The organism is Corynebacterium sp. SCR221107, assembly GCF_027886475.1.
Taxonomy (GTDB): domain Bacteria; phylum Actinomycetota; class Actinomycetes; order Mycobacteriales; family Mycobacteriaceae; genus Corynebacterium.
Map to the genome: position 1 here is coordinate 173,015 of NZ_CP115670.1, position 114,144 is coordinate 287,158.

Here is a 114,144-nt window from a genome sequence, read left to right on the forward strand (position 1 = left end):
CGGGTAGATATCTTCCGCCAGGTCATAGACCCAGCCGGAGCCAAAGTCCTGCCCGCTGCTTTCCGACGTCTCCTGCGGCGCATCGCCCTCGGCCGCCTGCCCGCGGAAGATGAACACCTGCGGCGGGGCCCACGAGGCGGAGTCAAGGGCGGCGGCGAAGGCCGCCGGATCGGCGAGATCGCTCCAGCTGCGGTTGGCGATGTCTTCGATGTAGGCGTTACGCTCATCGAACTCGCCCAGCGGGTTGGCGTAGTGGCTGGTAAAGGCCTGGAATCCGCGGTAAGGGTAGTAGGACATAAAGTCCTTCTCGCTGGTGAGCACCACGGTGTCATTGGGGACGAAGCCCTGGGCGAGCAGCTCCTCGTTGATTCGTGGATAGTACTGGGAGGCATCGGCCGGGAAGCGGTCCGCACGCTCGCCGTAGCCATCAGTCTCGGTGTAGGCCAGGTCGATGAGTTCGGCATTGCGGGTAGGGATCGACTGCGCGTAGCTGATTCCGGCCACCGATAGCACGGCCACCAGGCAGATTGTCACAAGCTTAGAGGTACGTTCGCTAAACTGCGCCGGGTAGAAGCGGTGAATGCCCGCAAGCCGGAGATCGGCCAGGCCGAGCACGCCCGCGGTGGCCAGCAGCAAGGTGACCACCACTTCGAGGCGGAAGCCCAGCAAGGTAGTACCGGCGAGAGTCATGGCCATCGAGGCGATGATCCAGCAGTAGATGGCGATGAGGCACACGGCGAGTGCGCGCACATCCGGATCAAGAAAGCGCACGATGAGGTAGATGAGGCCGATAAAGCACAAGATGCCCACGATGCTGGTGGCCAGCATGGGGAAGGGCAGTTGCGCGCCGGCGGCGGGCAGGTAGTGGTTGGCGGTGGCGCCGGAACGGTGTTCGCCGGAAAGCACCGCCAGGATGTACGGTGCCCACACGATCGCGGCGATGGCCATGGAGCCGACCCCAGCGACGATAACGCGCAGGATAGGCCACCAGGATTTCTCGAAGATGAGCGAAAGCAGCCCGGCAAGCACGAGCATGCTCAGCGCGATGACGGCGGTAAAAAGCGTGTACATGGAGGCCGAGAGGCCGAGGAAGACGGTGATCCCGGCCAGCGCGAAGCGATCCCCACTGAGGCCGCGCCGCCCGATGACGGCGGCGGCAGCCGCACCCAGGGCGATGATGGCCGCATAGGGTTCCTCCGAGCTGGTGACCAGCATGATGCAGGTAGAGACCAAGGCGATAGCCGTTGCCACCGGAAGGGATCCGGTAATGCGCTGCCACACGGGCACGAGCAGGCAGGCGGCCATGGACAGGCTCACCAGCGACCACGGTTGGAAGGCCTCCCATCCGGGCAGGCCCAGGAGGTTGGCAAAGCGCCCGCCAGTCCAGAACCAGCCTGCGGGGTAGAAGGCGGGCAGGTCGGCGTAGTTCATGTCCGACAGGTGCCAGGAGTCCGTCAAACGGGTGAGGTATTGGGTGCGGAATCCCTGGTCAATTGCGATACCGTCGAGGTACATGCGGGTGGCCGACAGCGGGATGGTGAGGCTGGCGGTGATCACACCCGCCGGGGCGAGATAGGCCACCGCGTAGCTTAGCCACGTCCGCCAGCGCGGCCGGGTGCGTCCCGTGCGCTGGTCTAGCATCCAATAGACCATGAGCACCGCGGTAACAATCACGATGACCACGGTGGCAACCGTGGCCAGCGCGCGCGTGACGAGCGAGCCGCTAAACGCCGGAAGGGAGGTCTGCTTGAAGGCATACCATGCGACAAGCGTTGCGAGCCCGCCCGCGATGATCGCGATCGTCATCGCCACAAGCGTTGCTTTTTTGCTCAGCGCATCCGGGGCGTAGCTTTCTTCGGTTGTGCTGGCATCGTCGCGGAAGCTAGGTGGCGTCTCGGTCGTGGCAGTCATTCTTATATCTTGTCACACCCGTCGCAGCAGTTCGCTTCTAGTTCTTGCTTTCCGACGGCTAAGGTGTGCGCGCGCCACCTGGTGGCCGAGGCGCAAACACAAATCTCCCCACCATGGCGGCGGGGAGACTGCAGACCGGGAGCCGAACGGCTGCCTAGAACGGCAGCTTGCGGAAGATCGGCTGCGGGATGAACTTAAACGCCAGGGAGACGTATTCGAACAGCGGGTGGACGTACAGGGAGTGCTTGCGGTTGAGCACGGCCTCGACGGTGGCCTTGGCCACGTCTTCCTTGTCCACGGTCAGCGGGGCTTCGCCCGCGGCTGCGGACATCTTCGTGCGGACCTGGCCCGGGCGCACCACGAGCACGTTGACGCCATAGTCGCGCAGGGCCTCGCCGAGGTTGACGTAGAAGCCGTCCATGCCGGCCTTGGATGCACCGTAGACGAAGTTGGAGCGGCGCACGCGCTGGCCTGCGACAGACGACAGGGCGACGATGGTGCCGTGTCCCTGCTCCTTGAACTTCTCGGCCAGCAGCACGCCCACGGACACCGGCGCGGTGTAGTTGGTCTCAGCGGAGGCGACGGCCTTTTCCTGATCCTGCCACAGCTCCTCCTGGTCGCCCAGGGTGCCGAAGGCAACGATGGCCACGTCGACGTCGCCTGCGGCAAACGCCAGGTCGATGACCTCCTTGTGGGTGTCGAAGGCGGTGGCGTCGAAGTCGACAACCTCGACGGCGCTGGCGCCAGCGGCCTCAACTGCGGCCTTGGCGGCGTCGATACGCGGGGAATCCTTGCGGGCTGCAAGGGTGACGTGCGCGGGGCCGCGCTTGAGGAACTCCTCGACGATGGCCAGGCCGATCTCGGAGGTGCCACCGAGCAGGAGGATGTTTTGCAGCTGTCCAACAGCATTGAGCATGGTGGTTAAAGCCTTTCTATTAGTGCAGCTCGAGGCGGCGGGACATGTCGGAGGCGAAGACGCCGGTCGGGTCGATGGCATTGCGGGTCTTGAGCCAACCCTCCATGCCTGGGTACATCTTGTGGAAGTTCTCGGCGGAGGTGCGCGACTCCTTGGCCAGGTACAGGCGGCCGCCGAACTCCATGACGCGGCGATCGAGATCGTCGAGGAAAGCGCCGAGACCCGGCTTGATCGGGAAGTCCACACACACGTTCCAGCCCGGCATCGGGTAGGACAGCGGGGCCTTGTTGCCCGGGCCGAACAGCTTGAACACATTCAGCGCCGAGTAGTGGCCGGACTTTTGCATGTCGCGGATGATCTCCTTGAACGGCTCCACGGCATCCATCGGAACCACGAACTGGTATTGCAGGAAGCCCTTGGAACCGTAACCGCGGTTCCACTCGCCGATGAGATCCAGCGGCTGGTAGAACTGCGTGAGGTTCTTGATCTTGTTCCGCGCCGGGGCGCCCATCATGTAGTAGGCCTCGCCGATGGCCATGAGCGTGAGCTTGTTCATGGTAAAGGACGGGAAGATGTCCGGCACGGTCATCAGCTGCGGGGCGTTGAACTTCAGCGGATCCTTGGCCAGCTTCGGGGCCAGCTCCTCAAGTTGTGCCAGGGTTGCCAGCGAACCGCGGGAGATGGTGGAGCGGCCGAGCTTGGGTTCGGGGGAGATGACGTCGAACCATGCAGAAGAATAGGTGTAGTTCTTCTCCGAACCGTCGGAGTGGAAGGCCACCGTCTCGTCTAAGTTGTTGGTGCGGTCGGTGTCTGAGACGAAGTAGGCGGTTTCCGTCTTGGTCATCTTGATGGTGGCGCGCACGATGATGCCGGTCAGCCCCATGCCGCCGACGGTGGCCCAGAACAGCTCGCCGCTGGGGTCATCCGGGGTGCCTTCCGGCTCTAGGTGCAGGATGCGGCCGTCGGCTACCAGCAGCTCCATGGAGGTGACGTGGTTGCCGAAGGAGCCTGCGGAGTGGTGGTTCTTGCCGTGGATGTCCGGGCCGATGGCGCCACCGATGGTGACCTGGCGCGTACCGGGAAGGACTGGAACCCACAGGCCATACGGCAGGGCTGCCTTCATGAGCTGATCCAGGGTGACGCCGCCGTCGACGTCGACGAGGGCGGTCTCCGGGTCGATGGAGTGAATCTTGTTCAGAGCCTGCATGTCCACCACGAGGCCGCCGGCGTTTTGGGCCGGGTCGCCGTAGGAGCGTCCCATGCCGCGGGCGATGACGCCGCGCTTGAGGTAGTCCGGCTTGTCGGCGTTGTCCTCGGCGACAAGCTTGACGGCCTTGACGATTTCGTCGAGGTCCGGAGTGCTGAGAACCTGTGCGGTGGTGGGCGCCGTGCGTCCCCAACCGTTGAGTTTCTTGGCGGTTGTGTTCAGTTCCATGTGGTCGGTGTCCTACATCCTTGGTTTTCTGCCTTTCTGCCCAGCACCGCTAACGGGGCGGTTTCCGTGGACACAAGGCATTCAGCTTTTCGCTGAAGGCGCAGGCGGCCAAGGCAGTGAAGGCAGGAAAGCTCGACTCGATTTGTTCTTAAACAACAAGAGTACTCACATTGCACGCAAAAAACGCGCTGGAAGAATGTGAGATATGTTTTGTTTCGCTTTTGTTTGTGTGGGGAACTAGTCGCCTTAGAGGTCCATGAGGTCGCGAATCTCCTGCGGGAGCTCCTCCTGGCTGGTGATTTGCGGGCCTTCGTAGTTGTTGAGGATCTCGTACACGCGAACCCGGGATGCGGAATCGAGCAGCGGGAGCTCTTCGGCGATGAGCCTGGTCATGAACTGGTTCATCGGGGTATTTGTCAGCTCCGCGGCGATGTGCCCGGGCTCCGGCTTCTCTTTCTTAAAAAGACCAAACATGGCCTCCATGCTAGCGCCGTGCGGCGGTAGGGTAGGGGATATGACCGCTCAAGCCAATAACGATTCGCACGTCGGCGCGCCTGGGGATGCCGGCGCGGACCTGCCCACCACCGAATACAACACCCTCAATGACTCGCTCGCTGGCCGCCTAGCCCAGGCGGGCGTGGGTGCTGCGATCACGGCCCTGCCGGACTATGTTTCCTCCCGCACGTTGCGTGCGCTTATCGACGTGATCCTGGGCAGCTCCCTGGGCGCGGCCCTGATCTATTCGAACGCCCAAGACGATGATCCGAACAATGACCCGGCGGCGGTCTTTGAGGATATTTCCGCCATCGATCTCGGCGGCCCGGTCAAGACGTGGGCCGCCGTCATCGCGGGGCTTGGTGCCGTGGTGGCTTCCTGTTACTGGTCGTCGAAGAGCCAAGAAAAGATGGCCGCGTGGATGTATAAGCGCGGCGTGAAAAAGCCCAACACCATCCTCGGTGTGCTCGCGGGCATGCTCATCTTTTTCGGCTCTCAGCAGCAATAACGCCCACGGCGCCCGCCGCCATTTCGGCGGGTGGGACTACGCTGGGACTCATGAACTCCTCCTCCCGCCTTGCCCCGGTGATCCCTTTGCCGGTGCGCCGAGCCACCGCGCCGCAGGCGGGCGTGCGTCGGAAACCGCGGACGCTTATCCTGAGCGCCACGCTGCTGGCCGGGACGGGGGAGATCCATCGCCACATTGGCATCGATGATTCCATGAGTCTGGATGAGCTGCACAAGGTCATCGATATCTGCTTCGGCCTTGCCGGGGAAAACCCGCCGTGGGTGATGTATGCCGGCGGGCGCAAGCTGGAGGCTGGCGAGTGCGTGCACCGGGTGCTCGGCATCCGTGGCGGGGGAGCAGACCTGCCAGACCCCGCATCCGCTGGCGAGTCACAAAGCGTCGAAGCGGTGGCCACCGCAGGGGGAGGTGCCACCGGAGACGTGTCGGATGTGGCCTTTATCCATGACGGCTTCGGCGAGGACGGCTTCAGCGGCGAGGAACGTGACGCCTTTGCCATCGTGGGCGGGCCGAGCCTCGACTATGAGTGGGGCCTGTGGCACATCGACGTTGAGGTGGTCGATGAGATCGTGCGTGATGCGGGCACGCCGCGCGCGCTGTGCGTGGGGGGCACCGGCGCGCTGCGCGATGAGGAATTTGATCCTTCGATCATCAACGCCACGCTGACGGGTGACGAGGTCATCGAGCAGACCCTGAGCTTGGTCGATGAGCATGTCGCCAATGTCATCCGCCGAAGCGGTATGTATGACTTCATCGCGTTGTTGCAGGCGCTGGACATTTCCAGGCACAGCACGGGCGTGACTGCAATCCGCCTGCCGGTGGAGCGTGACCTCAAAAGCAAGGACGCCTTCGTGGCGATGCTGCTGAGCTTGGCCTGCATGAGCGATGACTTCCTGACCGATACGGTGGCGATTACCGTCATGGATGCACTGGGCTGGGGCGAGCTTTCCCCCGAGGCGATCCGCTCGCTGTGCGCGCAGTCCTTGGCGGAGCTTGAGAGCCTTGGCGCCTATGGTGCTAGCCGAAAGTCCGCCGTCGACCGGATCGATATCTATCGGGAGCTTCTGCGTCGGCACGGCTAGCCAGAAGGTGGCACGGTAGGCTTATTCGCTGTGTCTGATAATCAACCTTCCGCCAACAATTCCCTCAAGACCCAATTGAGCCGCTTTGTCGCGGTAGGCGTGCTGTCGGCAATTGTGGACTTCGGGCTCACGCTCATCTTGACCGCGCTTGGGCTGCAGCGTTCGGCGTCGAAGGCCGTGGGCTGGTGCGCGGGCACGCTCACCGCCTACATCCTCAACTCCAAGTGGACCTTTAACTCAAAGACCTCGGCGAAGTCGACGGTGGCCGTGACGGCGCTGTACCTGTCCACCTTCGCGGTGCAAAACTTCCTCTACTGGGTGCTCGAATCCCCGCTGCAGTCGCTGGGACTATCTGACCTAGGGGTGGACACCGCTGCCTTCGTCATCGCCCAAGGCGTTGCCACTGTCACCAATTTCGTGGTCCAGCGGATGTTCATCTTCAACGACAAGCCTAAGGTGGTGGCCAGCGAAGATCCCCGCTAGTACCTAGGGGCGTTCGAAGCGTTCCTTGCGTCCCAAGTTGTGCAGCTTGAGCCACTGGCGGAAGCCCTTCGGGTCCTTGCGTTGGATGAGGAAGAACCACGCGAAACGGGCGTATTCCTGCGGGAGGAGTTTGCGCATGCCGGGCTGGTTCATGAGGTAGCCGCGGTTGCGGTAGGTAAAAAACCGCTTGCCCTCGTTATCGGGGTACTGGGTGTGCATGCGCCCGCCGAGGATCGGCTTGAACTCGCCGGAGCCATTCGGATGCAGGTAGAAGGTTGTGAGGCAGGTGCCAAACTTGAGCCCGGAGCGGACGAGACGGCGGTGGTATTCCACCTCATCGCCGCGGATGAAGAGGCGATAATCCGGCACGCCGATGATCTCCATCGCGGAGGCGGAGATCAGCGCACCATTAAAGAGGGAGGCATACTGGGGGAGGAAATCGCCGGTGAGCTCCTCGGTGCGGCGATGCCAGGTGGTGCCTTGGCGCAGCGGGAAGGCGAGCAGGGTGGGGTCGTTGATATCGCACACCAGCGGCGAGATTTCGTCGAGGCCTTCGCGCTCGGCCATGTCGTAGAGGGTCTTGAGGACCTCCCGGTCGGCTGGGCGCCCGTCATCGTCGGCGCACCAGATAGCCTGCGCGCCCTTGGCGAGTGCGGTGAGGAAGCCTAGGGCAAAGCCGCCGGCGCCGCCGAGATTCGTCTTGGAGGGAACGTACACGCCGCGGTCGCCTGCGGTTTCGCGCAGCAGCTTTTCGACGGCCTCGTCGCAGCCATTATCCACCACGATGATCCACTCGACCGGGTGGGACTGCTCGGCGACCACCTTCAGGGAGCCTGCTAGTTCTTCGACCCTGTTGTGTGTCACAATGACGGCAGCGGTGGAAAAACTGTGATGCAGGTGCTTCGTGCTCATGGTGCAAATTGTCTCACACGTGCGGGGAGCGTGGGTGTTGGGCTTGTGTCTTTTCTTTAAGGCGCACGAACTGAAAAACAATTTGACTAACATCATATTATGAAACTATGGAAATGAATTTTCAACAAGGACGCTTATCGCTAAAGGTCGCACTGGCCACAGGAGCCGCAGCGGCACTCGTTGCACTCAGTGCCTGCTCCGTCGAGGTTGACGGCAAAAGCGCCGATAGCTCAGGCGCGTCGGGTAAGGATCTGACCGTGTTCGCTACCACCGGCTACATCGGTGACGCGGTCCAGAATATTGCCCCTGACGCCAAGCTCACCACCATGATCGGCCCGGGTGGGGATCCGCACACCTATCAGGCCACCACCAAGGACATCGCCGCCATGCAGGACGCCGATGTGGTGTTGTGGTCCGGGCTTGGTCTCGAGGCCAGCATGCAAGACCAGCTCGAAGGACTCGGCGACAAGCAGCTAGCCGTAGCCGAGACCATCCCGGACGACAAGCTCTTGCCGTGGACCGAATCCGAGGAGGAGCACGACCACGAAGCGGAAGAAGAACACGCGGATCACGATCACGCAACCGAGGCCGAAGAGGCAGCCGGCTCGGCCACGAACGCGCATGCGGGCCATGACCACGGCGACCTAGAGTTCGACCCCCACGTGTGGAACTCGACCGACAACTGGAAGCTCGTGATTGATGCGATCGTCGAAAAGCTCTCCGAGGCCGACACGGCCGGGGCTGCAACCTATAAGGAAAACGGCGAGAAGTACAAGGCCGAGATCGATGAGACGGCCGAGTATGTCCAGCAGCAGATCGATTCGATCCCGGAAGATCAGCGCACGCTGATCTCCGGCCACGATGCCTTCGCCTACTTCGGCAACCAGTTCGGCCTGGAAATCAAGGCCACCGACTTCGTCTCCTCCGATGCGCAGCTTTCGGCCAGCGAGCTCGTGGAACTTGCGCAGTTTATCGCCGACCACAAGGTGCGCACCGTCTTCCAGGATAACGTCTCCAACCCGCAGGCCATCCAGTCGCTGACAGAGCAGGCCAAAGCCGACGGGTGGGAGGTGACCGTATCCGATCAGACGCTGTACGCCGGCTCGCTGGGAGCTTCGGCCCCGCAGGACACCTACCTCGGCGTCATGCGCTATAACGCGGAGACGATCGCGAAGGCACTGTCCTAGCATTGGCTTGCGGCCTCTGAAGAATGGAGATTCACCCCACCTGCATGAAAGGCGCCCGCGCGGCCAGTGTGACACTGTATTGATAGTTCATGCTGGAGGCGGGGGCCTTCGGTTGCAAGCGATAAGATTGGGTGCGCTACCACGTGCACCACGGATAACCCCGACGTCCCAGGAAAGCCCACACCCTGGCACCTTGGCGTCGAAAAGCGAAAGAAGGCTCGATGAACGCATGCGTTGTCACTGACCTGGGCGTGAACTACCAAGCAACGACCGCACTGGAAAAGGTCAGCTTCAGCGTGCGAACCGGCACCATCATGGGACTCATCGGCCCCAACGGCGCGGGCAAATCCACCGCGCTCAAGGCGATGGTTGGCCTCGTGCCGCACACCGGCACCGTACGGCTTGCCGACGGCATCAGCCTGGGCTACATGCCCCAGGCCGCCGACGTGGACTGGGATTTCCCGATCACCGTCGAAAAGGTGGTGGAGATGGGGCGCTACCCGAAGCTTGGCTGGTTCAAGCGCCTGCGCCCGGCCGACCACGAAGCGGTAGAGGCGGCACTCGAGCGCGTCGGCATCGCCAATCTGCACAAGCGCCAGATTGGGCAGCTTTCCGGCGGCCAGCGCAAGCGTGTCTTCCTCGCGCGCATCCTCGCCCAAGATCCGGGCCTGTACCTGCTCGACGAGCCCTTCGCGGGCGTGGATGTGGCCAGCGAATCCGTGATTCACCGGGTGCTGCATGAGCTGCGCGATGCAGGCAAGACCATCGTGATCGTCCATCACGATTTGGCCACCGTCCGGCACCTTTCCGACGACGTCACCATCATCAACCGCAGCGTTGTCGCCAGTGGCCCGGCCAAGGCGACTCTGAGCCCCGACAACCTGGAGCGGGCCTTCGGACTGGGGATTGCATGATCACCCTCACCGAATTCTTCAGCCAATACTCCTACCTGCGCACCTTGGTCGGCACCATGGCCATCGGCGCCACCAGCGCGGCGATGGGAACGTTTCTGTATCTGCGCCGGCAAGCACTCATGTCCGATGTCATCGGCCACGCGGCCACGCCCGGCGTCATGCTGGTATTCCTGCTGGTGTCCACGCTGCTTCCCGACGCCGACCCGCGCTCGCTACCGGTACTGGTCATCGGCGCGCTGGTGTCTGCACTGTCCTCCGTCGCGCTATCCCAGCGCATCGCCGCCAAGACCCGAATCGGCATCGACGCCACCATGGCGGTAGTGCTCTCGCTGTACCTGGGCGGAGGCCTAGTTCTGCTGCAGATCATCCAAAAATCAACCCTGCCGAACAAGGGGGGTATCGAAGACCTCATGTTCGGCAACGCGGCCACGATGACCAACCTCGACGTGATCACGATTCTTATCAGCAGCGCCGTGGTGTTGCTCATCACCCTGTCGTGCTGGCGGCCGCTGACCTTGGTCGCCTTCGACCCCATCGAGGCCACGATCCAAAAGCTGCCGGGGTGGCTATCCACCGTGATGTTTGGGCTCATCGTGGTGGCGATCGTCATGGGGATCAAGGCCGTGGGGCTTATCCTCATGATCGCCTTCGCCGTGTTCCCACCCGCGGTGGCGAGGCAATTTTCCCGCAGCGTGGCGTCGATGTTCCTCAGCTCCGCCGTGGTCGGCGCGGTCGCGGCCGCGATCGGCACCTACCTGTCGGTGGGGCTCGGCCAAAAGGTGCCCACCGGACCCATGATCGTGGTCATCCTCGGCGCCTTCGTCCTTCTTGCGCTGCTGGTGGCGCCGCTGTATGAGCGCATCACCGGCGCGCGCCAGGCCTGCGAGGAAAAGGCGGCCCAGGAGGGCGCGGCCAGAGGTGTGTGCCCGCGCCTTGCCACGCGGCGGGCCGGGGCGGCCGAGGGGGAAGAGAAAGGGGAGAGCCTGTGAGCTTCGTTATCTCAGTGGCCCTGTTGGCTGCGGTGTGCTCTCTCGCGCTGGCGGTTCCGGGCATGGTGCTGGGGTTGCGTCGGCAGGCAATGCTTTCCGACGCCCTGTCGCACGCCGTGGTTCCCGGCATCGCCATCGGAGTGATGCTGACGGGAACGACCACCTCGCCGTGGCTGATGATCGGCGCCACCATCTGCGGCGTGGCCGTCTTCGCGCTGACCGAATGGCTGGTCCAACGCGGGCGCTTTACCAAAGACGCCGCGACCGGGCTGGTCTTCCCCGTCTTCTTCGCCATCGGCGTCATCATCATTTCCACCGCACTCAAGGGCGCGGCGATCAGCGAATCCACCGTCCTCGTGGGCGATCTCAACTTCGCCGCCCTCGACCACATCATCGTCGGGGGATACGACATCGGCCCGCGCCAGGCCTGGATCATCGGGGTCGTGGGGATCGCCTGCGCGAGCGTGCTGGGGCTGGTCTATCGCCCGCTGGTGGTGCATACCTTTGACCCGGTTTTTGCCGCCTCCATCGGCTGGCGGGCGCGGTTGGTCAACTACGTGGTCATGGTGGTCAGCTCGCTGACCGTGGTGGCCAGCTTCGACGCCACCGGCGCGGTGCTGGTGGTAGCGCTCATGATGGTTCCCCCGGCAACCGCCATGTTAGTTGCCACCACCATGCGCTCCTTTATCCTGCTCACCCTCGCTATCGCGCTGATAAGCTCTCAGGTGGGTTTCTTCGCCGCCTATCACCTCGACGCCGCCACCTCCCCCATGATGGCGCTTATCGACGGCGTCATCTTCCTCGCCGTCTACGCCTGCTCCGTATTCTCTTCCTCCAAGCGGGCCATGAGCCGGCGCACGTGATCGGCCGCGCCCTTGCCCTCGTAGGCCTCGACGATGGTATCCACGGCGCCTGCCTGACGGATGGTGCCGTGATCGACCCACAGCGCCGAATCGCATAGCTGTGCGAGGAAGTCATTGGAGTGGGAGGCAAACACGAGGATGCCCGAGCGCTGCACCAGCTCCTGGAGCCTGTTGCGGGCCTTGGCCATAAACGCCGCGTCAACCGCACCGATGCCTTCGTCGAGAAGCAAGATCTCGGGCTCGATGGAGGTGACCACGCCGAGCGCAAGGCGAATGCGCATGCCGGTGGAATAGGTGCGCAGCGGCATGGACAGGTACTCGCCGAGCTCGGTAAACTCCGCGATCTCATCCATCTTCTGCTTCATCTGCTTGCGGGTCTGCCCCAAAAACAGGCCACGGATGATGATGTTCTCATACCCGGAGATCTCCGGATCCATGCCCACACCCAGGTCGAACACGGGCGCCACGCGCCCGCGCACATGCGCCGAGCCGCGGGTGGGTTCGTAGATGCCCGACAGCAGCCGCAGCAGGGTGGACTTGCCCGCGCCGTTGTGGCCGACCAGTCCCACGCGATCGCCTTCCCGCAGGTGCAGGTTGATGTCGCGCAGGGCCTCGACCACCACGGTGTTGTCCTTGTTGCGCCCGATCGCGCCGCCGGCCGCACCGAGGAAGGCCTTCTTCATGGAACGGGACTTGGCATCGAAGATGGGGAAGTCCACGCAGGCGTTGTAAGTATCGATAGAAACCATGCTTGCCTCCTAAACCCAGTAGCTGACGCGGAAGCGCCACTGCTTCATAGCGCCCAGCGCCAATAAGACTCCGGCGATCGTGCAGCCGATGACCACCCACCAGTGATAGGTAGGAAGATCCACGCCGATCAAAGGTGCGCGGACGACCTCCATGTAATGGTAGAGCGGATTAAGCTGCGCGAGCTTCGCGCGCTCGGAGACCGCGCCACCTTGCTCGTAGAGGGTCTGGGTGGTCCACACGATCGGGGTGACGTAGAACAGGAGCTGCGTGCCCGCCTCCAGCAGGGGAGAGACGTCGCGATAGCGGGTGGCGATGATGCCGAAGAACATGCTCACCCACACGCCGTTGACGATGAGCAGGGCCAGCGCGGGGATCGCGAGCAGGATGTCCCAGCCCAAAGGCCTGGGGAAGATCAGCATGAGGATCACCCAGATCACCATGTTGTGGGCCAGGAAGAGGGTCTGCTTCCACACGAGGCGGTAGACATGCACCGACAGCGCCGAGGGAAGCTGCTTGATGAGGCCCTCGTTGTCGATGAAGACGTCCGAGCCCTCCTTGATGCAGCCCGAGATGAAGTTCCACATGATCAGACCCACCGTCACGTGGGGCAGGAACTGTGCCACCGGGATCTTAAACAGCACCGAGTACAACAGGCCAAGGGCTGCCGCCATCACGCCGGTAGCAATGGTGATCCACAGCGGGCCGAGGACCGAGCGGCGATAGCGCTGCTTGATGTCTTGCCAGCCTAGTTGCAGCCACAGCTCGTGCTGGTTGAAACCACGCACGAGGTCGCTCCAGGCGGCCTTGAGCGTCTTGGATTGCGAGGGCTCCGGATCGTGGTCAGCGACCGCCGTGATGCGGCCGACCATCTCCTCGAGTGTCTCCTCGCGGTTGTTGTTCGGGACTTGTTCGTGCACAAATAGTTAGCCTAGCTGGCTGAGTGCAAACATTGAATCTGACAGGCATACTATTAGGGGTCTGTTGCGTGTGCGAGGAGTAGTCATGGTCTTTGATGTAGCCAGCGTTCGAGGGTTATATACCTCGTTGAGTGACGGCTGGACCTACCTCAATTCCGATCAGCGCCCACAGATCGCGGAGTCCGTTTCGGCCGCGGTTTCCCGCAGTTTCCGCAGCGCCCCAGTGCTCGAACCGGTCGGTGAGGTGCTCAACGTCACCGGTACGCATTCGCTGTCGCCGCGCGCCGGGCGTCCGGTTGGCGAAAGCTACATGGAATCCGCTCGCCGCGCGATTGCCGATCTCACCGGCGCCCCTACCCAGGCCGTCATCCTTGGGCCGAGCCTCGAGGTGCTTTATTCGCGCCTGTCGCGGGCGTTGCGTCCGCTCATGCGCCGCGGCGCCGGCATCGTTCACTCCCGCGCGGATGTCTTGCGTATCGACGCCGCCCAGGCCGGCGCGTCCGAGGAATCCTTTGCCGAGCCCGACCTTGGCACGGGGCTCGTGCCCGCGTTCCAATACCGCCAGCTGGTGTCGGGTTCGACCCGCTTGGTTGCGCTGTCCGGCGCGCACCGTCTCGTCGGCACCGTCAATCCGGTTGCTGAGATCGCAGACATCGTGCACTCTTCCTCGCGCGCGTGGGTGCTTGTCGACGTCACCAGCATGGCCGCCGCACGCCCCATCAACATCGATGAACTCGGGGCGGACATTCTGGGCCTCGACTGCGCGGGCCTTGGCGGCCCGGACGTGGCGGCCCTGGTGTTTAGGGACGTCACCATGTTCCCACGCATCGACATTCGCCCCCTGGATCTGCACGTGGCCCCGGGGCTTGCCGGAGGGGTTGCGGCCTTGGTCGACCATCTCGCCGATCTTGTTTCCTCGCGCCGCGGTACCCGCCGCACCCGGCTGGCCACGTCCCTTGCGGAAACGGAGAAGTACCTTGACCAGCTGGATACCTACCTCGTGGACTCGCTGAGCTCGTTGCCTACCGTGCACCTGTTCGGGGTCACTGGCGAGGCCGCCGCGGGCGCGGAGGTGCCCCGCATCCCGCGCGCGAGCCTATGCATCGACTCCGTGCCCGCCACGACTATCTATCAGCGCCTGCTATCCCACCGCGTGGTGACCACCATCGCCGGCGAGGATCCGCTGCTTGAGGCCATGGGTGCCGGTGACACCGAGGGTGTGGTCACCGTGGGGCTGTCCGCCTACAACACCACCAGCGACATCGACCAGCTGGTGCGCGCGGTGGCTTCCTTGGCCTAACGCACGGCGGACGCACCCACGAAGGCACCCGGCCTAGTCGACAGTCAAAACAACCTTGCCGGTGACCTCGCCGGAAGCCAGCATCGCATGGGCGCGGGCTGCGTCGGCAAGCGGCAGCGTGGAGTGCAGCTGGTGACGGATCGCACCGGATTCCAACAACGGCCACACATTCTCGACGGTGGAGGCGACAATGCGCGCCTTGTCGGCCTCGTCGCGGCTGCGCAGCGCGGTCGCGGAGATGGTGGCGCGCTTGGCCAGCAGCAACCCGATATTGAGCTCGCCTTTGACCCCGCCCTGTAGGCCGATGGTGACCTGGTGGCCACCCGTGGCAAGCGCCTTGACGTTGCCCGGCAGGTATTTTGCCCCCATGATGTCGAGGATGCGGTCGCACTTGTTCTTCATGACCTCCGCGAAGTCCTCCTCGCGGTAGTTGATGAGGATATCCGCCCCCAGCTGGCGGCACGCCTCAAGCTTCTCCGGGGAACCGGCCGTCACCGCCACCGTGGCGCCGATGTGCTTGGCCAACTGGATGGCGAAGGTGCCAATGCCACCCGCACCGCCGTGGATGAGGATGGTCTGACCCGCCTCTAATCCGGTGAGCATGCCGATATTCGACCACACGGTGGTAGCCACCTCCACCACGGATGCCGCCTCCGCAAAGGAGTAACCGGCCGGGATGGGCATGAGCTGGCCTGCGGGCACAGCCACGTACTCGGCGTAGCCGCCACCGGCCAGCAGGCAGGCGACCTGCTCGCCGACTTGACGGTCGGTGGTACCTGCATCGGCGATGAGGCCCGCGCACTCGAGGCCGAGGATCTCGGATGCGCCGGGTGGCGGCGGATAATGGCCGGCGGTTTGCAGGAGGTCGGCGCGGTTGACACCCGCGGCGTGGACGCGCACCAGCACCTCGCCGTCCTTTAAGGTGGGCTTTTCGGTGTCAATGAGCTCGAGCGTGTGCTCGTCAGTGATATGTATGGCCTTCATGACACCCCACGTTAGAGGATTTTGGGACTCGTCGGGTACAATTCAAAAACGCTGGAGGTATGACAGAGCGGCCGAATGTACTGGTCTTGAAAACCAGCGTTGGGAAACCAACCCAGGGTTCAAATCCCTGTGCCTCCGCCACAAGATTAAAACCCCAGCTTATAAGCTGGGGTTTTAATCGTATCCCCGAGCCCTCGGCGGTGAGTGGGCTCCTCGCTTCGCGGAGGTCAGCGACCGTAGGCGTCGGAAAGCACGCAAATAAGCGGGGCACACGCCCGCCGCCTGCGGGAAAGCTATGCGGCGAGCGTGCGGTGGACTAGGCGAAAGCGCGATCCCACGCGGCGATCAAAACGTCCATCTCTGCGGCATTCGTGATGGTAATGCGCACGCCCTCCGGGAAGGAGCGGACGATAACGCCCTCGGCGGCCAGGGTGGAAGCAATCTCTGCAGAGCGCTCCGGGGTCGTAGGTAGCCAGATGAAGTTCGCCTGGGAGTGTGCGGCGCCGATGTGGTCGGCAACGCGGTCGCGGATTGCCACCGTCTCCTTGATGCGCGCGAGCAGCTCGTCGCGGGCGTGAAGGGAAGCAATCGCACCGGCCTGGGCGGCGACATTGACGCCGAAAGGTAGCGCCACCTTGTTCAATGCGTCGATGATCTCGGCCGCGCCGAAGGCATACCCCACGCGCACACCAGCCAGACCATAGGCCTTGGAGAAAGTGCGCAAGCCCACCACATTCGCGTGCTTGCGCACATAATCGGTGGCCACCGGCGAGTTGTCGTCGCGGTTGAACTCGAAATAGGCCTCGTCGAGGGCGACGATGATGTGCTTCGGGACGGACGCAAGGAAGGCGTCGAAATCGGCACGGGTAATCGTCGTGCCCGAAGGATTATTCGGATTGCACACGAAGATCAACTTCGTATTCTCATTCACCGCCGCGGCCATGGCCTCCAAGTCGTTGAAACCCTTGGCATCCAGCGGCACCGCAACCGGGGTGGCTCCGGTGACCTGGGTGAAGATCGGATAAGCCTCGAAGCTGCGCCACGGAAACACCACCTCATCGCCGGGGCCTGCGGTGATCTGCACCAACTGCTGACACAGTGCCGAAGAACCAACGCCGACGGCAACCTGCTCCAAGGTCAAGCCCAGGTGCTCGGCAAGTGCGGAACGAAGCTCCACCGCGGCCAGATCCGGGTAGCGATTGGCGCCGGCGGTCGCTGCGGCCATTGCCTCCTTTGCTGCATCGAGCGGCTCAAAAGCAACCTCATTGGAGGAAAGCTTGAGGCTGTGATCGTCTCGCTTGCCGGGGACGTAGGACGGGAGGGTTTCCAAATCGGGACGGATGTAAGCAGTCGAGGTCATTGCACCAGTCTAACCCCCGGCCTTAATGGGCAAAACTGTGCCCCAACGTGTTGGTTTGTGATGTGTCCGAACAGGGCTGTAATATGGTGCGAGATTCTTTTTAGAAAGAATTGCTGGAGACGTGCCAGAGCGGCCGAATGGGGCTCCCTGCTAAGGAGTTGACTTGTTTACGCAGGTCCGGAGGTTCAAATCCTCTCGTCTCCGCTCACTCCCACCGCGGTGGGAGCGTTTCACCGGGCCTGGTGGAACTTTGCGCCCGTAGCTCAACGGATAGAGCATCTGACTACGGATCAGAAGGTTGGGGGTTCGAATCCCTCCGGGCGCACCAGCAAAGACCCAGGTAAACACCATGTTTGCCTGGGTCTTTTTCGCGTTTTGGGGTCTTATTGTAGTAGCTACTTTTGCTTTCCGACGCCCCACGCAGCCTTTCCCTTCACCGCCCAGCTATCGTCGCGCCCTTGCTTTCCGACGTTCACAAAACCACCATCAGCCCCGAGCCCTTGTGCAGCCTGTCCGGCTGGCAATGGTGGGGAGCCTGGGTATGGGTATCGAAGGAAAAGCTATGTGACCTGCTAATTTGCCATGGTCGTTCAACTGGGTGTAACTTTATATCTCGTTGCAAGGCGAGAGCCGAACAACAAACAACAAAATGCGCCCGTAGCTCAACGGATAGAGCATCTGACTACGGATCAGAAGGTTGGGGGTTCGAATCCCTCCGGGCGCACAATACAAACCCCAGGTTAAATGACAAAAAGCCATTTGGCCTGGGGTTGTTTCGTGTTTGCGGGGCTTTCCACGGGTAGGCCCCCGATCGCCGTGCGAACGGATCTCATGCCTGTAACCGCGGTGCTCACATACGAAGGGATCCCACCGAGTTCCTTGCCCTCGGTGGGATCCCTTTGCTGGATTATTTGTGATCCTTGGCTGGGGAGTCTGGCCTGGACGTCTGCCGGGACTTGACCTCCACGGCGTCCCAGAACGGGGTGCGTCTTTGTGCTGAATAAGTTGTCCAGGTCGAGGATTCAACCCCGCCGTGCTCCGCGCACTCCTTGACTTGCCAAAGCTCGCGCCCCGTTTCCTTATCAGTGACGATTGGGGTCATGCGCGCTCCTCGGAATAGATGTGGCGTGCGACGACAAACAGTAAAAGGAAGCCGCCCAGTGTGAGAAGCAACCCAAAGCCGGTAGGTGCGTAGAGCCCGATGGCGCCGAGTACAGAGACGGCGGCGGATTCAATGGGGCTCATTGCCCCTCTCGTTGCTGTGCAGAATGTTGGGGGTAAGCACCGGGTTCGGAATGATATGAGCATTTCGAACCCGGGGCTTACGTCTTGTGTTTCTTGGAGTCCTAGTAGGAGGCGTAGCACTTCCACGGCATATGGATAAGTGGCTTCCTACTAGCCTGGGTAATCTTCGCAGGCTACCTTGTCATTATCTCTGTCCAAACCGGGGCGATATTCTGGGTCTCCCTCGTAAACCTTGTGCCCGATGGACGCGCATCCGCCTCCGCCGCTGGCCGGTGCGGGCGTTTCAACGGGGGCCGGAACCTGCACGAAGTTCTGCATCGCTGGTGCGGGTGCGTCGGGAACCACGGTGTTTTCTTCCACCGCCGGCGCAGGAGCCTCGGGAATTACGGCATTTTCCTCCACTGCTGGCGGGGTTTCAGGCTGCAACGACTGCTCGGGCAGAGCGGGGTCTGTGCTTTGCTCCAAACCAGGCTCAGTGGTTGGCTGCGTTGTTTCCGCAGTACTTGTTGCTGCAACGCTGCTGGTGCTCGTACTGGTGGAGGTTACAACTGAGGACGAAGGCGTAGGTTCTTCGTTCGCAGTGGGGTTAGTCGAATCCTTTGGCGCCAGTATGGAGCCGATGAAGAACATCACGATCGAAGCTCCCCAAACCCACCGCCACTGGCGTGGAAGCGGGGCGGCACCCTTCTTTTCCCTCCTTTGGTGGAGCAGCCACCATGTTCCTGGAAGACCGAAAGCTAGGCCGAAGAAAAGCCCTGAAGCAGCAGATGCTATTGAGGTGCTGAGGGCGAAGAGCGCTGCCAAGATAGTCAAGAGCCCTATGCCTGCGGATGTCCAAGCCAGTATCTTTTTGAGCTGTTGCATGAGGAGATCCTTTCGTAAAATTCGTGGCCATACTTCGGTGAGAGCTGACAGTAGCGCCGAGTTCGAGGTGCTTTCTAGGTGTGAGTGGTTGTGGCGCCGCCGGCCGTGTGGGCGGCTGTGCCGGGGCGCGGATAGTGGGGATGGCCACGACTGCAGCAGTGGGTGCCAGTGGGTGACAGTCGGCGTCGGTGGGCGACTGTGCGCAGCGAATCGTGCTGCCAGCTAGCGAATCGGTGTATGTACGGTCACCAGCTTGGTACCGTCGGGAAAGGTGGCTTCGACCTGAACCTGGGTGAGCAGCTCAGGGACTCCCTCGAGCACGTCTTCGCGGCTGAGGATGGTGGTCCCAAACTCCATGAGCTCGGGCACGGTGCGCCCGTCGCGCGCGCCTTCGAGCAGCTCGTAGGAGATGATCGCCACCGCCTCGGGGTAGTTGAGCTTGAGACCGCGGGCCTGTCGTCTCCTGGCGAGGTCATTGGCAACGACGATCATGAGCTTTTCTTGTTCGCGGGGGAGTAAATGCATCCCGAGGTCCTCGACTTCCAAAGCGAAAAAACTATTGATTAACCGATATTCTAGGGGAAGTGCATGGGGGGATAAAAAGCAACATCGGAGTGAGTTAGCTCATTGATGGGCCCAGTTTCGGTGGCATCGCTTTGCCGAGTAGATTAGTAGTTGGCTATATTTACGTTCGTCAATACAAGGCCTGGTTAAATTTATGGCCCTCTTAGTAATGTCTTTGCGTAAATTAAGCTATAAATTAGCTGGAAGTTAAGTTGTGGGGCGTAGTTGGACGATTGGCTTCGTGAATAAAAAGGAGTAAGGATGCCCAAACGGGAACGGCGGGTGCAAATTGCCCGCGCTGCGTTGGAGCTTTTTGATGAACGTGGCTATAACGCGACCGGCATGAACGATGTTGCCAAGGTGATCGGCATCAGTGCTTCTTCCATCTATAACCATTACTCCTCCAAGCAGGAGATTCTTGCTGATATCTCCATCGGCGTGCACGAAGACCTCCTGCGTTTTAACGCCGAAGAGCTTGCCTCGAAACACGGGGTGATGGACAGGATGCGTACCGCCATGCGCGCCCATGTCATCTTCCATACGCGCCACGCCCAGGAGGTGCGTGTTGCCAACAAGGAGCTCGACAGCCTCGAAGAGCCGACCCGCGGGGTGGTGACCCAGCTGCGCCGCGACTATGTTGCCCGGTGGGAGGAGATCGTCGCCCGGGGTGTGGAGGAAGGGTTATTTCACGTTCGTGACCTGCGCATCGCCTGCTGGTCGCTGATCGATATGGGGCTAGGGGTCAGCTTCTGGTTTAGCGAGGAGGGCAAATATAGCTCCGAAGAACTCGCCGACATGTATGCCGACATGGCGTTGCGGCAGCTGGGAGTTGAGACTGTATAGGGTGCCGGGGAAGTGTAAAGACGGGATCGTAACGACGGATTGTAAAGGCTGATTCTTTGGGCTTTGGCGCAGGCTTTGGTGCGTTCACTGCGCATCAGGCTGTGTGCTAGGCGCTTTTTCGACGGCCCCCGCAACTGGCATGAACTACTCGCTGTGGCCTGGATGTATCTCCTTGGGCTTAAGCGAGATGCCGGTGTGGGGGTCTTCTTGTGTCTGGGGGCCTTCTTGCGTCTTCAGTGTGGAATGAAAATTCGCATGAGTGTGCTTGAAGGGTGGGTGATATATGCGGTTTTCATGGTGAAATGGGGAATTTTCCCGTGATTGTGCCCAAATCCTTGCGCCAGAACGTGACCTAGGCTACATTTTCACATACGAACCGTAATTCGTATGCGGCCGCGCTTTAAGTGCGGCAGGCGGCGTCGTGAAGCAAAACCCACAAACCACAAGCCGCCGACAGCTACTCGATAAAGGCAAAAGGAGCCCCCATGACCGACATCTTCATCGCATCCGCCGCGCGCCTGCCGATCGGGCGCTTCGGAGGAAGCCTCGCCAAGTTGCCCCCGCGCAAGCTGGGCACCCTCGCAGCCACCGAGGCCATCGCCCGCGCTGGTGTTGAGGCCGAGTCCATCGGCACCGCCGTCACCGGCAGCGTCGTCTCCACCGTGCCGGAGGACAAGTACATCGCGCGCACCATCGCCCTGGACTCCGGGCTGCCGTTTTCTTCCACCGCGCTGACCGTCAACCGCCTGTGCGGCTCCGGTCTGCAGGCGCTGGTGTCTGCAGCACAGGTGCTGCGCGACGGGGACTCCGACCTCGCACTGGTAAGCGGCGTGGAAAACATGTCCCAGGCGCCGTATTCCGTACAAAACGCCCGCTTCGGCCAGCGCATGGGCGACGGCGTCATGTATGACTGGCTCACCGGGGCGCTGACCTGCCCCATGCACAAGGTGCACATGGGTGTGACCGCCGAAACCGTCGCGCAGCGCTACGGCATCAGCCGCGAGCGCCAGGACGAGTTCTCCGCGCTGAGCCAGGCGCGCGCCATCGAGGCCATCGAGCAGGGCCGTTTCGACGAGCAGATTGTGCCGGTGACCCTCAGCTCCCGCGGCAAGGAGATCATCTTCGACCGCGATGAGCATCCGCGCGCCACCAGCGCCCAGGAGCTGGCAGGCCTGCGCCCGGTGTTTTCCAAGGACGGCACCGTCACCGCCGGCAATTCCTCCGGTCTCAACGACTCCGCGGGGGCCATCGTTTTGGCCACCGAGGCCACCGTCAATGCCCGCGACCTCAAGCCGCTGGCGCGCGTGGTCAGCTGGGGCATCGCCGGTGTGGACCCGGCAGTCATGGGCCTAGGCCCCATCGAGGCGGTCCCGCTTGCGCTGAAGAAGGCCGGTCTGAAGCTCGAGGACATCGACCTCATCGAGTCCAACGAGGCATTCGCCGCCCAGGCTTTGGCCGTGCAAGACGTCCTCGGTTTCGACCCGGATAAGACCAACGTTGACGGCGGAGCCATCGCGCTCGGCCACCCCATCGGCGCCACCGGCGTCATCATCGCCACCAAGCTCGTGCACCGCCTGCGCGCAAACGGCGGCCGCTACGGCCTGGCCACCATGTGCATCGGAGGCGGACAGGGCATCGCAGTAATCGTGGAGGCTTGCTAACAATGACGAACCAGACCATTAACCCCATCCAGCGCGCCGCCGTTATCGGCGCAGGCTCCATGGGCGCTGGCATCGCCGCGCACATGGCCAACGCGGGCATTGACGTGCTGCTATTGGACATGCCAGCCGAAGGTGCCACCCACGCTGAGCGCAGCGCCCGGGCCCAGGCGGGCATCGACACCCAGCTCAAGCGCCGCGGATTCATGCGCCCGGAGTTTGCCTCCCGCGTGAGCGCCGGCAACACCGAGGATGACCTCGACAAGCTCGCCGAGGTGGACTGGGTGGTCGAGGCCATCTTCGAAAACCTCGACGCCAAGCGCGACCTGTATGCCCGCATCGAGCCGCACCTGAAGCCCGAGGCCTTGGTGACCTCCAATACCTCCACCATCCCGCTCGAACAGCTCGTCGGTGGCATGCCCGCCTCGCGCCGCGAGCGTTTCGCCATCGTGCACTTCTTCAACCCGCCGCGCGTCATGCGCCTGGTGGAGCTGGTGCGCGGCCCGGAGACCAGCGAGGATGCGGTGGCAACGCTGCGGCGTGCCATCGAGCGGCAGCTGGGCAAGGTCGCACTCGATTGCCGTGATACCCCAGGCTTTATCGCCAACCGCATCGGTAACCTCTGGATGGCCGCAGGAGCGCGCATTGCCATCGATAGCGGCCTGGCACCGGAAGTCGCCGACGCCTGCTTCGGCCGACAGTTCGGCATCCCGCGCACCGGCATCTTCGGCCTCTTTGACTACGTGGGTCTGCAGCTGGTCCCGCCGATCTGGGGCAGCCTGACCACCGCCTTGCCCGAGACGGACGCTTACCACCGTTATCCGATCCTCGACGATCCGATGTTTGCCGGCCTACTCGAGCGCGGCCTGACCGGACGCACCGGCCCCTCCGGTATCTACCGCGGGCGCGACGAGGTCATCGCCTCGACCACCGGCGAAAGCTTCGAGTATCGCCCGCGCGTGGCTATCACCGACCCCGCCGCGGGCGCAAAGACCGCGCTGCAGGTCATGGAGACCGACAGCGACGGTGGCCGTTTCGCCAAGGCAACCTTGCTTGCCACCCTGCGTTACTGCCTGGATACCGCCCCGGAGATCTGCGAGACCGTGGATGCCATCGACGCCGCCATGGAACTCGGCTATGCCTGGAAGCGTGGCCCGTTTAAGCTTGCCGACGCCATCGGCCTGCCGTGGTTGCGCGAGCAGTTCGCCGCCGACGAGCAGGGCGTCCCGCCGCTTCTCGACGCCGCCATCGCCGCAGGCGGGTTCTACCCCGCGCCCGGAAAGGTCCTGCGCTCCGACGGCACCGTGGGCAACGTGCCCGAGCGGGAGGGCGTGGTCACCGTCGCCGAGATTGTCGCCTCCCCGGGGGCGCGCGTGGTCGCCGAAAACGAGGCTGCCCGCGTGCACCTTCTCGATAACGGCGTGGGCATCTTCGAGCTGATCACCACCCTAAACTGCCTGAGCGTCTCGGCGCTGGAGATGCTCGACCGCGTGGCACAAGAGGGCGCGGACTGGGGCGTGCGCGCCCTCGTGGTAGCCAATGACGAGGGGCGTGCGTTTAGCGCCGGTGCGGATCTCAACCGTCTGGCCGCCACCGCCGAGGCCAACGATCCGGTCGAAGTAGAGAAGTTCATCCGTGCCGGTTCCGAGCGCCTGCGCGCGCTGCGCAAGGCCCCATTCCCGGTGGTTGGCGCCGTCCGCGGCGTGGCCCTCGGCGGAGGCGCGGAGCTGCTCATGGCCTGCGACCGCACCGTCATCCACGCTGAGACCCGCATCGGCTTCCCGGAGCGCAACGTGGGCCTGTACCCGACCTGGTGCGGCATGGTGCGCACGCTCGAGCGCCTGGTTGCCCACGGCGTGGACAACCCTGTGGCCACCGCCTTCGGGCTGATCGCGGGCGCCGGTCAGCACTTGCCCTTCGACCTCGAAGCCCTGGGCGTGCTCGGTGAGCAAGACAGCATCGTCCAAAGCTTCGATCACGTTGTAGGCGATGCGGTGGCGCTGGCTGCCACGCTCATCGACGGCTACGTCGCCCCGGCCGATGTCACCCTGCCCACCTGGACCAGTGACACCCCGCTGATAGAGACGATCGACTCCACGGATTTGACCGACAACGACATGGTCATCGTCAACGCCATCGCCAAGGTCTACACCGTCCCCGGGCAGGCGACCGTGGACTCCGAGACCCTTGCCGATCGCGAGATCGAGTTCTGCGTGCCGCTGCTATCGCTGCCCGCCAACCAGGCGCGCGCCCGCAGCATGGCTGATACCCGCAAGCCATTGCGCAACTAGGGCTTGAGCTGGGTTCTACCCGGCAGAGGAAAAGGACCGGCACCTCCGTGCCGGTCCTTTTCGTCTGTCCTTCGTCTTCGGTGCCTTCGATGGCCCCGCAGGCACCCGCCTTTGCGTAGCCGCCGGGAAACGCTCAGGGATTAGTTCTGCTGGCTGGCCCACTCAATAAGCTCGCTGATCTCCTGCTTGGCCAGCGGTGTCAGCGCCTTATTGTCGCGCAGCATCTCCTCGCCGCGCAGTTGGATGAACTGGAGATAGTCCTTGTTGCGTTCCTTCTTAAACATCTGCTTGGAGGCACGCATCTGGCTGAGATCGGTGGTGACCTGGCGCAGGATGACCCACCTGCCCCACATGAGGATGATGGCGCAGGAAAGGACAACGATAGATGCCACGGGAGTCCAGTAGTAAAAGGCCCCAGCGAGCACCATGAGCGCGGTGACCGGGATGCCAACTGAATAGACGTAGTCCTGGCGTTGCTTGTTCTCCGGGGCGAGGCTGCGTCGGCCGACCTCGATGAAGGTTTCTTTAAAGGTGGTCATGATTGTAGGGCCTTCCTGATGAATTCGGCGGCGGTAGGGGTGACCTGCTCGGTCGCAGCTTTGACCTCGGCAGGAGAGTAAGGGAAACAGATGGCGTGATCCGCCCAGTGGTGCATGTCCAAGTCGTTCCACGAATCACCGAGGGAGTAGGTCTCGAAGGTGGTTGCGTTGTCACCGCCAAGGTGGGGCAGCAGCCATTCCAGGCCGGTTGCCTTCGTGCAGTTGGGTGGAACGATGTCGAGGAAGTTCTGATTGCGGTGGCAATCGAGAACCTCTGGATAGGAGCCGAGGATCTGCTCGCGCAGGGCGTCGATCTTAGCGTCGGTCTCATCCAGCCAGAGCGGGATTCCGACGAAGGAGTGCTTCGGGATCTCTGAGAACTCGAGGGGCTCGAAGGTTTGGAGGATGCTCGTGCTCTTGCTCGGGTCGATGGTGCTCGAAAGCCGCAGGTCCGGGGTGTCTAAGGTGGTGGCAAAGACCGCGAGATTGTCGGTGTCGCGCAGCTGGTAGGCGATCTCGGATACCACCTCGTTGGGAAGGGTGTTGCTCATCATGACCTCGTAGTTGCTATCGGTGACTACGGCGCCCGTGTAGAGGACGTAGTAGTCGAACTCGAGGCCGGACTCCGCCAGCGCGTGCTTCGTGGCGGCGATCGACTTGCCGGTATTGCACACCGCGAGGTGGCCGGCTGCCTGCCATTCGCGGATGGCAGCAACCGCATCGGGATCAACCTTTCGCTCGAAAACAATGGTTCCGTCGAGGTCGATGCTGATGAGCTTGCGAGGCATGTGCTTTCATCCTTCTGGCTGAGTGGGGTGCGAGGCTGTGACAGTACGGGCGCGCGCACAACCGGAGGGACGAGAGGTCGCGGCGCGCGCCCAGCGCGGGCCCCTCGCAGACAGATCCCTATGGTGCCAAGATACCTGCCCAGTAGCCCAGGATGCCGATGGCGAACATGCCGAAGATGATCCAGATGGCGTTGACCTTCTTACGAAGCAGCCACATGCAGAGGAAGGTCAGCAGCAAGGCGGCCAGGCCAGGCAAAAGCGAATCGAGGATGTCCTGGAGCGTGGTGACTACCTCTTGGCCTTCCTGGTCGGTGTAGGAGGAAATGACGGCCGGGAAGTTGATCGAGGTCCACTTCGATACCAGGGAACCCATGACGAACAAGCCCATGATGGAGGCGATCTGGGTCAGGCGCTGCAGGGTGTTGCCGCCTGCCTCGGAGACGATCTCGGTGCCCTTTTCGTAGCCGAACTTGAAGCCGTACCAGCGGGTCGCCATGCGGATGATCATCAGTCCGAAGAAGAAGATGAGCGGGCCGAGGATGTTGCCCTTGAGCGCAAGGGAGGCGCCGAGTGCCGCGAGGACGGGTCGGGCAGTTCCCCAGAAGAGTGGGTCGCCCACGCCGGCAAGCGGACCCATGAGGCCGACCTTGACGTTGGTGATATCGGCCTCGCTGATGTCTTCGCCGGAGGCCTTGTTGCGCTCCATGGCGGCGGTGACTCCGAAGATGGAAGAGGAGATCCAGGGGTGGGTGTTGTAGAACTCCAGGTGGCGCGCGAGTGCGGCGGCCTGGTCTTCCTTCTTGGTATAGAAGCGCTTGATGGCGGGCATCATGGTCACGCACACGCCGATCGCCTGCATGCGCTCGAAGTTGAACGAGCCGAGCATGAAGGTGGAACGCAGGTAGGTGGAGACCATGTCGCGCTTGGTCAGTCCGGGCACCTTGTCAACTGGTGCGGGAGCGGTGTTGTGAGTGGTCATTGCATTGCCTTCTTTCACTCAAGTTCGTTGTCGTAGTTCGGGCCGACCTTGGCGAGGCGGGCGCCTGCCGGAGCTTGAATGCTGTCGTGGAACCGGGGGTTGAGCTGGACGTAGATGATGGCGAGGCAGGCACCGAGGATGCCCAAGCCAACGAGGTTGAAGTCAGGGACGAAGGTAGCCAGGACGAAGCCGAGGAAGAAGAATGGCATCAGGGCGCGGGCCTTCATCATGTTGATAACCATGGCGTAACCGACGACGACGATGAATCCGCCGGCGACCTGCAGGCCCGAGGAGATGACATCGGGGATGCTGTTGAGCCAGTTTTCAACGAGGTCGGTTCCCGCCGCCGCGGCCACGACCGCGGTGGGGATGGCTACGCGCAAGCCTTGGAGCAACAGCGCACTAAAGTGCATGAACTCGATGCCCCGGAAGTTGGCGTCCTTGGCGAACTTATCTGCTTGGTGTTGGAAGAAGACGGCGATCGTGCGCACGAAGATGGTGAGCACCTGCCCGGCGGCGGCCAGCGGAATGGCGATTGCGGTACCAGTGTTGATGGGCTGATCGCCGACGATGACGACGACCGCGGCGACGGTGGAGGCCAGCGCCGCGTCTGGCGCCATGGCGGCGCCGACGTTCATCCATCCGAGCGCGATAAGCTCGAGGGTTCCGCCCAGGATGACGCCGGTCTTCCAATCTCCCAAAGCGATGCCCATGAGGGTACAGGCCACCAGGGGGCGGTGGAATTGGCGTTCATCGAGCACTGAGGCCATGCCGGCTACGAGTGCGATGAGGATGACGAGAATGAGTTGGATGGCGCTCATTTCACGAGTCCCTTCTCCTTGAGCTTGCTCATCATGTCTGTCCGGGAGCTGTTCGGGACCTGTTGCAAGGTCATCTTCACGCCCAGATCATTAATTGCTTTGTAGGCAGCGACGTGCTCGTCGTTGACGGAAACCGCCTCCGTGATCAGCGTCATGCCGGTTTTATAGGTGACTCCGCCGACGTTGACCTCGTCGACCTTGATGCCTGCCTGCAGCAGCTTTAAGGCATCCATGGGGCTTTCCACCACAATCATGGTGCGCATTCCCTGGTAGTCGGGGTTGAAGTACACGCGGATTGTCTTGTCCACGGTGAGGACGTTGGTCCGTGCGGACGCGGGGCCGACCTGAAGCAGGAGCGTCTTGCGAAGGTGGTCGTGGGCCGCGTCGTCGCAGGCCGCGATGAGAGTGTCAGGTGCGACATTGTTGACCCACGATCCTGCGACCTGGCCGTGAATGAGGCGGGAATCGATGCGCAGGAAAGCCACGTTCATGTGGACGTTCGGATCGCGCGGGAAATTCGGATCAATCTCAGCGCTTGCCGTACCTGCAGCGCTGGCAGTGCCGTCGGCGTCATTCGTTGCGGAGGGCTGCTCCGCCTTCGGCTTGCTTGCCGACGCCTTCGGTGCCTGACCTTGCTTGAAGGAGCGAACGCTTGCGCTGCCCGCCTTGAGCGCGCGCTTGACGATTTTCTCGACCGTCGCGTTGGGGCGCTTCGAAGCTTCGAAGACATCCATGAGCATAGGGATGTTAACGCCGGAAATGACGTCGGCATTGTCGCGTTCTGCAACAAAGCGGGCACCAGCGTTATAAGGGCTTCCACCAAAAAGATCCACGAGGATGAGAACTTCCTCCGCTTGGCCTGCAGCCTTTTCATAGGCTTCTAGCAGGTCGTCGGGACCCTGACCTGGGAGAAAGGTCACGGTATGAACGTTTTCGACCTCGCCGTGGATCATGATGGCAGAATCCAGCAGCGCCGGGGCAGATTCCCCATGTGCCGCGATAATTATTGAGACCATCTGTTTCTCCGTACTAGCGGTGAACTAACTTTCTGAAGATCAGCCCAAGGCCCTCAATAGTGTTGTGCAAACGTTTGAATGCCCTGCGCGTGAGGCTCATGCTATGCCCGTTTTGTGGGGTTGCGCAATCGGCTGTGACCTAGGAAATACACAAGATTGCTTGAATAAGGTACGGCTGGGAAGATGTCGATAATGGGCGATTTACAGCTGATACATGTTCGTATTCGTTTCTAAAAGACAAAAAGAATGACCCCTAATGAGGGTATTTTAGACTGTCTCAAAAACCACAAATGTGGATGTGGAAACACTTACCAGTCCCATGAAAGGGGGTGTTAAATTTCCGAACGGAAGTGGGAATGTGGCAAAAGTATGAAAAATGGCACACCGCTGAGGGGCGAAAAAGGGCGCGCCCGAGGCTGGTGGGGGCCGGGATTTCTGCGCTTGTGGGTGCCTCGTCGATTGGGTAAGAGGGCTCAGAATGAGGCCTTTGTGGTGTCGCCAACGTCGCTTGCCGTCTTCGTTGTGTCAAGGCTGGTGGGCCTGGCGCAAGCTTGAGTCACCATTGAGTCGGCGACGGGTTCTGGCGCCGTCGGCCGTTGACGTTTCGGATGAGAGAATACGGCTGAAATCGACGAATCGACCTCAGGCGAGGGGGAGATAACGGCCGACAGTGCAGGCAAGGTGATGGTGGGGCAAGTGGTCGGTGCGCTGGGAAAGGTGGCGGTCGGCGGCAGCCAAGGCTGTAGATAGGGCAAGGCGTGGTGCCTGCCCGAAGGTAGGTGGCGGCTTGGGCGCAGACGCGCTCATGACGGTGATTGTTCGTGCTACTGAAGCTTCGTCTTGAAATGCTGCAGCGATTCCACCTGCACTCCTTCGCGGAAATTGGCCGGATCAAGCCACGCCTCGAATGCGCGTTTGTGTGCGGGCCATTCGCTATCGAGGAGGGAGAACCAGGCGGTATCACGATTGCGCCCTTTGTACACGGTGGCCTGACGGAAGGTTCCCTCGTGGCTGAAGCCAAGGCGTTCGGCCGCGCGGCAGGAGGCGGCGTTGAGGCTATCGCACTTCCACTCATAACGCCTATAGCCCAAGGTGTCGAAGACGTAGGCCATCGCAAGGTACTGCGCCTCGGTGGCGGCGATGGTGCGCTTGAGCAAGGGCGAATACATCACCCATCCCATCTCAATCACGCCGTGGCGTGGGTCATGACGCATGAGCGCGAAAGTTCCCCTTGCCTTGCCGGTTTGCTTATCGACGATGGCCATATGCAACGGATCCTTCGACTGGGCGTGGGCGTGGAGAAGCTCGCGGAACTGGGTGGTTGATTCGAAGGGGCCTACGGGCAGGTACGTCCAGAGATCGCCGTGCAAAGCGGCGCTGAAGGCGTCGGCAAGCTGGTCGAAGTGAGCGTGACCCAGCGGTTCAATGCGGCAGTAGCGGCCCTCGAGCGTAACCGGCTGCGGCGGGCGTGCGGGAAGAAAATCCGGCAATGCCTGGCCAATGGGTTGCCCATATTCATTGAACTGGGAAGACATGGACCCCACGGTAGCACGCGGGCGAAAGCGGGCTTCGGGGCATAAAGAAATCCCCAGGCGTGATACGCCCGGGGTTGTTGCGTGGGATCGTGCTTAGCGGTAGGCGGACATGCCGGTGATCTTCTTACCGATGATCAGCGACTGCATCGTGTCGGTGCCCTCATAGGTGTGGATGGCCTCCACGTCGGCCATGTGGCGCACCACGTGGTTTTCTAGCAGGATGCCCGAACCGCCCAGCATGTCGCGGGCGTCGGCGGCCACGCGGCGAGCCATGCGGGTGGCGCGCACCTTTGCCATCGACGCCTGCTCCGGGCGCATTTCGCCGCGAATGTCGCGCTCGGTGAGATGCCGGATGAGCACCGCGATCTCCGTGATATCGCCGAGCATGTCGGCCAGGCGCTGCTGGATGATCTGGTTAGCGGCCAGCGGGCGGCCGAACTGCACGCGGGTCAAGGCGTGCTCGCGGGCGGCCTCATAGCAAGCGATGGCATGGCCAAGCGCCATCCACGCCACCGAGGTACGCGTAGCTGTGAGCACGCGGGCGGTATCGCGGAAGCTCCTCGCCCCGGGCAGCTGGGCATCCAGCGGGACGCGGACATCCTCGAGCTTGATCAGTGCCTGATGAATGGAACGCAGTGCCACCTTGCCGGTGATCGTCTCGGCATTGTAGCCGGGAGTGTCCTGCGGGACGATAAAGCCGGAGACCTCGCCGTCTTCCGTGCGCGCCCACACGATCGAGATGTCGCCGCAGGAGCCGTTGCCGATCCAGCGCTTGGCGCCGTTGATGACCCACTCGTCACCCTCGCGGCGAGCGGAGGTCTCCAGCGCGATGGAGTCGGAGCCGTGATCGGGCTCAGTCAAGGCGAATGCGCCCAGAATTTCGCCACGCGCCATGGGCTCAAGGTACTTCGCCTTTTGCTCCTCGGAGCCGCAGTAGGCGATGGAGCGCATGGCCAGACCCGCCTGCACGGCGATGACGGTGGCCATCGAGCCGTCGATGCGGGCCATCTCCATGGTGACCAAGCCTGCGGCCAGGGTGCTGAGCTTTTGGTGTCCTTCGACCTCCAGGCCGTCGGTCATGAGATCGAGCTCGCCGAGGCGCTTGACCAGGTCCATGGGGTACTCGCCCTTCTCCCAGGCCTCGTTGATCACCGGCAGGCAGTCCTCGGCGAAGGAGGCTGCGCGCTGCCACGCCTCAAGGTCGGGGCCGGTGACATCATCGAAGACGTTGTAGAAGTCCGTGGTGGGTGCCAGCAGTGCGGCGGTGTTCTCGGCTGCAGACATGATCGAGCGCCTTTCGTGGGATTGGTTCGGTAGCGGTGACCCGCGCCCTCATAGGGTGCGAATCGTGATTCGTATGCAATAGTGTGTCCGATATCTCACCAATCGTCAAGGTGTGGGGGCGATTACGAGGTCGCGACTTTTGCGGAATCAACAAAGGGATGGTTATTCTCGCAGGTAGTTAAGTGTCAGCCCCTGGCAACCGGCCACCTCAAAGTGGGTGGAGGGCAAGGGGTAATTCTTTTGAGACGGATGGGGAGCGTTCATGGCTAAATCTTCGCGCCGGGTGCAGATCGCGGCGGCTGCCCTCGAGCTTTTCGACGAGCGCGGCTACTACGGTGCGGGCATGGGGGACGTGGCCAAGGCTGTTGGAATGGGGACATCTTCCCTGTATAACCACTATTCCTCGAAGCAGGAGATCCTCGCCGAGATCGCGGTTGGGGTGATGGAAGACCTTCTGCGAATCAATGCCACCCGCCTGGCAGGGGTGGAAGGTCCCACGGCGCGGCTGCGCGAATCGATGTGCGCTCATGTGGAGTTTCATGCCAATCAGCGCCAGGCGGTTCGGGTGGTGAACAAGGAGATCGACAGCCTTGAGGAGCCCTCGCGCAGCGTGGTTACCCAGCTGCGCCGCGACTATGTCGCCCGCTGGGAAACCATCCTGAAAGAGGGGGTTGAGCAGGGGGTTTTTCAGGTGGAGAACCTGCGGATCGCCTGCTGGTCGATCATCGACATGGGTATTGGAGTCAGCGCGTGGTTTAGTCCCGAAGGACCGCTGAGTGCCGAGGATTTGGGAGGGATGTATGCCCGGCTGGCACTACGCCAGTTGGGGGTGGAGGGTTAACCCTGCCCAGTAGCTGTAGTCGCAGGTCAATGCCTTTTAAGGGGCCCCACGGGGCCCCCTTTTGTCATGTTTTTGTGGCTGTGGGCCTTGACGTGGCAACGAATTGGGGTAGTCTGTGACCCAACCCACACGAACCACGGTTCGTATCGCGTATCACTATATTCCCCACAATCTTCACGGAGGCTTTCCGATGGTTAACAAAATTGTCACCACCGAGCAGGAGGCGCTCGAGGGCCTGGAGTCCGGCATGAGCCTGGCTGTTGGCGGCTTTGGTATCTGCGGCAATCCGGTCGTTCTCATCGACGCCATCGTCGAGAAGGGTACCGACGAGCTCGAGATCTACTCCAACAACCCGGGCACCCAGATCGGTGACGATCACATGGGCTTGGCAAAGCTCTTTATCAACCAGCGTGCCCGCAAGTTCGGCGGCTCCTACATCGGCTTAAACAAGGAGTTTGAGCGGCAGTTCCTCGCCGGCGAGCTGGAGGTGGAGCTTATCCCGCAGGGCACCCTGGCGGAGAAGATGCGCGCCGGTGGGGCGGGCATCCCGGCGTTTTTCACCGCTACCGGTGCCGGCACGATGGTGGCCGACGGCGGCCTGCCCGTGCGCTATGACGGCAACGGCACCGCCGTGGTGGTGTCCGCGCCGAAGGAGACTCGCGTGATGAGCCATCGTGGTAAGGAGCAGACCTACGTGCTCGAGGAGTCGATCACCACCGACTTTGCCCTGGTGCGCGCCGCCAAGGCTGACCGCGAGGGTAACCTGGTCTTTAATCTCACCGCGGCCAACTTCAATGCGAACGTGGCCATGTGTGGCGGTATTACCGTGGTGGAGGCCGAGGAGATCGTGGAGGTGGGCGAGCTTAGCCCCGACGAGATTCACCTGCCGGGTATCTTCGTCGACCGGGTCCTGCCGCTGACCCGTGAACAGGCGGAGAACAAGCGCATCGAGCGCATTATCATTCGCGATGACGCCGAAGAGATGCCCGAGGCGCCGCGCCCCGAGGGACGCCTCGGCTGGACCCGTGAGCAGATGGCCGCCCGCGCCGCCCGTGAGCTGCACGATGGCGAGTATGTCAACCTTGGCATCGGGATGCCCACCATGGTTCCGGACTACCTGCCCAAGGGGGTCAACGTGATCCTCCAATCCGAAAATGGCCTGCTCAAGACCGGCCCGAGCCCACGCGCTCACGAGGTGCACCCGGACGTGATCAATGCCGGCAAGGCCACCGTGACCATCCTGCCGGGCGGCTCCACCTTTGACTCTGCCACCAGCTTCGCCATGATCCGCGGCGGCTATGTGGACACGGCCATCCTGGGTGCGCTGCAGGTTTCGGCCACGGGGGATATTGCCAACTGGGGTATTCCGGGCAAGAAGTTCACCGGCATGGGCGGGGCCATGGACCTGGTCAAGGGAGCCAACCGCGTGGTGGTCATGCTGGACCACACCAGCGTCGATGGCGACTCCAAGGTGCTCAACTCCTGCACCTATCCGCTGACGGCGGAGGCAGCGGTGGACCTCATCATTACCAACCTCGCGGTCTTCGAGGTCACCCCTTCCGGCCTCGTGCTGTGCGAGTTGGCTCCGGGGGTTACCCTGGCCGAGGTCGAGGCGGCCACCGAAGCCGATTTCATTGTGCGCGATGATCTCACGGAGCAGGAATTGGTTTACGCATAGCATCGAGCCGGGCGCGCCAATACTGAAGGCGCGCCTGGTCGAAGGGCGGCCGTGGCTGGCCGCCCACTTGCGTGACCGGGGTGATGCCGTGCAGCGCGTTAAGCGTCCATAGCTCGCATTCGGCAAGATCCGACAGGAGTAGCTTTTGCTTGCCGACGTCCACCCCGTCCGCGCGGGCCGCTGTTACCAGCGCCGTCTCGGTCACCGAGGCAAGCCGCGGCGCGTTCATCGTGATCAGGCGTTCGCCATCCCAGGCGACGAGCGCCGCGGTGGCTGTTTCGCATACGAAGCCATCGCCGTCCAGCAGCACGACGTCGTCGACGTCGCCTTGCCGAAGCGATCCCAACCGCGCCAGATCTGGCCCCTTGATAGTGGGGTAGGCCAGGCTGGCGTGGGTAACGCCGAGGGTGGTGGTGGTTCTGCGGGGTGGCGCTGGGCGCAGCCGGAGGGCAAAGCCATGCTCGCTTGCTTCCAAGCGCGGGAACCACCAGCCCGAGGTGGGCAGGCGTGCAAGCATGGCCGCTACGAACGCGTCTGGGTTATCTAAGCCCATCGCGGCGCACCCGGCCCGGAAGCGTGCGAGGTGGTCGTGGAGATTGCGCACGTGGCCGTCGGCAAGCAAGAAGCTATCGATGACCAGCGGCTGTGGCCAGGAGGAGCACGCGCGCAGGGCATTGTTCGAGAAACTAAAGACCTGCTCGCCGGGAAACTCCTGGCCGCACAGACGCAGCAATGGCGCCGACTTGGTGATGATCTCCTGCCATTCGGCGTCCGGATCCGATAGCGCAACGATGGCCCCGCCGATGCCATAACTGAGCGTGTCGTCGCGCACAACCACGGTGCGGATGCTCATCGCCAAGTCCAGGCTGTCGCGGCCCACGAAGCCGATCGCGCCCGAATACACCCCGCGGGGCGCGCGCTCGAGCTCGTCGATGATCCGCATGGTGCGCACCTTCGGCGCCCCCGTCATGGAACCGCCGGGAAAACTTGCGCGCAATAGTGTTGAAAATGTGGTGTCCGGGGCCAGCCGGGCGCGCACCGTGCTGACCAACTGGTGGACGGTGGGAAAGCTGCGCACCTCAAAGGCCGGATCAACCCGCACAGTGCCGGGAATGGCGACCCGGGCGAAGTCGTTGCGGACCAAGTCCACGATCATGAGGTTTTCGGCGCGGTCCTTGGGGTTGGTGGCCAAGTCCGCGGCAAGGCAGGCATCGGCTGCCGGGGTGGCTCCGCGTGCGCGAGTGCCCTTGATCGGCTCCGAGGTTGCCTCGCCGGCCTCGACCTTGAGGAAGCGTTCCGGGGAGGCGCTGATGACCGACACGTCCTCATAGACCACCAGCGAGCGCATGGGCGCCGGAAGCTCCTCGCGTAGCAGGCGGTAGGCGTCAAGCGGGCTAAAATCGGGAGTCACCGGCGCGCTGAGCTGGGTGGTCAGGCACACCTCATAGGTCTCGCCCGCAGTGATCAGCGCCTTGGCGCGGGCGATCGCGTCCCGGTAAGACGTGGCATTATCGCGACTAGAAAGCGTGCCGACGCTGCCCGGATCGAAGGTGGTTTCGCTGGCGCCGCCCGCTACGGCCAACGCCTGCCAGGTGCGGGCGCACCACTTCGCATCGGCGCCGATCACTTGCACCTCGGTGCCGCGGATGGCCACGACCCGGTCGGTGTGGAACATACCCAGCCGCTCGTGCGCGGGAAGGTCGTCTTCCAGCGCTTCGTAGGTGAGAAAGCCATACCAACCCGGCGTGGCCCAGGCATCTTGTGGTGCGCGCGTGTCAACTGAGAGGAGATCCTCCACGGCCGCGGCCCACCGCGGGGAGGCCGGAAGGGGTGCGATCACCGCGGTGCCCTCGAATTCGAGGAGTACCCCGCGCCCGCCCAGCGCGGAAAAAGCCGTCAGCGGGTCGATAGCGAGGCTGCGCTGCTGGACGGAAACGGCGCTGGAGGCGTCGGCAAGCGAGGAAGCGATCTGGAGGAAGTTATCCAGCACCGTGAGGCCGTGCTCGCTGCTGAAGGACTCCGGGTGATACTGCACTCCCCACCACGGCCGGTCGGTGCAGCGGGCGGCCATGATGAGGCCGTCGTCGGTGGTGGCCAGAAGCCTCATCTGTGGCGGTAGTTCCTTGACTATGAGCGAGTGATAGCGCACCACCTGGTGACGGGCGGGAATACCCGCAAACAGCGGATCGGGCGCGCAGGTGATCTCATCAACAAGTCCGTGGACTGGCTGCGGCGCGGGCACGACCTCGGCGCCCAAGTGATGCGCCATGGCCTGGAAACCCAGGCATACCCCGAGCACCGGGACCTGCGCACTGCGTAAAACCTCCGCGCAAAAGCCGAGGTCGGCGGGGTTGTCCGGGGATCCCGGGCCGGGGGATAGGACGATGGCATCGAAATTATTGTGCGCAATCGTCATGGTGTTGGTGATGACCGTAACCTCTGCCCCTAAGCGCGAGAGGTAATCCACGAGGTTGTAGGTGAAGGAATCGAAATTATCCACCACCAACACCCGTACACGTCGGGCTAGGCCCACTAGAACACCTCGATGCGCGCGCCGAGATTCTCCGCCTGGATCAGCTGCCCGGTCCAATTCGGCGCACCGGGATGCACGCGGAAGACGGGGCGGTTGGACAGCTTGGTGGGGCTGACGGAATCGGTATCGCGGAATCCGGCCCGGGCCTCGTAGCGGATACGCGAGCGGTAGCCGGAGTCGGCGAGCTCTTGCAGGTTGGGGTGCTTCTCGTCGAGATGGGCGCGGGCATCGTTGAGGATCACCAGCGCCTCGTCGAGGGCGTTGAGCAGCGCCGCGGAGTTGGTCTCACACATAGCTCGCACCAGTGACGGCGCGGTGCCGGCCACGCGGGTGCCGTCGCGGAAGCTGCCTGCGGCCAGCGAAAGCGACAAGGCGCCACCGTTATCGCCGACGATGGCCAGGGCCTCGGCCAGGATGTGCGGCAGGTGGGACACGCGCGCCACGGCGGCATCATGCTGCGCCACGCGCGAGGGGATGACCTCCGCGCCCACGCTGAGCGCCATGGCGACCACGTCGAGCCACAGGTCGATCCAGTCCTGACTCGGCTCGGCGTCGATGGCGTGATCGAAAGTGATCACCCAGGCGGCGCCGTGGAACAGGTCGACGTGGGAGGCACCCCAGCCGGAGTCGGCGGTGCCGGCCATCGGGTGCCCGCCGACGTACTTGTCCTCCAGCCCCCGCTCGCGCACAAGGGCATAGACCTCGCTCTTTACACTGACGACATCGGTAAAGCCGCAGCTGGGGGCGTGCTCGGTGATGGAATCAAGCAGGCTGGCGATGGCTGGCATCGGGGTGGCGAGGACGATGAGCGCGCCTTCTTTCTCGGCGCGCTGCAACGTGGCGACGAGGTCGAAGCTGGCGTCGAAGCCCTCCTTCATGGCATTCTTCGCCCCGGAGGGGGAGCGGTTAAAGCCGAAGGCCGAAACACCCTGTTCGCGCAGGGCGCGTAGCAGAGAGCCTCCGATGAGGCCGAGACCAAGGATGCATACTGGGCGGGAAACTTGAACATTGCTCACCTGACAAGTTTGTCATACGCACACTACTGTTAGCAGTATGAAGCACGATTTTGCAGTGACCGTCGCCCGAGTGGGCGCCTCGTGGGAGGTCCGCACGTTCCAGGATGACTACTCTTCTACTTCCACCGCGGTTGCCGCTGTCCGTAATCTCCGCGCCGAGGAGGCCGCATTTGCGCTGCTGAGCGTGGAAGATGATTATTTCGTCATTGTCCGTCCGACGCCGCAAGGTGTGCGGTATGTGCTTTCCGACGCCACCGCTGCGGTCGAGGATGATTTTGCCGCCGACATCCTGGATGAAATGGACGTGGAGATCCCCGATATCGACCCCGAGGAGCTCGATGGGATCGAGCCGTGGGCGGAAGGTGACTTCGATATCCTCGCCGATCTGGGCTTGAGCGAGGAAGTGTTGGCCGTCATCTGTGGGGAGACCGACTGGTGGGCCAGCGAGCAGTTGCAGCGCATCGCCGAGGAGCTCGGTTTCGAAGAGGAGCTGGCCCGGGCGGTGGGGCTGGATTAGTGGCACCAGTTTTGCCGCAACCCGACTATGAGGCGGTGGCCGAAGCCCGCATGCGGGCGGCCATCGCCTTGGCGCGTAGCACCCCGGAAGGCGATGTGCCGGTGGGTGCGATTATCTATGGCCCGGACGGGGAGGTGCTCGGCCGGGGCGTGAATCGTCGTGAAGCTGACGGCGATCCGTTGGCCCACGCTGAGATTCTGGCCATTCGCCAAGCACTGACCCACCGCGTGGATGGGTGGCGCTTGACCGACTGCACGCTTGTCGTCACCTTAGAGCCCTGCACCATGTGCGCGGGTGCCTTGGTGGGCGCGCGCATCGGAAAGATCATCTTTGGCGCCTATGAGCCGAAGACCGGTGCGGTGGGGTCCGTCTTCGACGTGGTTCGCGATCCGCAGGTGCTTCACCGCATCGAAGTCCAGGGTGGTGTTCTCAAGCGGGAGTGTCAACAGCTGCTGCGTGACTTCTTCGGCACCCTGCGCCAAGACGCTGATTTGGATTCCGTGCGGGGTATTCGATAGTCTGGTTCGCGGTAGCGTGTCCGAGCGGCCGAAGGTGCTCGCCTCGAAAGCGAGTGTTGGGTAATCCCCAACCGCGGGTTCAAATCCCGCCGCTACCGCCATGAGATGTCCCGCAGCCTAAGCTGCGGGACATTTTTTCATCCCAGGCAACGAGGACCACAAATCACATAACTGAATGATAAAAGGGGCGCCGCAAAAGTGGCGCCCCTTGTGGATTAGTGCCTATGAGAGCTCGAGCTCATCGATGAAGTTGCCGGTCTCCAGTAGATCCTTGGTCGTGGTGGTGAAGCCTCCGGCATCTGCACGGTCATGGGCCGCACGTTTCCCAGGGGTGGGCGTGATGAGGAGACCAAGCAGGTATGCTGTCGACTTTGTGGTGAAAAGGGGTAGCGCAGGCGGCCGGTCTATTGTAAAAGTTCATATCGAAGCTTGTAGATTTTGAAGCGAGCTTGAAAAGGTCGAGACCGGGAGTCCTGAATGAACGAATCCGCTTCAGCCGGAGGCCTTGAGGAGGAGATACTTGCCCGCCTTGGACAGGGGGCGTCGCTGACGCATGCCGAGATCGTGGCCATGTTCCCGGACGCTACCGAGCGTGAAGTGGGCAAGGCGCTGGCGCGGCTGCGGCAAGCGGAACAGATCAGTGCCGATAGGGGCGTGTATTGGGTCGGGCACGTAGCCCCCGACGCCCACACGCAGCCGCAACCGCAGGCGGCGGAGGTGGCCGTCGGCAAGCTAGGCGAACACGCGCAGCAGGTGTATACAGCGCTCAAGCACGGCGGGCGGGAAGCAGGCACCGTGGCGAGCATCATCGCGGCGACCGGGCTATCGGATGCGCAGGTGCGCTACGCCATCAGCAGGCTGCTCATGGCTGAGGCCATCGTCATGGTAGGTGGCCGCGGGCGACGCGGAACCTATTACGAACCGGCCTAGCCATGGAGGCGAGTAGGACTTCGGGCTTCGGATAAATCCGCCCGGGCAGGTAGGCTTAAAAATCTCAAAGCCCTGCACGCATATTCCAAGGAGAGCTGCCAGCCCCATGGCCCAACTGTTGTATCGCATCGGTAAGTGGTCCTTCCGCGCCAAGTGGGTGGTCATCACGGCGTGGCTCATTATCCTGGCGGCTATCGGTGGTTCCGCCATGGCCTTCCAGGCGGGCTATTCGGACGTGTTCAGTATCAAGGACACCCCGGCGCAGAAGGCAACGGAGCTCTACACCAAAAACTTCCCGGATCTGAAGAATCCGCTGCAAGGCACGGGTGTCAACATCGTCTTCGAGGCCCCGGAGGGCGAGACCCTCGACGACGCGGACAACACCGCCGCCATCCAAGAGGTCATCGATCATCTCGATGAGAACTTCCCGTGGATGACCAACACCACCCGCTACGGCAACCCGATCACGCTCAACCCCGAGCTGCAGGAGATGATCAAGGCGCAGACGGTCAGCGCGGGCCTGCCGGAGTCGCTGGCCGAGGAGGACGCGGAGAATCTCTCGCTGGTCAGCGAGGACCGCACGATCGCCTACACCACCTTCGACATCGACGTGGAAACCTCGGCCGACGTCACCGATGAACAACGCTCGGTCATCACTGAGGCGATGAACATCGGCCGCGAGGAGGGGCTGACGGTGGAGGCCGGCGGCGCGGGCTTCGGCGACCCCATCGTGATCGAGGAGACCTCCGAGATCATCGGCGTCGGCGTTGCCGCCATCATCTTGATCTTTACTTTCGGCTCGCTGGTGGCGGCGGGCATGCCGCTGGTGGCGGCGATCGTGGGCGTGGCCATCGGTTCCCTCGGCACCACCCTGGCCACGGCCTGGGCCCCGCTCAACAACGTCACCCCGGTCCTGGCCGTCATGATCGGCCTGGCCGTGGGCATCGACTACTCGCTGTTTATCATCTTCCGCTACCGCAAGGAGCTGGAGCGGATGAACCGCGAGGAGGCCATCGGCATGGCGGTGGGAACCGCGGGCTCGGCGGTGGTGTTCGCGGGCCTGACAGTGATCATCGCGCTGGTCGCGCTGGCGGTTGCCAACATCACCTTCCTGACCTACATGGGCCTGTCGGCGGCGTTTACCGTGCTCATGTCCGTGCTGGTGGCCTTGACGTTGCTGCCCGCGATCATCGGCGTGGCAGGCAAGCGTTCCTTTGCCGGGCAGATGAAGTGGTACGCGCGCCGCCAGTCCCGGCGCGAAGGCTTGCCGACGATGGGCGAGAAGTGGGTCAAGGTGGTGCACAAGGCGCCCGGCCTGGTCATCGCCGTGGTGATCTTCGCCCTCGGGGCGCTGACGATCCCCGCCGGGCAGCTGCACTTGTCCCTGCCCAGCGATACCCAGTCCAACCTGGATACCACCCAGCGCAAGCAGGCGGACCTCATGGCCAAGGGCTTCGGCGAGGGTATTAACTCGCCCTTCCTCGTCGTGGTGGATGCCCACGACGTCAATCCCGATTCCGAGGCGCTCAAGCCCCTGATTGAGGCGCAGAAAGTCAGCGCCGAGGCGGCCGGGGAGGCCTTCGATGAGAAGAAGGCGGCGGCCGGTTCCGCTTACTTGTACCTGCTGCAGAACTTCTCCACCACCGTTGATGTCAAGCACATCCAGATGGTCGGCCAGTCGGAGGACGGCTACGCGGTGCAGATGCTGCTGACACCAGAGTCCTCGCCGGAGGACTACGCCACCAACGACCTCATCTCCTCCCTGCGTATAAAGCAGGAGGAGGTCGACGCGGTCACCGGCATCTCCTCCGGCATTACCGGGCTGGTGCCCATCCAGCAGGACATCACCAACCGACTATCCGGCGTGATGCCGCTGTACCTGGCGATCGTGGTGGGCCTGGCCATTATCTTGCTGATGATCATCTTCCGCTCGCTCATGGTGCCGATCGTGGCCGGCGTCGGCTTCCTGCTGTCGGTGGGCGCGGCCTTCGGCGTAACCGTGCTGTTTTGGCAAGAGGGCCTGTGGGGCCTGGTGAATACCCCAGGCCCGATCATCGCGTTCATGCCGATCTTCCTGATCGGCGTGTGCTTCGGCCTGGCGATGGACTACCAGGTTTTCCTCGTCTCGGCGATGCGCGAGCATTACACGCATGGCGGCGGGAAGGCGCAGCCGGGCTCGCCTTATAACGCGGTCGAGGAGTCCATCATCGCCGGCTTCACGCACTCCGCCCGCGTGGTCACCGCCGCGGCGCTGATCATGATCGCGGTGTTTATCGCCTTCATCGGCCAGCCGCTGCCGTTTATCAAAATCTTCGGCTTCGCCCTCGGTGCCGGCGTGTTCTTCGACGCCTTCTTCATCCGCATGGGATTTGTGCCTGCGGCGATGTTCCTGCTGGGGCGGGCCACCTGGTGGATGCCGCGCTGGCTGGATAAGATCTTGCCGCACCTCGACGTCGAGGGTGCCTCGCTGGACAAGGCATGGGCCGCCCAGCACGAGGCGCGCAGCCTCGATGCGTCCTCCTCCGCCGTGCTTTCCGACGTTGACAGGTAGCCTTCCGACTCAGGCAGGTAGCATGGTCAAACATGGATACAACCTTCACCCTTGGTACGAGGCTGCACGATTCCGGGGAACCCGGCAAGCACGGGCGCACCGGCACCATTCATACCCCGCACGGTGACATCAACACCCCGGCGTTCATTCCGGTGGGCACCAAGGCCACGGTGAAGACCTTGACCCCGGAGCAGGTCCGGGAGACCGGCGCCCAGGCGGTGCTGTCGAATGCCTATCACCTCTACCTGCAGCCCGGGCCCGACGTGGTCGACGAGGCCGGTGGCGTGGCCGCCTTTGAGAATTGGCACGGCCCCACCTACACCGACTCCGGCGGATTCCAGGTCATGAGCCTGGGCGTGGGCTTCAAGAAGGTCCTGGCCATGGACACCAAGGGCCTGGCCGAGGGCGACATCCGCGCTAAGAAGAAGGACCGTTACGCCCAGGTCGACGAAGACGGCGTGGACTTCCGCTCCGTTATCGACGGCTCCAGGCACCGCTTCACCCCTGAGGTGAGCATGCAGATCCAGCACCAGCTGGGCGCGGACATCATCTTCGCCTTCGACGAGCTGACCACCCTGGTAGATACCCGCCTCTACCAGGAGCAGTCGGTGCAGCGCACCCACCGCTGGGCCAAGCGCTGCCTCGATGAGCATGACCGGCTGACCCGGGAGCGGGTGGGCAAGCCCCTGCAGTCGCTGTGGGGCGTGGTCCAGGGCGCGCAGTACGAGGACCTGCGTCGGCAAGCAATCCGCGGACTGCTGGAACTATCCACGCAGGCCGAGGACGCGGGCAAGCGTGGCTTCGGCGGTTTCGGCATCGGCGGCGCCTTGGAAAAGGAAAACCTGGGCACGATCGTCGGCTGGGTGTGCGACGAGATCCCCGAGCACAAGCCACGCCACCTGCTGGGCATCTCCGAGCCGGATGACCTATTTACCGCCATCGAGGCCGGCGCAGACACCTTCGACTGCGTGGCTCCCACCCGCCTGGGGCGCCGCGGTGGCGTCTATACCCTCGACGGGCGCTTGAATATCACCGCCGCCCGCTTTAAGCGGGACTTTAATCCGGTCGATGCGGAGTTCGGCGGCTACGTCAGCGAAAACTACACCCGCGCCTACCTGCATCACCTGTTTAAGGCGAAGGAGTTTCTGGGACAGACGCTGTGCACCATGCACAACGTCACCTTCATGATCCGGCTGGTGGACAACATCCGCGCCGCCATCGACAACGGCACCTACTGGGAGTTCAAGGAGGAGTTTCTGGGCAGGTACTACGCCTAGCTTGCTTATCGACGCCTACGGCGGGTGTCCCTAAGCCCCGCCAACGCGCAAACCCGACTTCACTCACTAGACTTCACTCCAAAAATACCCCTGCCGGGTATTGAAATCGGGTGAAGTCTAGTGAGTGAAGTCGGGTCTGGGATCGGGACTGCTAGGCGTAGTAGTCCTCGCGCTTTTTCACCCACGCGATGACCGTGTAGGTGATCGGCATGACGATGACCTCCACCAGGGTCTTCCAGATGAACCCCACCACGACGTAGTTGACGGTGTCGGAGACCGTGGTGATCCCGATGACCGGGGCCGCGATGAGGCAGAAGATGAGGGTGTCGCCGAACTCGCCGACGATGGTGGATCCGATGAGCCGCTGCCACAGCGACTTCTCGCCGGTGCGGCGCTTGATGAGCGTCAGCGTCCACGCGTTGAGAATCTGGCCCACGGCGTAGCCGCACAGCGAGGCGAAAACGATGCGCGGCACAAGTCCCAGGATGGCGCTGAACGCGTCCTGGTTCTCGTAGAAGTCGGCGGCGGGTAGCCAGATCGCCACGTAGAAGGCGATCACGGCCATGATCGTGGTGAAAAAGCCCGCCCAGATGGCGCGCCGGGCCGCCTTGAACCCGTAGCACTCGGCGAGGACGTCGCCGATGACGTAGGCGGCGGGGAAGAGGAAGAAGGCGCCGTCGGTGACGAGCGGTCCGATCGTCACGCCCTTCGTCGAAGTGATATTTGAGATCATGAACACCGCCACGAAGAGCGAGAGCAGGATCGGGTACAGGCTGTCTTGGACGCGGATAAAGCGCGGTTGAGTATTTGTCACCCGTAAATCCTACGATGGATGCCATGAGTTCCCCACGCGGCGCTGGCCGCTATGCCCCCAGCCCCTCCGGCGACCTGCACTTTGGAAACCTGCGCACGGCGCTGCTCGCGTGGCTGTTCGCGCGCTCGACGGGGCGGGAATTTTACATCCGGGTCGAGGATGTTGACACGCAGCGCTCCTCGCAAGAGTCTGCCGCCCGCCAGCTTGAGGACCTCGCCGCGATCGGGCTCGACTGGGACGGGGAGGTGCTCTACCAGCACGAGCGCTTCGCCGCCTACGAGCAGGCGCTTTCCACGCTTCCGGTCTACGAGTGCTACTGCTCCCGCCGCGACATTCAGGAGGCGTCCAGCGCCCCGCACGTGATCCCCGGCCATTACCCCGGCACGTGCCGAAAGCTTTCCGACGCTACGCGCGCGGCCAAACGGGCGGAGCTTGCCGCCCAGGGCCGGGTCCCCGCGCTGCGGCTCAAAGCCGAGGTCGCCGAGTGGCCCATCCATGACTTCTACGCGGGCGAGGTTGTCGGCGAGGTCGACGACATGATCCTGCGCCGCGGCGGGCAGCAGCCCGACTGGGCCTACAACCTCGCCGTTGTGGTCGACGACGCCTTCCAGGGTGTGGATCAGGTGGTCCGCGGCGATGATCTGCTGAGTTCCGCCGCGCGCCAGGGCTACCTCGCCCACCTGCTGGGGGTCCCCACCCCGGAGTTCGTGCACGTCCCGCTGGTTCTGAACGAGCAGGGCAGGAGGCTGGCCAAGCGGGATGGGGCCGTCACTCTCCGGGAGATGGGCGAGCCTTTGGCCGTCGTCAAGCAGCTTGCAACCTCGCTCGGAATGGAAGCGGGATCGGCGCGGGAGATGCTGGGGCGCTTCGACCCGGCCGCGCTGAGCAGGAAGCCGTGGGTGTGGAAGTGAGCGAGCTCTTCGACGTCATCGACGCGAACCGGCAACCGACCGGCGAGCGCAAGGAGCGCGGCAGCCTGTTTGAGGAGGGAAAGTTCCGGCAGGTGGTGCACGTGTGCCTTATCGACGAAGGCGGCCGCATGCTGCTGCAACGCCGCGCAAACGACAAGGCGACTTGGCCAGGCAAGTGGGACGTCTCGGTGGGCGGCAGCGTCATCGCGGGCGAGACCAGCGCGCAGGGGGCGGCGCGCGAGGCGAGAGAAGAGCTCGGCGTCGAGCTGGACCCGGCAGCGCTGCGCCCGGCGATGAGCTTCAGCTTCCCCTACGGCTACGACGACTTCTACCTCATCCCGTGGACGGGCGGTCACGACGGCTTCCGCGTGCTGAACGACGAGGTCAGCGAGGTGAGGTGGGCAACCGAGCGGGAGGTGATGGCGCTGCACGCGGCGGGCGAGTTCGTCACCTTCCGTGAGTCCGCGCTGCACATGGCCTTCGACCTGGCGGGCAAGCGATCGATCCTCGACGGCGGGGAGGAGCATCTGGGGACCTATGGGTAGACTTTGATCATTGTGACCTGCCATGTTCACTAAAAATGAATGTTCATTTTTAGTGAACATGTTGCTATTGTGGTGTGCATGGATCAGAAATTATTGGCGAAGTGGAACGAGACGTTTCGTCTAACAGATACCCCCTTCGCCATTGCGCCCAATGAACTCGAATCTCCGAGGGAGGGAGCCGACGGGATCCTCAGATGCCCTGTTCTACTCAACGTTATTCAGTCAAGGACACTAGGTCCTTGGCCGGTAAGCGTTATGGAAATTGAGGAACATTCCCAGCTAAAGGAGTTCCTTTCGCGTGTCGAACAGGAACAGCCTAGAGATTTGCTGCTTCTGATCCCTGAGATTCGTCCGTCGGAAGCAGCAAAGCTCAGAAAACAGGGAGCTGCATTTGCTGATGCTAGGGGAAACTGCTTCCTTCGCCGAGATGGAGTCATGATTGATGTCCGAGGCAGGTTTCCGAAAGCAAAGGACAAGACAAGCAGTTCATCACCGGGGGCATCTAGAACCTTTTCACCGTTTACAGCGCGTCGAGCTCAGGTATCAGCGATGCTGCTCTCATATCCGGCGCTATTGAACGCAACGATTCGGGAGATCGGGATCGCAGCCCGGGTATCAACGGGGACGGCGGCTTCAGCTATGAAGCTGCTCGTCGATGTTGGATATCTTCATAAATTAAGCAGCCGTTACTACTTCGCAGAAGCCGAGCCCCTTCTCCGCGAATGGGCACGTGTCTACCCTGCAGGCTTGGGTCGTCAACTGTTGAAATTCCAGGGAACTACCGGGGTCCTAGAGGACATCGCAATGGGAGAAACCCTCGCCTGGTTGAGTGGAGAAGCGGCTGCAGGTGATCTCATTCGTGGTGGAAACAGCGCGAATTTTTACGTTCCCGGCGAGACAGAGATGCGCCAGTTGATTCGGGCTGGTCGTATGCGCAGGAACCAAGGTGCTGCCGAAGGAAGCGCCGATGCATCGCAAGGAAAGGTGTCGATTAGCAAAGCCTTTTGGGCTGGGCACATATGGCAACAACTCGAGTACGAATTGCCATCTCCCTCGTTTCGTCAACGTGGCCCATGGGCGAGTTGGGATGCTGCACCATTGGCGATTATTTATGCTGACCTACTTTCTCACGAAGACCCGCGGGTCAACGAGATAGCTGCAGAAATCAAGGAAACAATGATCAAGCGCTGGGGGACCAAGGGATAATCATTTCTCGGAGATCATCACCGTTATCAATCGCTTGGAAACGGTCGTCGATACCTCCCGAATCATGCTCGTCGGTGCACGTTGTCGTGATATTCATCAGCTAGGGCGTGTCTCCTAAAGCTCGGAGCCAGGTGATAATCGCGCATAGCACCGCCGCACCCCGGTACACCACGGCAAGTTTGTCGTACCGGGTCGCAAGACCACGCCACTGCTTCGCCAACGCGAACGAGCGTTCCACCACGTTCCGGCCCCGGTAGGCCACCGCATCAAACGCCGGCGGCCGGCCACCGGTGCTGCCGCGGCGTTTCCGGGCGGCGACACTGTCGCGCTTTTCCGGGATCACCGCCTTGATACCCCGACGGCGCAACTGCCGGCGGATCACACCGCTGGCATACCCACGATCAGCCAGCACCGCATCCGGGCGAGTCCTTGCCCGTCCCGGCCCCAGGCGCGGAACGTGGATCTCTTCCAGCACGGTCTGAAGCATCGCCCCGTCGTTGCGCTGGCCGCCGGTGACCACCAGCGACAGGAAACGGCCGTGCCCGTCGACGGCGGCATGGATCTTGCTTGATAACCCACCGCGCGAGCGTCCGATGCCGTGACCTGCCGGTTCAAGCAACGACAGCGGCAGATTCTTGTGATTTACTCGAGCCCCCTGTGTCCTGCTCCGGGCGGGTGGTGTTCGTCGCGTGCTGGTGAGCACGCGTGATGGAGGCGTCGACGGAGACGTTCCAGTCAATCTTTCCGGCGGCGTCGGCCTGGGTGAGCAGGTAGGTCAAAAGGGTGTCCCAGGTGCCGTCGGCGGCGTAGCGGCGGTGGCGTTTCCACACCGTTTGCCAGGGGCCGAACTGTTCGCGGGGCAGATCCCGCCAGGCGATACCGGTGCGGTAACGGAAGATGATGCCTTCGACGATCTGGCGGCTGTTGCGAAACGGCCTGCCCCGTCGGCCGGTACTGGTGGGCAGCAAAGGCTCAATCTTCTGCCACTGCTGGTCAGTCAGTACCTGGTACCGGCTGCGTTTATTACTCACTGAGCAATTATCGCTGACGGGCCCAACTTATTTAGGAGACACGCCCTAGAACGTATGAAGGTACCTGCGGCTCGAATGACCGAAGACATTGATCTCGCGATTGCCGTGGATTCTTGGGATAACTTCGAGGAACTAAAGACAGCGTTCCCTTCTTCTTCTGGGGCCTGGCAGGAAATCTGTGTAGGTGGTATCCGGGTCGATGTGGTGCCGTTCGGCACCATCGAGAAGCCTCCGGGTAAAATCGCTCCGGTTGATGGATTTGTGCTCAACGTTGCGGGTATGCAACAGGTTTTTACTGCTGCTGAGCCGTACCAACTAGACAGCGAGACGGAGATCCTGCTCCCGACTGTTCCGGGACTTGGCGCCATGAAGCTGCACTCGTGGCTTGACCGGAGGGAAAAAGGGATCAGTAAAGACGCCGCAGATGTAGCACTGATCTTCACTTGGTTAGAGGATGACGAAGTTATTCTTTGGAGAGAATACCTGGAGGTCGGGCCGTCGGAATTCGAAGGTGAACCAGAGGTCATGGCTGCCTTCCTACTAGGAAACCAAGTCGGCAGATTATTGGGAACCGAGCAAGGTTGCCTGCTCTTGAAAAGGTTTGAAGTAGCAGATGAAGAAGTTCTTGAGCTGCTAGCTCAAGAACTTGGGACCCTTGAAGGGTCGTCTCTGGGAAAGAAGATAAGGATGCGACAAGTAGAAGCGATGGTAGAAGGGCTACGAAGCGCAGTCAAAGAATGACCGACCCCCTAGCCCCAGAAACCGAGTACGTTGTGCGCGATACTAGGAGGGCTTCCGATCAATCTCCGCTAGTAGCGGCTTCGTCCGAGGCTAGGCGTTCGTCCCAGAAGTGCTTCCCTGCCTCCCGGGCATGCCCATTCCGCCGCCCATGCCTCCGGGGCCCATCATGGACTGCGTCGCCTCACCGGCGGTGACGGAGGTGTCTGTGCCGTTGACGCTCACGGTGTAGGACTTGCCGTTGGTGATCTTCGAGGAGGAGAACTGCACCAGCCCGAAGTCCTTGGTGGCCGTGAACTCGGCGATCGTGTTGCCGGAGGAGTCCTTGACGGTGATGGTGTCGCCCGCGCTGCCGGGGGCGGCGGCGGAGATCCAGCCCTGGCCGTCGGTGCTGGTCGGGTCGGCGGCCATGCCGTTGGAGCCTACGCCGATGAGCGTGCCGCCGGTGATCGTGTAGTCGCCCGCGTAGTCGATGGTGCCGTTGCCGCCGTTGGTCGGGCCCCAGACGGTGACGGTGCCGCCGCTGATGGACAGGTCGCCGTTGGAGTCGAGGCCGTCGCCGCCCGCGTTGACGGTGACCGTGCCGCCGGTGATGTTAACCTGCTCGCCGGTGGACTGGTCGCCGCCGCCCATGCCGCCGCCGGGGCCGCCCTGCGGCATCTGCGAGCCGTCGGAAGGCATCTGCATGCCGGTCGGCGGGGTCATACCCTGCTGATCCTGCTGGCCCTGCTGCCCGGCTGCACCGGGATCGGTGCTGGTGGTGTCGTCGGTCGACTCCTCCGAGGAGGCGGCGAGGCCGTCCTCGACGGTGGTGGAGCCGGAGCCGTTGACGCCGTCGTCGGTGGAGGTGACCTCGACCTGGCCGTCGGAGATCGTGATGAGGCCGCCCTCCAGGCCCTCGTTGGACTTGGTGACGTTGACGTTGGCGCCGTCGAGGACGAGCGCGACCTCGGCGTGGACGCCGTCGTCGGAGGTGGCAGCGGTGATGTCGCCGCCGGTCAGGCGGGCAGCGCCCTTGGAGTGGATCGCGTCGTCGGCGGAGGAGATGTTGATGGTGCCGCCCTCGATGATGACGTAGGTGTCGGCCTTGATGCCCTTGGCGGAGGTCTCCGTCTTGGAGGCGTCCGAGCCGCCGCCGGCGTTGAGGTCAAGGCTGCCGCCGGTGACGATGACGTCGGTGTAGCCGTAGACGGCGTCGCCGGTGGAGGTGACCTTGATGGTGCCGCCGGAGATGTCGACGTAGCCCTTGGTCTCGTCGTCGTCCTTGTCGGACTTGATGCCGTCGCCGCCGGCCTCGACCGTGACGGTGCCGTCCTTGATCACGAGGGCGTCGTTGCCCTGGATACCGTCGTCGGAGGCCTTGACGTTGATGGTGCCGGACTCGATGACGAGGTCGTCAGAGGAGGTGATGCCGTCGGCGTCGGAGGTGACGTTCAGCGTGCCGGATCCCATGAGCGTGAGGTCGGAGGAGGCGGTGATGGCGCCGGTGGAGTTGGTGCCCGTCGTGGAGATGGCAACGTCGTCTGCGGCGGTGACGGTAATCGTTCCGCTGACGGTGGCGTTGTCGAGGATCAGCGCGACCTGGGCGCCGTCGGCGTTGATCGTCACGGAATTGTAGTCGCCGCTGAGCTTGTACACGCCGCCCGAGGTGATCTCCACGTTCTTGTCGGTCACGGTGGTGGCGTCCGACTCGTTCCACTCGGTGTAGGCCGAGGCGTCGGAGTTGTCGGCGAGCGCCTGCTCGGCGGTCGGCGGGTTGGTCGTGTCGTGGCTGCCGGAGGTCGACGCCGACTGGCTCACCGAGGTTGAAGTCGAGGAGATGGAATCGGTGCCGGTGGAGCATGCGCCGAGAGCCAAGGTGGTGGCGAGGAGCGCTGCGGAGAGGGTCCTTTTCAGGTTCATGGGAGTTAGGGAGGTCCTTGCGTTTGTGCTTTTTGCTTATCGACGCCCACCGCTTCGCGGTGGGGTACTACGTGGGAAAGGTTTAGTCGTGGAAGTACTCGTTGAGGACGCGATTCCAGCGATTGTGGGGGAGCGAAGGATCAAGGGCAGCCATGCCGGTGCCGAACTTGGAGATCTTCGCCGGCCGGTGGCCGGAGGCCCACAGGAGCCGGTCGATCTGGCTTGGCTGCGCGCCGGACTTGGTCTCGACGATGACCATGTTGGGGCGCTCGATGTAGCCCTGGCGGCTAGCCCAGTCGAGCTCGGTGTCCACGGTGGCGCGGCCGGAGCCGTCGGCCATGAGCAAGGTGATGCGGTTGTAGGTGCCCCACATGGAGGCCTCGAGCCGCTCGCTGATGCCTTCGGGTTGCCCGGCCTTGACCAGCTCGTGCTCCAGCCAGTCGCGGATGCTGTTGTCGAGCTCGCCCGTACTGGCCAGCTCAGGCGCATAGGGGATGCGCTGCTTCACGGTCACCCCGCGCGGCCCCTTGGCCTTGACCTCGAGGAAGGAGGTGTCGGAATCGACATAGGTGCGGGTGCGGACCTTGAACTTGCGGCGGCGCTTGTGGGCCGCCAGGTAAAAGCTGCGGTGGTCGTCGGTGTCGAAGTAGATGGAGCGGTAGGGCTGTGGGGCCTTGCCGTTGATCTTGAGCACCTTGGTGTGCGGATCCAGCCCGCCGAGCGCCTGTGCAAGATCCTGCCGGTGCAGGACGTACTTGCGGTCGATGCGAGTGAGCATGGCGGCCTCTGCGACGAGGTCATCGAGGCTAATCGGTTCGAGGTTGACGTAAAAATCCATGGCGTTGCGGTGGCGGACGGACAATTGGCGGACGGGGGTGCTCATTTGGGGCTCCTAGTGAGTAAGCGAGTTGATGGATTCGCGCTGCGGGTTTTCCTGGACGACGGGGGCCTCGGGGTCACGGTGGAGGCTGACCTCGACGAGCGTGAGGTCGTTGACAAGGTCGAGCTTGATCACCTTGACCGACTCGACGTGCGCACCGGTCAGATCCTCGAGCTCGCGGCGCAGCTCGTGCGGCTCAGCGATGGCCCGGTCGAGCTGGATGGTGGAGCGCTCGACGCCACGGCGGGCGATGAGGTCGGTGTCGGCAATCGCGATGATCACCAGCGGGAGCGCGATCATCACGAGGTCGAGGATCGTGACGGAGCTGGTCATGCCGGCGATGAGACCGATAGCGAGCGAGGTGAAATAGTAGGCAACCTCGCGCTGGCTGATCTCCGAGGAGCGCAGGCGGATGATGGACAGGACACCGAAAAGGCCGAGTCCGAGTCCGGCGCCGACGGTGGAGGTTGCAAGCACCGACGTGACGGCGAGGACGCCGATGTTGACGCCGAGGAAGGCGACGGCGAGATCGGAACGTCGGTGCCTAGGGAAGTAGATGCCAAAAGTCAGGATGGCGATGGCAACGAGATCGACGGCGATCATCGGAAAGGTGGCGTTCATGGTGGGGCCTTTCGGGGATAGGGGCGACGTATTCGAAGTGAGAAGACGAAGTTTCGTGTGTCTCTCACCGGCGTTGGAATCAACTATCGCGAGCGAACCTGTGGAGGCCCTAGAAAAACCTAGCGAGGAGCGTCGGAAGTGGCGCAAAACTAATGCAATCTGAAGCCACGTTTTCAATAAAACAGACATATTCCCAGTTCGGAGGTGAATACTGGGTGTCCTTTCCATGAATATCGGATACGCCGCCGTAGGCGTCGGCAAGCGAAAACCGCTAGCGCTTGCGCAAAACCGCAAGGAGAACAAGACCCGCGACCAGCGCCCACATCGCCTGGCTGACGCCGAAAAAGGAGACGCCGGACGCGGCGACGACGAAGGTGCCCACGACCGGCAGGCGCGCCGATTCGTCCTTCCAAGCGCCCGCAACGGACGAGCCGAACGTGCCCAGCAGCGCGAGGTCGGCGACCGCCGCGATGACGCCCGCGGGCGCGACCGTGGCCACCGCTACCACCGCCGCGCAGGTCACGGCGAGCACCACGTAGGACGCGCCGGAGAACAGCGCCGCTAGGTAGCGCTTCTCCTTGGAGACCCCCGTCTCGGGCGCTGCCGCCAGCGCCGCAGAGATCGCCGCGAGGTTGACCGACAGGCCGCCGCCTGCGGCCGCGAGGGCCGAGCCCAACCCCGTGACCAGCATCGATGCGCGCCAGTTCGCGTCATAACCGTAGGCCTTGAGTACCGCCAGGCCCGGCAGGTTTTGCGAGGCCATCGTGACGATGAACAGCGGCAGCGCCACGCCGATGATCCCCGCCACGCTAAACCGTGGGGAGACCAGCTCGAGGTGCGGCAGCAGCTGAGCGGCGTCGATGCCGCGGGTCTGCGCGCCGATGACCACGACGGCAATCCCGAAGGCCGCGGGCACCGCCCACTGCGGGAAGTACCGCATGCCCGCGACCCACACCACGACGACCGGCGCGACCGGCCTCGGGTTCACCTTGAGGCCCGTGACCACCTGCGCGCACAGGGGGAGCAGCACGCCCGCGAGCATCGCCTGGGCGATGGAGGCGGGGATGTGTGCCACGAGGTCGGCCAGCGGCCGCCGCAGGCCCGAGGCGACGATGAGCGCCGCGCAGACGAGGAAGGCACTCACGGCCTCGCCGAAGCTGCCAGCCGCCGCGCCCACGCCGCCGAGCAGGGCCGCGCCGGGTGTGGACCACGCCGCGGTGGTGGGGATGCGGGTGCGCCACGCGAGGACGAGCGTGCTCAGCCCTACCGCGAGGCACAGGAGAGTTAGCCCGCCGGCGGCCTGGCCGGGGGTCGCGCCCACCGCCTAGAGCCCGGTGAGCACGATCGTGAACGAGGAGCAAAAGCCCACGAGCGTGGTGATGAGTCCTGCGGCGGCGGCGCGTGTCATGGCTGTTACCTTTCGATTCTTCCTGAGTGAAAGGTATCACGTTACCTATCGGGCAATAGGTGACGAGGTAAGGCGTAATGGACTCATTGTTGAGGAAACGAAAGCCAGTTTCTTTTGATTTTCTAGAAGGCTCTCAGCAGCCCCATGGGTACCTGACTGGAGACAGTCTGGCGCCTAGTGGCCGTCAGTGACCGTATCAGCCACTTTTCGGCCGCGTGACCACCCGAAGAATCTATTTCCTCGCCCTAGCGCTCATCGCGGGCGCTGCTGCAGCGCGCAGGAAGAAGTAGGGTTTTGCCCTTGCTTTCCGACGCCAAGGCCACGAGCCTTACGCCGGAAAGCTAGCGCTTGGTGGCGAGCGTCGTCACGCCGAGCGTCGCGAGGATCGCGACGATGAGCGCGGTGGCCAGCCAGCCGATCTGTTGCGCGGCGCTGACGGTGTTCTCCACCTTCGGCGCCGCCGTGACCGGCGCGGCCTGCGTCGACGAGGGCGCGGGTGGCGCGGGAACCGGGGCTGGGCTAGACGTCAGCGACGTAGCGGGCTCGGACGAGGCGGTCGGTGCCGCCGTGCTGCTGGGGGCCGGCACGGCGGTCGAGGACTCGCTCGCGCCCAACAGATCCGCGCAGTCCTCGACGGCAGCGTTGAAGTCGGCGGCGAAGTAGTCGATCTCGTCCGCCTCGAGCAGCCCCTCGAAGTAGGCGCGTGCCGCCTGGGTGTGCACATACTCGGCCGCGATGGAGGCCGCCGACTGCTTCTTCGCAGCGAGGTTCATGAGATCCGCGTTCGTGATTGACAGCGGCTTGTCGTAGAAGCCGGTCATGCCCGCGTAGATCGCCGCGCGCAGCATGGTCTCCGCCTCGCCCGAGTCAAAGCCCGCCGAAGCGGTGGCCTTGTCTATAGCCGCCTGCGAGTTGGTCGGGATTGGCTGGGTCGGGCTTTCCTTGGTGGCGGTGGCCAGCTCGTTGAACTGCTGGGCGGCCTGCGGGAAGTCGCTGACTAGGGCGGCCAGCACGCGGTCGCCGTGGCCGGAGGAGTTCCACGAGGATCGGTCGGCGGTGATGTAGCACTGCAGTTGGCCGGTGCCGTCGTCCTCGAGGCTCGCGGTCGCTGCTTGTGCGAGTGCCGCCGCGGCCAGCGCCGCGGCGGCAACAACCCCCAAGAGAGCGATTCGTGTGCGCATGGTGACCTCCTCGCGGCCGAGACGGGTTCTTACTGCCACTCTAACCCCTTAAGATGGCTGGCCGTAGGCGTCGGAAAGCGAACTGCAATCGGGAAACGCAAAAATCCCCTTGACCTGTAAAAGTCAAGGGGACGAACTGCGGAGGATGTGGGATTTGAACCCAAATCAGCCCCAGGCCAGCTAGGTGTACATGTCGGTTTAGCTGGTCTTTTACCTATTTTCAATCACGTGGAATAAGCCGGAATTTTGTCCCATTGTGTCCAAAACGTGTCCAAAAAACACCACCCGCACCGGCACTATTCCCATGAACAAGTCCCCAACTTGAAAACTCCACTTGGCTACAACCCCCACTACCACCACACCACGTAGGCACCCCTGGTGGCCTCTAGAAACGTCTCAATGCCTCCCGCTGGCACAATCACCCACCCATGGGGAGAGAGAGAAGTTGACGGGCGCCAAGCAGGGAGGGGTCATCTACCCTACCCCTCTAAGATTTTTAGGGGTACCTAAGGTGGGTGGTGTGGTGGTGAATCTTCATTATGATTGCACGCAATTAGAAGTTATGTTGTGTCATAAAACACGTGTGACCTCCCGCTATGTGGCGAGAGGTCAACTTGTGTGGTGGTTATCTTACCCAGCCTCGAACTTCTGGATTGCCTTCTACTTCGTCTTCGAAGCTCGGGTCATGTTCGTAGCCGATCTCAAGCCGGGGTATTTCCTGCGCCCGGTTGAGTGCTACGAGGGTGCGCTGCTTGTCCAAAAGGTAGGACTGAATCCATTTTTCACGCAATCCTGGGGTGGCGCGTGAGAGGCGGATTGCCTGGTCAACTACTTGTTCCGCTTCCAAGCGGCCGGTCTGCTTCTTAGCACGCAAACCGATCTCGAGTGGTTCCTGCATTTGCTCCCACACGTCCTGGTCGACAACGACGTCGCCGGGGGCGGTGACCGCGCTGGAGAGTTGGGTTGCCCTGTTGGGTGTGGGGGACTTGAGGGTTACCGCGCTCCTCATTTGCTCCCACATGTAGGCGTCAATGTGGGTGGCGCCTAAGGCTAGGGCGTTAGCTACCTCACCTTCTTGGTCTGTGCTGGCAGGGTCGAGTAGTTCGGTGATCTTCGCAACGAGTTCGTCGGTGGTGGCTGTTTCAGCGTCCAGGCCGGTGATGGAACACAGGGTGTCCCACTGGTCGGGGCTTAGGGTGTAGCCGTCTTGTGTTGGGGTGTCGGTGGTGGGTTGGTCGATGGGGGTGGCGGCCATGTGGACGACAGTGCGCCCGTTGCGCCTGTTAAGTAGACCCATGGTGTTTCTCCTGTCAGTATGCGAGGGATACGAGGGCGTCGGTGCCTGCGTCGGCGTTGTTTGCGGCGTAGCCAACGATCGCGGCCTGGTCGACTGCTTTCGTGAGGCGGCCTGAAGTGATCGGAGACTAGGTTTTACCCTAGGAGGACGATCAGCATCATGGCACGACCCAGTCAGTACGACGCAGCTACGCAGGACCGCGCGGTGCGCATGTACTTCGAGCGCCTCGAGGAAGGCGACATCTCCAAGGCCGGCGCCCGCCGGGAGATCGGCGAGTTGCTCGGCGTGAAGGAATCGACGCTGCGCAACTGGATCCGCAGGCACGAGCAGCAGTCGCAGGCCCCGGAGCCCGGTTCCCTGTCCTACGAGCAACTCCAGGCCGCTTACGACGAGCAGGCCAAGGAAGTGGCCAAGCTGCGTCGGGCCAATGAGATCTTGAAGACGGCGTCGGCTTTTTTCGCCCAGGCGGAGCTCGACCGCAAACTTCGGTAATCGTGGACTTCATCCGCACCTACCGCCACCGCTTCGGAGTCGAGCCAATCTGCGAAACACTCACCGCCCATGGCATCGCGATTGCCCCAAGCACCTTTTACGCCCACCAGGCCCGCGGGTTCGGCCCTTCGGACGCCGAGTTGGATCAGGCCTATGCCGCTCACCGCATCTACCGGCTATGGGAGGCCAACCGCAAGGTCTACGGCCGCCGTAAACTCTGGAAGGCCGCTGTCCGCGACGGCATGAGCATCGGTCGTGACCAGGTCGAACGGCTGATGAAGATCACCGGCATCCGCGGTGTCTCACGCGGGATGCACCGTAAGAAAACGACGGTGGCCAACCCCGCTCACCGCCGGCACCCGGACCGGATCAACCGCAGATGGACGTACCCGTCGCACCCGGATCAGTGGTGGATCGCGGACTTCACCTACGTGTGGACCCGCCAGGGCTTTTGTTACGTCGCCTTCATCGTCGACGCCTATTCGCGGATGATCCTCGGCTGGGTGGTCACCACGGTCATGGACACCCGGATGGTGCTCATGGCCCTGGAACACGCCCTGTTTTCCCGCCGGCGCACCCGCATGGACTTCACCTCCACCGGCATCGTCCACCACTCGGACGCGGGAGCCCAGTACACCTCGCTGGCGTTCACGGACGCGCTGACAGAGGCCGGGTTGCAGGGCTCGATCGGCTCGGCCGGTGACGCCTTGGATAACGCGATGATGGAGTCGACGATCGGGCTCTACAAGACTGAGCTCATCGACTTCGACCCTGCACGGACATGGAGGGATGCCCAGGAGGTCGAAACGGAAACGGCCTCGTGGGTCTACTGGTATAATCACCAGCGTCTGCATTCGTCGATCGGTGACGTTCCCCCGATCGAATACGAGCAGGACTACGAGGAATTCAACATCATCAGAAGAGCCCAGTAAGGCTTTTACCCGTAGTCTCCGAAAAACTCAGGCCGATTCATTCGTTGCTTTACCTGCTGTGCCTACGGCGATGGGGTCACCTGCTACCAGTTGGGTTTCTGCTGTCACTGTGACGATACGACCGGCGCCCCTGGCTACACCTACCAGTGTGTTTGTGTCGGCGTCGTACTTGGCTACCCCAGCGGTGGGCTTACCGGCGGTGGCGGTGGTGACGGTGATTAGGTCACGGGTCATTGCCCCGGCGTAACCGAGAAACGTTTTACCGGTGACAGCGGTGGCGGTCACGGCGGTAAGGTCGGTTCCTGGGTTGAAGCGGTCGAGCATTTGGTTTGTGTACATGTGAGGTTCCCCTTATTCTGCGATTCCGGAAATCTTGGCGATGGCGGCGGGCATGGTGACACCGATCACGGGCATGGCGTAGCCTTGCACCCACGTCTGTCGGTGATGTTCGTCACGCCAGGTGGTGATGGTTAGTGGTTCCTCGTAGCGCACGAAACCGGCTTTACCTGGGTCAACGAGGTAGGCGGCGTCTGCGTCAACATAGTTGGAGGTCAACAGTTCCAGACCTAGGTCGGTGAGCATGGGGGCAAGGTCAGCGCCGTAGATCATGCGAAGGGTTGCCTTCGTGAGCGGGTTAACAATCGCATTCTGGTAGGTGATACCTAGGTCTTTGACCTCTGCAAGTGCGATGGCGTCGGCGAGGTTGGTTAGGGGGCGCTGGGCTGGTGGGGTCACTGCAACGGGGTCGGCGAGGACTACCTGGCTCCAGGGCAAGGTGGCCACGACCTGGATAGCGTGGGCTTCGGCGGCCTTGATGGTTTCCATTGCCCGCTGGTTGAGTTTGCGGGTAATCGTGTTCGCCAAGGTTTGAACGTCGTTGTCGAAATCAACGGCCTGGTTGCGGCGGCGCGCCTCGTCCGAAACGGCGAACTTGCCACCGTAATCTTCGACTTTTGCCAGCTTGGCCTCGGGCTTTTCGCGGTAGACGACCGCGTACTCGTCGCCGGGTTGCCGCTGCGTCACATCGTTTTGGGTGTAAAAGTTCTTTTCGGTGATTTCCGAGTAGATCACGGCGCCACCCTCAACTGGTTGCGCGTCGCTTGCGAAAACCGCGTCGATCAACAGGTTCTTTGAGGCGACTTCGGCGACGCGCTCTTCGATGGTGGTTGGATTGTTCAGCGCCTGCTCAATGGTGATTACACCCTTATTGAGGTCGGCGGCTCCAGGGTAAAAGCCCATGGTTTACTCCTCTCCTTCGTTGGTGGTTGTGGTTTCATGTTCGGCCTGGGCGGTGATGTAGCCCAGTGTCCAGGCGGCGAGGAATGCTAGATTCTCGTAGGCGGGGACGTGGCCGTTAATGCCAGGCACCTTAGCTAGGGTGTGGGCGACTGGGCTGTCGCCGGGGTTGAGCTTCCGGTCAATGGGGAGTTGGCTCATGGTTTCCATGAAGCCGTGTTCAATGATTTGTGTCACAGTTTTAGCTCCTTTCCAGGAGGTCTTGGAGGGATTGAAGGTCGGTGACCGCTGGCCACGTTTCGCCAAGCAGGGCTAGGCCGGTGAGTGCACACCGGTAGGTGCGCCCCTGGTCACGAAGTCCGAAGTGAAGTTCGACACTGCGTTGCGGGTAGGCGTTGACAATGTGGTCAGCCAGCCACCCGGGTAGGTTCTCGAGGTCACCAACGAGGGATTGCCCCCGGTTAGCTAGGCGAAGGTTGGTGACCTGCCCAAGGTTGGGTGACCCGTCGAACTGGCTGCCAGGGTTGAACCTGGGGTCTTGGTGCCCCAGTTTGATGGTTGGTGGTGGTAGGTGCTTGGAGGCGGCGACGATTGCTGCGAGGTCGGCGGTGGTGTAGCGGCGTCTGCCACCTACCGCACCTTGCCACACACCAGTGGTGAGCAGTTCGACGCCCTCAATGACGCTGCGATCAGTGGCGATAGTCGCGGAAGGTTTCGACATCGCTGCGGTCGAACCACCACTTGCCTTGCTGTTTCCAGCCGGGGAGGCGTTGTCTGCCCGCGAGGGTGCGGACGTTTCGAGTGGAACAACCCAGAATCTTTGCTGCGCTGGTGGCGTCGATCTGCTCATATTCAAGATTGTCTTCTTCGGCCTGGGGTGGGGGTTCCGGATTTCCGCAAATGGAAACAATTTCTCCGGCGAGCTTCATAATTCCAGGGTTGACCCGTTGCCCACGCCCTTTGCAAAAGTCCGCAAGGGCGAAGACTGTTTTGGCCAGGCGCCGGGCGTCGGCATAGGTCAAGGTCACGCCATGGCCCGGTAGGTGTGTGACGTTCACGCACCGCCTCCTTCTATCTGGTCGGCGATCTGGTTAATGAAGGCAATGGCGCGTCCTAGCTGCATTTCAATCCTGGTGCCATCGTCGAGGTGAAGAACAAGACGGCGGCCGGTGCTAGTGCCTGTCTGCACTTCTGTAGCGATGTGGGTTGTTACCCATTTCCGGTAGGGGGTGCATATGCGTGCGCGGATAAGTTGACTCATGGCGAAGGCTCCTTAAGGGCGGAAATATTTTTCGTTTCGGTAGATCAGTGCCCCGTCTTCAACGAGGGCGGCAAGAATGGTGCGCACCGTGTCCTGGTCGGCTGTTTTGGTGGGCACGCAACCGAGTAGCACTCTCTCGCTAAGCCCAACTTCGGTGCTGGTTGAGTCAACGAGGGCGTGCTTGACTTCTTCTTCCCGTGGGTGCGGAATGGGGGATACTGTGGGGGTAGTTGGGGTGTTGGTTTCCCAGCCATTGTGTTGGTTGTGGGGGTGGCCTCCAGTTGTGCCACTGCCTTTTTCACCGTCTCCGGTTGTGCCACTGTGTTTTTGCAGGTCAGTCCCAGTCGTGCCAGTCGTGCCAGTCGTGCCATGTGTAAGGGTTGCGACGGTTGTGCCACCAGTTGTGCCACATTCCTGGGGTGTGGCATAACTGGAAAAATCAAGCGTTTTTTGGGCTTGTTTTTGCAGGTCAGTTCCAGTCGTGCCAGTCGTGCCACTAGTGTGATTCCTGTGGCTATCTAGTGGCACGACTGTAGCGGGGGTAGGAAGTGCCCATGTAGCTACACGTGGAAACCCAGAAACGGACGAAACGCCACCTAGTTTCTTGAACGCACGAGCAAGGCTACGTTCGGCAATCCCTACCTTCTTCGCGGCGGTGACGATCGTCTGCCTAGGGCATGCCCCACGCTCTGTGAGGTAGTCATGAAGCCACAATTCCGTCTCCGTCTTCGACCCTTGTTCTTCGCCACCCTGCCTGTCGAGAAATTCGGTTGCCACCTCGTCGGTGAAATCTCCCCACACGAGCGCCCCAACATTGGTGAGATCACCATCATAAAGTTGCACGGGGCGTGATTCGATATGTGCACGCCTGGAGACAATGCCCGTGGCGAGATTCGCCTTCGTGTTGGACACGATCAGGTTGCCGTCATCGTCAACTGCGGCGGATATCACGCTACGGGCGATCTGTGACCATGCGATCGACCCCAACAGTAGGCGTCCAGTGTCTTTGCCTTCGGCCTTACCGAAGTGAGCCAGCCCCAGCACAGTGATTTTGTGCTTGTCGGCGGCGGCTGCCAGTGGCTCCAGGAACTGTCGAACGTGGTCATCTTTGTAGCCGTCCAACTTGGAGTCCATGGCGGACTTTGCTGCGTCGAGTACAACAAATTCCACGCCCTTTGCCGCTAGCGCCTCGAACAACAGGGTGGTGTCTTGTGGTAGCTTCAGGTGCCCTTCGGTACCTTCTGCTGTTTGCACATCAACGAAAAACAGCCGGTTGAGGTCGGCGCCTGCGGCCTGGAGGCGTGGTTTCACCGTGAAACTACGTGAGTCTTCGGTATTCAGGTAGGCGGCGTTCATGCCCCGGCGGGTAAATTCTGCAACCCACGAACACGCAATTGTTGACTTACCGATACCTTCGCGCCCTGCCAGCAAGGTAAGCATGTTTCGTGGTATCCACTGGTCAACCAACCAGTCGACTTTCTCCGTTTTCACGGAACAAGCTGGGGTTAGCACGATGTGACGGCGCCCCACGGTGGGTTCAACTTCTACGAGTTCGTCGAGGCCATACCCGGCGGCGACATGATCGGAAAAGTCATTGCCCACTTTCGCGGCCATGACCGAGATCGACGCGGGCGGCGTGGACATGGCCTGAAGGTGGTTTTTCACCTTCGCGGCGCGAGTCATGCCCGGTGTGTCAGCGTCCTGGACAATAATGACGTCACGGCCTGCAAGGGGTGCCCAATCAGCCTTACTAGGTGGCGTGCTGGCACCCTGTGCCTGCGACACAGCGGGAACACCTAGCACGTTGACGGCGGTGTTGACGTCCTTCTCACCCTCAACCACGAGCACAGTGGTGTTAGGCCAGCGGTTGAGCGTGTCCTGCCCGTATAGGGCGGTGCCCTTCTTGTTTCCAGCTTGGGTGAAGGTTTTTTTCCCTTCCTTCGTGAAGAACCGGGTGACACTTCGGCCATCTGGGTATGTGTAGGTGGTGCGTGGTTGGTCGTAGAGATCGGCATATGTCAGCCCGAGTGCGTCGAGGACGTCGCCTTTATCAGCGTTGAAAGTGTGAACGAGAATAGAGTCACCGGTGTAGGTGACACTGGTTCCTCGGTCTTCGGCGGAATGGTTGGGTGTTTGGAAACTAGCCCGCTTCCCCCGCTCCAGTTCCTTCCAGATCAACCCGTGGTTTTCTACTGCCTGTCGTAGTCGTTCGTATGAATTTAGACCGTTGCTTGGCAACTCCTTTACCCAGCCTTCCTTTGGTGTGCGACGTTTGACTATTCAGTTGTGCACTATTCAGTTGTTCCCGTTTCCGGTTGTGCGCGCCCTGGACTCGAACCAGGGTGTAGGCCGTTCGCGCTCCCACCTCCCCTATCAGGGGGGCGTCATGTTACTGCTCTTCTTCGGCGCGCAGGTAGGCCGTGATATCGGTCTTCGCAAGCTGCTTCCACGCGGCGTCTGCAATATCGGACGCGAGAGTTTCGACGTCGATATCCTCTTCGTCGAACCAGTCGGTGAAGACTTCGCGGATTGCAGATTCCAACGACTCACTCAAGGTGTAGCCATTGCGGTTGACTGCCCGCGCAAGATCGGGGATTGTGGTTGCACTGTAGATTCGATCGCTCATGAGCGGTCTCCTTTCAGGGTGTGGGTGAATGAAAAAGGTGGTTGGGGGTTACTGGTCGAGGGCGTGGGTTTCAACGATCGCCCAGAACTCTTCCGGTGTAAGCCCCCTGCGAAGGCGATAGCCATAGCTGATTCCCGCACCAACGGTTTCGAGTACTTCGTCGGCGATTGCCTCAACATCGAACGCGTCCTCGTTTGGGGCGATGGTGCCGATGATCTCAACTTCGATCGCCTCACGGCGGGTGCTGTGGACGGCGTTCATGCCGCTACCTGCCCTTCGTCGGCACTTAGGTGCTCAATGGCGTAGGCCAGCAGGATTTGGTCGGCCTGTTCGAGTAGCTGGGTCACTTCGATGGCGTTCATGCTTGGCCACCTCGTTCGCCTGCCCACATGGCGCGCTCTTCCTCAATCCTTTCCACGAGCAAGCGGGTGCCCTCCTCGAAGGTCATGGTGTTGACCAGGGCGGCTACATCGTTGAGGTGCCTGGCGAGGTCACCGTCTAGGGAGTCAGCGCTGGCTACTTGGCCTCGAGAAATGACGCGGGCGAGTTCGTCGAACAGGTCAGCCTCAACGTCGGTGCTGTCGTCATTGCTCCAGGTGGTGAGTCCGAGGCGGTCGAGTTCGGCCTGGTCAATGGCAACCATCGCCGCAACTAGGCGGCTGTAGTCGCGCCCATCACGCTTAGCGGCGATCAGCTGGGTTTTCAGATCGGCGGCGCCGAAGACCTGACCTAGGGTGGCTTCGCGGGCGATACGGTCTTTCGTGTCCTCCCACTCACGCTCTCGGCGCTGTTTCTTAGCTTCGCGCAGGTAGCGGGCGTGTTCAATCTCGCGGCAATCCTGGCAGATGGTGACGGTGATATGGCCAGCGGCGGCGCGTTTAACGTCTTCGTCTGTCAGGGCGAACACTCGAGATCGGCGGGGCATTCGACTTCCGTCTTTCATGACGAACGATTCACCGGTGCTGTTTCGGTGGTCAATGAGGTGTAGACTTACTGGTTGCATGACATTCTCCTTCTCATAGGTGGTGTTTCCCTCGTTGGACGCGGCAACGTCCACGGGGGTTTTCTTCGCTCTTGGCATGGTGGTGTCTCCTTCAGGGTCGGATGGTTTTGTGTGTGACCTGGCACATCATGAGTGCTTCCTCGAGGTAATCGTCCACGTCGGCGCGCTCTAGCGAAGCACCATCACTGTCCAGGTACGCGAGGACGCGGACGGCCTCGTGTGCGTCCGAGAACACGAGCAGGGGTTCACCGAGCACTGAAAGTGCAACCCACTCCTCTTCGACCGCGCCCAAGTAATCGAAACCGGTGGTCACAACCGCGTTGCTTAGCGTGAAAACGTCCTTGATTCGTTGAAGTGTCGCCACGGTGACGCTCCTTAAGCCGCAGGGATTTCGTCAGTACGAGTTTTGATTTGGCTTTCAACCCATTCGTCAACGTCTTGAGGACGGTAAAACACGCGGCGCCCAACCTTGTAGAACTTCGGACCAGTGCCGTCGTAGCGCTTCTGCGCCCAGGTTTGGCGAGTGGTATTTGGAAACCTCTTAATCATGTCGTCTGGGGTGTAGTCCGACATGGGAACCTCCTTATCTCACAGTATCGAGCACCTGTAAACTGTGCCCAAGACAGATATAACCACCACCCACCAAATTTGTCAATATCTAAAATCTTGTAGACTGTGCTTCATGACTAGTCAGCACCCAACCCTTGCCGAAGTAGTCGGGGAAAATGCCCGCAAATTCCGAGGTAGCCACACACTTCAGGAAATAGCCGTCGCGGGAAAAACCTTTGGAATGAGTTGGTCAAGTGGGTCTGTCCAAGCGATCGAGAGAGGAAACTTCAAACCAACAATTGAGACGGTAGCCGCGCTTCTTTTCGCGATCAGCACCGCGACAGGCAACCATGAAATTCGACTTACAGACCTATTTGCGCATGACGGGTCAATAAGAATCAGCGAGAAAATACTTTCCTCGTCCGCACATATTGCCCGCTGGCTTAAGCATGGCACACCCGAAGGAATTGTCGATCGACAAGCCACTTATCCAACTTTGGACGAAGTAATCGCATTGGCGAAACACAGGGCTAAGCGATACGAGGAACTCAACCTACCCCCGATCAGTATTGAGGAATTGGCAAGCCTCGAAAGAAAACCGGCGACCCCAACCGAGGAACGGCTGGCGGGTAAGGAAAACATGGACGTTCTCGAGCTACGCGCTTGGTCACAGTTTCTTTGGCAAACCACCCTTGAAGATCACCGCAACAAATTGTCCGGACAAAATGCAACGCCCCAAAAAAAAGGGCGCGTGACCAGGACACTATTAGACGAAATTCTCAAAGCACGAGCAAAGGAACAACATGTCGGCGATTAAGCGCTACGACGTCAAAGGGGGGCGCGGCTACAAATGGGAAGTACGCTACCGCACCCCAGACCGGAGTACCACCCGGAGACGTGGCTTCTCATCACGCCGCGACGCTCAAAACTTCCTTGACAAACTCAACGCAGAAATGCGAGCAGGGGAATATGTGCGCCCCATCGACGGGCGGGTCACGGTAGGCGAACTTGGAAAAGAATGGCTCAAGAAGAAGCAAGTTTCCGCTGCACCATCACACTACCGGCCACTCGAAAGTGCTTGGCGGCTACACGTGAAACCACGATGGGGAAACACTCCCGTATCAGCTATAACCACCGGGGCAGTCGAAGACTGGATAACTGACCTACAAACCGGCGAGAAAAAAACCAGCGCCACCCACATTTTGCGTCTCGTTGGCGTCCTCCAGGGCGTGCTAGACGACGCCGTGATAAAGAAGTGCCTTCCAAGAAATCCAGCACGCGGCGTGACGAATCTACCGAAAAAGCACGGCAAACGCCACATATACCTAGAGGCCACAGACGTGCGACGCATTGCCAATGCGACCGGCAATTCCACGCATGAAACGATCGTTTATGTGCTTGCTTACGCAGGGCTTAGATGGTCGGAACTCGTGGCATTACAAGTGGGAGACGTCGACTTTGAAAAGCGGCGATTAACAATCTCCAAGAACGCTCCAGAGCGAAACCTACGAGAGACTACCAAATCCGGAAAAATCCGATCTGTTCCTATTCCACAATTCCTAGCCGACATGCTCCAGGAACAGTGCGCAGGTCGAGGAAATGAAGCCCTTGTATTCCCAGGACGCAATGGTTCATTCTTGACGCGCCCCAAAACGGAAACTGGGTGGTTTGAAAAGGCTGTAATCGCGGCTGGAGTTCAGCGAATCACACCACATGACCTAAGGCACACCTGTGCCTCGTTGGCGGTTCATGCGGGGGCAAACGTTCTTGCCCTCCAGCGCATGCTGGGGCATGCGTCGGCTGCAATGACGCTTGACCGCTATGCAGACCTTCTAGATAGCGATCTTGATAGCGTAGCGGAGGCTCTCAATACTGTTCATTCTCGGACAAATGTGTCCAAAACGTGTCCAAAAGACACCACTGAGGAAAAGTAAAACCCTCTGACCTGCAAAAAGTCAGAGGGTTTGTTGCGGAGGATGTGGGATTTGAACCCACGAGGGTCGTGAAACCCGCACGCGTTCCAGGCGTGTGACATAGGCCGCTAGTCGAATCCTCCAGCGTTCACAGGTGTTCACCTGCGTACTCGGAACACAATACACAAGCGCCACAAAAAACTGCAAATCGCGCCTTGAGTGCGCGTTTTTGCATGTCATGCTGCTTTTGCTTGTCGACGACTAAAGCTATGACCGCTGCTACATCGCGGGGTGAAAACGGTGACGTACCACACTGGCTATTGACCTCGATAGGGCAGTGATTCAAAGTCGACTCAAGCGCTTACCCCACGAGGTAGGCCCTGGATTGTAACCCCGTTCGAATCGGGGGCAAGACCTGAGAAACGAGTCGACGATGTCGGCCCGTGGCTCGGGTCTTTTTGCATTTCTAGGGCCTGACCTCCTTGTTTGTTCAATTACAACGGCACACAAACTCGGAAGGAGCCATCACGATGGCTACCAAAACCAACTACGCCCCGCTGGCGGAGGACGTCATCGCCGCGTTCGGCGGCGCGGACAACATCGCCTCGTTCACTCACTGCGCGACCCGACTCCGCTTCAAGGTCAAGGACGCCTCCAAGGCGGACCTGAAGAAGGCCGAGAAGGTCGACGGCGTCATCACCGCGCTTGCCGCCGGCGGCCAGCATCAGGTTGTCATCGGCAACGACGTGCCTTTCGCCTACGAGGCCGTCGCGGCGCTGCCCGGCATGGCCCACAAGGGATCCATGGATGACGGCGGCGAGGCCGCCGACGACGAGCCGGGGGAGAAGGACGGCAACCTTTTCAACCGCTTCGTCGCGATGATCTCCGCGATCTTTAGCCCGATCCTGTGGCGCCTGGCCCAACCGCAAGCTGGTCGACTTCTACGTCCGCTACGCCACCACCGTCTTCGAACGCTACACGGATCGCGTGATGTACTGGCTCACCTTCAACGAAGTCAACTCCATCCTCCACGAGCCGTTCCTGGGCGGTGCCATCGAGAAGACCCGCGAGGAGATCACCGAGCAGGAGCTCTACCAGGCCATCCACCACATCATGGTCGCCTCGGCGCGCGCGACCAAGGAGGGCAAGGCCATCAACCCGGACTTCCAGATCGGCTGCATGGTCATCGCCATCCCGCGCTACCCGCTCACCCCGAAGCCAGAGGACGCCTTCAAGGCGCTGCGTGAGACCCAGCTCGACGCGCTCTTCGGCGACATCCACCTCCGTGGAGCGTACCCGAACGTGCTGCTGCGCGAGCTGCGCGAGCACGGCGTCGAGCTGGAGATCACCGACCAGGACCTCGAGGACCTGAAGAACACCGTCGACTTCGTGTCTTTCTCCTACTACATGTCCGTCGCCGAGAGCACCGACCCGAGCGCGGAAACCGGCCACGGGAACATCATGGGCGGCGTCGTCAACCCGGAGGTCAAGCAGTCCGAGTGGGGCTGGGGCATCGATCCCATCGGCCTGCGCTACGCCCTCAACATCATGTGGGATCGGTGGCAGAAGCCCCTGTTCATTGTGGAAAACGGCCTTGGTGCCGTCGACAAGCCTGTCGATGGAACCGTTCACGATGACTACCGCATCGCCTACATGAACGACCACTTGGTGCAGGTCGAGGAGGCCATCAAGGACGGCATCCCGATCATGGGTTACACCTCGTGGGGCTGCATCGACCTGGTCTCCGCGTCGACGGCCGAGATCAAGAAGCGCTACGGTTTCATCTACGTCGATCTCAACTCCGACGGCACCGGCTCGCTGGAGCGCTACCGGAAGGACTCCTTCTTCTGGTACAAGGAGATTATCGCCACCAATGGCGCATCGCTGAAGCGCTAAGCCAACCGTCCCATCCGCGAAGAAAGGAAGCACCTCGTGAAGGTCCTCCGCGTTCTCAATGACGACGTGGTGCTCTCCACCCGTCCGGATGGGGCGGAGGTCGTGCTCACCGGCTGGGGCGTCGGTTTCAAGATGAAGCCGGGGCAGCTTGTCGACGAAACCAAGGTGACGCAGGTCTTCGTCCCCGAAAACAGCCGCGACGTGGACAACATGGCCCAGCTGCTCGCCGCGATCGACCCTGACTACCTCGAGCTCGTGGGCACGCTGCTGGCCAAGCACAAGGACGCCTTCGACGAGGAGTTCGGCTCGCCGACCACCTCCAAGTCGCCGTCAAGCGCAACGGCATCGACCCAGATCTCAGCGCGCGGCCGAACCCGCTCGAGGCCGAGGTGCGCAACCTCTACCCAGAGGAGTACCGCATTGTCGCGGAGATGCTGGGCGCGACCAACTCGTGGTTGGTGAGGCGGGACACGCCGCCGCTGCCGGACTCTGAGGCCACCGCCATCGCGCTGCACCTCGTCAACGCCGGTTTCCGCACAGAGGACCTCGCCGAGACCTACAAGATGACGGGCCTGTTCAGCCAGCTTTTCGACGTCATCGACTCCGCCCTCGGCATCACCATCGACCGACACTCCGTCAACGCCGCCCGGTTCATCACCCACATGCGCTACTTCTTCGTGCGTGTGAACCGGCACAAGCAGTTCGACGAGGGCATGTCGGTGCTGCGCTCGAGTCTCGAGATTTCCCACCCGGAGGCGGTGATGTGTGCCCACCGCCTCAAGAGCGTGCTCGAGCTGCGGCTGGAGACCGAGCTGCTCGACGACGAGGTGGCCTACCTCGCCCTGCACGTCGCGCGGCTGGCCAGCGAGGTAGAACGGTAGGGGCCGAGTAGTAGGGGAGCGCCGTGCCCTTAGCCTTTGGGGTTTTCCCGAACATGGGTTAGTCTTTATGGCAGGACTTCGCATGGCGTTTATCCCGTGAACTCCCCCAGGGCAGGAATGCAGCAAGGGTCAGCGGGCTCTGGCGGGTGTGCGGAGTCCCCTTAACGTTTTGAGGTGTTTTTTCACCGGCGTGGTGTCCAACCTCGGGGAAGTTGGCTAAAGTCAAAGAGACTCTATTGTTCCAAGTCCCCCGAAGGGTGAAAGATTTGTCTCTGCTTGATTTTGACGCCGAGCGCCTCGCACAGTTCAACGCGGAAATCACCGCGAAGTACGAGGACCTGAAGGCTAAGAACCTCAATCTGAATCTCACCCGAGGCAAGCCTTCGGCGGAGCAGCTCGATTTCGCCACCCCGCTGCTGTCCCTGCCGGGTGAGAACTACCGAGCCGCCGACGGCACCGACTGCCGCAACTACGGCGGACTGACCGGCATCGCCGACATCCGCACCATCTGGTCCGAGGTCATCGGCGTGCCGGCGGACAACATCTACGCGGGCGATGCCTCCAGCCTCAACATCATGTTCGACCTGATCTCCTGGTCCTACATCTTCGGCAACAATGATTCCCCCCGCCCGTGGAAGGACGAGGAGACGGTCAAGTGGATCTGCCCGGTCCCAGGCTATGACCGCCACTTCACCATCACCGAGCACCTCGGCTTCGAGATGATCACCGTGCCGATGACCGAGGAAGGCCCAGACCTCGACGCCGTGCGCGCGCTGGTCGCTGACCCGCAGGTCAAGGGGATGTGGACGGTGCCGGTGTTCGGTAACCCCACCGGCATCTCCTTCAGCGAGGCCACCTGCCGCGCGCTGGCCGAGATGGAGACCGCGGCACCGGACTTCCGCATCGTGTGGGACAACGCCTATGCCGTACACACCCTCACCGACGAATTCCCGGCCAACTACAACGTGCTGCAGTTCGCCGAGGAGGCCGGTAACCCGAATCGCTTCTGGTTCATGAGCTCCACCTCGAAGATCACCCTGGCCGGTGCCGGCGTGTCCTTCTTCGCCTCCTCCAAGGACAACCTCGCGTGGTATGCCTCCCACGCTAATGTCCGCGGCATCGGCCCGAACAAGATCAACCAGCTCGCCCACGCCCAGTTCTTCGGCGATGCCGAGGGCGTCCGTGCCCAGATGCGCAAGCATGCCGGTTCCTTGGCCCCGAAGTTCGCCCGCGTGCTGGAGATCCTGGATTCTCGCCTGAGCGAATATGGCGTGGCAACGTGGACCAAGCCGGAAGGCGGCTACTTCATCTCCCTCGACGTCGTCGACGGCACCGCCTCGCGTGTGGTGGAGCTGGCCAAGGAGGCAGGCATTGCGCTGACCGGCGCCGGTTCTTCCTTCCCGCTGCACAAGGATCCGAACAACCGCAACATCCGTCTGGCGCCTTCGCTGCCGCCGGTAGAAGAGCTTGAGGTGGCCATGGATGGCGTGGCTACCTGCGTGCTGCTTGCCGCCTGCGAGAAGCTCGCTTAATTTGCTTTCCGACGATCAAGGGGCGCGCCGCAACAACCGGCGCGCCCCTTGAGTCTGCCTACGGTGGCTAGACTAAACAACAATGACACACACCTGTCGAGGGCTAGCAAAAGCAGTGAGGGCTATTTTCTGGTGAATGCAACTGAAATCGCGGCATGGATCGACCAGCTCGTTCCAGGCGAGCTGGTCATCCACACCCCGGTCGACAATGACGATGCGTTGGACATGGGCACCGTCAACCTGGGGGCGGAGGTATTAGCCACCACCCTGGAATTTAGCGCGGTCGACACCGGGCTGTCCTTCGAAGGCAAAGATGTCCGCTCGGAGCTTTTCACTGTTGCCCGGGTCTCCGCCGAGACCGCGCTGCTAGCGGTCAGCGGGGCAGCGGAGCTCTTCCGCCGCATGGAGGGCACCCTCCCCGCCCAGCCGGGCACCTTGGTCCCCGGCATCGGCGATTTCGTGAGCCTGCCGTCAGACATCACCGTGCGGCATGGCCTTTGCGTCGTGCCCTACGTGTGGGAGGGACAGGTACCGCAGCTCGATGAGCAGGATCGGCTGACCGTTTTGCTGCAGATCCTCATGCTCACCCAGGAGGAGTATGAATATGCAGTGACCTACGGCATCGAAGTGCTGCAGGAGGAGCTGATGAAGGCTGAGGTCGATATCAACGACTGGTCGCGTTAAGGACCTCGCGCAGGCGCTGGCCGCGATCGTGGCTGCTACCTGCTTAAACAATCGATGATCGCCTATGTCGCACCCCGTGGGTAGGCTTAGAGCGTGGCTTTATATCGCAAGTATCGCCCCGGCTCTTTCGCGGAGCTGGTTGGCCAAGAACAGGTAACCAAGCCGCTGTCTACTGCATTGGACAGCGGTCGCATTAATCACGCCTATCTGTTTTCGGGCCCTCGTGGCTGCGGCAAAACCTCTTCAGCCCGCATCCTTGCGCGAAGCCTGAACTGCGTCAATGGCCCCACCTCCACCCCCTGCGGGGTCTGCCCATCGTGCGTGGCACTGGCACCCAACGGCCCAGGCTCCCTCGATGTCACCGAGCTAGATGCTGCCAGCCACAACGGCGTCGATGACATGCGTGAGCTGCGTGATCGCGCGGCATTCGCTCCGGCGGAGTCGCGCTACCGCATCTTCATCATCGACGAGGCGCACATGATCACCTCATCGGGCGCCAACGCCTTGCTGAAGGTGGTGGAGGAGCCGCCAGCGCACCTGATTTTTATTTTCGCCACCACGGAGCCGGAAAAGGTCATCCCCACCATCCGCTCGCGCGTGCACCATTACCCATTCCGCCTGCTGACCCCGGGTGCCATGCGCCAAGTGATCGACAACGCCATCCGCGGTGAGGGCATCCCGGTGGAGGAGGCCGCCTACCCGCTGGTCATTCGCGCGGGCAACGGTTCGCCACGTGATACCCTTTCGGTCCTCGACCAGCTCCTCGCCGGTGCCGGGCCGGGGGGATTGACCTATGATCTCGCGCGCCTGCTGCTGGGAATTACCGATGATTCCTACCTGGACGCAGCCGTTGCCGCGTTGTCCTCCAATGATGCGGCAACGCTATTCCAGGTGGTCGATGATCTCATCGAGAATGGCGTTGAAGCCCTCCGTTTTGCCAACGACCTCCTCGATCGCCTGCGCGACCTCTTGGTCTTGCAGACGGTTCCGCAGGCACTCGACATGGGGTTGGTGGACGTTCCCTCTGATCGCGGGGGCGTGCTCATGGAACAGGCGGCCACCTTCGCGCCGGGTGCGTTGGCGCACATCGCCACCACGCTTTCCGACGGCCGCCGTGACCTGAAGGGGGCGACCTCCCCGCGCCTGCTTCTGGAGATCTTGTGCACCAAGTTGCTGCTGTCGACCAGCCAACCAGCACCAGCCCAGCCCGGTTCTTTCGTACCCACCACCCCCGGCCAGGGAATCGGTGCGGCCACAGCTTCACAGACCCAACCCGGCGCACAGGCTGCGCAAGCTCCGGCAAAGTATGAGCGCAAGTCCGTGCGCCTGGCGCGTGAGAAGGCGGAGCGGGAACGCGCCGCCCAATTGGCTGCGCAGCAGCAGGCCGCAGCTCAGCAGCCTGCGGCACAGCAGACCACCGAGCAGGCCACGCCACCGGCAGCACCGCAGCAGGAAACCCTGCAACAACAAGACGTTGCACCCACGGGACAGCCGTCCCCAGCCGAGGCTCCTCACGCAGCGCGTCCAGCACAGCAAGCTCAGGCGACTCCAGTGACGCAGTCGGCTCAACCGGATCAGCCTCAGCCGACTGCGCAGCCCGATCAGCCTCGACGTGTCAACTCGCAGGTGGAGCACCCTGTTGAGCCGCAACACCAGCCCGACACGGAGGCGCAGCCGGCTGCGCCTCAGTCGGTACCGAGCCCGACCCCAGAGGTTGTTTTCGAGGAAGCTCCAGCCGAACCTACTCCAGGCGAGCCAGAGTCCTCTTACTCGGCGCCGGAAAAGCCCGGTGCTGAGTCGAACTCTTCGCCCACGCCGTCGGAGGATCCTTTCGAAGCCATCCGTTCGGCATGGCCGCGGCTACGCGCGGCGGTGCAGCGCGCCGACCTGGCAGCGGGGATACTCTTGGCCGAGGCCCGCCCGCTGGGCATGCGCGATGGAACCTTGATCCTCGGGCACAACACGGGTGCGCTGGCAGCAAGCTTGAATACACCCGAGCACAACAAGACGGTCACGGAGACTCTCAACGCCGAAACCGGCAGGCGCTTTGGTGTTCAATGCGTCATCGGCACCGACCCGGTGGCCGCCGGGTTCAGCGTGCCTGCACAACCCACGGTGTGGAACCCCAGTCACGTGCCAACCGCCGCGCGCGAGTCAAGCGGCGAGTCACCTCAGGAGCCTGAGAGACCCGCTGACACGACGCCTCGTAATCCGCAACCGGCAGCCCCCGAGCACGCGCAGGCGTCGGTGACGCAGGCCGCTGGGGTGCCAGCTTCCGCAATGCCGTCGAGCGTGCCGCTTTCGCATGACCCCAATGTCAGTGCACCTGCGCGACGGTCCGCGGTGGAGCAGGCGGCCGAGCAAGCCGTGAATGCCCGGCCGATTGAACCCGCGCAGCCGCCGGTGCAAGCGCAGCCGGAGGAGTATCACCCGCGCACCTACGTCGAAGATGGTTGGGGTGAACCCGCGCCCATCGGCCAGGCGCTTCCCAAGCCGAAGCCGCAGCGGGTGGATCCGCCCAAGCCGCAAAACGCAGACGCAATCTGGGGCGAGCCTGCACCTATTGGCCAACAATTGCTCAACAAGGATGCAGAGCATCAGCCTGCGCAGCAGGAACAGGTGGTGCCACCGCAGGCAGATCACAGTGCGACCCAGATGCCGCCGGCGCAGGCGCATCAGGCGCAGGACTATGCACCTGAGCCTGGCCCAGCGCAGGCAGAGGAGTCAGCGCAGTATGCCCCAACGGAGCCGGAACCAGCCGACACCTGGCCCTCGCGCATGCCCGAACCGGCAGCTCAGGCGGTAGAACCTACTGCGGCCTCCCCTGAGGAAAGCTCGCCGCAACCGGCGGCGCAGCAGCAGGCCGCGCCTGCGCCGAAGCGTCGCTGGCAGGAGGCCGCCGAACGAGGAGCGGCCAGCCTGGCAAAGAAGGCCACGGAGCCAACGTTTGCCGATGGTGCCCCACTGCCACCGGAGCCCGACTGGGACGAGCCACCCGCGCCGGATCCCTACGGTTACCCGCCGGATGAGGGGATCCCGGAGCCAGTACCGACCACGATGCGGGAGCCGGATGTCGAACCTGTACCACCCGCGGATGCCGTGCCGAGCCAGCCGGTGGGGGGAGCTGAGGTGCCCGCGGCACCGACTACGCCTGTGGTGACACAACGGCAAGCCCCAAGGCCTGCGCCGACGCATCCGTCGGACACCCCCGCAGTCGAAGCAGAACGAGCGCCGCAAGCGCAGGCTTCCGGGCAGCAGGCGGCCGAAAACCAGCCGGTTTCCCGGATGGAACGCTTCCGGCAGCTTCAGGCAGAGGCCGCCGAGGCTGCGAAGCACGCACCGGCACAGTCGATGGAACCGAGTGGCGATGTCGACCGTCAATCGGAGGAGGAAGAGATGATGGCTGCCGCTGCCGCCGAGCCCGGCAATCATGATCACCGCGATGCGATGAGTGTGGCCATTGATCTTCTGACTCAAGAGCTCGGGGCGCGTCGCCTCTAAGTGCAACTACAGGTAGACTCGAACGGGATTAACCGCGCCGCCCACATGCCCAGGTGCGCAACCACGGGGCGGCGACACAACGAAAGGTATAAGAGATGACCCAACCAGATATGGCACAGATCCTCGCCCAGGCTCAGGAGATGCAGGTACGCCTGCAGCAGGCTCAGGCTGAGATCATGGCTGCGACCATCACCGGTACCGCTGGCAATGGCTTGGTCAATGTTGACCTTCGCGGTGACGGCAAGGTTGCTGCCGTGCGCATCGATCCGCAGGTCGTTGACCCGGAAGACGTTGACACCCTCCAGGATCTGCTGGTTGGCGCCTTCGTTGACGCACACTCCAAGCTGACCACTCTTGCCGAGGAGAAGATGGGCCCGCTGTCCCAGGGCTTGGGTGACTTGGGCCTCTAAGGCTTGAGAACAAAGCTGGCACAACAGTAAGAAGGCTGGCTTTGACAAGGCGGTGCCTGCTGCGCATAGGATGCGTGTTGCATGGCACCGCTTCTTCGCGTGTCAACCGCATTCAGATCTAGGCTCCGCATAGGAGCGAATAAACGTCAGTCGGGGCGTGGCTGCGGGGTTGTCCTGTAGCCGCGTGTGCCCGATGGAGAAAGGTTTCCTGGTGTTCGAAGGTCCCCTGCAAGATCTCATCGATGAGCTCTCGCGTTTGCCTGGGGTTGGTCCCAAGAGCGCCCAAAGGATCGCCTTCCATCTCCTCCACGTGGAGCCCACCGACATCACGCGCCTGCAGGAGGCACTTGGTGCGGTGCGCGACGGCGTGACGTTTTGCCGTATTTGCTGCAATATCTCCAGGGAATCGGTGTGTCGCATCTGCGCTGATTCCGGGCGCGATCGTGGAGTGGTGTGCGTGGTCGAAGAGCCTAAGGACATCCAGGTCATCGAGCGCACCGGTGAGTACAACGGCCGCTATCACGTCTTAGGCGGCGCCCTTGACCCCTTGGCCAACATCGGCCCCCGCGAGCTTAATATCTCCCAGCTCTTGCAGCGCATCGGCGGCGTGCTGCCCGACCGCGAGTTGGCTGATTCGACTCCTGAGCACCCCATTTACGACGATGCCCCCACGATCCGTGAGGTCATCCTCGCCACCGACCCCAACACCGAGGGTGAGGCCACCGCCAGCTATCTGGCGCGACTGCTCAAGGATTTCCCCGATCTGGTGGTCTCCCGCCTGGCCTCCGGCATGCCCTTGGGCGGGGACCTGGAATTCGTCGATGAGCTCACCCTTTCGCGCGCACTCAACGGGAGGTTGGTGCTGTAGCAGCACTCGTCGATGCCGGCGTCTGATGGCGGTGGCAACCTATGGACGTCGGAAAGCACAAGCAAGAAGACCAGCGGAAAACGGCCTGCACCCGGTAGCCGCCCCTTAGGTGGGGACGACGGGTGCAGGCCGTTGTTATCGGAGGTGACCGCTAGGCGGCAGCTAGATGATGGTGTAGACCAGCCACGTCAACAAGAAACCAGAGACGCCGAAGACGGTGGACAACGCCGTCCAGGTCTTTAGCCCCTGCTTGACGCTCAAGCCTAGGTACTTGGTGACGATCCAGAAGCCCGAATCGTTGATGTGGGAAAGCCCCAGCGCACCAAAGCCGATGGCAAGCATGATGAGGGTGGTGTGGATGCCGTTCAATCCGGCCGCAGCGATTGGCTGAGTAAGCAAGCCCGCCGTGGTCAACATGGCTACCGTTGCCGAACCCTGGGAGGCGCGCAGCGCGAGGGAAAGCAGGAAGGCCATGAGGATTATCGGCATGTGGGCCGCCACCAGCATGTCCGATAGCACCTTGCCGATGCCGGACTCCACCAAAACATTCGCGAAGCCACCACCGGCGCCGGTGACGAAGATGATGACCGCAACCGCGGGCAGCGCCGAATCGAGGATGCCGGAAGAATACTCGCGATCCCACTTCTGCTGGCGGCCGATGGTGATCCAAGCAACCACCACGGCGACGAGCAAGGCCACCGGGGAGGAGCCGATGAAGCTGACCAGGCTGTGCATGGTGGTGCCCTCTTCGCTGAGCATCGCGCCGGTGGTACCGACCATGATCAAAACAATAGGGAGCAGGATCAGTCCCAGGACGGTAAAAGGAGAAGGGGCGCGGCCTGTCGGACCGGAATCGGAAAGCTCGACCGGGGAGGCGGCGCGCTCAACGCCCTCGACCTTGAGCGCCTTCGCCGCGAAATAACCAATCACGCAGGTGGCCGCAGCAATCGGAAGGCCGATGGTGAGCATGAGACCAGGGTCGGACTCGAGGACACCAGCCACGGCAACCGGGCCGGGGTGTGGTGGGAGGGTGACATGCACCGTGAGCATCGCACCGGCGACCGGGAGGCCGATCTTGAGCGGGTTGATCTTGGCCACGGCAGCAAAGCCGAAGACAATTGGGGCCAAGATAATGAAGCCGACATCGAAGAAGACCGGGATGCCCAACACGAATGCCGCGATGGTTACCGCGGCCGCGATCCGGTGCGGGCCGAGCTTCTCAGTGAAGTATTGGGCTACGGCCTCCGCACCGCCGGAGACCTCGATGATGCGACCGAGCATCGCGCCGAGGCCCACGACCACCGCCACCGAGCCGAGCGTCTTACCCACGCCGTTTGTGACGGTGCTCACGGAATCCGCCAGCGGGATTCCCGAGGCCACCGCTGTTGCGATGGACACACCGATGAGGGCCACGAATGCCGGCACCTTGACCCAGATGACCAGGACCAAGAGCACGAGGACAGCAAGCGCACCGAGCGCGAGCAATGAAACGCCTGACATGGTGGGCTATCCCTTCGAAGAAGTTCCGTCGGCCTTAGTAGGGGCTACGACCTGGATGATGGTGGAATCGTCCTGGGCGCCCTTGCCGCGCACGAGTCCGGCGAGGTACTGCTGCTCCGCGGCGGCGGCTAGGGGGACGCCGATGCCTACGCTCTTGGCGGCGGCGGTGACAATGCCCATGTCCTTGACGAAGATGTCGAGGCGGCTGCGCACCTCCGGGCCTTCCTCAGTGTAGGCCTGAAGCATCCGCTGGCCGCGATCGCCGAGCATGAAGGAGGCCGCCGCGCCACTCATCAGCGCATCCAGGGCGGCCTTGGGGTCAAGCCCCAGGCGATCAGCCAGAGCTAGGGCTTCGCCGGCGGCGGCGATGTGCACGCCACACAGGAGCTGGTTGACGGTCTTGAGAGCCTGGCCCTTGCCGGGAAGATCACCGACAATCACCAGGTTGGAGGCCATCGCCTCCAACACCGGGCGGATGCGCTCGACAACCTCCGGCTTGGCGCCGACGGTCACCAGCAGGTCGCCCTGGCCGGCGCGAACCGGGCCGCCGGAGATCGGGGCGTCGACGATATCGATGCCCAGTTCCTCCAGGCGGGTGGCGGCCTTCTCCACGGCCTGAGTGCCCACGGTGGAGGTCAGCAGGACCACCGCACCCGGGGCCAAGGCGGCGGCGATGTCGCCTTCGCCGAACAAAGCATCGAGCAGCTGCGGCTCATTGCGCACGGCGAGCAAAACCACATCGGAGCTGTCGGCGGCTTCCTTGGCGCTGGTGAAGGTCTCAAGCCCTGCCTGCGCGCCGAGGCTGAGACGTTCTTCGGAGATATCGACACCGCGGACGTGGAAGTCCTTGGCAAGGTTGGTTGCCATGGGCAGACCCATTGCTCCGAGGCCGACGACGGTGATGGTCAAAGACATGATGCATGTCCCTTTCAAAGATGAATGAATGAGATGAATAGATATGAGGCGACGTTTCTGCTCAGCGCCCGGGGCGCTGTTAGCTGGCGTTTTCCTGCTCGGACAAGGTGGCAACGACCTCGGCGAGGGAATCATCGGTGCCCACATTTCCGGCAAAGACGATGTAGGGGACACCGGCGGCCGGGCCTTCGGCGGTCGACCACAGCGAGATGATGCCCGGCTGCATGGGGCCGATCACGGTGGCGCGGGTCATTTCCAAGCCCTTGGAGGCGATGTCGGAGGAGGTGATGCCACCCTTGGCGATCACAAAGCGCGGGGTCACCGTGTGCACGACGGCATTGACGGTGCCGACGAGTGCCTCGGACACGCGGCGGGCGATAGCCAACGATTCCTCACCCGTGGCGCCGGTGACTAACTCCCGGGAGGTGTGGAAGACCACGTTGCCGCTTGCCAGCGCCTGAGTGATTTCCTGGGGCAGTGCCTCGAGGTACTGCGCAGCGTTGTCGCCTAGAACCTTGCGTACCTCCAGCTCGACGACGGTGGGAGCGCTAGATTCCAGCAGCCGGTTGAGCTGGCGGGTGGTGGTGGGCACGTGGGAGCCGACGACGATGAGGCCGCCTACAACGGTTGCCGGTTGGTGGCGGGTGGCTTCGATTCTTGCCGCGGTCACAACGTCAGGAACGCCTTGGCCGATGCGGGCGCGCACGAACGGCGGGCCGACGCGGTAGATGAAGCGCTTGCCTGCGGCCTCGGCCGCGAGGATCCCCAGCGAGAGGGCGCGCAGGTCATCCTCGGTGACGATGTCGGCGACGATCGGTTGGCGGTTGCTGGCAGTTGCAAGGGCCTGCGCGATGCCGTCGGTGCCCTGGCGGATGAGCGAAAGATCGAGGGTGAGCACCTGCTCGGCGGTAACCGCGCCGTGGGTTTCTTCTTCAACCCACTCCGGCAGCGCGGAGGAGGAATAGCCGAAGGTGGCGTCCTTGGCGAACTCGGTTTCGCCGACCGGTTGGAAACCGGTATTGATGTTGCCCGCGTAGTGGATGCCGCCGATGGTGATGCGACCGGCATCGCCGAAGGCCGGGACGATGATGTAGCCGTCGATGCTGCCTGGGGTGTCCTCGAGCCTATCGACCGCGTCGGCGAGGGTGTCTGGCTCGAGGGGGAAGTGTCCGCGCAGGGTGGAATCGCTGCGAGAGACGAAGATAGGCTTCTTTCCGCTTTCTCGTGCTGCTGCGTAGGCGGCCTCAGCGACAGAGATGTTGATAGCGCGGGCATCGGCCGGGTCGAGGGAACGCGAGTTCGTCATCACGTAAATCGCCGGTGCATTGTGGGCCAAGGCCCAGGCGAAGTCGCTTGCCTCCCAGCGGGTCAGCACGGGAAGGTCTGCCACGGACTGGGTTCCTGTGGGGTCATCGTCGAGGACGATGAGGACGGTGGTGGTGTCCTTGGCGGCGGCTGCTGCGACGTCGCTTGCGGGGATGGTGACAGGTGCCGGGAACTCCTTGAGGAGCTCCTCGATCGGGTGGAAGGTCATCCCAACTCCTTAATTGCTCAGTGCTTAGACCTCAGAGGTCTGTTCATGGGCAACCTTAGGCCAGTTTGGGAAAAGCTACAAGATCCAGAAACGAAATGTTGCCAAAGTTGCTTTTGGCTTTAAACGGGCATGCGAGATCGGGCGCGAAAGGATAGGTAAACATGCTGCTAGCGGAGATTTTTTGTGCCGCCTAGGGGTGCAATTGCTTGCCGACGCATCCCCGCCGCAAGCCATAAGGCTACTTGTCCGTTGCGCTATCCGGCCCCGGGAGGAAGGCGGAGATGTCGTCAAAAGTCTGGGTCATATGAGCCCGCATGGCATCCTTGGCTGCTTGCTCATCCCCGGCGGAGATCGCGTCGAAAATGGCATGATGGTGCACGCTTGCGCGCGAGCGTACCTCGGCAACCTCGTTGGTCTTGCGGCGCGAGGTGGCAAGCGCACCGGCCAGGGGGATCATGAGCGCGGAGACGAAGGGATTGCCGGTGGCCTCCAGTAGTGCGTTGTGAAATGCCACATCGGCGTCGGTGGTGGCCGCCACGTTGCCGGAAGCGGTGGCCTCGTCATAGCGCACGAGCGCGTCCTTCATCTTGGCGATGTCTTCTTCCGTGGCCCGATTGGCGGCCAGTCCGGAGGAACCCACCTCAATCATCCTGCGTACCTCGGTGAGATAAATGCCGATGGTCTTGGCATCAAGATTGCGCGAAATGATATCGAGTCGCGACTGAACGTCATTCCACCGGTTGATGGGGGTCACAAAGGTGCCGCGCCCGTGGATGACCTCCACTACGCCACGATCGGCGAGAGTGCGCACGACCTCGCGCATGGTGGGGCGGGAAACTTCCAGGAACGCGGCGAGATTGGCTTCCGGCGGCAAGGCTTGACCCGGTTGGAAGGTCCCATTGGCGATGGCGTCCATGATCCTTTCGATGCCTTGGGTAACCAAGTCTGTGCGCATGCCGATCAATCCTCCCTCATGACTGCTCTCATCGAGAATGTACCGCAATGAGCTCCATCGTTACCACCAGGAGGCAATTATCGACGAAGTCTCACACCCCGATCGCTTGGTTGGGCAGGATCTGGAGGAGGCGCTAGCCGGGGTGATAGGCCGGTGCCTGGATGGCCGGCACCTTGCTCGGTGGAAGTGCTGGCGTCGATGGGTGACGGATAGTGATATAGAACACAGTCAAATTGTGTTAATTTTCTACCGAAAACATCTGTGCTGGAACGGTGCAGTTTTGGTGAAGAAATTAATCAAAATACATGCCTGGAAAGTGAAACGGTTCTGGCTTTTCTGGCGGGCTTGTGGTCTGTGACCGTCGGAAAGCGTGCGCCCGCAATGCGTACGCGCGGAAGGAAGGTGGAGCCTGTTTTTGAGGTAATGCTGCGAGGAATTTCTTTTCGATTATTGGGAAAGTGTTACCGCGTGGAGTCTGGTTCCTAACGTACGTGGCGGGTGTGGGGCAGTTGCCGGTGAAGAAAACCCGCAAAATGTGTCGCACGACACATTTTGTGACAGTAGGCTAGGCCCATGGCTGACTACCCGCACCTGACCGAGCCCCTGGACCTGGGCTTTACCACCTTGAAAAACCGAGTCATCATGGGCTCGATGCACACGGGTCTGGAAGACTCCCTCCACTTCGTCGAGGATCAAGCGGCTTTCTTTGCCGCACGCGCCTCCGCGGGCCTCATCATCACCGGCGGATACGCACCCTCTTTCACGGGCGTGGTAAAGCCCTTCGGTTCCACCATGACAAACCAACGGCAGGCCAAGGCGCATCGAACCATCACGGACGCCGTCCACCAAGCCGGCGGCAAGATCGCGCTGCAACTGCTGCACACCGGACGCTACAACTATGCGCCGTGGAGTGTGTCCGCATCCGCAATTCAGGCGCCGATTAACCCTTTCACGCCTCACGCGCTGAGCGAAAGGGGGATTCTCCGCGAGATCAAGGCCTTCGCGAAGGCGGCGCGGCTTGCCCACGAAGCCGGGTATGACGGCGTGGAAATCATGGGCTCCGAAGGCTATCTCATCAACCAATTCCTTGCACCACGCACGAATAAGCGCACCGATGCCTGGGGTGGGAGCCCGGAGAACCGGCGCCGGTTTGCCACCGAGGTAGTCAAGGCCGTGCGCGCGGCGGTGGGGGACAACTTCATCATCGTCTACCGCATGTCCATGATCGACCTCGTGCCCGAAGGGCAAACGCAGGAGGAGATCATCGCACTTGCCAAGGAGATCCAAGCCGCGGGCGCAACCATCATCAACACCGGCATCGGCTGGCACGAATCAAGGGTGCCCACCATTGTCACCAGCGTCCCCAGGGCGGCCTTCGCCGAGATGACCGCCACCGTCCGCCGCCACGTAGACATTCCCGTGGCCGCCTCCAACCGCATCAACTCCCCAGAAGTTGGAGAGGAGCTTCTCGCCAACGGCACCGCCGACCTCATCGCGATGGCCCGCCCCTTCCTAGCTGACCCTGACTTCGTCGCCAAGGCCGCCGATGGGCGCGCTGACGCCATCAACACCTGTATCGCCTGCAACCAGGCGTGCCTCGATCACTCCTTCGGCGATAAGCGCGCGACCTGCCTCGTCAACCCGCGCGCCTGCCACGAACGCGAGCTGGTCTTAGTGCCCTCGCCGATCCGCCGGAAGGTGGCCATCGTCGGCGCAGGCCCAGCCGGGCTGGCCGCAGCCGTGGCCGCGGGCGAACGCAACTTCGATGTCACCGTGTTCGAGGAGCGCGACCACATCGGTGGCCAGTTTGCGCTGGCCATGCAGATTCCTGGCAAGGAGGAGTTCAAGGAAACGCTGCGCTATTTCACCACCCGGATGAAAGACCTTGGGGTGGACTTAAGGCTCAACACCCGCGCGGAGGTGGCGGACCTGACCGATTTCGATGAGGTCATCATCGCCACGGGAGTGTCGCCGCGCGTGCCCGCGATCGACGGAATCGAACACCCGAAGGTGATCACCTACGCCCAGTTGCTGTCGGGGGAGAAAACTGCCGGTGACAAGGTTGCGATCATGGGTGCGGGTGGCATCGGCGTGGACGTGGCCGAGTACCTCGCCTACGAAACCTCGCCGACGCTCAACCTGGAGGAGTGGAAGCAGGAATGGGGAGTAGACCCCACCCAACGCGGGGGTGTTACCACCCCGAAGGCGGCTCGGGCATCCCGGGAGATCCACCTGCTGCAGCGCAAGGCTACGCCCATCGGCAAGGGGCTGAATAAGACCACCGGCTGGGTGCATCGCGCATCCATCAAGGCCAAGGGGGTCACCCAGTGGAGCGGTGTGACTTATCGCAAGATCGACGATGCGGGCCTGCACATCGACAAAGACGGCGTGGCCACCGTCCTCGACGTAGATACCATCGTTGTGTGTACAGGGCAGGAATCGGTGCGCGAACTCTATGGCGCCGTTGTCGCCGCCGGGCTCAACGCGCATGTGGTCGGCGGCGCGGACGTGGCTGCGGAGCTTGACGCCAAGCGCGCCATCCGCCAGGCAACCGAGGTTGTCGCAGGCCTCGAGCCGCGCGCCGGGGTGCTGGCACCGCGGGAGCTGCCGCTTGGCCTCAAGGCGCAAAAGAAGCTCACCGGCATGCTCATGAAGTAGGCGCGGCGGGAGGCGTCGGCAAGCAAAAAAGGGCAAGCCCGGCGCCTTAACGCCGAGATTGCCCTTGTATCAAGCGTTACCGCTGGTTAGGCGACGCCGATGGAGCCGCCGTCGGCCCGCCACACCATCGCAACAGCCGGACGCGGGAGGTCGGTGCCACCGTCGGGCCAGTGCGAGGAGAACTCGCCCCACACGGCCTCGTCGGACTCGCCCGGGTGCTGCACGTTGACCAGCACGCGCTCGTCCTGGACGATCGGGCCGCAGGTCTCGGCATCCACGGGCACGGTGAGGAAGCACTTGACTAGGCCGCGGTTGTCACCCTCAAGGCCGACGGCGTAGAGGCCGTCGTTGGAGCCGAGCGCATTGCCGTCGGTGGAAATCCACAGGTTGCCGTGCTTGTCGAAGGCCAGGTTGTCCGGGCAGGAGATCGGGGAGACCTGGGACTTATCGAAACCGCCGAAGTAGGTGTTGGCCTCCTCCGGGTCGCCGCACACCAGCAGGATATTCCAGGTGAAGGACTCTCCGGCATGGTCGTCGTCGAGTTCCATGACCAGGCCGTTCTTGTTCTCACGGACCGGAGCGTACTCCTTGGGGTCCTCCTTGGACTTGGCGGCATTCTCTCCGGAGGCGCCTCGGTAGGAGTTGTTGGTCAGCGCGACGTACACCTTGCCGGTTATGGGGGAAGCCTCGAAGTCCTCGGGGCGATCCATCTTGGTAGCGCCCACGGCATCGGCCGCGAGGCGGGTGTAGACGGCGACCTCTTCGGCGGTGAACCCGTCGACATGCGAGGTTGCCTTGCCGTCGGCGACGGTGAGCAGCTTGTGCCAGGTGCCGGTGCCGTCGAAGGCGCCGTCGGAAGGCAGCTCGCCGTCACCGGTGATTTCGGACTCGGGGGAGTTGCCCTCGAGGGAGGCTACGTAGAGGGTGCCCTCGTCGAGGATGGTCATGTTGTGCGCAATGTCGCCGTCGACGATCTTCTTGGAGGAGACGAACTTGTAGATGTACTCAAAGCGCGCATCGTCGCCGGAGTAGCACACGACGGTGCCGTCAGAGGTGACATGAATGTTGCCGGCCTCGTGCTTGAAGCGTCCCAGGGCGGTGTGCTTGACCGGGGTGGAGTTGGGATCTAGCGGGTCGATCTCCACGATCCAGCCGAAGCGGTTGATCTCATTCGGCTCGCGGGAGACGTCGAAGCGGTCGTGCAGGCGCTCCCACTTGCGGTCGGATGCGCCTTCCGGCACGCCGAAGCGCTTGAGGTTTTCGGCGGCGCGGCCGGAGCCCTGGCCCTCGGCGTTGGCGAAATACTGCTCGAAGTTTTCCTCGCCGGATAAGATGGTGCCCCATGGGGTCACACCACCAGCGCAGTTGTTGAGGGTGCCGAAAACCTTGGTGCCGGTGGGATCGGCGGCGGTGCGCACGAGGTCGGAGCCGGCAGCCGGACCAACCAGGCGGAACTCGGTGTTGGCTGTGATGCGGCGGTTGAGCGGGCCGAACTCGCGGGTCAGCTTGCCGGTGGTGGCATCCTTGGACACCTCAAGCACGGTGTGTCCGTGGGCGGCGAGGCCGATGTTGATCTGCTCGTTGGTGGGGTTTTCCGGATCGTAGTCCGGGAACATCTGCGGCTCGGTGGTGTACTCGTGGGAGCAGACATACACCAGGCGGTTGGGGTCTTGCGGGTGTTCGATAAGCCCTGCGAAGTCATTGTTGAAGCCGAACTGGCGCTCGGCGGCAGCCGCGGTCTGGTTGTTGACGTCGAAGGCCGGAGCATCCTCGTACACCGGGTCGCCCCAGGCAATGAGCACGGCGGTCTCGTAACCGCTCGGCACCGCGACCTTGTCGTCGGTATTGGGGGCGACGGCCTCGAACTGCATGCCGGTCGGCGCGGAGGCGGCGGCGCGGGAGGTGTCCACCGAGGTGGAGCTGCCCGCAGCTCCAGAGGAGGTGGCTGCTGAATCGGAGGAGCAGGCCGCGAGTGCTGCACCACCGCCAACGGTCAGCGCGGTCAGCGCCGAGCCGCGCAGGATGGTGCGGCGGGAGACAATGGTGCCGAAGTATTCGTTGTTGGAGTTGTTTGTGCACTCGCCCATGCAAGCGTTGCCGCACTTATAGGTACAGGTCAGCCGGGAGCGCTTGGACTGGAACAGCAAGTTGATGCCTTTGAGTGACATTGTTTTCAAACTCCGTTTCTTCTCAGGAGAGCAGGGCGTGCAAAAAGGAACAGGTGGAACCATATTTTTGTTTGGTTGCCAAAAGGCATGGGTGAGGTGAAAAATCGGTAAAGATAATTTTTGGGTGCAAAACTAAAAGATCCCTTGCCTGTGCGGCGGTGTGCTTGCCGACGTCGAACGCGCCGCATCGCGACATCCTTCCTGCATGCGCGCGGTTTCACCCGCTTGCGCCAAGTTTTTTCTTCCGGCGAGGGAACGCACGCGCCTCAATTTCAGTCTTTCAAGGTCACGGCGGGAAACGCGAAAGGTGAACTGGAGGGAAATCAAATATCCAGCGCCTGAAAAAGAACCTGCCGGTAAAGGCCTGCCCGACAAGCAGGCGTCTGCCTCCCGGCTGACGGTGCTGCTCGGCGTGCGCGCAGGAGGTACTGGGGTCGTCGGAAAGCAACCGTCACCCACGCACGGCGACGGCACGAAAGAAAACTACACGCGACTAAAGCGGCGGGAGTGGAAGAAGTGACAGAAACGAAGGATGAAGGAGCAAGAAGTAAATGACCAAGGTTCAGGTAGAACTACAGTCCGCACTACCCACCGGCGGGCAAAGCCCGGATGATCTAGCGCAGATGCTCGACGACCGGCTGACAAGCTACGACATCGATGTCTGTGATTGTCAGATACATCGGGCCTGCGAGATCGTCGAGCGTAAGGCATATGAGATTCAGCAGATCAGCGATACGGGCGAGATCCTGTCCTTCCGGGGATGGTGTGAGGATCCGGACGGGCGCGTTCATTGGGCATCCTTCGAATATCACGAAACGTGTCCCGAATGTGGTGGCGATTTTTGTGGGGACGATCTCTACGGTGATGATTGCGGGGATGAGGAGTATGACCGGGATTGGTGTTGGCGCTGTGACGGGCAAAACTTCGGTTCCCAACTCGTGCTCACCTGTACCTGCAAGCGAGAAAATTGCGCGCATGCCATCGCATTGATGGCCGCGCACGAATTGGGCCACAAACCCTTTCATAACATGCATAGCCAGATCACCTACCTGCGCCTGCAAGCATTCTTCGGGCCGGTCAATGACCGAAGCGAGACTGCCGACGAGGGGCACCGTGCCGGGGAAACAACAGATCGCGGGCAGGCGTCTCATGCCCGCGCGGAGTCGGCGGCCTAAAGAGGCAAGCCCCCGCCAGGGGGTGCGGTGGGGCAAGGTACTTACTCTGCCGTGTGTGGAGGGATTTGTAAACTTGCACATCAAGTCCGTAATGTGAAAGTTTCTGGCTCTTTGGCTGCAGCGTCCCCTCCGCCGAGCGGTGACGAATTGTGGACAAAACCACAGCTAAGGCAGGTAAAACTCTTCATGCCTAGGGGAAACCCATTTTTTTGTTAGGCAAATTAACAAGGTTAAGCAACGGCTTTCAAGACCTCTACCTGCAGTTATCTTGTTGGCCTTTGTGTTAAGACAAGGTTAGAATCGCAGGGTGAAAACTAGCTGGCGCGTCTTTGTCCGTGATGCCAAACGTATTTTGGCGGTGCCTAAGGCATTCATCATTGTCATTGGCATCCTCATCACCCCTGCGTTATACGCATGGCTGAATATCGCTGCGTTTTGGGATCCCTACAACAACACCGAAGCGATTCCGATCGCGGTGGTCAACGAAGATAAGGGGGCCACCTCCGATCTTACCGGTGAGATTAAGGTAGGGGACCAAATAGTTGATCAATTGCGGCAGAATGACCAGCTAGGGTGGGAATTCCTCTCAGCCGACGAGGCTGATGAAAAGATCCATCGGGGCGAGGTGTACGCCTCCTTTGTCATCCCCGAAGAGTTCAGCCAGCAGCTCGTGGACATCTTCAGTGGCAGCCGCGCCCAGCCGACCATCGAATACTCCGTCAATGAGAAAAAGGGTGCCATCGCGCCGAAGATTACCGACGCGGGATCCAACTCCCTTGACATTAAGATCACCTCCGCCTTCCGCGAGCAGCTCGGCAAGGCGGTGTCGGAGACCCTGCGGGATCGTGGCGTTGACTTTTCTTCGAGCATCCAAGACACGCAATCGACAACGACCCAGACACTGCAAGACTTGGAAGCCCAGCTTGGCACCACACGGGACAACGTGCAAGATATCGCCAATCAGCTCGCCGACTCCGGCCAGACCGCAAGCGACGTCAAGGGCATGCTGGCGGCGGCCGACCCGGCGCTGGGAGATGTCGCCACCTCCTTGAGCAACATTCAGAGCATCTTGGATACCGTCATCACCGACGCACAGGCTTTTGCACAGTCCACCGGTGATGCCAGCGCGAAGGCGCAAGAAGCACTGGGCGTGTCCACCGCCAATGCCCGAAGTGCGCTCACCTCCACCTCGGCGATGCTGGGCGAGGTGGGCACGCAAATCCAAGGCGGTACGGACAGGTTCAGCCAGGGCATTACCGCCGCCGAGAATTCTCTGACCGCCGCCGAGGCGGCGTTGGGTGCTGTTTCGCAGCCTTTGGCCGGCGATACCCTCGCGGGGGTTCGCACCCAGCTCGATCAAGCCCAGGCGGTGGTGGATCAGCTCAATCAGGTAGCCTCCACGGCCACCGAGACCTCTCGGCAATTAGACGCCCTCGGCGACGACTTCGCGACATTGATCGATGGGGCCCAAGACAGCAGCGGTGCGCTGAGATCGACTTCCAATGAGGCGGTCAATTCGCTGACTACACGGGTGACCGCCCTGTCCGCGCGCGCCGGCCTGCTGGCCGGTCAGGCAGCGCAGGCGCAAAGCTCCTTGGGGCAGATCACCGCCTTGGTCGATGGCTTGGAAGACCAGCTGCAGTCCACGCAGGACATCCTGGTGGCAAGCGACGGCAACCTGGCCGATCTCCAGGACTCCGCCCGCAATTCCGAGGCCGATGTCGCAGCGCTTGCGACCGCGCTGCAGTCGGGTACGCTGCAGACCGTCACCGGACTCGATGCCGACAACATCGGAACCTACCTGGCTTCACCAGTGGAATTTGAAAAGCAAGCGCTGTTCCCGGTTGCTTCCTATGGTTCTGCGATGTCGCCGATGTTCATCAACCTCTCGCTGTGGATCGGCACCTTCATGCTGATCATCATCTTCCGCGTGGAGGTGGACAAGGAAGGCTTCCGCGCGTTGGCCCTGCGGCACGCCTACTTCGGCCGCTTCCTGCTGCTCAGCGTCCTCGCGATCGCGCAGGCAATCATCGTCAGCGTAGGTACCTTGCTCATCGGCGTGCAGACCGTCAACGCCTTCGCCTTCGTTGCAACGGCAGTCGTGATTGGCCTTAGCTATTTCGCCATCATCTATGCACTCGCGGCAGCTTTCGGCCACGTAGGCCGGGCCATAGCTGTGGTGTTGGTGGTGCTGCAGATTCCCGGCGCATCCGGGATCTACCCGATCGAGTTGATGCCGGGATTCTTCCGTGCCATTTACCCGGTCTTGCCGTTCTCCTACAGCATCAAGGCCATTCGAGAGACCGTGGGTGGCTTCTATGGCAACCAATATCTGCACTACATGGCGATCGTGTGCGCGATGGGGCTCATCGCACTGATCGTCGGCCTCATCCTGCGCCGACAATTGGGCTATTTCACGCGCCTATTCAACGACGAGCTCGCGCGCACCGAACTGGTTATCAATGAAAACGTGGAGATCCTCGGCTCCGGCTACAGGCTCAGCCACATCATTGCGCTTCTGTCTAACCGTGGCGAATTTTCCCGCGAACTGACCCGCAGGCGCGAGAAGTTCGATGCGTCTTATCCGATGCTGGTGCGCGTGCTGACCATAATCGGCCTGGCCGGGCTGTTCGTGCTGGGGATTTTGTCGCGGGCGACGTCGATTAGCAAGCCGGGTCTTTTGGCGGTGGCCACCCTGTGGGGCCTGATCGTCGTCGGCGCGCTGGTGACCACGGAGAGCTTGAAACAGTCCCTGCGGCATGCAAGTGAGCTCGAGGCACTAAGCGAGGATGATCTCGTCGCAGCGCTCAGGCAACACCGCGCCATCCATAGTGCAACCACCGACGAGCCGAACCCGGAGGCGCAGCCGGCCGAGAAGGTGCTCGCAACCGGTGCCACCGAAGCTACCGATACGAACGATAAGACCGAGACCACTGAATTCCCGGCACAGGAAGGAGGAAAATAATGAACGCGACCCGATTTATCATCCGTGATGATGCCCGCCAAATCCGCGGCAACGTCATGATGGGGATCTTTATGAGCGTGCTCGTTGCCCTCCCGCTGCTGTTTACGTGGTTTAACGTGCTGGCTAGTTGGGATCCCTTCGGCAACTCCGATCGACTCAAGATCGCGGTGGCCAACACCGACGAGGGGTACCAAACCGACGTGCTCAACCTCAAGGTCAACGTCGGCGACCAGGTTCTCTCGCAGCTTCGCGGAAACAAGAGCCTGGATTGGATCATCACCGACGAGGACACCGCGCTCGAGGGAACGCGCTCGGGCGACTACTACGCCGCCATCGTGCTTCCGGACAACTTCAGCACCTCGATGTTTACCTTCTACGCTGGTGGCGCGGCGCCTGCGGACATCACGCTGTATACCAACGAGAAGAAGAACGCGCTATCGTCCAATATCTCCAACCAGGGTGCCCAGGGCGTGACCTCGCAGATCAACGCCGCATTCACCCAGGTACTCAGCGAGGTGGCGATGGGGCTGGCGGAGGACGTCTCCTCCTTCCTCGACGACGAAGAAACCGCAGCCACCTTGGATCGTTTGGAAGTCCGGCTGGAATCATTATCAACGCAGCTGACGTCCGCTTCCCATACGGTGAGTTCTTTCCAATCGCTGGTCAGCGCCTCGGTTCCGCTGGTGGAAAGCGCCCAGAACCTGACCGTTTCCCTGGATGATTCGCTCAACACCGATAGTGGATTGACGGGGTCATCCGATGGCTCGGATTCGGGCCTCGATGACGCAACCAGCGCGCTCGGAGATTCTCTCGACCGCACCGCGGACAGCGTGAGCGCAGTACAAAGCCGTTTGGACTCCGTGCTCAACTCGGCATCCACGGGGGCGAACTCCCAGGCGGATGCGCTTGATTCCGCAGCCGCCGGCATCGATAACCAGGTTGCCGCCTTCCGTCAGACCCGCGATTCGCTCAACAATGCGATCCCGTCCCAGCTACGGGGCACCCCAGCGGCGGTGGGATTTCTCGCGGATCTCGACGCGGCCATCGCGCGCCAGGAGTCCCTCGCGCAGCGGCTGCACACGCTGGCTTCCGACCTGCGCTCAGATCAGACCACCAACCAGCAGGCCCGCGATCAGGCCCGGCAGGCGATCGATGAAGCGACCACAGCGATTGCAAACGCCAGGGATAACTACCGCACCAACTTGCAACCCCAGCTTGAGCAGCTGCGCAGCAACATGGCCGATGCCAAGGACAACCTAGCGGTGGTCGGCTCCTACCTCGATAACATCCGTGCCAGCTTCGCAGACACCGACCAGGGGCTGCTGCAGACGCTTACGGATGCGCAGACCAGCTTGGGTATCTCCGCGGACAACATGGCCAACGGGGCGCAGCGCTTGGATGATGCCGTCAAGGAGATGGCGGATGCCCGCGAGTCCGGAGATCTCAAACGCATCGCGGCCGTCATCGGCACCGATCCCGAGGGGCTGGCGAAGCTCATCGCCTCTCCCATCAACGTGGAGCGCAACGAGATCTTCCCCGTTGCCAGCTTCGGCGTGGGTATGACGCCGCTGTATAGCGCCATCGCCTTGTGGGTCGGCGCGCTGTTGAGCTCTGCCTTCCTGCACACGGTGGTCTCGCGCAACGTGTACCTGCGCTATCTTGCCGCGAATCCGCCGGCCCCAGCGGAAGACGATAGCGACGGCACAGGTGTCACAGACGGCACAGACGGAGACGACAACGGCGCTCAGGGCGCCGGCGTGACTGGCGAAGACGCTGCGGATGAATCAGGGGTGATGGAAAAGACCAAGGCCAGGGATGGTTTTACCGGCATACAGGAGTACTTCGGTCGCTTCTTCCTTTTCTGGGTCGTCGGCATGGCACAGTCCACGCTTTTGATGCTAGGCCTCATCGTCTTCGTTGAGATTCAGCCGGCGCATCCGTGGCTGCTCATGATCAGCGGGTGGATTACCTCCTCTGTATTCATGCTGATCATCTACACGCTGGTGCTCTCGCTCTCCAACGCCGGCAAGGCCGTCGCGGTGGTCTTCCTGGTGCTCCAGATATCTGCAGCTGGCGGCGCATATCCGCTGGAAGTGCTTCCGCACTGGTTCCAAAACATCAGCCCTTGGCTGCCTGCAACGTATTCCATCAACATGATGCGTGCCGCCATCGCCGGTATCTACGAGTGGGACTACCTCACCAACATGGGCATGCTCTTGTTGTTCCTGCTGCCCACCCTGCTGGTGGGTCTGGTGCTGCGTCATGCGATCGCCGCCCGTATTCACAGCATGACTGAGGATCTGGAATCCACGAAGGTGATGTAGCAATCGCTGCGGGTTAACGTCACACGCGCCCTTGCTTGCCGACGCCGCCCGCGCCGCCGACGGCCGGGGCCTATAGCGCGCGCTTGAATCCCACGTGGCTTGGGTGATATCCCAGCCGCTTGTAGAAGTCGAGCGCGCGCTCATGGGTCTCATCCACGCTGACCTGTGCCATCTTCGCGCCGCGGGCGCGCCCGTATTCGTGGGCCCATTCGATCATCGCGGAGGCAAGCCCGATCCCGCGTACCTGCGTGGCCACCCGAACCGCCTGCAGCTGCAGGCGGGTGGCGCCGCCGCGGGAAAGCTCGGGCAGGATGGACAGCTGCATGGTGCCCACCGTGGCCCCGGCGTCGTCTTTGATCACCGCGAGGAACTGGTTGGGGTCCCTGGCAAGAATCGTGAAGGCATCGTCGTAGGCCGGGTGCTCGCCCTTTTGCACGGCGTCGCTTTCCAAGCGTGCGCCATGTTCGTCGTCGGAAAGCATATTGACGATATCGGCGACGTCGCCGCGCATCGCGCGCTGTACCCGAAACTGCCTGTCATCGACGGTGAGCAGGCCACCGACGGATTCGCGGGCCCGCTGCCGGATATCGCTTACCACCTCATCGAGCCACCCGCCGACATTGCGCCGCGCCTGCGGGGTATCCGGGTAGCGGCAGCGCAGATGCAGCCCCGTCTCGTCCAAAATAAACCACACCATCACCCCATCCGGGCGGATGCTTGCGCCCACATACTGCGCCTTCAGCCCCACAGAGTCCACTCGCACGGGAAGCCGGCGCAGATCGAGCCAGGAAATCGCGAACATGCCGGGAGTTTCCGGCATGTCACCCCAGGGCTTCATGATGTCCTCCAGCGGCCAGGAACCCAAGCGCACCGCCTCCTTGACGGAGTCGGCGCAGGCGGCGGGGCGGGGATCTGCCGATTCGAGGACGGAGTTGGTGATAAACCACCCCACCGAGTTGTGCCACTGGTGGTCGTAGCGGCTATGCACGGGAAAGACTGCGCGCAGCGGGGCGTTGGCCAGCTGGCGGGTGACCTTCGTCATCGCCGCCACCACCGTCGACAACGAGGACACCCCATCGGCGCGGGCCTGCGCGGAAAAGGCGGCGGCCTCGTCAACTCCTAGAACGTCGCGGACTTCCACGCGCTCGACGTGCGGGCCCGGCTCGCCCAGCGACAGCGGGAAGCGCGGCATGCCCCCGCCGCTTGCGTCGATGATCTCGGCCCAGCGCCGGTGAATCTCCGCCGGCGCCTGTTCGCGCTCGCGCAGGCTTTGGGTGTGCTGCGTAAACGGGGCGACCTCGGAAAGTTGCGGGGCGCCGATGACGTATTCACCCAAGGCGGCAAGGAAATCGCGTAATACCACCACCATCGACCACATGTCTGTGTGCGAGTGGTCCACGCCGATGATCACGGTGGTCTCAGTGACCGTCTCAATGGCACACAGGCGGTAGGAAGGAGATGCGAAGGGGGCGCAATAATGGTCAAGGACGCGGCGGACCGCATCGTTGACGGCCTCACCTGTATGAATATAATGCTCCACCCAGCCTCCGGGGGAGATGGTGACCTCACGCAGCCCTAGCTTATTGGCATCGCCTGAGTCCGACTCATCGACAAACACCGACCGCAAGGTGCCGTGGCGGGCAATCACCTTAAGCCAGGCGTCGGAGAGCTTCTCCCTGTGGGTGGGCGGCAGCGTAAAAGCAATGGCCATCCACGATCCGGGCCGATTACCGCGGCCGACGTGGCGCCGCTGATCAAAAGAAATCGGAAGGCGACGCTCGGTGGGGGTGACGGTGACGTCATACCCCCACAGTCGCCCGAAGGGGAGGTTAAGGTGGGCTACATTGGTAAGTCTCATGGTTTAACCTTACGGTGACAAACGCCAACCTGGCTTGGGAAGCGAAGCTGGTACGCCCAGCGGCACCCCAGCGTCCGCGCGCGGCCTGAAGGCTCTTGCTGGTCCGCCGGGCAGGGATCGTCTTTTCCAAGCCACCCTGGCGAATTACCGCGGCAACGAGGAGGAACAATGACGGGCAGCGGCACATCAGCACATAACCCCGGCCCTAGATTCTGTGCCGTAACCGGCGCGGACCTGGCGTATGAAGTCAGCGACGAGGGCGGGCATCCGGTCGTGCAACTCCACGGGCTCACCTCCAGCCGGGCGCGCGACCGGGTGCTCAACCTCGACCTCGGCCGGGGCTTGAGCGGCACCCGCCTATTGCGTTACGACGCCCGCGGCCACGGCTTTTCCACCGGCCGCCCGGTCGCGGAGGATTATCGGTGGCCCAACCTGGCTAAGGATTTGCTCACGCTGCTCGACGAGCAGTTCCCCGGCGAGCGCGTCCACGGCGTGGGCCCCTCGATGGGGTGCGCGACGCTGTTGCATGCGGCCCTCATTGACCCCGGTCGGTTTAGCAGCCTCACCCTCCTGGCTCCGCCGACCGCCTGGGACACCCGCGCTGCCAAGTCCGGCGATTATGAGGCCACGGCGCGGCTTGTCGAAAAGCACGGGTTGCAGGCCCTGCTGGATGTAGAACAAGACCACGAAGAACCCCCGGCGCTGGCCGGGGCGCCGAAGACCAGCCCCGACGTGAAAGAAGAGCTCCTGCCCTGGGTCTATCGCGGTGCCGCGATGAGTGACCTGCCCCCGCAGCAGGCGCTGACCACCATCGACGTGCCCACGACCATCCTGGCCTGGGCACAAGACCCCACGCATCCGCTTTCCACCGCCCATGCGCTTGCCAGCCTGCTGCCGAACGCCAACCTGCAGGTAGCCACGACGAGGGCGCAGGTGGACACCTGGCCGGGAATCCTCATGGCCGATGTCGCCCGGGCTAGTGGGGCCTAGGTGCTGGTGCGCCATTGACCAGGGATGCAGCAACAGCAGGTGGGAGAGTCTGCGCGGAGAACCTATATGTCGATGAGGGAAAAAGAAGGGTTGATTCTTGCTACTTTGCGGGCTGCGGCAGAACCGTTGACAAAGAAGCAGCTATGCAGTGCATCTGGTCTTAGCCTGGGACAGATAACACCTGCGCTTGGTGTCATGCTTCGGGAAGGCACGATTGTGCAAACAAAAGAATCAACGAGCAAATTTCAGCGCTATGCACTGGCCTGATAAGTGCTTGTTGCCCACAAACGTCATGGCGACAAGGGGGCATCTTTGATATTCTCGGCAAAATTAACAAAGACGTTTGAGTATGATGAGGGCAATAATTAATGGGATTAACTGCGCTAATGGCCAAGTCCCGGAGTTCTTCTCTCATACATTGAAATGTGAAAGATGAATATGAAAGATGAAGTGAGATTGATCAAGATGAATGGGCACTGATTGGTGGCAATGGTGAAAGACGCATCGTGCGACGGCATTGGAGTGATGATCTCAACGATTGCGGCTCCCTTACCAGTAGCAAGCAACGCCCTCTTACGAACAATCTCTCGGTGCGGGATGCGGCGTACTTATGCTGCTGCACTACAAAATCAATGACAGGACGCTACGCTCGTAGGCCCTGCGTTTTCGCTTGGCGACGCGTTCCGCTTGTGGCCCCACGTGGATGATTCCTCCTAGGCTTCGTCGTTGTTTATCTGCGCGTTATCGAAGCCGGGGTAAAAGCGCCACGCATGGCTGATAATTCATCCGTATACTGGTACAATCGTGAACACTACGGCTAGTCACGTTCCTCCGCCTACTGGAGACGTGGCTAGTTCTATTTGAGCCCAAGGAAAGACGTCTTGCCTATTTCCTATGACAAGCCCTTCCTCACAATTGGTGAGCAAATTCAAAAGCTCAGCCGGAATGGCTTACAGTTCATCAATCCAGAAGAAGCGGAGAAGCTACTTCGAGAAATAGGTTATTATCGTCTTTCTGGGTATTGGTTCAATTTTCGTGAGTTGGATTCTCCATCGACATATAAAACGTCGAAGGGAAAGATCCTCCAGAAGCGCAAATCTACTTTCAGGGCTGATTCAAAGTTCGAGGATGCCGTGGCGTTGTACCAATTCGACGACGAGCTAAGACAAAAGGTATTCGAGGGGATAAGAGCAATTGAGATCTCCCTGAGATCCGAAATTGGGCATGTTTTGGGCATGGTAAGCGCCTTTGCGCACTGCGATCCTTCGTGCCTTGCTCCTGAATTCACGAAGTTCAATTCTGGTCGACCACCGGGGTTGCTCCATGCGGATTGGGCGATAAGTGAACATGCGAAGTGGCTCAAGCAGGTAGACAAAGAGGAGAGGCGCTCAAGTGACGTTTTTATCGAGCACTTCGAAGATAAGTATGGGCGTCCGCTTCCAGTTTGGGTAATGACGGAGATCCTAGCTTTCGGTACGCTGAGTACCCTTTTTTCAGGAATGAAGCAAAACAGTAAAGATCGTCTTGCTGTTTCTTACCGGATAGTGGATGACCGGTATGTGGGGGACGGGTCTACCATGGCAAACTGGATAAACCACCTCCGGTATATTAGGAACGTTTGTGCCCACCACTCGCGGCTTTGGAACCGGAATATCACGTCGCAGCTTGGTGCGCCTCCACAAGGGGTTGCGGAGCTGGCGCACCTGGGTAATGCGGATCGAAGTCGCGTTTACTGCTCCTTGGCTATTATCGCCTATCTCTTGGAGAAGATTCAGCCACAGCACCCATGGCGTCTTGAGATTGTTCAATTTTGCAAAGATGGAGCACGTGAAAATGGGTTTGATTTGGAGGCTATGGGATTTCCAGCTGTTTGGGAGTACCTAGAACTCTGGAGTCCTGTTTACCGAAATTCCTGCGAAGACAAGCTTGAAAAGAGAAGGCTTTTCGGCTCGGTCGAAACCATGCAACCACAGGAAATCGGCTCGATCTTGCGAAGCGAAGCACCGCCGAAGAAACGATTGGACTACTTGCGATACCTTCGCAAGCAGCACAAGTTGATTGGTATTCAGGAAACCAATTCCTTCGAGTACCCATCATTTCAAATCGATTTGAGCCACAAGAAGATTCATGATTGTGTGGCTCGGGCAAATGAAAGATTGCTGGCTGTGTTCGCTGGCACCGACGATGCCTCATGGCACGCCCTGAAATGGTGGCTTACCCCCGTGGACCCGAACGGCCTCACGCCGAAGACGCTCCTCGAACAGGGTAGGCTTACCCCAGAGCAAGTTGATGACCTGCTGCCACCAGGAGGAGGTGGTGAGCCTTTGAGTACGACGGCATGACGGCGTAGGTGTCCATAAGCCTGACTCGAAGTAGTCCTCATCCACTTCCACGATGTCGACGGTGCGTCTGACCTGTGCGTGCCCCCGCCACTTTGAATTGCGGGCCGCCCGATCGAGGAACTCGGCGCGTAGCACTTCACTTGCACGTAGGTCCCCGACAGTCCCAGCTCGTCCTGGCCAGTGTTTCCCTCGGCGCCGCCGTCGTAGGAAAGCTGCGTGCGCGTAGTCGTTTCCTGCGTGCCGCCGTATCCCATTGCGATCAGCGGATCGGGCATCGCGTGCTCGAAGAACTTCGGGTGATTGCCGTGCAGTCGGGCCAGCAGGTCCACTGCTACCGCTGCATCGTTGAGTGCCACGCCGGTTTCGATCTGTGCCCGGGGGTTGAGGGTTGGGGGTGGTTTCGGTTTCTTGCTTATAGACGTCTCCAGACCGCATGTCTACAGGTTTCCACGACGTGACCGGTAACCTTCCCGATGGATTGTTTGCGAAGCAGCGTTAGTGCGGACATTTTCCGGAAACCTCTCGAGCATCGAGTCCCCGAAATCCGTCGTCTGGACGTACGCCTTCGCGGGGTGATGCCAAGGCCTAAGGTATCGCCCCACCAATGCGGTTCTTGGAGGGGATCCTGATGGACCGAGGGGCCTAAGACTAGAGGTGTTATGTCCATGGGGTTTTTGGACACGGAGTCCATAGACTTTTTGGACAGGGAGTCTAGCCACTTTGTGGACGGGGAGTCCGAGGGGTTTGTGGACAGGTTTTAGGCGTTGGGCGGTCTATGGCTTTTTGCGTCGCGAGGGCCGCGGTCGCGACAGGATCGGTTTGATTTCTGGCGGGCGGCGGTGCCACATCCCTTCGACGTGTCCGATGTTGATCTGGCCTCCGGCCGGTCGGTGCAACAAGGTAATAGGAAGTGGGAAGGAGAATAAAAGCTCACCGTCGTGCGCGGTGAAAAACTCTGCGTGATTGTTGCTGACTTGGCTGTAGAGCATTCTGTTTTTCCATCGAGTGCCGACGTACAAGCGGTGTTTGAGGATGGTGACAACACCACTGCGGTTGATCCAGAGTTCGTCGGGGATGCCCCAGCTATTACTTGACGCCGGGGTGATGGCGGCTACGCTGGAGTCATCGATGGCGCGTGAATCTTGATGGATTGGCTCACTATCGTGGTTATGCGCCTTGGGTGAAGCTGCCACTTTGTCCAAGGCGTTTTCTCTTCCAGCGGGAAAACCACCGTGCATGCTGTGGTAATACGTGGCGATTTTGGCCCATAAAACATCTGGATCAACAGGCTGTGCGGGAGGGGTAGCGTGGTCAAGGATCTCACGGGCTTGTGCAGGGGTGATGTGCATTTTGCCGTGGTTGAGGCCTTGGTGGCGCCGCTTGGTGTTGTAGTAGTTGCGATACTCCACCAACAGCTTGTGGACTTGCTCGATTGTTGTGGGTGTGCGCGCATCGAGATACCGGAAGATCGTTTGATGAGATCGTTCATCTTTACCTTGGGTTTGTGGGGCGAATCCAGCAATAGACCACACGCCCAAACCCGCTAGCCATCGTTCGGTGTCCGATAGTCGGCCCCGGTGATAGGTGGCGAAGGCCTCACCGTTATCGGACAGCACCTCCTGAGGACAGCCATAAGAATCCATTGCTGCAGCCAAGGTGGCGCGTGCATCGACACCGTTTTCAGGCCTGCTGAATGCTTGCGATCCGAGGTCGAAACGACTGGCGTCATCGATGAGCTGGTAGATCGTGATCTGGGTATGCGCAGTGTCGAATAAGCGGTAGACGAAGCCATCAATCTGCCACAACTCGTTGACCTTTGCGCGGGCAAACCGTTTGTATGAGCTTCTGGGGCGCTTGCGGGCATTCCCGTCAACAACACCGGCTTCGTGAAGCCACAAAGCAATCGTCGAGCGCTGCGGAGGATTCTCCATCCGCAGGTCATCCAGCAAGTAGTAGTAGATCGACCACGGCCCATAGTCGCGGCCAGTTTCTTTCAGTACCTGGCGGGCCTGGACGACGAGTTGGCGTAGCTCGACATCGAACTTTCGGGCAGGATTCTTCGGTGCTGTGGAATCCGGGATAATTCCTGCCCGGCCGCGTTCAGCGATGCGATGTTTGATGTTGTTGTACGTCTGCCGGGACACGCCGATTTCTTTGCAGAACTTGGTGATGGTCTTACCGTCACGGACGGGATCGAAATCCGCGATCTTCTTACGAATATGGGTTGGAATAGCCATTTGAATATTCCAACCCGAATCACGTCCAAAAAGCTGTTAGACATCACGTCCACAAACCCCATGGACTCCCCGTCCAAAAACTAACTGGACTCCCCGTCCAAAAAGTCCCTAGACAGGACAGCCTAAGACTAGAGGTTCCTCCTCAAGGCAGTCCTCGTTAGCTTTGCCAGCTTATCGACGAAGTTCCTAATTCTTCATTTCGATGTGAGTACCCGATTGGCACATTCGCCGAAGAAGAACGATTAGTCCACGGCTGGAAATGGAATCGTGATTGCCCGTGTTAGCGAAAGATTCCAGTTTTTTGGAGGGCTCCTCTACTTAGCACAAGGACTCTCGGCCTGACGAATGGGACCGCAACGTGTGCGTAGAGGTCGTCGAATTCTCGATTGCTTTCGTGGTTATGGACGAGGTGGACTTATATTTTCGTCCCACACGGATAGGTGCCTCAAACGGAAGGCGGGTGCGGTGGGTTCCGGCTTCATCGGCGCGGATACACCGGTGTAGGAGGCGGCTTCAACCTCATGAGAAAGGCTCCGGGGGCCAGGCCCGGCGGTTGCCTTACCCGAAGCGGGTCGCCCCTTGTCGAACCTACAAAACTAGTGCCCGAGGCGCTCGCTGCGCAGCTGTGCCACCACCGGAATATCCAGCGGCTCCAGCTCAACGAGCTGCTTGCCCATCGCCTGCGCGAGCAAAAGGTCCGCCAGCTGCGGGTTGCGGGCGAGCGCCGGGCCGTGCATGTAGGTGCAGATCACCGAGCCCTGGACCGCGCCCTCGGCAAAGGTCTGGGCGGCATCGACCTTGGCGGTTGCCACCGCGGCCTCGTCGGCGTTGCCGATGCCGGTGGTCACCGTGCCCAGTGTCTGCGCGTCGGGGCCTAGGATGGTGGCGCCCATGTGATTTTCGAAGCCGGTGAGCTTGTCGGTCAGCTGCGCGGTCATGCCGGCGCCGGTGGGGGTGGTGGCTACCTCACCGATGGCACGCTTTTGCATGGAGATGGTGGTGGCGTCGATAAGCCCCACGCCGTCGACGATGCCACCGCCCGCGCGGAAGGATACGCCGAGCACCTGCAGGCCTGCGCAAATGGCAAGGATCGGGGTGTTCTTCGCCGCCGCGCGGGTAAGCCCGCCGTCGGCAATCAGATGCTGGGCGGCAAGGATCTGTGCGGTGTCTTCACCGCCGCCGACGCAGTAGAGGTCGAGGGAATCCGGCACGGGTTCGCCGAGCTTGACCGGATGAATCGCGGCATCAATGCCGCGCATGCGGGCGCGCTGGCGCAAAACCAGGGCGTTGCCGTCGTCGCCGTAGGTGCCCAAAACATCCGGGAGGATGAGGCCAATGGTTAATTCACTCATAATGTTTAGGCCTCCTTGGAGTTGGTGGTGGCATCTTTTACGGCCGCGACCAGTGCCTTCTTCAGGTCACGGAAAGCGGTGTAGTTGGCAAGGACCTCCACCCGGCCGGGCGGGCAGGCCTTGATCGCGGTGATCGGATCCTTGATGAGCTCGTGCTCGACCTCAGCGTAGGTCAGGCGCACGGCAAGGTCCGTGCCGCGCTCACCGGCGGCCTTGACCGAAAGCGAGGAAAGGTCCTCAAACTTCACGTCCCACAGCCACGACAGGTCCTCGCCGTCGGCGACCTGGCCGTTGACCGCGATGACCAGGCCTTCGGCGCTGCGATCGACCATGGACAGCGCTTCCTGCCACCCGGCGGGGTTCTTGGCCAACAGCAGGTGGATCTCGTGCTCGCCGAGGGTGACGGTGGAGTAGCGTCCGGCCACGTCATCGACGGATTCGGCGGCCTTGATCGCGGCGTCGAGGCTGATATCGAAGCATTCCACGGCCGCGGCGATGGCCTGCGCGGCGTTGCCACGGTTGGCGTTACCAGGCAGTTTCAGGTTCAGCGGGTGAACGTTTCCGTGCTTATCGACGATTCCTTCGGCTGTAATCGTCCAATCAGGGGCGGGGCGTTCGAAGGCGGAGCCGTCGGCAAGCGGCTTGGCCGCACGCCAATGCGCGCCCTCATGGATGATGTGGCCGCCGGTGCGCGGGCAACTGGTGGCATCGTTGAGCCACCCCGCGCCCGCGGAAACCCACACCACGTTCTGCGCATCATAGGCAACGGAGGTGACCAGCACGTCATCGCAGTTGGCGATGATGGTCATGTCCGGGTTCTCCGCGACCGCCTGGCGCAGGGTGCGCTCGATCTTATTGATCTCGCCCACGCGATCGAGCTGGTCGCGTGAGAGATTCAAAAGCACCAGGCAGGAGGCGCCCAAACGCTTGGCCACGCGCGGCACGTGCAGCTCATCGACCTCCAAGACCACGTGGCTGGCAGTGGTGCCCGCCATCAGCGCGGAAATGATGCCCGCGTCCATGTTGTCGCCGCCCTCATTCGTGGCCACGGTATGCGCGCTGCGCACCGCCGAGGCCAACATGCGGGTGGTGGTGGACTTGCCGTTTGTCCCGGTCACCAGCGCCACGGGGCGCCCGGCCCCTAAGGAGGCCATGATGTTGGGGTCGATCTTCTCCGCGATCAAACCGCCGATCATGCCGCCGGAGCCGCGCCCGGTTGCACGTGAAGCGGCGGTGGCGAGGTTGGCAAGGCCTACGGCGATTGTGGTGCGTAGACCTAATTTCGGGGCTGCTGGCAGCGAAGAAAACGTTGGCAACTTCATGGGCGATAAGTCTAGTCTCACAAGTCCCCGCTATGGGCAATCCCGGATGGGTGGGGCCGCTGGTGTCGGATTTTTCTCACCACCGGTCTCTCATTCTTTGCCTGATACGCCGGGAAAGCGACCCCCGCGCGACAAGCGCTGCACCCACCCGGTTGTGGTGGGGAGTTGCCGACACCCCTGGGGGCTAATTTTCGGCTTGAGACTTCTTTAGGATGGCGGCGAGGAACTCCTCATCCGACAGCAGCGGGATCTGCTTTCTATCGGCGTGCATCGCCTTGCCCACCAGGTTTTCGCGCTTATTGCACACCACCACCGAGGACTTGCGGGTGATCTTTTCCGAATAGGACAGCCCCTCGCGCAACCCGGCTTCGATGATGAGGTCAGGATCCATGCTGATCTCAGGCGCGATCACAAACTCCATGCCCGCCACAAGTCCCTGCTCCGGGGAGTACACCCCTGGGTTTTCCGGGGCCGGGGTGTGCGGGGCATCGACCCTAATGTGGCTGCGCTGTAACCCAAAGCGATCCGCGCGCAAGGCATCCGGGGTTGTCTGCGCGAGGATTCCACGAGCATGCTCGACAAAGAAGACCCGCGCGGTGAGCATGGTTTCCTCGCGGGTGACCTCGAAGGCTTCGCGGGCGGCGCGCTGCACGCTGGCCTGCGCAACGGGCGCCTCCAGCCCCAGATCCGCGGCCACGGCGCGGACGCGGGTATCGGCCGACTGCAATCCCAACCTGCGTGCGGTGGCCAGGGTATCCACGATCAGCGCCGGCTGCGGTACGTGGCCAACGCGTTGGCGCCGGCGACCCCGGCCCCGCCCGCGGGTGCGATTCGACCGAGCGGCGTTGCTCATGGCACGCCGGGCCTCAGCCACGATGAAGCCCCAGGTGGCCGCGGTGTTGTGGACGATGAGCGTGCGCCCGTCGATGAGCCTGCCCAGCGGCTTGAGGATCTGGCTGAAGCGCTTGCCCTCGGCGACCTGCTCATGGGTGAGCCCATGCAGATGAACCGGGCCGGGATCACCCGCGGGGTTGAGCACCGCGTAAAAATCCTCCACCTGATTGCCATCGGGGTCCAAGGTGATGGCATCGACCACGACGACGCGCGCCGTGGACGGGTGGATGCCGGAGGATTTCACAGTGAGCACGACAAAAGGCGCCGCCTCGATCTCACGCTGGCGCTGACGCTCGCGCTCGGCGCGGTCAGGCGACAGCGAAGGCTTTTCTTCCGAACCTGCAGCACCCTGCTCGCTGACCGCGCCGGTGTGCGCGTTGCCATCGTGATACTCGTGGGTAATGCCTTTTTCAATGCTCATAGTGGGTCTTAGTCTAGCTGGAAAGCAGGATCCATTCGGGAGCCGTCGCCCCATGATGAAACGTGACCTGCGTTCGGGGAATGTTTGTTGGGAAACGCCAGAGCTGATTGCCCAACCGGGTCAGCCGGATTCCCGGGTGAATCTTGATGATGAAATCCTCATCCTCTTCTTCGCGCGGGACAAAGGCGAAGCCACCTGCACCCAAAAGGCCTGGTACCGCTGGGTACGAGGGATCATAGTCAATGACGACATCATTGTTGATGAGCCTGCCGTACAAGGCCCGCAGCTTCTTCGATGCGCTGGCCTGACGCAGTGTTTCCGGGGACAGGCGGTAGTGACCGTGCAAGGTGAGTGCCTTATAGGCGGTGTTGCGCAGGTGCTGCGGCGCGACATCCCAGGGCAGGTTTTCTTGCACCATCGTAATCGGTGAGACGTAGCCACCCCGCTTGGCCAATTGGCCCACGTACTGGCGTGAAACTCCGTATTTTCGGGCGATCTCAATTTGCTTGATGCCCTTGGACATCATGGACACAACGGACTCAGGGGAAAGCGGGGCTGGCATCGTTTCACCTTTCTCACAACAGGGGTGTGTGCTTGAGGTGACATCAACGTAGCGCGTGCTCGCGACGCGAACTCTCGTGTTTCGATGATCTTTTCGAACGTGCATCCAACAAAGAAAGAGCAAAGGAGATCCTTTGCTCTTTCCACATTGGTATCCAATGCGGTGGGTGCGTGGCCGACTACGCCCGATAGTGCGTGTCAGCTGTGGTTACGGTACTCACGGTGTGAGGATTCCTCCTGCTCCAAGGCCAACCCCAGCAAGGAGCGGCCCATGACGAAGGAACCTACCGCAAGCACCACGAGGAAGGCTGCGATCGCCAGCAGCGCGCGGATGACGGTGCCTAGGCTTAAGTCACCGAGGCCCGCGTCGTGGACGAGCTTGGCAACCACGATCAGCGGCATGGCGATGCCTGTGGTAGGCCCGAGCAGGTTGGCTCGGGTCAGCGCATCGGGGGCGCGCCACAAGGCGACCGCGGTGATGACCATGAGCAGCCCGGCGATGATGACGAGGATTCCGGCGATGAGGTCGAAAATCATCCTTACCTCCTACCTTTCGAGATGATGCGGGCGGTCGACATGGTGGGCAACACGCCGCCGACGATCGCGGTGAGGAAGATGACCTCGTAGTCGATCTGCGCGGAGTGGAACATGGTCCACACCGCGTAGAAGCCGATCATGCCGTAGAAGAGCAGGTCGGAGATGACGGCGGCGGTGAGCTGATCGCGGGTGGTCGCCATCAACGCCACGGTCGCGATGATCGCGATCGCCATGAGGCCTAAGCCAATGGAGGCCAAAGTGACAAACATTTACTTCTCCTCCTTGAGCACGGGTGCAGGAGCGGGGTAGATGACCGTGGCTTCGTCCAAGTGGTTGTCGATGCCCTTGACGTGCGGGGCCATCGTCTCCTCCATGGCAGCGAGGTCAGCGAGCACGCCGCGGGGATCCGAGCCGTGGACCGCGTGGACGGCCAAAAGGCGCGGGGTGTCCGGGGCATCGCCGGCCGTAGGCTGGTCGTCGATAAGCGCAAGCGACATCGTGCCGGGCGTGATGGTGATGGAGGCCGCAAACGCGGTAATCTGCCAGTCCTTTGTCACGCGCAACGGGTAGTAGACCACGCACGGGTCGACTTTTTGAGAACCGGTGAGCACATCGGCGACCACCGTCCAGCCGGCCTTGAGCAGCTCCTTGATGAGCCAGAACGCATACCAGATTCCGTGAAGCATTAGCCTTCTCCCTTCACAACGCCCACCGGGGCCTCGTCACCGTGCGGGCCGGTGTGCAAGACCGCCTGCTGATAGCCGCTGGTATCGAGCAGGTCCTCGGCCGCACCCTGCGTGGCCGACACCAATGGGCCTGCGAAGATGAACATGCCGAAGCTCACCACCACCAGGAAGGTGGCCGGGGCGAGCCGGGCGAAGGGCACCCGAAGCGCCTGCGGGATACGCTCGCGGTTCATCTCAGCACCCCAGAACACCTCGCGCCACAGGCGCAGCATGGACAAGAAGGCGCCGAAGGAGGCGATCACGATGACGGTGATGACGAACCAGGAGGCACCCGTGCCCGCGTGGGCTACGCCCAAGACCACGCCGACCTTGCCCCACAGGCCGGAAAACGGGGGGAAGCCCACGATGGAGAAAGCACCCGCCACGAACACGGCCGCCACCAGCGGGTCGCGCCGGGCGATGCCGGACAGCTTGGATAAAAGGTCGGTGCCGTAGGTCTCCTCCACCGCGCCGGTGGAAAGGATCAGCGAGCCGACAGTAACCATGTGGTGCAGGGCGTAGAAGATGCCCGCGCCGAGCGCAGCCTTGGCGTTGCCAGCGGTAAACGCCAACATGACCAGGATAAAAGGCATGCCGTTGACCATCTGATAGGAGATCACCCGGCGCATGGAATTCTCGGCCAGACCTGCGAAGGCACCCACCAGCATGGACGCCACCGACAGTGCGATGATAAGCCAGCCCCAACGATCCTCGAGCCCGAAGACCACCACGTAGAGGCGGTAGATCATGTAGACGGCGACCTTGGTGTGCAGGGCCGAAAATAGACCCATCACCGAGGCGGAGGTGGAGGGGTAGGTGCGTGGCAGCCAGGTGTGCATGGGGAACACACCCGCCTTCAGGCCGAGCGCGATCAGGATGATGCCCATGGTCACGGTGATGGTGGGGTTGCCAGCGGCGGCGTCCTTAAGGGCTGCGATGTTGACCGCGCCGGCCACGCCGTAGAGGACGGAGACGCCGATGAGCAGCATCGTGGAGGTGGCCAGGTTGACCAGGACGAAGGTGCGCCCGGCCGAAAGCCTGCCCCAGGTGCCGGTCATGGCCATGAGCCCATAGGATGGCAGGAGCATGACCTCGATGAAGACGAAGAAGTTGAACAGGTCGGCGGTCAAAAGCCCACCCATGACGCCGGTGAGCAGCATGAGCGAGAGCGCGGGGTAAAAACGCGACTGCGTCTCGCCGACCACGATGGCAAACCAGTTGGAGGCAAAGGCCACCAGGGAGGCGGTGACGATCATGATCGCCGCGAATTGATCGGCGGCAAACGGGATGGCCACGCCGCCGACATAGGCGCCGACCGCGTGCGCGATGGTGCCGTGGGTGCCGGTGTAGCCAAACAGCCACGCGCCCGCGGCGAGGGTGCCGATCGGGGTGACCAGTGCCAGCCCGTCGCGCAGCCACCGCCACGGCGACATCGCGGCGATGGCGACCAAGGCCAGCGGGATGCCCACAAAAAGCGGAAGTACATAATCCATTAGTGGTGGTCCTCCTCGGCTTGGGCCAGTTTTGCTTGCCGACGCCTGTAGTGCGCCTCATCGGCAGCAAGCTCGGCCTTCGTGGTCGAGCGCCCGAGGGTCTGCAGCGGCGAATCCTCGTCGGCGACCTCCTCGGCCTCGGTATCATCCGAGCGCCCTAGGCCGGAGAGGGTGAGCATGTAGGCCGTGGTGGCCATGGCGATGACGATGGCCGTCAGCACGAAGGCCTGGGGGACGGGGTCGGCCATGGTGGCGATGTCATTGAGGTTCGGGAAGGGCTCCTCTCGGTTGGTTGTGCCGCCGATGGCCAAAATGATGAGGTTGGTGGCGTGGCTGATCAGCGTCATGCCGATGACGATGCGCAGCATGCCGCGCTGGAGCACTAGGTACACCCCGCCCGCGGCGAGGATCGCGATGGTCAGTGCGAGAATCATGAGTTCTCCTTCTCAAGACGCTGGGCCTCGTGCTTGGCGCGACGCAGGATCTGCGCCTGCTGCCCCTCCGGGGCGGTGCGCGGGTGATCGCCGAAGTCCTCGAAGTGGGCGGCGAGCTCTTCCTCCACGGTCTTCGGGGAGGACAGCGGGGAGTCCTCGCGGGTGAAGTTCAAGTCCTTGTACTCCATGCCTGGGCGCAGGTAGCCGCCGAGGGCGTTGATGGCCATCGAGAGCATGCCGAGCACGGCTAGGTACACGCCCAGGTCGAAGATCATCGCCGAGGACCAGTGCTGGCCAAGCCCCTCGCCGTGGATGGCATAGAGGAAGGAGCCGTGGGACAGGCCCCAGAGCCCGTCGCCGACGGCAAAGAGCATGCCCACGCCGGTCAGATACAGCGGGGCGCGCACCGGGAGGATGCGCTTGTCGCGCGGGAAAGACAGATAAGAAAGCATGAGCGCACCACCGGCAATCAGCGCGGCGATGAAGCCGCCGCCGGGTGCTTGGTGGCCGCGCCAGAACACCAGCAGACTCAGGATCAGCAAGACCGGGATCAACACCTTGAGCAGGACCTTCAGCAGGATGGAGTTGATGCGCGACTGGCCAAAGGGTGCTGGGTGGGCGCCGCGGGCAAAGGGGTAGCGCGGCATTGAGGTGACCACGGCCGCGATCACGATCGCGGACATGCCCAGCACGGAGAGCTCGCCCAAGGTATCGAAGGCACGGAACTCGACCAGGATCGTGTTGACCACGTTGTTGCCCGTGGAGATCCGCGGGCCATTGTCCAGGTACCACTGGGCAAGTTCGCTGCGGTCGCGCCGTCCGAGCAGGAAGTAGACCATAGCAAATGCCGCGATGCCTACGGCAATGGCCATGATGGCGGCCTTCTTCTTCGGGGCGTGGAAGCTTTCGGGCTGCTGGCGCACGATCATCATCATGATGACCACGGTCAGTGCCTCCACCATGAACTGCGTGAGCGCGACGTCCGGGGCGCCGAGCATGAGAATCTGCAAGGTCACCCCGATGCCCACCGCACCGATGAGCACCACGGCGGTCAGGCGCTTGCGGGTACGAACCAAAGCTATGACCGCAATCGCGACGATGGCCAAAGGCAGCAGGTCCCAGACGCGCTCGCCGCCGGGGAAGCGTGGCGCAAGCGGTAGCCCGACGATGGTGGCCGAGGCTGCCAGCAGGACGAGCATGGAAAATAGGTAAGACAGGTGGCGGGTCGGCGACAACGAGTCCGCCATCATGCCTGCGAGCTTGCCGAACTTGCTCAACACCAAGGTCAGCCCGCCGAGGAGCTCATTGCCGCTATAGGGCAGCAGGGAAGCATCGGAAAGCAAAGCCCAGATACGACGCCGGTAGACGACACCGACGGCGCCGGCAACCAAGACCACCAGGGAGATTCCAAGCGGGACGGTTACCCCGTGCCACAGCGCGAGATGGGTATCTTCCCCGGAGATGACCGTAATCGGGTAATCCAGGCTGCCCACGGCAAAGGCCAGCGGCAAAGATAAAAGCCCGGGCAGCGCTGCGGGAAGCCAGAGCGCAACCGGGGCCTCTTTGACCGCCGACATGTCGCGGTCGCCGTCGATGAAGCCGTCGCAGACGATGCGGGCGGAGTAGGTGAAGGTGAAAAACGCGCCGATGGCGGCCACGCCCAGGAGCACGACGATTCCCAGCCCATCCATCGGGGCCTGCGTGAAGGACTCCAGCATGCCTTCCTTGGAAATAAAGCCCATCGTCGGCGGCACCGCGGCCATGGAGGCGGCGGCGATGACTACCGAGCCGAAGGTAAAGGGCATCTGGCGCCACGAGGAGCCCAGGCGCTCCATATTGCGGGTGCCGGTTTGGTGATCGACCACGCCGATGAGCATGAACAGCGAGGACTTAAACAGCGCGTGCGCCAAGGTATGCACCAGCGCCGCAGCCAGCGCGTAAGGCGTGCCGACGCCGATGGTGGCAACGATCCAACCCAGGTGGGAGACCGTGGAATAGGCGGTGAGCTTTTTCAGGTCCGTCTTCTGGATGGCAAACAGGCTGGCCATCACCGCGGTGAACATGCCCACGCCAATCAGCAGGTAGTTCCAGGTGTGGTTTCCGGAAAACACCGGTGAAAAGCGCATGAGCAGGTAGATGCCCGCCTTGACCACGGCCGCGGCGTGTAGGAACGCGGAGACCGGGGTGGCGGCGGCCATCGCCTCGGGCAGCCAGAAGTGGAAGGGGAACTGGGCGGACTTCGTAAACGCCGAGACGGCGATGAGCACCGCCAGCGTCGTGGTGATAGCGGGCTCCTCCACCCAGAAGTCGCTGGCCAAGATGCCGGACACGCTGGTCGTTCCCGCCTGCACCGCCGCGACAGCTAGGGCGACGAGCAGGGTCAGGCCGCCGAAGAAGGTCAAGATCAACGTGCGCTGGGAGCCTAGCTCGCCGCCCTTGCCCCCGGAGCGAGCGATGAGCATGAACGATGCCAGCGAGACCAGCTCCCAGCCGATGAACAAGACGAAGACGTCATCGGCGAACACGAGCAGCAAGATGGCGGCCATGAACGCGCTCATCAGCGTATAAAAGCTGGTATTGCCAGTTCTTGGCAGGTAGGCGGCCGAATAGATGAATACAACCGCGCCGATGCACAAGGCGAGCAACGCAAAGAAAAGGCTCAAGGCATCGGCACGCAAGGAGAGGGAAATGTCTAAGGCCGGGATCCACCGATAGTGGAATTCCAAAGCATCACCGGCTAGCACGCCGGGCAGTTTCTGGAATAAAAGCGCCGCGGCCACGGCAAAGAGGGCGGCAAGGGGCCAGCCCGCCAAGCGGCCGATCAGGCGCACCGCGACCGGCGCGGCCGCGACGGCAGCCAGCGCGAGAATCAAAACTATGGTCACAAGTTTCACCTGTCAATCATTAGGAATCAACCACCCCACCTTAGCAGGCGCTGAGTGAATGAAATCGGTGACGTAGGTCAAGGCGTGGTCACAAAGACCTCCAACCCACACAATGATGCGGGGCGACAGCTGGGCGAAAGTGGCGGGAGCGTCGGTGCGCCTACGGGCAAAACCCGCGCTCGGGGATAGATTCTTCTTCCATGAGCCCTCACGTCGCAGCCCGCTTCGGCGCCATTGCCTTGCTCGCCGTACCCGTTGTGGCCGGTGCCACCTACGCCGCCGCCACCGACACAGACATCGCCAGCGCCTGGAGCTCCGACACCGCCGCCGCGCCGGCCGCCCCCGCCGCCATCGACGATTCCTTGCTTGTCGACGCGCGCCGGGCCGCCGGTGAGGCGGGCTCGCAGGCGGGCTTCCTCAAGCAGGGCACCGGCCAGCTTGTCGATGGCACCGGCCAGCTTGCCGACGGCGCCAAGCAGCTTGCCGACGGCGCCACCAGCGCCAAGGACGGCGCCGCCGCGCTGTCCCAAGGCATGGTTGAGCTCCAGGCGGGCACCGGCCAGCTCGGCGCTGGTGCCACCCAGGTCGCCGACGGCGTGGGCGCGGCCGTGGACCAGGTGGTAGGGCTTGAGGCCGCCCGCGGGCAGATCCTCGGTGCCGTCGACCGCGTTTTGGCGGACACCAAGGACTCCAAGGATCCGGATGTGGTGAGTTTCCGCGGCCAGTTGGAAAGCCTGCGCGACCAGGTCACTACCTTCCAACTCGACGAGTCGGTCACCTCCCAGCTGACCGCACTGCGCGACGGCTCCCGTGAGCTTGCCAACCAGCTCAACACCCCCGGCTACGCCTTCCACGACGGCATCTACTCCGCCACCAAGGGCGCTAAGGAGCTTTCCGACGGCCTCAACTCGCTCGGCGACGGCATCGACGAGGCGCTCAGCGGTGTCGATGAGCTCAACACCGGTGCCACGAAGATCGACACGATGGCCACCACCAACAAGGACAAGATCGATGCCGTCACCCGTGCCCTGCCCGCCGCCCAGGCAGGGACCGCGCAGGCGGACGAGGCCGGCATCACCCGCTCCCTGCCGCCGATGTATGCCTTCTTGCTCGCCGTGGGGGTCCTGCTCGTGGCCGCCTTCGGGGCGCGGCGCACCCTTGCCCAGACGCTGCTCGCCGGGGTGGCGCTTGCCGTGCTCACCGGCGGGTTGGTGTGGCTATTGGGCACGGGAATCGGCGCCGTCCTGGCCCTGACCTCCGCCGGAATCGCGGGCTTGCTGTTTGCCGCCACCGCTTTGGCCGGCCCCATCCTGGGTAAGGCCGCACCCGCTCTTGCGGTGCTTCAAACCGCCGTGGTGGGCTGGGTGTGGACGCATGCCGCCACCAGCCCCGTGTCCACCGCCTGGCAGTTTGTCGCCGGGCTGATGCCGGTGCACTATTCCACCACCGCCATCAGCGCCCTCGGCAATGGCGGCAGCAGCCAAGCGGTGTGGCTGTCCATCGCGGTGCTCGCGGCGCTCGCCGCGGCGGGCGGGGTGGCCACGCGATGGGTGGGGCAGAAGGCGGCGGTGCAGGCCGAAGGCCAAGTAGAAAACCAAGAATAGATAAAACACCACCACATAGTCGACGGAGAAAAGAAACCACCAACTCGTCCTCACCACATTGTGGTGCTGATGTGTTGGTGGTTTTTCATCCGTCTACACGCCACCGACCACGAAACAGGACGCGGTGAGGTCTGCCAGCGAGGAGGCTTGAGCAATGTCGGACTCGTAGGCGATGACGTAGCCCCAGCGCTGATTCTGGTAGGCCTCATGCTCGACCAGCTCGCGAATCAGCTGCTCGGCGGCCTTCTTTTTCAGCTGCACCGTCTCGTCGTGACGCTGGGAGTCGGCCTTGCCCTCAACAATCCAGTACGTGCCGTCTTTTTCGCGGACTACGAAGTCAGGGACATAGAAATTGCGAGTGGTGTAGGCAATTTTGGCTCCCTGTCCATCGTAGATACGCGTCCACCACTTCACCTGAGAATCAAAGTTGAACAAGTACGCCAGTTTGTATTCGGGTCAGTCACCGCAGGGATACCCTTCGAGTCGTTGCGCGGTGAATATGTCTTTTCCCACTGCATTTCCGCCACAAAGTTCGCGCTGCCGAACACCTCGTCCAGCAACATGCGCATGCGGTGGTTTTCCACGTCATCGAGGTGTACCCAGATAGAGCCGTCGTCGCTAAGCAACTTCCACAGGTGTTCGAGTCGGTCCCGCATCATCGTCAGCCAGATGGAATGTTCCAGGTTGTCCTCGTAGTTGGCGAAGGTCTGGGCGGTGTTAAACGGCGGGTCAATGTAAACGCACTTCACTTTGCCGTCATACTTTTCCCGCAACTCCGGAACCCTGGTGAGTGCTTCGAGCACGTCGCCGGACTCGCCCAGAATGAGCAAGTTGTCACTTTGTGGCTCGAGGTCGGCGCGCTCGGAGTAGGTACGTCCTTCCTCCTTTTCGGCCTGGATGCCAGCAACGGTGTCTACGTAGTCCAAGTAATGCGTTTCGCAATAGCGCGGGTCAGACGGATCTACCCAGGTGTATCCGTATTTTCCTTTTTCGGTAGGAATGAGGGCCTTGTCCTTGTTGGTCCACGTGATCCGTAGAGTCTGTGCGTTTCCCACGTTCTCGTTCCTTTGTTATGGCGGTTGAGATTCCTGTAACCAAGCCTGCATGTGTGGAGGTAGGCTGGCTGTTAGTCCATTAAACAATAACCGCCGATACCGACCTTCATGGCTCGAAGTGCGAACAGGGTTTCGGATGGGTGTGGGGTATTTGTGGCATCCCCGACCCACGATGGCGCGCAGGTGAGCGTCGGCAAGCAAAGCAAATAAAAAGGGAAACCTGGCCGGTCTGGATTGCTTTAGGAAATGCAAAAAACCTGACCAACGTGTGTTGGTCAGGTATCTGGTCGGGATAACAGGATTTGAACCTGCGACCTCTTCGTCCCGAACGAAGCGCGCTACCAAGCTGCGCCATATCCCGGTGTAAGCCTTGTGGCGTACTCAAGAAACCTTAGTACGCTTGCCGGGAACAAGCAAAACAGCAGGTTAGGGGCGTTCGACGACGTGTAGCAGAGTGGCGGACGGGCGGCAGAAAAGGCGCACCGGGGCAAACTTTGAGGTGCCCAGACCGTTGGAGACGTGCATCCACATATCCCCAAAGCGGTGCAGACCCTGGACCCGCGCGCGGTCGATGCCACAGTTGGTCACCACGGCACGCCCGCCGGACAGACAAATCTGGCCGCCGTGGGTGTGGCCGGAGAAGCTTAAGTCGTAGCCGTCGGCTTCAAATCGCTCAAGCACACGCGGCTCAGGGGAGTGCAGCAAGGCGATCGATAGATCCGCATCCGGGTTCGGGGCGCCGGCGACCTCATCGTAATCATCGAGATCGTGGTGGGGGTCATCCACGCCGGTGGCGGCGATGCGAACGCTGCCCACCTGGAACTCATGGCGTGCCTGATTGGCATCGAGCCAGCCGTGCTCAAGGAACACCGCACGCATGTCCCGCCAGGGAAGATCGATGTCGGAGACCTTGCGCTTCTTGCCCAGCAGGTAAATAAACGGGTTGACCAGGCGCGGCGCGTAATAATCGTTGGTGCCAAACACGAACAGACCAGGGAATCGCAGCAGAGGATTCAACGCCCGCAAAACACCGGGAACACCCTTCGGATCGGAAAGATTATCGCCGGTGTTGATCACCAAGTCGGGGCGCAGATCCGCAAGCTGAGCCACCCACTGCTGCTTACGCGTCTGATTAGGCACCATGTGCAGGTCGCTGATGTGGAGGATCGTGAAATCCTTTGCGCCGCGCAGGGTGCCAGGTTCAAGAATCGGAACGGTGACTTCCTTGAGTTCAAACTGGGAGCACTCGCGCACACCCCACGCAGCGGCGGCTATGCCGGAAGCGGCGAGTCCAGTAAGGAACCGAATGGTCCGATTCATGACATCCTCCGTGGAAGTAAGTTTGGCTACATGGCTTTAAGGCCACAAGTTCTAAAAAAGACTTTAACCCTCAAGCCTAGCGATAAAGATTTCGCAACATCGCGAAAACCAGAGGGTAGCATGAACAATCATGAGTGAACTGAAAGACCAGATCCGTAAAGATATGACCGCCGCCATGAAGGCCCGCGAAAAGGAGCGTACCGGCGCCCTGCGCATGCTGCTGGCCGCCCTCCAGGTCGAGGAGACCTCCGGTTCCAAGCACGAGCTCACCGACGAGGACGTGCTCAAGG

General features: G+C 61.9%; 102 protein-coding genes, 7 tRNA genes, 1 other RNA gene, 5 pseudogenes and 1 other annotated feature (2 of these 116 only partly in view). Of the genes and pseudogenes, 49 read left to right on the plus strand and 66 right to left on the minus strand.

Going from position 1 to position 114,144, the window contains the following annotated elements; translation table 11 throughout:
* The 4 genes from PAB09_RS00825 to PAB09_RS00840 all read right to left on the minus strand — a co-directional run.
* Nucleotides 1-1,911: the 5' portion of a galactan 5-O-arabinofuranosyltransferase gene (locus PAB09_RS00825; protein ID WP_271034233.1), read on the minus strand. It extends 117 nt beyond the left edge of the window; the window shows 1,911 of its 2,028 coding nt (coding positions 1-1,911); it begins with the start codon at nt 1,909-1,911; its stop codon lies off the left edge, out of view.
* 154 nt (nt 1,912-2,065) lie between these two features.
* Nucleotides 2,066-2,827 carry a decaprenylphospho-beta-D-erythro-pentofuranosid-2-ulose 2-reductase gene (locus PAB09_RS00830; RefSeq protein ID WP_271034234.1) on the minus strand — a complete coding sequence of 254 codons (762 nt, stop codon included), beginning with the start codon at nt 2,825-2,827 and terminating at the stop codon, nt 2,066-2,068.
* Between the two features lie 19 nt (nt 2,828-2,846).
* Nucleotides 2,847-4,262, minus strand: a complete 1,416-nt coding sequence (locus PAB09_RS00835; protein WP_271034235.1) for an FAD-binding oxidoreductase — start codon at nt 4,260-4,262, stop codon at nt 2,847-2,849.
* 246 nt (nt 4,263-4,508) lie between these two features.
* On the minus strand, nt 4,509-4,736 hold the full coding sequence (locus tag PAB09_RS00840; RefSeq protein ID WP_271034236.1) for a hypothetical protein: 228 nt from the start codon (nt 4,734-4,736) through the stop codon (nt 4,509-4,511).
* Between the two features lie 40 nt (nt 4,737-4,776).
* On the opposite strand from PAB09_RS00840, the gene PAB09_RS00845 reads away from it, so the two are divergent.
* Genes PAB09_RS00845 through PAB09_RS00855 form a run of 3 tightly spaced genes read left to right on the plus strand, consistent with a single transcriptional unit; the run spans nt 4,777 to nt 6,848 of the window.
* Nucleotides 4,777-5,265, plus strand: coding sequence for a hypothetical protein (locus tag PAB09_RS00845; RefSeq protein WP_271034237.1), 489 nt, complete (start codon nt 4,777-4,779; stop codon nt 5,263-5,265).
* Nucleotides 5,266-5,315: 50 nt separating this feature from the next.
* Nucleotides 5,316-6,365 (plus strand): hypothetical protein, encoded by a 1,050-nt coding sequence (locus tag PAB09_RS00850; RefSeq protein WP_271034238.1) that lies wholly within the window; start codon nt 5,316-5,318, stop codon nt 6,363-6,365.
* A 30-nt stretch (nt 6,366-6,395) separates the two neighbouring features.
* The gene (locus PAB09_RS00855; protein WP_271034239.1) at nt 6,396-6,848 is read left to right on the plus strand and encodes a GtrA family protein; all 453 of its coding nucleotides are present in this window, start codon (nt 6,396-6,398) and stop codon (nt 6,846-6,848) included.
* Nucleotides 6,849-6,851: 3 nt separating this feature from the next.
* On the opposite strand, the gene glfT1 is transcribed toward PAB09_RS00855, so the two are convergent.
* Nucleotides 6,852-7,760, minus strand: coding sequence for a galactofuranosyltransferase GlfT1 (glfT1, locus tag PAB09_RS00860; protein WP_271034240.1), 909 nt, complete (start codon nt 7,758-7,760; stop codon nt 6,852-6,854).
* A gap of 113 nt (nt 7,761-7,873) precedes the next feature.
* On the opposite strand from glfT1, the gene PAB09_RS00865 reads away from it, so the two are divergent.
* From PAB09_RS00865 to PAB09_RS00880, 4 genes are all read left to right on the plus strand, one after another.
* Nucleotides 7,874-8,947: a metal ABC transporter substrate-binding protein gene (locus PAB09_RS00865; protein ID WP_271034241.1), complete on the plus strand. Its 1,074-nt coding sequence runs from the start codon at nt 7,874-7,876 to the stop codon at nt 8,945-8,947.
* 221 nt (nt 8,948-9,168) lie between these two features.
* Complete coding sequence (locus PAB09_RS00870) at nt 9,169-9,861, plus strand: metal ABC transporter ATP-binding protein (protein WP_271034242.1); 693 nt, start codon at nt 9,169-9,171, stop codon at nt 9,859-9,861.
* Nucleotides 9,861-10,850 carry a metal ABC transporter permease gene (locus tag PAB09_RS00875; RefSeq protein WP_271035225.1) on the plus strand — a complete coding sequence of 330 codons (990 nt, stop codon included), beginning with the start codon at nt 9,861-9,863 and terminating at the stop codon, nt 10,848-10,850. The genes PAB09_RS00870 and PAB09_RS00875 overlap by 1 nt, the downstream gene beginning before the upstream one ends.
* Nucleotides 10,847-11,713, plus strand: a complete 867-nt coding sequence (locus tag PAB09_RS00880) for a metal ABC transporter permease (RefSeq protein WP_271034243.1) — start codon at nt 10,847-10,849, stop codon at nt 11,711-11,713. Before PAB09_RS00875 ends, PAB09_RS00880 begins: the two co-directional genes overlap by 4 nt.
* Here the strand turns inward: PAB09_RS00880 and wzt are convergent.
* The gene (gene wzt, locus PAB09_RS00885; protein WP_271034244.1) at nt 11,659-12,462 is read right to left on the minus strand and encodes a galactan export ABC transporter ATP-binding subunit Wzt/RfbE; all 804 of its coding nucleotides are present in this window, start codon (nt 12,460-12,462) and stop codon (nt 11,659-11,661) included. The genes PAB09_RS00880 and wzt overlap by 55 nt on opposite strands.
* A gap of 9 nt (nt 12,463-12,471) precedes the next feature.
* Nucleotides 12,472-13,332 (minus strand): galactan export ABC transporter permease subunit Wzm/RfbD, encoded by an 861-nt coding sequence (gene wzm, locus PAB09_RS00890; RefSeq protein WP_271035226.1) that lies wholly within the window; start codon nt 13,330-13,332, stop codon nt 12,472-12,474.
* A gap of 133 nt (nt 13,333-13,465) precedes the next feature.
* Here wzm and PAB09_RS00895 point away from each other — a divergent pair, with 133 nt between their 5' ends.
* Complete coding sequence (locus tag PAB09_RS00895) at nt 13,466-14,680, plus strand: aminotransferase class V-fold PLP-dependent enzyme (protein ID WP_271034245.1); 1,215 nt, start codon at nt 13,466-13,468, stop codon at nt 14,678-14,680.
* 33 nt (nt 14,681-14,713) lie between these two features.
* Here the strand turns inward: PAB09_RS00895 and PAB09_RS00900 are convergent, their stop codons facing one another.
* Nucleotides 14,714-15,664, minus strand: coding sequence for an NAD(P)H-quinone oxidoreductase (locus PAB09_RS00900; RefSeq protein ID WP_271034246.1), 951 nt, complete (start codon nt 15,662-15,664; stop codon nt 14,714-14,716).
* 53 nt (nt 15,665-15,717) lie between these two features.
* On the opposite strand from PAB09_RS00900, the gene PAB09_RS00905 reads away from it, so the two are divergent.
* Nucleotides 15,718-15,805 (plus strand) — tRNA-Ser (locus PAB09_RS00905).
* Nucleotides 15,806-15,980: 175 nt separating this feature from the next.
* Here PAB09_RS00905 and hisC read toward each other — a convergent pair.
* A complete protein-coding gene (hisC, locus tag PAB09_RS00910) occupies nt 15,981-17,024 on the minus strand; it encodes a histidinol-phosphate transaminase (RefSeq protein WP_271034247.1) in 1,044 nt (347 codons plus the stop codon).
* 115 nt (nt 17,025-17,139) lie between these two features.
* On the opposite strand from hisC, the gene PAB09_RS00915 reads away from it, so the two are divergent.
* The 3 genes from PAB09_RS00915 (at nt 17,140) to PAB09_RS00925 (ending at nt 17,748) form a co-directional block, all read left to right on the plus strand.
* A tRNA-Ser gene (locus PAB09_RS00915) sits at nt 17,140-17,228 on the plus strand.
* 48 nt (nt 17,229-17,276) lie between these two features.
* Nucleotides 17,277-17,352: transfer RNA gene (locus tag PAB09_RS00920), tRNA-Arg, on the plus strand.
* Between the two features lie 323 nt (nt 17,353-17,675).
* Nucleotides 17,676-17,748, plus strand: a tRNA-Arg gene (locus PAB09_RS00925).
* A 183-nt stretch (nt 17,749-17,931) separates the two neighbouring features.
* Here the strand turns inward: PAB09_RS00925 and PAB09_RS00930 are convergent.
* The 4 genes from PAB09_RS00930 to PAB09_RS00945 form a co-directional block, all read right to left on the minus strand.
* Nucleotides 17,932-18,126, minus strand: coding sequence for a hypothetical protein (locus PAB09_RS00930; RefSeq protein WP_271034248.1), 195 nt, complete (start codon nt 18,124-18,126; stop codon nt 17,932-17,934).
* A complete protein-coding gene (locus tag PAB09_RS00935; protein WP_271034249.1) occupies nt 18,123-18,269 on the minus strand; it encodes a hypothetical protein in 147 nt (48 codons plus the stop codon). Before PAB09_RS00935 ends, PAB09_RS00930 begins: the two co-directional genes overlap by 4 nt.
* A 150-nt stretch (nt 18,270-18,419) precedes the next feature.
* Nucleotides 18,420-18,734: an excalibur calcium-binding domain-containing protein gene (locus tag PAB09_RS00940; protein WP_271034250.1), complete on the minus strand. Its 315-nt coding sequence runs from the start codon at nt 18,732-18,734 to the stop codon at nt 18,420-18,422.
* A gap of 621 nt (nt 18,735-19,355) precedes the next feature.
* On the minus strand, nt 19,356-19,658 hold the full coding sequence (locus PAB09_RS00945; protein WP_271034251.1) for an urease subunit gamma: 303 nt from the start codon (nt 19,656-19,658) through the stop codon (nt 19,356-19,358).
* Between the two features lie 300 nt (nt 19,659-19,958).
* On the opposite strand from PAB09_RS00945, the gene PAB09_RS00950 reads away from it, so the two are divergent.
* The 3 genes from PAB09_RS00950 (at nt 19,959) to PAB09_RS00960 (ending at nt 24,489) form a co-directional block, all read left to right on the plus strand.
* Complete coding sequence (locus tag PAB09_RS00950; RefSeq protein WP_271034252.1) at nt 19,959-20,540, plus strand: TetR/AcrR family transcriptional regulator; 582 nt, start codon at nt 19,959-19,961, stop codon at nt 20,538-20,540.
* Between the two features lie 485 nt (nt 20,541-21,025).
* On the plus strand, nt 21,026-22,201 hold the full coding sequence (locus PAB09_RS00955; RefSeq protein WP_271034253.1) for an acetyl-CoA C-acyltransferase: 1,176 nt from the start codon (nt 21,026-21,028) through the stop codon (nt 22,199-22,201).
* Between the two features lie 2 nt (nt 22,202-22,203).
* The gene (locus PAB09_RS00960) at nt 22,204-24,489 is read left to right on the plus strand and encodes a 3-hydroxyacyl-CoA dehydrogenase/enoyl-CoA hydratase family protein (RefSeq protein ID WP_271034254.1); all 2,286 of its coding nucleotides are present in this window, start codon (nt 22,204-22,206) and stop codon (nt 24,487-24,489) included.
* A gap of 140 nt (nt 24,490-24,629) precedes the next feature.
* On the opposite strand, the gene PAB09_RS00965 is transcribed toward PAB09_RS00960, so the two are convergent.
* From PAB09_RS00965 to PAB09_RS01000, 8 genes are all read right to left on the minus strand, one after another.
* Nucleotides 24,630-25,028, minus strand: coding sequence for a hypothetical protein (locus tag PAB09_RS00965; RefSeq protein WP_271034255.1), 399 nt, complete (start codon nt 25,026-25,028; stop codon nt 24,630-24,632).
* Nucleotides 25,025-25,816 (minus strand): HAD-IIB family hydrolase, encoded by a 792-nt coding sequence (locus PAB09_RS00970; RefSeq protein ID WP_271034256.1) that lies wholly within the window; start codon nt 25,814-25,816, stop codon nt 25,025-25,027. Before PAB09_RS00970 ends, PAB09_RS00965 begins: the two co-directional genes overlap by 4 nt.
* A gap of 118 nt (nt 25,817-25,934) precedes the next feature.
* Nucleotides 25,935-26,795 (minus strand): PTS system mannose/fructose/sorbose family transporter subunit IID, encoded by an 861-nt coding sequence (locus tag PAB09_RS00975; RefSeq protein ID WP_271034257.1) that lies wholly within the window; start codon nt 26,793-26,795, stop codon nt 25,935-25,937.
* Between the two features lie 14 nt (nt 26,796-26,809).
* Nucleotides 26,810-27,616 carry a PTS mannose/fructose/sorbose transporter subunit IIC gene (locus PAB09_RS00980; protein WP_271034258.1) on the minus strand — a complete coding sequence of 269 codons (807 nt, stop codon included), beginning with the start codon at nt 27,614-27,616 and terminating at the stop codon, nt 26,810-26,812.
* A complete protein-coding gene (locus PAB09_RS00985; RefSeq protein WP_271034259.1) occupies nt 27,613-28,632 on the minus strand; it encodes a mannose/fructose/sorbose PTS transporter subunit IIA in 1,020 nt (339 codons plus the stop codon). Before PAB09_RS00985 ends, PAB09_RS00980 begins: the two co-directional genes overlap by 4 nt.
* Nucleotides 28,633-29,274: 642 nt before the next feature.
* A complete protein-coding gene (locus tag PAB09_RS00990) occupies nt 29,275-29,439 on the minus strand; it encodes a hypothetical protein (protein ID WP_271034260.1) in 165 nt (54 codons plus the stop codon).
* A 17-nt stretch (nt 29,440-29,456) separates the two neighbouring features.
* A complete protein-coding gene (locus PAB09_RS00995; protein ID WP_271034261.1) occupies nt 29,457-30,167 on the minus strand; it encodes a GNAT family N-acetyltransferase in 711 nt (236 codons plus the stop codon).
* 93 nt (nt 30,168-30,260) lie between these two features.
* Nucleotides 30,261-31,451: an acyl-CoA dehydrogenase family protein gene (locus PAB09_RS01000; RefSeq protein ID WP_271034262.1), complete on the minus strand. Its 1,191-nt coding sequence runs from the start codon at nt 31,449-31,451 to the stop codon at nt 30,261-30,263.
* A gap of 262 nt (nt 31,452-31,713) precedes the next feature.
* Between PAB09_RS01000 and PAB09_RS01005 the strand changes: the two genes are divergently transcribed.
* Both PAB09_RS01005 and PAB09_RS01010 read left to right on the plus strand, forming a co-directional pair.
* Complete coding sequence (locus tag PAB09_RS01005) at nt 31,714-32,292, plus strand: TetR/AcrR family transcriptional regulator (protein WP_271034263.1); 579 nt, start codon at nt 31,714-31,716, stop codon at nt 32,290-32,292.
* 190 nt (nt 32,293-32,482) lie between these two features.
* A complete protein-coding gene (locus PAB09_RS01010) occupies nt 32,483-33,970 on the plus strand; it encodes a 3-oxoacid CoA-transferase (protein ID WP_271034264.1) in 1,488 nt (495 codons plus the stop codon).
* On the opposite strand, the gene pabB is transcribed toward PAB09_RS01010, so the two are convergent.
* Nucleotides 33,942-36,470 (minus strand): aminodeoxychorismate synthase component I, encoded by a 2,529-nt coding sequence (gene pabB / locus PAB09_RS01015; protein ID WP_271034265.1) that lies wholly within the window; start codon nt 36,468-36,470, stop codon nt 33,942-33,944. The genes PAB09_RS01010 and pabB overlap by 29 nt on opposite strands.
* A gap of 32 nt (nt 36,471-36,502) precedes the next feature.
* Nucleotides 36,503-37,519 carry a prephenate dehydrogenase gene (locus tag PAB09_RS01020; RefSeq protein WP_271034266.1) on the minus strand — a complete coding sequence of 339 codons (1,017 nt, stop codon included), beginning with the start codon at nt 37,517-37,519 and terminating at the stop codon, nt 36,503-36,505.
* Between the two features lie 37 nt (nt 37,520-37,556).
* Between PAB09_RS01020 and PAB09_RS01025 the strand changes: the two genes are divergently transcribed.
* The 6 genes from PAB09_RS01025 to tgt all read left to right on the plus strand — a co-directional run bounded on the left by PAB09_RS01025 (nt 37,557) and on the right by tgt (nt 43,312).
* A complete protein-coding gene (locus tag PAB09_RS01025; RefSeq protein ID WP_271034267.1) occupies nt 37,557-38,036 on the plus strand; it encodes a tRNA adenosine deaminase-associated protein in 480 nt (159 codons plus the stop codon).
* Nucleotides 38,037-38,086: 50 nt separating this feature from the next.
* Nucleotides 38,087-38,554, plus strand: a complete 468-nt coding sequence (tadA, locus tag PAB09_RS01030; protein WP_271035227.1) for a tRNA adenosine(34) deaminase TadA — start codon at nt 38,087-38,089, stop codon at nt 38,552-38,554.
* A 10-nt stretch (nt 38,555-38,564) separates the two neighbouring features.
* Nucleotides 38,565-38,655: transfer RNA gene (locus tag PAB09_RS01035), tRNA-Ser, on the plus strand.
* A gap of 376 nt (nt 38,656-39,031) precedes the next feature.
* Nucleotides 39,032-39,484: a hypothetical protein gene (locus tag PAB09_RS01040; protein ID WP_271034268.1), complete on the plus strand. Its 453-nt coding sequence runs from the start codon at nt 39,032-39,034 to the stop codon at nt 39,482-39,484.
* 106 nt (nt 39,485-39,590) lie between these two features.
* On the plus strand, nt 39,591-42,035 hold the full coding sequence (locus PAB09_RS01045) for an MMPL family transporter (RefSeq protein ID WP_271034269.1): 2,445 nt from the start codon (nt 39,591-39,593) through the stop codon (nt 42,033-42,035).
* 32 nt (nt 42,036-42,067) lie between these two features.
* Nucleotides 42,068-43,312, plus strand: a complete 1,245-nt coding sequence (gene tgt / locus PAB09_RS01050; RefSeq protein ID WP_271034270.1) for a tRNA guanosine(34) transglycosylase Tgt — start codon at nt 42,068-42,070, stop codon at nt 43,310-43,312.
* A 151-nt stretch (nt 43,313-43,463) separates the two neighbouring features.
* Here the strand turns inward: tgt and PAB09_RS01055 are convergent, their stop codons facing one another.
* Nucleotides 43,464-44,126 carry a queuosine precursor transporter gene (locus PAB09_RS01055; protein ID WP_271034271.1) on the minus strand — a complete coding sequence of 221 codons (663 nt, stop codon included), beginning with the start codon at nt 44,124-44,126 and terminating at the stop codon, nt 43,464-43,466.
* 23 nt (nt 44,127-44,149) lie between these two features.
* Here PAB09_RS01055 and gluQRS point away from each other — a divergent pair, with 23 nt between their 5' ends.
* From gluQRS to PAB09_RS01070, 3 genes are all read left to right on the plus strand, one after another.
* Nucleotides 44,150-45,037, plus strand: coding sequence for a tRNA glutamyl-Q(34) synthetase GluQRS (gene gluQRS / locus PAB09_RS01060; RefSeq protein ID WP_271035228.1), 888 nt, complete (start codon nt 44,150-44,152; stop codon nt 45,035-45,037).
* The gene (locus PAB09_RS01065) at nt 45,034-45,582 is read left to right on the plus strand and encodes an NUDIX hydrolase (protein WP_271034272.1); all 549 of its coding nucleotides are present in this window, start codon (nt 45,034-45,036) and stop codon (nt 45,580-45,582) included. The genes gluQRS and PAB09_RS01065 overlap by 4 nt, the downstream gene beginning before the upstream one ends.
* A 78-nt stretch (nt 45,583-45,660) precedes the next feature.
* The gene (locus PAB09_RS01070) at nt 45,661-46,788 is read left to right on the plus strand and encodes a type IV toxin-antitoxin system AbiEi family antitoxin (protein ID WP_271034273.1); all 1,128 of its coding nucleotides are present in this window, start codon (nt 45,661-45,663) and stop codon (nt 46,786-46,788) included.
* A 100-nt stretch (nt 46,789-46,888) separates the two neighbouring features.
* Here PAB09_RS01070 and PAB09_RS01075 read toward each other — a convergent pair.
* A pseudogene (locus PAB09_RS01075) lies at nt 46,889-47,819 on the minus strand (IS5 family transposase).
* A gap of 75 nt (nt 47,820-47,894) precedes the next feature.
* On the opposite strand from PAB09_RS01075, the gene PAB09_RS01080 reads away from it, so the two are divergent.
* Nucleotides 47,895-48,560 carry a nucleotidyl transferase AbiEii/AbiGii toxin family protein gene (locus PAB09_RS01080; protein WP_271034274.1) on the plus strand — a complete coding sequence of 222 codons (666 nt, stop codon included), beginning with the start codon at nt 47,895-47,897 and terminating at the stop codon, nt 48,558-48,560.
* A gap of 90 nt (nt 48,561-48,650) precedes the next feature.
* Here the strand turns inward: PAB09_RS01080 and PAB09_RS01085 are convergent, their stop codons facing one another.
* From PAB09_RS01085 to PAB09_RS01110, 6 genes are all read right to left on the minus strand, one after another.
* Complete coding sequence (locus PAB09_RS01085; protein WP_271034275.1) at nt 48,651-50,459, minus strand: carbohydrate-binding domain-containing protein; 1,809 nt, start codon at nt 50,457-50,459, stop codon at nt 48,651-48,653.
* Between the two features lie 82 nt (nt 50,460-50,541).
* Nucleotides 50,542-51,342 (minus strand): polyphosphate polymerase domain-containing protein, encoded by an 801-nt coding sequence (locus tag PAB09_RS01090; protein WP_271034276.1) that lies wholly within the window; start codon nt 51,340-51,342, stop codon nt 50,542-50,544.
* A 9-nt stretch (nt 51,343-51,351) separates the two neighbouring features.
* The gene (locus PAB09_RS01095) at nt 51,352-51,960 is read right to left on the minus strand and encodes a DUF4956 domain-containing protein (RefSeq protein ID WP_271034277.1); all 609 of its coding nucleotides are present in this window, start codon (nt 51,958-51,960) and stop codon (nt 51,352-51,354) included.
* A 271-nt stretch (nt 51,961-52,231) separates the two neighbouring features.
* Complete coding sequence (locus PAB09_RS01100) at nt 52,232-53,281, minus strand: benzoate/H(+) symporter BenE family transporter (RefSeq protein ID WP_333780175.1); 1,050 nt, start codon at nt 53,279-53,281, stop codon at nt 52,232-52,234.
* Between the two features lie 428 nt (nt 53,282-53,709).
* Nucleotides 53,710-54,588 (minus strand): hypothetical protein, encoded by an 879-nt coding sequence (locus PAB09_RS01105; RefSeq protein ID WP_271034278.1) that lies wholly within the window; start codon nt 54,586-54,588, stop codon nt 53,710-53,712.
* A gap of 586 nt (nt 54,589-55,174) precedes the next feature.
* Nucleotides 55,175-55,846, minus strand: a complete 672-nt coding sequence (locus tag PAB09_RS01110) for a hypothetical protein (protein ID WP_271034279.1) — start codon at nt 55,844-55,846, stop codon at nt 55,175-55,177.
* Between the two features lie 159 nt (nt 55,847-56,005).
* Here PAB09_RS01110 and PAB09_RS01115 point away from each other — a divergent pair.
* Nucleotides 56,006-57,270 (plus strand): IS3 family transposase gene (locus tag PAB09_RS01115; protein WP_271034280.1). Its coding sequence is split into 2 segments (ribosomal slippage): nt 56,006-56,297 and nt 56,297-57,270, totalling 1,266 coding nucleotides; the frame shifts between segments, so codons are not numbered across the junction.
* Nucleotides 56,296-56,427, plus strand: a sequence feature (AL1L pseudoknot). Its footprint overlaps the gene before it by 132 nt.
* Nucleotides 57,271-57,297: 27 nt before the next feature.
* On the opposite strand, the gene PAB09_RS01120 is transcribed toward PAB09_RS01115, so the two are convergent.
* The 12 genes from PAB09_RS01120 to PAB09_RS01175 all read right to left on the minus strand — a co-directional run bounded on the left by PAB09_RS01120 (nt 57,298) and on the right by PAB09_RS01175 (nt 63,969).
* Nucleotides 57,298-57,609, minus strand: a complete 312-nt coding sequence (locus PAB09_RS01120; protein ID WP_271034281.1) for a hypothetical protein — start codon at nt 57,607-57,609, stop codon at nt 57,298-57,300.
* Nucleotides 57,610-57,621: 12 nt separating this feature from the next.
* Complete coding sequence (locus PAB09_RS01125) at nt 57,622-58,509, minus strand: major capsid protein (RefSeq protein ID WP_271034282.1); 888 nt, start codon at nt 58,507-58,509, stop codon at nt 57,622-57,624.
* A 3-nt stretch (nt 58,510-58,512) separates the two neighbouring features.
* Entirely contained in the window at nt 58,513-58,743 is a 231-nt protein-coding gene (locus tag PAB09_RS01130) for a hypothetical protein (RefSeq protein WP_271033396.1), read from the minus strand.
* 4 nt (nt 58,744-58,747) lie between these two features.
* Entirely contained in the window at nt 58,748-59,227 is a 480-nt protein-coding gene (locus tag PAB09_RS01135) for a hypothetical protein (RefSeq protein WP_271034283.1), read from the minus strand.
* On the minus strand, nt 59,196-59,564 hold the full coding sequence (locus PAB09_RS01140; RefSeq protein WP_271034284.1) for a helix-turn-helix domain-containing protein: 369 nt from the start codon (nt 59,562-59,564) through the stop codon (nt 59,196-59,198). The genes PAB09_RS01135 and PAB09_RS01140 overlap by 32 nt, the downstream gene beginning before the upstream one ends.
* The gene (locus PAB09_RS01145; protein ID WP_271033399.1) at nt 59,561-59,767 is read right to left on the minus strand and encodes a hypothetical protein; all 207 of its coding nucleotides are present in this window, start codon (nt 59,765-59,767) and stop codon (nt 59,561-59,563) included. Before PAB09_RS01145 ends, PAB09_RS01140 begins: the two co-directional genes overlap by 4 nt.
* Before the next feature lie 12 nt (nt 59,768-59,779).
* Nucleotides 59,780-61,945, minus strand: coding sequence for an AAA family ATPase (locus tag PAB09_RS01150; RefSeq protein WP_271034285.1), 2,166 nt, complete (start codon nt 61,943-61,945; stop codon nt 59,780-59,782).
* A 211-nt stretch (nt 61,946-62,156) separates the two neighbouring features.
* A complete protein-coding gene (locus PAB09_RS01155; protein WP_271034286.1) occupies nt 62,157-62,393 on the minus strand; it encodes a hypothetical protein in 237 nt (78 codons plus the stop codon).
* Between the two features lie 48 nt (nt 62,394-62,441).
* A complete protein-coding gene (locus PAB09_RS01160; RefSeq protein ID WP_271034287.1) occupies nt 62,442-62,654 on the minus strand; it encodes a hypothetical protein in 213 nt (70 codons plus the stop codon).
* Between the two features lie 97 nt (nt 62,655-62,751).
* Nucleotides 62,752-63,474 (minus strand): hypothetical protein, encoded by a 723-nt coding sequence (locus PAB09_RS01165; protein WP_271034288.1) that lies wholly within the window; start codon nt 63,472-63,474, stop codon nt 62,752-62,754.
* Nucleotides 63,475-63,487: 13 nt separating this feature from the next.
* Nucleotides 63,488-63,760 (minus strand): hypothetical protein, encoded by a 273-nt coding sequence (locus PAB09_RS01170; protein ID WP_271034289.1) that lies wholly within the window; start codon nt 63,758-63,760, stop codon nt 63,488-63,490.
* An 11-nt stretch (nt 63,761-63,771) separates the two neighbouring features.
* Entirely contained in the window at nt 63,772-63,969 is a 198-nt protein-coding gene (locus tag PAB09_RS01175; protein ID WP_271034290.1) for a helix-turn-helix transcriptional regulator, read from the minus strand.
* Nucleotides 63,970-64,078: 109 nt separating this feature from the next.
* On the opposite strand from PAB09_RS01175, the gene PAB09_RS01180 reads away from it, so the two are divergent.
* Nucleotides 64,079-64,762 (plus strand): hypothetical protein, encoded by a 684-nt coding sequence (locus PAB09_RS01180; protein WP_271034291.1) that lies wholly within the window; start codon nt 64,079-64,081, stop codon nt 64,760-64,762.
* Complete coding sequence (locus PAB09_RS01185; protein WP_271034292.1) at nt 64,749-65,879, plus strand: tyrosine-type recombinase/integrase; 1,131 nt, start codon at nt 64,749-64,751, stop codon at nt 65,877-65,879. The genes PAB09_RS01180 and PAB09_RS01185 overlap by 14 nt, the downstream gene beginning before the upstream one ends.
* Nucleotides 65,880-65,915: 36 nt before the next feature.
* On the opposite strand, the gene PAB09_RS01190 is transcribed toward PAB09_RS01185, so the two are convergent.
* Nucleotides 65,916-66,001, minus strand: a tRNA-Ser gene (locus PAB09_RS01190).
* A gap of 387 nt (nt 66,002-66,388) precedes the next feature.
* On the opposite strand from PAB09_RS01190, the pseudogene PAB09_RS01195 reads away from it, so the two are divergent.
* From PAB09_RS01195 to PAB09_RS01240, 10 genes and pseudogenes are all read left to right on the plus strand, one after another.
* A pseudogene (locus tag PAB09_RS01195) lies at nt 66,389-66,478 on the plus strand (PTS transporter subunit EIIB); the annotation flags it as partial.
* A 262-nt stretch (nt 66,479-66,740) separates the two neighbouring features.
* Nucleotides 66,741-67,754, plus strand: a pseudogene (locus PAB09_RS01200) (glycoside hydrolase family 1 protein); the annotation flags it as partial.
* Between the two features lie 36 nt (nt 67,755-67,790).
* Entirely contained in the window at nt 67,791-68,216 is a 426-nt protein-coding gene (locus tag PAB09_RS01205; RefSeq protein ID WP_271034293.1) for a CAT RNA binding domain-containing protein, read from the plus strand.
* The gene (locus tag PAB09_RS01210; protein ID WP_271035229.1) at nt 68,099-68,635 is read left to right on the plus strand and encodes a PRD domain-containing protein; all 537 of its coding nucleotides are present in this window, start codon (nt 68,099-68,101) and stop codon (nt 68,633-68,635) included. The genes PAB09_RS01205 and PAB09_RS01210 overlap by 118 nt, the downstream gene beginning before the upstream one ends.
* A gap of 69 nt (nt 68,636-68,704) precedes the next feature.
* Nucleotides 68,705-68,801, plus strand: an RNA gene (gene ffs / locus PAB09_RS01215) — signal recognition particle sRNA small type.
* Between the two features lie 100 nt (nt 68,802-68,901).
* The gene (locus PAB09_RS01220) at nt 68,902-70,167 is read left to right on the plus strand and encodes an aminotransferase class I/II-fold pyridoxal phosphate-dependent enzyme (protein ID WP_271034294.1); all 1,266 of its coding nucleotides are present in this window, start codon (nt 68,902-68,904) and stop codon (nt 70,165-70,167) included.
* A 132-nt stretch (nt 70,168-70,299) separates the two neighbouring features.
* Nucleotides 70,300-70,851, plus strand: a complete 552-nt coding sequence (locus PAB09_RS01225) for a suppressor of fused domain protein (protein ID WP_271034295.1) — start codon at nt 70,300-70,302, stop codon at nt 70,849-70,851.
* 93 nt (nt 70,852-70,944) lie between these two features.
* Nucleotides 70,945-74,352 (plus strand): DNA polymerase III subunit gamma and tau, encoded by a 3,408-nt coding sequence (locus PAB09_RS13270; RefSeq protein WP_442873683.1) that lies wholly within the window; start codon nt 70,945-70,947, stop codon nt 74,350-74,352.
* Between the two features lie 95 nt (nt 74,353-74,447).
* Complete coding sequence (locus tag PAB09_RS01235; protein ID WP_271034296.1) at nt 74,448-74,762, plus strand: YbaB/EbfC family nucleoid-associated protein; 315 nt, start codon at nt 74,448-74,450, stop codon at nt 74,760-74,762.
* 211 nt (nt 74,763-74,973) lie between these two features.
* Nucleotides 74,974-75,630 (plus strand): recombination mediator RecR, encoded by a 657-nt coding sequence (locus PAB09_RS01240; RefSeq protein ID WP_271034297.1) that lies wholly within the window; start codon nt 74,974-74,976, stop codon nt 75,628-75,630.
* Between the two features lie 162 nt (nt 75,631-75,792).
* Here the strand turns inward: PAB09_RS01240 and PAB09_RS01245 are convergent, their stop codons facing one another.
* The 4 genes from PAB09_RS01245 to PAB09_RS01260 form a co-directional block, all read right to left on the minus strand.
* Nucleotides 75,793-77,130, minus strand: coding sequence for a GntP family transporter (locus PAB09_RS01245; RefSeq protein ID WP_271034298.1), 1,338 nt, complete (start codon nt 77,128-77,130; stop codon nt 75,793-75,795).
* 6 nt (nt 77,131-77,136) lie between these two features.
* The gene (locus PAB09_RS01250) at nt 77,137-78,045 is read right to left on the minus strand and encodes an NAD(P)-dependent oxidoreductase (protein WP_271034299.1); all 909 of its coding nucleotides are present in this window, start codon (nt 78,043-78,045) and stop codon (nt 77,137-77,139) included.
* 79 nt (nt 78,046-78,124) lie between these two features.
* Nucleotides 78,125-79,579: a four-carbon acid sugar kinase family protein gene (locus tag PAB09_RS01255; RefSeq protein ID WP_271034300.1), complete on the minus strand. Its 1,455-nt coding sequence runs from the start codon at nt 79,577-79,579 to the stop codon at nt 78,125-78,127.
* 238 nt (nt 79,580-79,817) lie between these two features.
* Nucleotides 79,818-80,534, minus strand: a complete 717-nt coding sequence (locus PAB09_RS01260) for a FadR/GntR family transcriptional regulator (protein ID WP_271034301.1) — start codon at nt 80,532-80,534, stop codon at nt 79,818-79,820.
* Nucleotides 80,535-81,107: 573 nt separating this feature from the next.
* Between PAB09_RS01260 and PAB09_RS01265 the strand changes: the two genes are divergently transcribed.
* Nucleotides 81,108-83,192, plus strand: a complete 2,085-nt coding sequence (locus tag PAB09_RS01265; protein ID WP_271034302.1) for an NADPH-dependent 2,4-dienoyl-CoA reductase — start codon at nt 81,108-81,110, stop codon at nt 83,190-83,192.
* 86 nt (nt 83,193-83,278) lie between these two features.
* Here the strand turns inward: PAB09_RS01265 and PAB09_RS01270 are convergent, their stop codons facing one another.
* Nucleotides 83,279-85,360: a PhoX family protein gene (locus PAB09_RS01270; protein ID WP_271034303.1), complete on the minus strand. Its 2,082-nt coding sequence runs from the start codon at nt 85,358-85,360 to the stop codon at nt 83,279-83,281.
* A 205-nt stretch (nt 85,361-85,565) separates the two neighbouring features.
* Here PAB09_RS01270 and PAB09_RS01275 point away from each other — a divergent pair, with 205 nt between their 5' ends.
* From PAB09_RS01275 to PAB09_RS01290, 4 genes are all read left to right on the plus strand, one after another.
* Nucleotides 85,566-85,880 (plus strand): hypothetical protein, encoded by a 315-nt coding sequence (locus PAB09_RS01275; protein WP_271034304.1) that lies wholly within the window; start codon nt 85,566-85,568, stop codon nt 85,878-85,880.
* A 31-nt stretch (nt 85,881-85,911) separates the two neighbouring features.
* Complete coding sequence (locus PAB09_RS01280; RefSeq protein WP_271034305.1) at nt 85,912-86,535, plus strand: hypothetical protein; 624 nt, start codon at nt 85,912-85,914, stop codon at nt 86,533-86,535.
* Between the two features lie 307 nt (nt 86,536-86,842).
* On the plus strand, nt 86,843-89,500 hold the full coding sequence (locus PAB09_RS01285; protein WP_271034306.1) for a YhgE/Pip domain-containing protein: 2,658 nt from the start codon (nt 86,843-86,845) through the stop codon (nt 89,498-89,500).
* On the plus strand, nt 89,500-91,824 hold the full coding sequence (locus tag PAB09_RS01290) for a YhgE/Pip domain-containing protein (protein WP_271034307.1): 2,325 nt from the start codon (nt 89,500-89,502) through the stop codon (nt 91,822-91,824). The genes PAB09_RS01285 and PAB09_RS01290 overlap by 1 nt, the downstream gene beginning before the upstream one ends.
* Before the next feature lie 70 nt (nt 91,825-91,894).
* Here the strand turns inward: PAB09_RS01290 and PAB09_RS01295 are convergent, their stop codons facing one another.
* Complete coding sequence (locus PAB09_RS01295; RefSeq protein WP_271034308.1) at nt 91,895-93,682, minus strand: GNAT family N-acetyltransferase; 1,788 nt, start codon at nt 93,680-93,682, stop codon at nt 91,895-91,897.
* 168 nt (nt 93,683-93,850) lie between these two features.
* Between PAB09_RS01295 and PAB09_RS01300 the strand changes: the two genes are divergently transcribed.
* A complete protein-coding gene (locus PAB09_RS01300; protein ID WP_271034309.1) occupies nt 93,851-94,672 on the plus strand; it encodes an alpha/beta fold hydrolase in 822 nt (273 codons plus the stop codon).
* Nucleotides 94,673-95,553: 881 nt separating this feature from the next.
* Entirely contained in the window at nt 95,554-97,014 is a 1,461-nt protein-coding gene (locus tag PAB09_RS01305) for an Abi family protein (protein WP_271034310.1), read from the plus strand.
* 149 nt (nt 97,015-97,163) lie between these two features.
* Here PAB09_RS01305 and PAB09_RS13275 read toward each other — a convergent pair.
* The 12 genes and pseudogenes from PAB09_RS13275 to PAB09_RS01360 all read right to left on the minus strand — a co-directional run.
* Nucleotides 97,164-97,289: pseudogene (locus tag PAB09_RS13275) on the minus strand (restriction endonuclease); the annotation flags it as partial.
* Nucleotides 97,290-97,787: 498 nt separating this feature from the next.
* Nucleotides 97,788-99,251 carry a DDE-type integrase/transposase/recombinase gene (locus tag PAB09_RS01310; RefSeq protein ID WP_271034311.1) on the minus strand — a complete coding sequence of 488 codons (1,464 nt, stop codon included), beginning with the start codon at nt 99,249-99,251 and terminating at the stop codon, nt 97,788-97,790.
* Nucleotides 99,252-99,847: 596 nt separating this feature from the next.
* The gene (locus PAB09_RS01315; protein ID WP_271034312.1) at nt 99,848-100,603 is read right to left on the minus strand and encodes a type 1 glutamine amidotransferase; all 756 of its coding nucleotides are present in this window, start codon (nt 100,601-100,603) and stop codon (nt 99,848-99,850) included.
* A gap of 5 nt (nt 100,604-100,608) precedes the next feature.
* Nucleotides 100,609-101,925 (minus strand): MurT ligase domain-containing protein, encoded by a 1,317-nt coding sequence (locus PAB09_RS01320; protein WP_271034313.1) that lies wholly within the window; start codon nt 101,923-101,925, stop codon nt 100,609-100,611.
* A gap of 184 nt (nt 101,926-102,109) precedes the next feature.
* The gene (locus PAB09_RS01325; RefSeq protein ID WP_271034314.1) at nt 102,110-103,240 is read right to left on the minus strand and encodes a DNA polymerase III subunit epsilon; all 1,131 of its coding nucleotides are present in this window, start codon (nt 103,238-103,240) and stop codon (nt 102,110-102,112) included.
* Between the two features lie 13 nt (nt 103,241-103,253).
* Nucleotides 103,254-103,802, minus strand: coding sequence for a hypothetical protein (locus tag PAB09_RS01330; protein ID WP_271034315.1), 549 nt, complete (start codon nt 103,800-103,802; stop codon nt 103,254-103,256).
* A gap of 197 nt (nt 103,803-103,999) precedes the next feature.
* Nucleotides 104,000-104,338: a Na+/H+ antiporter subunit G gene (locus PAB09_RS01335; protein WP_271034316.1), complete on the minus strand. Its 339-nt coding sequence runs from the start codon at nt 104,336-104,338 to the stop codon at nt 104,000-104,002.
* Nucleotides 104,339-104,340: 2 nt separating this feature from the next.
* Complete coding sequence (locus PAB09_RS01340; RefSeq protein ID WP_271034317.1) at nt 104,341-104,607, minus strand: cation:proton antiporter; 267 nt, start codon at nt 104,605-104,607, stop codon at nt 104,341-104,343.
* On the minus strand, nt 104,608-105,024 hold the full coding sequence (locus PAB09_RS01345; protein WP_271034318.1) for a monovalent cation/H+ antiporter subunit E: 417 nt from the start codon (nt 105,022-105,024) through the stop codon (nt 104,608-104,610).
* Nucleotides 105,024-106,556: a monovalent cation/H+ antiporter subunit D family protein gene (locus PAB09_RS01350; RefSeq protein WP_271034319.1), complete on the minus strand. Its 1,533-nt coding sequence runs from the start codon at nt 106,554-106,556 to the stop codon at nt 105,024-105,026. The genes PAB09_RS01345 and PAB09_RS01350 overlap by 1 nt, the downstream gene beginning before the upstream one ends.
* The gene (locus PAB09_RS01355; RefSeq protein ID WP_271034320.1) at nt 106,556-106,990 is read right to left on the minus strand and encodes a cation:proton antiporter subunit C; all 435 of its coding nucleotides are present in this window, start codon (nt 106,988-106,990) and stop codon (nt 106,556-106,558) included. The genes PAB09_RS01350 and PAB09_RS01355 overlap by 1 nt, the downstream gene beginning before the upstream one ends.
* Nucleotides 106,987-109,875: a DUF4040 family protein gene (locus PAB09_RS01360; RefSeq protein ID WP_271034321.1), complete on the minus strand. Its 2,889-nt coding sequence runs from the start codon at nt 109,873-109,875 to the stop codon at nt 106,987-106,989. The genes PAB09_RS01355 and PAB09_RS01360 overlap by 4 nt, the downstream gene beginning before the upstream one ends.
* A gap of 200 nt (nt 109,876-110,075) precedes the next feature.
* Between PAB09_RS01360 and PAB09_RS01365 the strand changes: the two genes are divergently transcribed.
* Complete coding sequence (locus PAB09_RS01365; protein ID WP_271034322.1) at nt 110,076-111,479, plus strand: hypothetical protein; 1,404 nt, start codon at nt 110,076-110,078, stop codon at nt 111,477-111,479.
* Nucleotides 111,480-111,572: 93 nt separating this feature from the next.
* Here PAB09_RS01365 and PAB09_RS01370 read toward each other — a convergent pair whose 3' ends face one another.
* The 4 genes and pseudogenes from PAB09_RS01370 to PAB09_RS01385 all read right to left on the minus strand — a co-directional run bounded on the left by PAB09_RS01370 (nt 111,573) and on the right by PAB09_RS01385 (nt 113,854).
* Nucleotides 111,573-111,914 (minus strand): hypothetical protein, encoded by a 342-nt coding sequence (locus PAB09_RS01370; RefSeq protein WP_271034323.1) that lies wholly within the window; start codon nt 111,912-111,914, stop codon nt 111,573-111,575.
* Between the two features lie 20 nt (nt 111,915-111,934).
* Nucleotides 111,935-112,534 (minus strand): annotated as a pseudogene (locus PAB09_RS01375) (DNA methyltransferase); the annotation flags it as partial.
* A gap of 284 nt (nt 112,535-112,818) precedes the next feature.
* Nucleotides 112,819-112,895: transfer RNA gene (locus tag PAB09_RS01380), tRNA-Pro, on the minus strand.
* 65 nt (nt 112,896-112,960) lie between these two features.
* Nucleotides 112,961-113,854 (minus strand): metallophosphoesterase, encoded by an 894-nt coding sequence (locus PAB09_RS01385; RefSeq protein WP_271034324.1) that lies wholly within the window; start codon nt 113,852-113,854, stop codon nt 112,961-112,963.
* A 130-nt stretch (nt 113,855-113,984) separates the two neighbouring features.
* On the opposite strand from PAB09_RS01385, the gene PAB09_RS01390 reads away from it, so the two are divergent.
* Nucleotides 113,985-114,144, plus strand: the start of a protein-coding gene (locus PAB09_RS01390) for a GatB/YqeY domain-containing protein (RefSeq protein WP_271034325.1). Its footprint extends 293 nt past the window's final position; the window shows 160 of its 453 coding nt (coding positions 1-160); the start codon lies at nt 113,985-113,987; the stop codon falls past the right edge of the window.

Bases quoted from the DNA above. Each gene is read 5' to 3' on its own strand.
- PAB09_RS01340 (WP_271034317.1), bottom strand. From the start codon at position 104,607: ATGTTTGTCACTTTGGCCTCCATTGGCTTAGGCCTCATGGCGATCGCG.
- PAB09_RS00945 (WP_271034251.1), bottom strand. From the start codon at position 19,658: ATGCATTTACTCCCCCGCGAACAAGAAAAGCTCATGATCGTCGTTGCC.
- hisC (WP_271034247.1), bottom strand. From the start codon at position 17,024: ATGACCTCGACTGCTTACATCCGTCCCGATTTGGAAACCCTCCCGTCC.
- PAB09_RS00995 (WP_271034261.1), bottom strand. From the start codon at position 30,167: ATGTCTTCCCAGTTCAATGAATATGGGCAACCCATTGGCCAGGCATTG.
- PAB09_RS01090 (WP_271034276.1), bottom strand. From the start codon at position 51,342: ATGAGCACCCCCGTCCGCCAATTGTCCGTCCGCCACCGCAACGCCATG.
- PAB09_RS00980 (WP_271034258.1), bottom strand. From the start codon at position 27,616: ATGAGCGCCATCCAACTCATTCTCGTCATCCTCATCGCACTCGTAGCC.
- PAB09_RS01005 (WP_271034263.1), top strand. From the start codon at position 31,714: ATGGCTAAATCTTCGCGCCGGGTGCAGATCGCGGCGGCTGCCCTCGAG.
- PAB09_RS01265 (WP_271034302.1), top strand. From the start codon at position 81,108: ATGGCTGACTACCCGCACCTGACCGAGCCCCTGGACCTGGGCTTTACC.
- PAB09_RS00990 (WP_271034260.1), bottom strand. From the start codon at position 29,439: ATGAGCGCGTCTGCGCCCAAGCCGCCACCTACCTTCGGGCAGGCACCA.
- PAB09_RS01040 (WP_271034268.1), top strand. From the start codon at position 39,032: ATGAACGAATCCGCTTCAGCCGGAGGCCTTGAGGAGGAGATACTTGCC.
- PAB09_RS00840 (WP_271034236.1), bottom strand. From the start codon at position 4,736: ATGTTTGGTCTTTTTAAGAAAGAGAAGCCGGAGCCCGGGCACATCGCC.
- PAB09_RS01080 (WP_271034274.1), top strand. From the start codon at position 47,895: ATGACCGAAGACATTGATCTCGCGATTGCCGTGGATTCTTGGGATAAC.
- PAB09_RS01290 (WP_271034307.1), top strand. From the start codon at position 89,500: ATGAACGCGACCCGATTTATCATCCGTGATGATGCCCGCCAAATCCGC.
- PAB09_RS00950 (WP_271034252.1), top strand. From the start codon at position 19,959: ATGCCCAAACGGGAACGGCGGGTGCAAATTGCCCGCGCTGCGTTGGAG.
- PAB09_RS01295 (WP_271034308.1), bottom strand. From the start codon at position 93,682: ATGAGACTTACCAATGTAGCCCACCTTAACCTCCCCTTCGGGCGACTG.
- PAB09_RS01180 (WP_271034291.1), top strand. From the start codon at position 64,079: ATGACTAGTCAGCACCCAACCCTTGCCGAAGTAGTCGGGGAAAATGCC.
- PAB09_RS01185 (WP_271034292.1), top strand. From the start codon at position 64,749: ATGTCGGCGATTAAGCGCTACGACGTCAAAGGGGGGCGCGGCTACAAA.
- PAB09_RS01045 (WP_271034269.1), top strand. From the start codon at position 39,591: ATGGCCCAACTGTTGTATCGCATCGGTAAGTGGTCCTTCCGCGCCAAG.
- PAB09_RS01385 (WP_271034324.1), bottom strand. From the start codon at position 113,854: ATGAATCGGACCATTCGGTTCCTTACTGGACTCGCCGCTTCCGGCATA.
- PAB09_RS01270 (WP_271034303.1), bottom strand. From the start codon at position 85,360: ATGTCACTCAAAGGCATCAACTTGCTGTTCCAGTCCAAGCGCTCCCGG.
- PAB09_RS00930 (WP_271034248.1), bottom strand. From the start codon at position 18,126: ATGACCCCAATCGTCACTGATAAGGAAACGGGGCGCGAGCTTTGGCAA.
- PAB09_RS01350 (WP_271034319.1), bottom strand. From the start codon at position 106,556: ATGGATTATGTACTTCCGCTTTTTGTGGGCATCCCGCTGGCCTTGGTC.
- PAB09_RS01250 (WP_271034299.1), bottom strand. From the start codon at position 78,045: ATGTCTTTGACCATCACCGTCGTCGGCCTCGGAGCAATGGGTCTGCCC.
- PAB09_RS01275 (WP_271034304.1), top strand. From the start codon at position 85,566: ATGCGCGCGGTTTCACCCGCTTGCGCCAAGTTTTTTCTTCCGGCGAGG.
- PAB09_RS01135 (WP_271034283.1), bottom strand. From the start codon at position 59,227: ATGTCGAAACCTTCCGCGACTATCGCCACTGATCGCAGCGTCATTGAG.
- PAB09_RS01260 (WP_271034301.1), bottom strand. From the start codon at position 80,534: ATGCGCACAGACTTGGTTACCCAAGGCATCGAAAGGATCATGGACGCC.
- PAB09_RS00985 (WP_271034259.1), bottom strand. From the start codon at position 28,632: ATGGTCTCAATAATTATCGCGGCACATGGGGAATCTGCCCCGGCGCTG.
- PAB09_RS00965 (WP_271034255.1), bottom strand. From the start codon at position 25,028: ATGACCACCTTTAAAGAAACCTTCATCGAGGTCGGCCGACGCAGCCTC.
- PAB09_RS00845 (WP_271034237.1), top strand. From the start codon at position 4,777: ATGACCGCTCAAGCCAATAACGATTCGCACGTCGGCGCGCCTGGGGAT.
- PAB09_RS01280 (WP_271034305.1), top strand. From the start codon at position 85,912: ATGACCAAGGTTCAGGTAGAACTACAGTCCGCACTACCCACCGGCGGG.
- PAB09_RS01095 (WP_271034277.1), bottom strand. From the start codon at position 51,960: ATGAACGCCACCTTTCCGATGATCGCCGTCGATCTCGTTGCCATCGCC.
- PAB09_RS00895 (WP_271034245.1), top strand. From the start codon at position 13,466: ATGGTCTTTGATGTAGCCAGCGTTCGAGGGTTATATACCTCGTTGAGT.
- PAB09_RS01120 (WP_271034281.1), bottom strand. From the start codon at position 57,609: ATGTACACAAACCAAATGCTCGACCGCTTCAACCCAGGAACCGACCTT.
- PAB09_RS01110 (WP_271034279.1), bottom strand. From the start codon at position 55,846: ATGGGTCTACTTAACAGGCGCAACGGGCGCACTGTCGTCCACATGGCC.
- PAB09_RS01165 (WP_271034288.1), bottom strand. From the start codon at position 63,474: ATGCCAAGAGCGAAGAAAACCCCCGTGGACGTTGCCGCGTCCAACGAG.
- PAB09_RS01125 (WP_271034282.1), bottom strand. From the start codon at position 58,509: ATGGGCTTTTACCCTGGAGCCGCCGACCTCAATAAGGGTGTAATCACC.
- PAB09_RS01145 (WP_271033399.1), bottom strand. From the start codon at position 59,767: ATGAGTCAACTTATCCGCGCACGCATATGCACCCCCTACCGGAAATGG.
- PAB09_RS01310 (WP_271034311.1), bottom strand. From the start codon at position 99,251: ATGGCTATTCCAACCCATATTCGTAAGAAGATCGCGGATTTCGATCCC.
- PAB09_RS00835 (WP_271034235.1), bottom strand. From the start codon at position 4,262: ATGGAACTGAACACAACCGCCAAGAAACTCAACGGTTGGGGACGCACG.
- PAB09_RS01010 (WP_271034264.1), top strand. From the start codon at position 32,483: ATGGTTAACAAAATTGTCACCACCGAGCAGGAGGCGCTCGAGGGCCTG.
- PAB09_RS01085 (WP_271034275.1), bottom strand. From the start codon at position 50,459: ATGAACCTGAAAAGGACCCTCTCCGCAGCGCTCCTCGCCACCACCTTG.
- PAB09_RS01160 (WP_271034287.1), bottom strand. From the start codon at position 62,654: ATGAACGCCGTCCACAGCACCCGCCGTGAGGCGATCGAAGTTGAGATC.
- PAB09_RS01070 (WP_271034273.1), top strand. From the start codon at position 45,661: ATGGATCAGAAATTATTGGCGAAGTGGAACGAGACGTTTCGTCTAACA.
- PAB09_RS00960 (WP_271034254.1), top strand. From the start codon at position 22,204: ATGACGAACCAGACCATTAACCCCATCCAGCGCGCCGCCGTTATCGGC.
- PAB09_RS00865 (WP_271034241.1), top strand. From the start codon at position 7,874: ATGAATTTTCAACAAGGACGCTTATCGCTAAAGGTCGCACTGGCCACA.
- glfT1 (WP_271034240.1), bottom strand. From the start codon at position 7,760: ATGAGCACGAAGCACCTGCATCACAGTTTTTCCACCGCTGCCGTCATT.
- PAB09_RS00870 (WP_271034242.1), top strand. From the start codon at position 9,169: ATGAACGCATGCGTTGTCACTGACCTGGGCGTGAACTACCAAGCAACG.
- PAB09_RS01025 (WP_271034267.1), top strand. From the start codon at position 37,557: ATGAAGCACGATTTTGCAGTGACCGTCGCCCGAGTGGGCGCCTCGTGG.
- wzt (WP_271034244.1), bottom strand. From the start codon at position 12,462: ATGGTTTCTATCGATACTTACAACGCCTGCGTGGACTTCCCCATCTTC.
- tgt (WP_271034270.1), top strand. From the start codon at position 42,068: ATGGATACAACCTTCACCCTTGGTACGAGGCTGCACGATTCCGGGGAA.
- tadA (WP_271035227.1), top strand. From the start codon at position 38,087: ATGCGGGCGGCCATCGCCTTGGCGCGTAGCACCCCGGAAGGCGATGTG.
- PAB09_RS01245 (WP_271034298.1), bottom strand. From the start codon at position 77,130: ATGTCAGGCGTTTCATTGCTCGCGCTCGGTGCGCTTGCTGTCCTCGTG.
- PAB09_RS00900 (WP_271034246.1), bottom strand. From the start codon at position 15,664: ATGAAGGCCATACATATCACTGACGAGCACACGCTCGAGCTCATTGAC.
- PAB09_RS01300 (WP_271034309.1), top strand. From the start codon at position 93,851: ATGACGGGCAGCGGCACATCAGCACATAACCCCGGCCCTAGATTCTGT.
- PAB09_RS01335 (WP_271034316.1), bottom strand. From the start codon at position 104,338: ATGATTTTCGACCTCATCGCCGGAATCCTCGTCATCATCGCCGGGCTG.
- PAB09_RS01320 (WP_271034313.1), bottom strand. From the start codon at position 101,925: ATGAAGTTGCCAACGTTTTCTTCGCTGCCAGCAGCCCCGAAATTAGGT.
- PAB09_RS01255 (WP_271034300.1), bottom strand. From the start codon at position 79,579: ATGACCTTCCACCCGATCGAGGAGCTCCTCAAGGAGTTCCCGGCACCT.
- PAB09_RS01315 (WP_271034312.1), bottom strand. From the start codon at position 100,603: ATGAGTGAATTAACCATTGGCCTCATCCTCCCGGATGTTTTGGGCACC.
- PAB09_RS00955 (WP_271034253.1), top strand. From the start codon at position 21,026: ATGACCGACATCTTCATCGCATCCGCCGCGCGCCTGCCGATCGGGCGC.
- PAB09_RS01155 (WP_271034286.1), bottom strand. From the start codon at position 62,393: ATGAGCGATCGAATCTACAGTGCAACCACAATCCCCGATCTTGCGCGG.
- PAB09_RS01000 (WP_271034262.1), bottom strand. From the start codon at position 31,451: ATGTCTGCAGCCGAGAACACCGCCGCACTGCTGGCACCCACCACGGAC.
- PAB09_RS01355 (WP_271034320.1), bottom strand. From the start codon at position 106,990: ATGATTCTCGCACTGACCATCGCGATCCTCGCCGCGGGCGGGGTGTAC.
- PAB09_RS00970 (WP_271034256.1), bottom strand. From the start codon at position 25,816: ATGCCTCGCAAGCTCATCAGCATCGACCTCGACGGAACCATTGTTTTC.
- PAB09_RS01365 (WP_271034322.1), top strand. From the start codon at position 110,076: ATGAGCCCTCACGTCGCAGCCCGCTTCGGCGCCATTGCCTTGCTCGCC.
- PAB09_RS01175 (WP_271034290.1), bottom strand. From the start codon at position 63,969: ATGTCGGACTACACCCCAGACGACATGATTAAGAGGTTTCCAAATACC.
- PAB09_RS01345 (WP_271034318.1), bottom strand. From the start codon at position 105,024: ATGCTTCACGGAATCTGGTATGCGTTCTGGCTCATCAAGGAGCTGCTC.
- PAB09_RS00975 (WP_271034257.1), bottom strand. From the start codon at position 26,795: ATGACCACTCACAACACCGCTCCCGCACCAGTTGACAAGGTGCCCGGA.
- PAB09_RS01330 (WP_271034315.1), bottom strand. From the start codon at position 103,802: ATGCCAGCCCCGCTTTCCCCTGAGTCCGTTGTGTCCATGATGTCCAAG.
- PAB09_RS00850 (WP_271034238.1), top strand. From the start codon at position 5,316: ATGAACTCCTCCTCCCGCCTTGCCCCGGTGATCCCTTTGCCGGTGCGC.
- wzm (WP_271035226.1), bottom strand. From the start codon at position 13,332: ATGGTCGGCCGCATCACGGCGGTCGCTGACCACGATCCGGAGCCCTCG.
- PAB09_RS01235 (WP_271034296.1), top strand. From the start codon at position 74,448: ATGACCCAACCAGATATGGCACAGATCCTCGCCCAGGCTCAGGAGATG.
- PAB09_RS01325 (WP_271034314.1), bottom strand. From the start codon at position 103,240: ATGAGCATTGAAAAAGGCATTACCCACGAGTATCACGATGGCAACGCG.
- PAB09_RS00830 (WP_271034234.1), bottom strand. From the start codon at position 2,827: ATGCTCAATGCTGTTGGACAGCTGCAAAACATCCTCCTGCTCGGTGGC.
- PAB09_RS00935 (WP_271034249.1), bottom strand. From the start codon at position 18,269: ATGAGCCCCATTGAATCCGCCGCCGTCTCTGTACTCGGCGCCATCGGG.
- gluQRS (WP_271035228.1), top strand. From the start codon at position 44,150: ATGAGTTCCCCACGCGGCGCTGGCCGCTATGCCCCCAGCCCCTCCGGC.